Source organism: Nitrosospira multiformis (genome assembly GCF_900103165.1).
Taxonomy (GTDB): Bacteria; Pseudomonadota; Gammaproteobacteria; order Burkholderiales; family Nitrosomonadaceae; genus Nitrosospira; species Nitrosospira multiformis_D.
Genome location: NZ_FNKY01000001.1, coordinates 2,650,855 through 2,766,197 on the forward strand (window position 1 = coordinate 2,650,855; position 115,343 = coordinate 2,766,197).

General features: G+C 53.2%; 101 protein-coding genes and 1 pseudogene (2 of these 102 only partly in view). 49 read left to right on the plus strand and 53 right to left on the minus strand.

Going from position 1 to position 115,343, the window contains the following annotated elements; all coding sequences use genetic code 11:
- Positions 1-2,038, plus strand: partial view of a tetratricopeptide repeat protein gene (locus BLR00_RS11985; RefSeq protein WP_074632931.1) — the 3' portion only. The gene continues 569 nt to the left of window position 1, outside the view; the window shows 2,038 of its 2,607 coding nt (coding positions 570-2,607); the start codon falls outside the window, past its left edge; the stop codon is at positions 2,036-2,038.
- A 66-nt stretch (positions 2,039-2,104) separates the two neighbouring features.
- On the opposite strand, the gene BLR00_RS11990 is transcribed toward BLR00_RS11985, so the two are convergent.
- Positions 2,105-2,992, minus strand: coding sequence for a DMT family transporter (locus BLR00_RS11990; RefSeq protein WP_074634289.1), 888 nt, complete (start codon positions 2,990-2,992; stop codon positions 2,105-2,107).
- A 218-nt stretch (positions 2,993-3,210) separates the two neighbouring features.
- Here BLR00_RS11990 and BLR00_RS11995 point away from each other — a divergent pair, with 218 nt between their 5' ends.
- The 4 genes from BLR00_RS11995 to BLR00_RS12010 all read left to right on the plus strand — a co-directional run bounded on the left by BLR00_RS11995 (position 3,211) and on the right by BLR00_RS12010 (position 7,395).
- Positions 3,211-4,176, plus strand: a complete 966-nt coding sequence (locus BLR00_RS11995; protein ID WP_074632932.1) for a tetratricopeptide repeat protein — start codon at positions 3,211-3,213, stop codon at positions 4,174-4,176.
- A gap of 113 nt (positions 4,177-4,289) precedes the next feature.
- On the plus strand, positions 4,290-4,856 hold the full coding sequence (locus BLR00_RS12000) for a DNA-3-methyladenine glycosylase (protein WP_074632933.1): 567 nt from the start codon (positions 4,290-4,292) through the stop codon (positions 4,854-4,856).
- Positions 4,857-5,107: 251 nt separating this feature from the next.
- Complete coding sequence (locus tag BLR00_RS12005; RefSeq protein ID WP_074632936.1) at positions 5,108-7,180, plus strand: carbon starvation CstA family protein; 2,073 nt, start codon at positions 5,108-5,110, stop codon at positions 7,178-7,180.
- Between the two features lie 11 nt (positions 7,181-7,191).
- Positions 7,192-7,395 carry a YbdD/YjiX family protein gene (locus BLR00_RS12010; RefSeq protein ID WP_074632938.1) on the plus strand — a complete coding sequence of 68 codons (204 nt, stop codon included), beginning with the start codon at positions 7,192-7,194 and terminating at the stop codon, positions 7,393-7,395.
- Positions 7,396-7,487: 92 nt separating this feature from the next.
- On the opposite strand, the gene BLR00_RS12015 is transcribed toward BLR00_RS12010, so the two are convergent.
- The 7 genes from BLR00_RS12015 to BLR00_RS12045 all read right to left on the minus strand — a co-directional run bounded on the left by BLR00_RS12015 (position 7,488) and on the right by BLR00_RS12045 (position 15,756).
- Positions 7,488-8,186 (minus strand): pirin family protein, encoded by a 699-nt coding sequence (locus BLR00_RS12015; RefSeq protein WP_074632941.1) that lies wholly within the window; start codon positions 8,184-8,186, stop codon positions 7,488-7,490.
- Between the two features lie 126 nt (positions 8,187-8,312).
- On the minus strand, positions 8,313-9,962 hold the full coding sequence (locus BLR00_RS12020; protein WP_074632944.1) for an MFS transporter: 1,650 nt from the start codon (positions 9,960-9,962) through the stop codon (positions 8,313-8,315).
- Positions 9,959-11,326: an alginate export family protein gene (locus BLR00_RS12025; RefSeq protein WP_074632946.1), complete on the minus strand. Its 1,368-nt coding sequence runs from the start codon at positions 11,324-11,326 to the stop codon at positions 9,959-9,961. Before BLR00_RS12025 ends, BLR00_RS12020 begins: the two co-directional genes overlap by 4 nt.
- A gap of 64 nt (positions 11,327-11,390) precedes the next feature.
- On the minus strand, positions 11,391-13,262 hold the full coding sequence (locus BLR00_RS12030; RefSeq protein WP_074632948.1) for an amidohydrolase: 1,872 nt from the start codon (positions 13,260-13,262) through the stop codon (positions 11,391-11,393).
- 199 nt (positions 13,263-13,461) lie between these two features.
- A complete protein-coding gene (gene ycaC / locus BLR00_RS12035) occupies positions 13,462-14,091 on the minus strand; it encodes an isochorismate family cysteine hydrolase YcaC (protein WP_074632951.1) in 630 nt (209 codons plus the stop codon).
- A gap of 86 nt (positions 14,092-14,177) precedes the next feature.
- Positions 14,178-14,810, minus strand: a complete 633-nt coding sequence (locus BLR00_RS12040; protein WP_074632954.1) for an isochorismatase family protein — start codon at positions 14,808-14,810, stop codon at positions 14,178-14,180.
- Between the two features lie 82 nt (positions 14,811-14,892).
- Positions 14,893-15,756, minus strand: coding sequence for a pirin family protein (locus BLR00_RS12045; protein ID WP_074634290.1), 864 nt, complete (start codon positions 15,754-15,756; stop codon positions 14,893-14,895).
- Positions 15,757-15,978: 222 nt separating this feature from the next.
- Here BLR00_RS12045 and BLR00_RS12050 point away from each other — a divergent pair, with 222 nt between their 5' ends.
- The 10 genes from BLR00_RS12050 (at position 15,979) to BLR00_RS12095 (ending at position 25,985) form a co-directional block, all read left to right on the plus strand.
- On the plus strand, positions 15,979-16,908 hold the full coding sequence (locus tag BLR00_RS12050; RefSeq protein WP_074632957.1) for a LysR family transcriptional regulator: 930 nt from the start codon (positions 15,979-15,981) through the stop codon (positions 16,906-16,908).
- 405 nt (positions 16,909-17,313) lie between these two features.
- Positions 17,314-18,030 carry a carbonic anhydrase gene (locus tag BLR00_RS12060; protein ID WP_081346749.1) on the plus strand — a complete coding sequence of 239 codons (717 nt, stop codon included), beginning with the start codon at positions 17,314-17,316 and terminating at the stop codon, positions 18,028-18,030.
- A gap of 350 nt (positions 18,031-18,380) precedes the next feature.
- Positions 18,381-18,527: a hypothetical protein gene (locus BLR00_RS17225; RefSeq protein ID WP_371130404.1), complete on the plus strand. Its 147-nt coding sequence runs from the start codon at positions 18,381-18,383 to the stop codon at positions 18,525-18,527.
- Between the two features lie 73 nt (positions 18,528-18,600).
- Complete coding sequence (locus tag BLR00_RS16750; RefSeq protein ID WP_176759981.1) at positions 18,601-18,753, plus strand: hypothetical protein; 153 nt, start codon at positions 18,601-18,603, stop codon at positions 18,751-18,753.
- A 271-nt stretch (positions 18,754-19,024) separates the two neighbouring features.
- Entirely contained in the window at positions 19,025-20,926 is a 1,902-nt protein-coding gene (locus tag BLR00_RS12070; protein ID WP_074632962.1) for a pyruvate kinase, read from the plus strand.
- 632 nt (positions 20,927-21,558) lie between these two features.
- Entirely contained in the window at positions 21,559-22,338 is a 780-nt protein-coding gene (gene epsA / locus BLR00_RS12075; RefSeq protein WP_074632965.1) for an XrtB/PEP-CTERM-associated transcriptional regulator EpsA, read from the plus strand.
- Positions 22,339-22,402: 64 nt separating this feature from the next.
- Positions 22,403-23,746: an undecaprenyl-phosphate glucose phosphotransferase gene (locus BLR00_RS12080; protein WP_256324203.1), complete on the plus strand. Its 1,344-nt coding sequence runs from the start codon at positions 22,403-22,405 to the stop codon at positions 23,744-23,746.
- A gap of 207 nt (positions 23,747-23,953) precedes the next feature.
- Positions 23,954-24,346, plus strand: coding sequence for a hypothetical protein (locus tag BLR00_RS12085; protein WP_074632969.1), 393 nt, complete (start codon positions 23,954-23,956; stop codon positions 24,344-24,346).
- 208 nt (positions 24,347-24,554) lie between these two features.
- A complete protein-coding gene (locus BLR00_RS12090; RefSeq protein ID WP_074632971.1) occupies positions 24,555-24,995 on the plus strand; it encodes a hypothetical protein in 441 nt (146 codons plus the stop codon).
- Between the two features lie 9 nt (positions 24,996-25,004).
- On the plus strand, positions 25,005-25,985 hold the full coding sequence (locus BLR00_RS12095; protein WP_074632974.1) for a tyrosinase family protein: 981 nt from the start codon (positions 25,005-25,007) through the stop codon (positions 25,983-25,985).
- A 124-nt stretch (positions 25,986-26,109) separates the two neighbouring features.
- On the opposite strand, the gene BLR00_RS12100 is transcribed toward BLR00_RS12095, so the two are convergent.
- The 5 genes from BLR00_RS12100 to ahr form a co-directional block, all read right to left on the minus strand.
- Entirely contained in the window at positions 26,110-26,793 is a 684-nt protein-coding gene (locus tag BLR00_RS12100; protein ID WP_074632976.1) for a hypothetical protein, read from the minus strand.
- Between the two features lie 254 nt (positions 26,794-27,047).
- A complete protein-coding gene (gene alkB / locus BLR00_RS12105; protein ID WP_074632979.1) occupies positions 27,048-27,707 on the minus strand; it encodes a DNA oxidative demethylase AlkB in 660 nt (219 codons plus the stop codon).
- 4 nt (positions 27,708-27,711) lie between these two features.
- Entirely contained in the window at positions 27,712-27,846 is a 135-nt protein-coding gene (locus tag BLR00_RS16050) for a 2OG-Fe(II) oxygenase (protein WP_081346750.1), read from the minus strand.
- Positions 27,847-28,947 (minus strand): bifunctional DNA-binding transcriptional regulator/O6-methylguanine-DNA methyltransferase Ada, encoded by a 1,101-nt coding sequence (ada, locus tag BLR00_RS12115; RefSeq protein ID WP_074634292.1) that lies wholly within the window; start codon positions 28,945-28,947, stop codon positions 27,847-27,849.
- 185 nt (positions 28,948-29,132) lie between these two features.
- Complete coding sequence (ahr, locus tag BLR00_RS12120) at positions 29,133-30,143, minus strand: NADPH-dependent aldehyde reductase Ahr (RefSeq protein ID WP_074634293.1); 1,011 nt, start codon at positions 30,141-30,143, stop codon at positions 29,133-29,135.
- An 873-nt stretch (positions 30,144-31,016) separates the two neighbouring features.
- On the opposite strand from ahr, the gene BLR00_RS12135 reads away from it, so the two are divergent.
- Both BLR00_RS12135 and BLR00_RS12140 read left to right on the plus strand, forming a co-directional pair.
- Positions 31,017-31,673 (plus strand): DNA-3-methyladenine glycosylase family protein, encoded by a 657-nt coding sequence (locus BLR00_RS12135; protein ID WP_074634294.1) that lies wholly within the window; start codon positions 31,017-31,019, stop codon positions 31,671-31,673.
- Between the two features lie 40 nt (positions 31,674-31,713).
- On the plus strand, positions 31,714-33,162 hold the full coding sequence (locus tag BLR00_RS12140; protein ID WP_074632987.1) for an amino acid permease: 1,449 nt from the start codon (positions 31,714-31,716) through the stop codon (positions 33,160-33,162).
- Positions 33,163-33,258: 96 nt separating this feature from the next.
- Here the strand turns inward: BLR00_RS12140 and BLR00_RS12145 are convergent, their stop codons facing one another.
- Positions 33,259-33,969: a hypothetical protein gene (locus BLR00_RS12145; protein WP_074632989.1), complete on the minus strand. Its 711-nt coding sequence runs from the start codon at positions 33,967-33,969 to the stop codon at positions 33,259-33,261.
- 476 nt (positions 33,970-34,445) lie between these two features.
- Here BLR00_RS12145 and BLR00_RS12150 point away from each other — a divergent pair, with 476 nt between their 5' ends.
- The 3 genes from BLR00_RS12150 to BLR00_RS12160 all read left to right on the plus strand — a co-directional run bounded on the left by BLR00_RS12150 (position 34,446) and on the right by BLR00_RS12160 (position 39,828).
- The gene (locus BLR00_RS12150; protein ID WP_074632992.1) at positions 34,446-34,970 is read left to right on the plus strand and encodes a DUF4142 domain-containing protein; all 525 of its coding nucleotides are present in this window, start codon (positions 34,446-34,448) and stop codon (positions 34,968-34,970) included.
- Between the two features lie 180 nt (positions 34,971-35,150).
- Complete coding sequence (locus tag BLR00_RS12155) at positions 35,151-36,824, plus strand: alpha-glucosidase (RefSeq protein ID WP_074632995.1); 1,674 nt, start codon at positions 35,151-35,153, stop codon at positions 36,822-36,824.
- 421 nt (positions 36,825-37,245) lie between these two features.
- Positions 37,246-39,828 (plus strand): bifunctional diguanylate cyclase/phosphodiesterase, encoded by a 2,583-nt coding sequence (locus BLR00_RS12160; RefSeq protein ID WP_074632997.1) that lies wholly within the window; start codon positions 37,246-37,248, stop codon positions 39,826-39,828.
- Positions 39,829-39,897: 69 nt separating this feature from the next.
- On the opposite strand, the gene BLR00_RS12165 is transcribed toward BLR00_RS12160, so the two are convergent.
- The 4 genes from BLR00_RS12165 to BLR00_RS12180 all read right to left on the minus strand — a co-directional run bounded on the left by BLR00_RS12165 (position 39,898) and on the right by BLR00_RS12180 (position 43,064).
- On the minus strand, positions 39,898-40,173 hold the full coding sequence (locus BLR00_RS12165) for a hypothetical protein (protein ID WP_074632998.1): 276 nt from the start codon (positions 40,171-40,173) through the stop codon (positions 39,898-39,900).
- 190 nt (positions 40,174-40,363) lie between these two features.
- On the minus strand, positions 40,364-41,302 hold the full coding sequence (locus tag BLR00_RS12170) for a metal ABC transporter permease (protein ID WP_081346752.1): 939 nt from the start codon (positions 41,300-41,302) through the stop codon (positions 40,364-40,366).
- Entirely contained in the window at positions 41,303-42,091 is a 789-nt protein-coding gene (locus tag BLR00_RS12175) for a metal ABC transporter ATP-binding protein (protein ID WP_256324140.1), read from the minus strand. It abuts the gene before it with no gap.
- Between the two features lie 7 nt (positions 42,092-42,098).
- Positions 42,099-43,064, minus strand: a complete 966-nt coding sequence (locus BLR00_RS12180) for a metal ABC transporter substrate-binding protein (RefSeq protein ID WP_074633002.1) — start codon at positions 43,062-43,064, stop codon at positions 42,099-42,101.
- A 525-nt stretch (positions 43,065-43,589) separates the two neighbouring features.
- Here BLR00_RS12180 and BLR00_RS12185 point away from each other — a divergent pair.
- The 4 genes from BLR00_RS12185 to BLR00_RS12200 all read left to right on the plus strand — a co-directional run bounded on the left by BLR00_RS12185 (position 43,590) and on the right by BLR00_RS12200 (position 48,790).
- Complete coding sequence (locus BLR00_RS12185) at positions 43,590-45,599, plus strand: TonB-dependent receptor (RefSeq protein WP_074633004.1); 2,010 nt, start codon at positions 43,590-43,592, stop codon at positions 45,597-45,599.
- A 293-nt stretch (positions 45,600-45,892) separates the two neighbouring features.
- A complete protein-coding gene (locus BLR00_RS12190; protein ID WP_074633006.1) occupies positions 45,893-47,164 on the plus strand; it encodes a RidA family protein in 1,272 nt (423 codons plus the stop codon).
- 355 nt (positions 47,165-47,519) lie between these two features.
- Complete coding sequence (nikR, locus tag BLR00_RS12195) at positions 47,520-47,981, plus strand: nickel-responsive transcriptional regulator NikR (protein WP_074633008.1); 462 nt, start codon at positions 47,520-47,522, stop codon at positions 47,979-47,981.
- Positions 47,982-48,178: 197 nt separating this feature from the next.
- Positions 48,179-48,790 (plus strand): carbonic anhydrase, encoded by a 612-nt coding sequence (locus BLR00_RS12200; protein WP_256324141.1) that lies wholly within the window; start codon positions 48,179-48,181, stop codon positions 48,788-48,790.
- A gap of 60 nt (positions 48,791-48,850) precedes the next feature.
- Here the strand turns inward: BLR00_RS12200 and BLR00_RS12205 are convergent, their stop codons facing one another.
- From BLR00_RS12205 to BLR00_RS12225, 5 genes and pseudogenes are all read right to left on the minus strand, one after another.
- Complete coding sequence (locus BLR00_RS12205) at positions 48,851-49,162, minus strand: helix-turn-helix domain-containing protein (protein WP_074633013.1); 312 nt, start codon at positions 49,160-49,162, stop codon at positions 48,851-48,853.
- Positions 49,163-49,378: 216 nt separating this feature from the next.
- Complete coding sequence (yut, locus tag BLR00_RS12210) at positions 49,379-50,335, minus strand: urea transporter (RefSeq protein WP_074633015.1); 957 nt, start codon at positions 50,333-50,335, stop codon at positions 49,379-49,381.
- 689 nt (positions 50,336-51,024) lie between these two features.
- Positions 51,025-51,150 (minus strand): annotated as a pseudogene (locus BLR00_RS12215) (urease subunit gamma); the annotation flags it as partial.
- 136 nt (positions 51,151-51,286) lie between these two features.
- The gene (locus tag BLR00_RS12220) at positions 51,287-52,600 is read right to left on the minus strand and encodes a hypothetical protein (RefSeq protein ID WP_256324142.1); all 1,314 of its coding nucleotides are present in this window, start codon (positions 52,598-52,600) and stop codon (positions 51,287-51,289) included.
- 50 nt (positions 52,601-52,650) lie between these two features.
- A complete protein-coding gene (locus tag BLR00_RS12225; protein ID WP_074633018.1) occupies positions 52,651-53,046 on the minus strand; it encodes a hypothetical protein in 396 nt (131 codons plus the stop codon).
- 1,354 nt (positions 53,047-54,400) lie between these two features.
- Here BLR00_RS12225 and BLR00_RS12230 point away from each other — a divergent pair.
- Positions 54,401-56,368 carry a HAMP domain-containing sensor histidine kinase gene (locus BLR00_RS12230; RefSeq protein ID WP_074633020.1) on the plus strand — a complete coding sequence of 656 codons (1,968 nt, stop codon included), beginning with the start codon at positions 54,401-54,403 and terminating at the stop codon, positions 56,366-56,368.
- Positions 56,369-56,487: 119 nt separating this feature from the next.
- Here BLR00_RS12230 and BLR00_RS12235 read toward each other — a convergent pair whose 3' ends face one another.
- The 10 genes from BLR00_RS12235 to BLR00_RS12280 form a co-directional block, all read right to left on the minus strand.
- Positions 56,488-57,123 carry a response regulator gene (locus BLR00_RS12235; protein ID WP_081346755.1) on the minus strand — a complete coding sequence of 212 codons (636 nt, stop codon included), beginning with the start codon at positions 57,121-57,123 and terminating at the stop codon, positions 56,488-56,490.
- A 474-nt stretch (positions 57,124-57,597) separates the two neighbouring features.
- Entirely contained in the window at positions 57,598-58,554 is a 957-nt protein-coding gene (yut, locus tag BLR00_RS12240; protein ID WP_074633015.1) for an urea transporter, read from the minus strand.
- Between the two features lie 128 nt (positions 58,555-58,682).
- Positions 58,683-59,336, minus strand: coding sequence for an urease accessory protein UreG (gene ureG / locus BLR00_RS12245; RefSeq protein WP_074633023.1), 654 nt, complete (start codon positions 59,334-59,336; stop codon positions 58,683-58,685).
- Between the two features lie 37 nt (positions 59,337-59,373).
- The gene (locus tag BLR00_RS12250; RefSeq protein ID WP_256324143.1) at positions 59,374-60,054 is read right to left on the minus strand and encodes an urease accessory protein UreF; all 681 of its coding nucleotides are present in this window, start codon (positions 60,052-60,054) and stop codon (positions 59,374-59,376) included.
- Between the two features lie 19 nt (positions 60,055-60,073).
- Entirely contained in the window at positions 60,074-60,607 is a 534-nt protein-coding gene (gene ureE, locus BLR00_RS12255; protein ID WP_074633029.1) for an urease accessory protein UreE, read from the minus strand.
- A gap of 5 nt (positions 60,608-60,612) precedes the next feature.
- Positions 60,613-62,319, minus strand: a complete 1,707-nt coding sequence (ureC, locus tag BLR00_RS12260) for an urease subunit alpha (protein ID WP_074633032.1) — start codon at positions 62,317-62,319, stop codon at positions 60,613-60,615.
- 36 nt (positions 62,320-62,355) lie between these two features.
- Entirely contained in the window at positions 62,356-62,679 is a 324-nt protein-coding gene (locus BLR00_RS12265; protein WP_074633034.1) for an urease subunit beta, read from the minus strand.
- Positions 62,680-62,696: 17 nt separating this feature from the next.
- Complete coding sequence (locus BLR00_RS12270) at positions 62,697-62,999, minus strand: urease subunit gamma (RefSeq protein WP_074633037.1); 303 nt, start codon at positions 62,997-62,999, stop codon at positions 62,697-62,699.
- A gap of 116 nt (positions 63,000-63,115) precedes the next feature.
- On the minus strand, positions 63,116-64,057 hold the full coding sequence (locus BLR00_RS12275; RefSeq protein WP_081346756.1) for an urease accessory protein UreD: 942 nt from the start codon (positions 64,055-64,057) through the stop codon (positions 63,116-63,118).
- 45 nt (positions 64,058-64,102) lie between these two features.
- Positions 64,103-65,500 (minus strand): hypothetical protein, encoded by a 1,398-nt coding sequence (locus tag BLR00_RS12280; RefSeq protein WP_074633039.1) that lies wholly within the window; start codon positions 65,498-65,500, stop codon positions 64,103-64,105.
- Between the two features lie 475 nt (positions 65,501-65,975).
- Here BLR00_RS12280 and BLR00_RS12285 point away from each other — a divergent pair, with 475 nt between their 5' ends.
- Positions 65,976-67,946 carry an ATP-binding protein gene (locus BLR00_RS12285; RefSeq protein WP_074633042.1) on the plus strand — a complete coding sequence of 657 codons (1,971 nt, stop codon included), beginning with the start codon at positions 65,976-65,978 and terminating at the stop codon, positions 67,944-67,946.
- A 156-nt stretch (positions 67,947-68,102) separates the two neighbouring features.
- The gene (locus BLR00_RS12290) at positions 68,103-68,738 is read left to right on the plus strand and encodes a response regulator (protein WP_074633044.1); all 636 of its coding nucleotides are present in this window, start codon (positions 68,103-68,105) and stop codon (positions 68,736-68,738) included.
- 66 nt (positions 68,739-68,804) lie between these two features.
- On the opposite strand, the gene BLR00_RS12295 is transcribed toward BLR00_RS12290, so the two are convergent.
- The 3 genes from BLR00_RS12295 to nikR (BLR00_RS12305) form a co-directional block, all read right to left on the minus strand.
- Positions 68,805-70,010: an efflux RND transporter periplasmic adaptor subunit gene (locus tag BLR00_RS12295; RefSeq protein WP_074633047.1), complete on the minus strand. Its 1,206-nt coding sequence runs from the start codon at positions 70,008-70,010 to the stop codon at positions 68,805-68,807.
- On the minus strand, positions 70,000-73,182 hold the full coding sequence (locus BLR00_RS12300; protein WP_074633049.1) for an efflux RND transporter permease subunit: 3,183 nt from the start codon (positions 73,180-73,182) through the stop codon (positions 70,000-70,002). Before BLR00_RS12300 ends, BLR00_RS12295 begins: the two co-directional genes overlap by 11 nt.
- A gap of 689 nt (positions 73,183-73,871) precedes the next feature.
- A complete protein-coding gene (nikR, locus tag BLR00_RS12305) occupies positions 73,872-74,333 on the minus strand; it encodes a nickel-responsive transcriptional regulator NikR (RefSeq protein WP_074633052.1) in 462 nt (153 codons plus the stop codon).
- Positions 74,334-74,842: 509 nt separating this feature from the next.
- On the opposite strand from nikR (BLR00_RS12305), the gene BLR00_RS12310 reads away from it, so the two are divergent.
- A complete protein-coding gene (locus tag BLR00_RS12310; protein WP_074633054.1) occupies positions 74,843-75,394 on the plus strand; it encodes a YaeQ family protein in 552 nt (183 codons plus the stop codon).
- A gap of 156 nt (positions 75,395-75,550) precedes the next feature.
- Here the strand turns inward: BLR00_RS12310 and BLR00_RS12315 are convergent, their stop codons facing one another.
- The 6 genes from BLR00_RS12315 to tadA all read right to left on the minus strand — a co-directional run bounded on the left by BLR00_RS12315 (position 75,551) and on the right by tadA (position 81,733).
- On the minus strand, positions 75,551-75,937 hold the full coding sequence (locus BLR00_RS12315; protein ID WP_074633057.1) for a LapA family protein: 387 nt from the start codon (positions 75,935-75,937) through the stop codon (positions 75,551-75,553).
- Positions 75,938-76,308: 371 nt separating this feature from the next.
- Positions 76,309-76,620 carry a cell division protein FtsB gene (ftsB, locus tag BLR00_RS12320; RefSeq protein WP_074633059.1) on the minus strand — a complete coding sequence of 104 codons (312 nt, stop codon included), beginning with the start codon at positions 76,618-76,620 and terminating at the stop codon, positions 76,309-76,311.
- Between the two features lie 170 nt (positions 76,621-76,790).
- Positions 76,791-78,074 carry a phosphopyruvate hydratase gene (eno, locus tag BLR00_RS12325; RefSeq protein WP_074633062.1) on the minus strand — a complete coding sequence of 428 codons (1,284 nt, stop codon included), beginning with the start codon at positions 78,072-78,074 and terminating at the stop codon, positions 76,791-76,793.
- A gap of 308 nt (positions 78,075-78,382) precedes the next feature.
- Positions 78,383-80,062 carry a CTP synthase gene (locus tag BLR00_RS12330; RefSeq protein ID WP_074633065.1) on the minus strand — a complete coding sequence of 560 codons (1,680 nt, stop codon included), beginning with the start codon at positions 80,060-80,062 and terminating at the stop codon, positions 78,383-78,385.
- A gap of 697 nt (positions 80,063-80,759) precedes the next feature.
- Positions 80,760-81,239 carry a L,D-transpeptidase gene (locus BLR00_RS12335; protein WP_074633068.1) on the minus strand — a complete coding sequence of 160 codons (480 nt, stop codon included), beginning with the start codon at positions 81,237-81,239 and terminating at the stop codon, positions 80,760-80,762.
- Positions 81,239-81,733 carry a tRNA adenosine(34) deaminase TadA gene (gene tadA, locus BLR00_RS12340; protein ID WP_074633070.1) on the minus strand — a complete coding sequence of 165 codons (495 nt, stop codon included), beginning with the start codon at positions 81,731-81,733 and terminating at the stop codon, positions 81,239-81,241. Before tadA ends, BLR00_RS12335 begins: the two co-directional genes overlap by 1 nt.
- A gap of 327 nt (positions 81,734-82,060) precedes the next feature.
- On the opposite strand from tadA, the gene BLR00_RS12345 reads away from it, so the two are divergent.
- The 10 genes from BLR00_RS12345 to ccmI all read left to right on the plus strand — a co-directional run bounded on the left by BLR00_RS12345 (position 82,061) and on the right by ccmI (position 90,724).
- Positions 82,061-82,888, plus strand: coding sequence for a DUF5996 family protein (locus tag BLR00_RS12345; RefSeq protein WP_256324204.1), 828 nt, complete (start codon positions 82,061-82,063; stop codon positions 82,886-82,888).
- A 352-nt stretch (positions 82,889-83,240) separates the two neighbouring features.
- Positions 83,241-83,855, plus strand: coding sequence for a cytochrome c biogenesis heme-transporting ATPase CcmA (gene ccmA, locus BLR00_RS12350; RefSeq protein WP_074633071.1), 615 nt, complete (start codon positions 83,241-83,243; stop codon positions 83,853-83,855).
- Between the two features lies 1 nt (position 83,856).
- Positions 83,857-84,516: a heme exporter protein CcmB gene (gene ccmB / locus BLR00_RS12355; protein WP_074633072.1), complete on the plus strand. Its 660-nt coding sequence runs from the start codon at positions 83,857-83,859 to the stop codon at positions 84,514-84,516.
- Between the two features lie 276 nt (positions 84,517-84,792).
- A complete protein-coding gene (gene ccmC / locus BLR00_RS12360) occupies positions 84,793-85,533 on the plus strand; it encodes a heme ABC transporter permease CcmC (protein ID WP_074633073.1) in 741 nt (246 codons plus the stop codon).
- A gap of 29 nt (positions 85,534-85,562) precedes the next feature.
- Entirely contained in the window at positions 85,563-85,727 is a 165-nt protein-coding gene (ccmD, locus tag BLR00_RS12365) for a heme exporter protein CcmD (protein ID WP_254773491.1), read from the plus strand.
- Complete coding sequence (gene ccmE / locus BLR00_RS12370; protein ID WP_074633075.1) at positions 85,711-86,160, plus strand: cytochrome c maturation protein CcmE; 450 nt, start codon at positions 85,711-85,713, stop codon at positions 86,158-86,160. The genes ccmD and ccmE overlap by 17 nt, the downstream gene beginning before the upstream one ends.
- 94 nt (positions 86,161-86,254) lie before the next feature.
- Positions 86,255-88,330 (plus strand): heme lyase CcmF/NrfE family subunit, encoded by a 2,076-nt coding sequence (locus BLR00_RS12375; RefSeq protein ID WP_074633077.1) that lies wholly within the window; start codon positions 86,255-86,257, stop codon positions 88,328-88,330.
- Complete coding sequence (locus tag BLR00_RS12380) at positions 88,327-88,851, plus strand: DsbE family thiol:disulfide interchange protein (protein WP_074633079.1); 525 nt, start codon at positions 88,327-88,329, stop codon at positions 88,849-88,851. The genes BLR00_RS12375 and BLR00_RS12380 overlap by 4 nt, the downstream gene beginning before the upstream one ends.
- Positions 88,852-88,961: 110 nt before the next feature.
- A complete protein-coding gene (locus BLR00_RS12385) occupies positions 88,962-89,402 on the plus strand; it encodes a cytochrome c-type biogenesis protein (protein WP_074634298.1) in 441 nt (146 codons plus the stop codon).
- Positions 89,399-90,724, plus strand: coding sequence for a c-type cytochrome biogenesis protein CcmI (gene ccmI / locus BLR00_RS12390; RefSeq protein ID WP_074633082.1), 1,326 nt, complete (start codon positions 89,399-89,401; stop codon positions 90,722-90,724). The genes BLR00_RS12385 and ccmI overlap by 4 nt, the downstream gene beginning before the upstream one ends.
- Positions 90,725-91,320: 596 nt before the next feature.
- Here ccmI and BLR00_RS12395 read toward each other — a convergent pair.
- Both BLR00_RS12395 and smpB read right to left on the minus strand, forming a co-directional pair.
- Positions 91,321-92,331 carry a COX15/CtaA family protein gene (locus tag BLR00_RS12395; protein WP_074633084.1) on the minus strand — a complete coding sequence of 337 codons (1,011 nt, stop codon included), beginning with the start codon at positions 92,329-92,331 and terminating at the stop codon, positions 91,321-91,323.
- A gap of 84 nt (positions 92,332-92,415) precedes the next feature.
- Positions 92,416-92,859: an SsrA-binding protein SmpB gene (gene smpB / locus BLR00_RS12400; RefSeq protein ID WP_074633087.1), complete on the minus strand. Its 444-nt coding sequence runs from the start codon at positions 92,857-92,859 to the stop codon at positions 92,416-92,418.
- A 216-nt stretch (positions 92,860-93,075) separates the two neighbouring features.
- Between smpB and BLR00_RS12410 the strand changes: the two genes are divergently transcribed.
- From BLR00_RS12410 to BLR00_RS12430, 5 genes are all read left to right on the plus strand, one after another.
- On the plus strand, positions 93,076-93,513 hold the full coding sequence (locus BLR00_RS12410) for a type II toxin-antitoxin system RatA family toxin (protein WP_074633092.1): 438 nt from the start codon (positions 93,076-93,078) through the stop codon (positions 93,511-93,513).
- Positions 93,500-93,847: an RnfH family protein gene (locus BLR00_RS12415; protein ID WP_074633094.1), complete on the plus strand. Its 348-nt coding sequence runs from the start codon at positions 93,500-93,502 to the stop codon at positions 93,845-93,847. Before BLR00_RS12410 ends, BLR00_RS12415 begins: the two co-directional genes overlap by 14 nt.
- A 258-nt stretch (positions 93,848-94,105) precedes the next feature.
- Entirely contained in the window at positions 94,106-95,566 is a 1,461-nt protein-coding gene (guaB, locus tag BLR00_RS12420; protein ID WP_074633096.1) for an IMP dehydrogenase, read from the plus strand.
- Between the two features lie 157 nt (positions 95,567-95,723).
- Positions 95,724-97,286 (plus strand): glutamine-hydrolyzing GMP synthase, encoded by a 1,563-nt coding sequence (gene guaA, locus BLR00_RS12425; protein WP_074633099.1) that lies wholly within the window; start codon positions 95,724-95,726, stop codon positions 97,284-97,286.
- An 85-nt stretch (positions 97,287-97,371) separates the two neighbouring features.
- Positions 97,372-98,007, plus strand: a complete 636-nt coding sequence (locus tag BLR00_RS12430; RefSeq protein WP_081346758.1) for an SRPBCC family protein — start codon at positions 97,372-97,374, stop codon at positions 98,005-98,007.
- 204 nt (positions 98,008-98,211) lie between these two features.
- Here BLR00_RS12430 and BLR00_RS16465 read toward each other — a convergent pair whose 3' ends face one another.
- The 5 genes from BLR00_RS16465 to BLR00_RS12450 all read right to left on the minus strand — a co-directional run bounded on the left by BLR00_RS16465 (position 98,212) and on the right by BLR00_RS12450 (position 101,499).
- A complete protein-coding gene (locus BLR00_RS16465; RefSeq protein WP_107797715.1) occupies positions 98,212-98,361 on the minus strand; it encodes a lmo0937 family membrane protein in 150 nt (49 codons plus the stop codon).
- A gap of 105 nt (positions 98,362-98,466) precedes the next feature.
- Positions 98,467-98,871, minus strand: coding sequence for a hypothetical protein (locus tag BLR00_RS12435; RefSeq protein WP_074633102.1), 405 nt, complete (start codon positions 98,869-98,871; stop codon positions 98,467-98,469).
- 68 nt (positions 98,872-98,939) lie between these two features.
- Positions 98,940-99,158 carry a CsbD family protein gene (locus BLR00_RS12440; RefSeq protein ID WP_074633105.1) on the minus strand — a complete coding sequence of 73 codons (219 nt, stop codon included), beginning with the start codon at positions 99,156-99,158 and terminating at the stop codon, positions 98,940-98,942.
- 77 nt (positions 99,159-99,235) lie between these two features.
- Positions 99,236-99,823 (minus strand): BON domain-containing protein, encoded by a 588-nt coding sequence (locus BLR00_RS12445; protein WP_074633107.1) that lies wholly within the window; start codon positions 99,821-99,823, stop codon positions 99,236-99,238.
- Between the two features lie 683 nt (positions 99,824-100,506).
- Complete coding sequence (locus BLR00_RS12450) at positions 100,507-101,499, minus strand: sulfate ABC transporter substrate-binding protein (protein ID WP_107797718.1); 993 nt, start codon at positions 101,497-101,499, stop codon at positions 100,507-100,509.
- Positions 101,500-102,011: 512 nt separating this feature from the next.
- Between BLR00_RS12450 and BLR00_RS12455 the strand changes: the two genes are divergently transcribed.
- The 5 genes from BLR00_RS12455 to BLR00_RS12475 all read left to right on the plus strand — a co-directional run bounded on the left by BLR00_RS12455 (position 102,012) and on the right by BLR00_RS12475 (position 109,688).
- Positions 102,012-104,081, plus strand: coding sequence for a hybrid sensor histidine kinase/response regulator (locus BLR00_RS12455; RefSeq protein ID WP_074634300.1), 2,070 nt, complete (start codon positions 102,012-102,014; stop codon positions 104,079-104,081).
- Positions 104,082-104,546: 465 nt separating this feature from the next.
- Complete coding sequence (locus BLR00_RS12460) at positions 104,547-105,344, plus strand: PEP-CTERM sorting domain-containing protein (protein ID WP_074633112.1); 798 nt, start codon at positions 104,547-104,549, stop codon at positions 105,342-105,344.
- 85 nt (positions 105,345-105,429) lie between these two features.
- Positions 105,430-106,095 carry a PEP-CTERM sorting domain-containing protein gene (locus BLR00_RS12465; RefSeq protein WP_218124332.1) on the plus strand — a complete coding sequence of 222 codons (666 nt, stop codon included), beginning with the start codon at positions 105,430-105,432 and terminating at the stop codon, positions 106,093-106,095.
- A gap of 129 nt (positions 106,096-106,224) precedes the next feature.
- Positions 106,225-108,294, plus strand: coding sequence for a TonB-dependent receptor domain-containing protein (locus tag BLR00_RS12470; protein ID WP_074633113.1), 2,070 nt, complete (start codon positions 106,225-106,227; stop codon positions 108,292-108,294).
- 140 nt (positions 108,295-108,434) lie between these two features.
- The gene (locus tag BLR00_RS12475; protein ID WP_074633115.1) at positions 108,435-109,688 is read left to right on the plus strand and encodes a hypothetical protein; all 1,254 of its coding nucleotides are present in this window, start codon (positions 108,435-108,437) and stop codon (positions 109,686-109,688) included.
- A gap of 224 nt (positions 109,689-109,912) precedes the next feature.
- Here the strand turns inward: BLR00_RS12475 and BLR00_RS12480 are convergent, their stop codons facing one another.
- From BLR00_RS12480 to BLR00_RS12490, 3 genes are all read right to left on the minus strand, one after another.
- Positions 109,913-110,233 (minus strand): DUF1840 domain-containing protein, encoded by a 321-nt coding sequence (locus BLR00_RS12480; protein WP_074633118.1) that lies wholly within the window; start codon positions 110,231-110,233, stop codon positions 109,913-109,915.
- Positions 110,234-110,344: 111 nt separating this feature from the next.
- Positions 110,345-111,397, minus strand: a complete 1,053-nt coding sequence (locus BLR00_RS12485) for an SGNH/GDSL hydrolase family protein (RefSeq protein ID WP_074633121.1) — start codon at positions 111,395-111,397, stop codon at positions 110,345-110,347.
- An 83-nt stretch (positions 111,398-111,480) separates the two neighbouring features.
- Positions 111,481-111,798 carry an ElaB/YgaM/YqjD family protein gene (locus BLR00_RS12490; protein WP_081346872.1) on the minus strand — a complete coding sequence of 106 codons (318 nt, stop codon included), beginning with the start codon at positions 111,796-111,798 and terminating at the stop codon, positions 111,481-111,483.
- Positions 111,799-112,058: 260 nt separating this feature from the next.
- On the opposite strand from BLR00_RS12490, the gene BLR00_RS12495 reads away from it, so the two are divergent.
- Entirely contained in the window at positions 112,059-112,637 is a 579-nt protein-coding gene (locus BLR00_RS12495) for a cyclic nucleotide-binding domain-containing protein (RefSeq protein ID WP_256324144.1), read from the plus strand.
- A 145-nt stretch (positions 112,638-112,782) separates the two neighbouring features.
- On the opposite strand, the gene BLR00_RS12500 is transcribed toward BLR00_RS12495, so the two are convergent.
- Positions 112,783-115,343 carry the 3' end of a glycoside hydrolase family 94 protein gene (locus BLR00_RS12500; RefSeq protein ID WP_074633124.1) on the minus strand. Its footprint extends 6,136 nt past the window's final position, so only the last 2,561 of its 8,697 coding nucleotides appear in the window; its start codon lies off the right edge, out of view — the gene reads right to left on this strand; its stop codon occupies positions 112,783-112,785.

The following is a 115,343-nucleotide window of genomic DNA, read 5'->3' on the forward strand; positions in this document are numbered from 1 at the left end:
ACATTGCCTTCTGGGGAACGCGCTGAACGAACAGGGTAAGCCGGGGGAGGCCGTTACCAGCTATCGCAACGCACTCACATACAAGACTGATTTTGCCGAAGCGTACTGCAACCTGGGAAATGTGTTGAACACACAAGGCAAACTGAATGAAGCAATCGTCAGCTTTGGCAAGGCGCTGGTGCTTAAGCCGCATTTTGCCGAGGCGCACAGCAACCTGGGGAATGCGCTCAGGGAGCAAGGCAAGCTGGATGAAGCCATTGCCAGTTATCGCAACGCGCTTGCCCACAGGCCGGATTATGCAGAGGCATATGCCAATCTCGGCAATGCGCTCAGGGAACAAGGCTGGCTGGACGAAGCGATCACGAGTTACCAGCGCGCACTAAAAATCAGGGAAAGCCCGCAAATCAAGAACGGATTCGCGCAATGCATAAAAAATATCTACTTTACACATGAAATTCCCGGTATCCGCTTCCTTGTTGCCCGAGCCATATCTGAACCGTGGGAGCGGCCGGCCGACCTTGCGAACCCGGCCATTTCGCTCGTCAAGCTGCATCCAGGCATCAAGGAATGCATAGCCCGGGCCACCCGCGCATGGCCATCCGGATTATCGCAGCATGAGCTGTTCGGTCCGCCTGGAGCATTCGCCTTTGCTTCGATTTGCGATGACGTGCTGCTTCATCGTTTGCTGGAAAATACCACGGTCTGTGATAGGGAACTGGAACGTTTTCTCACCATGGCAAGAAGTAGCCTGCTTGATAAAGCGATCGCCGAAGAAAATTACCCTGTATCGGAAGAGAAGATCCTGGCCTTTTATTGTGCGTTGGCGCGACAGTGCTTCATCAACGAATACATATTTGCCTGGTCCAGCGAAGAATCCGGCCGGGCGCGGTTTCTACGAGAGCGCCTTGCCGCGGCGCTGGCGGCCGGGTCACGTGTCCCCGTATTATGGCTGGTTGCGGTAGCCGCCTATTTCCCGCTGATTGCTTTGCCATCCATTGAAATCCTGCTGGATCAATCCTGGCCTGATACCGTTGCTGCGTTGTTGGTCCAGCAAGCACGCGAACCCCTGGAGGAATTGCAATATCGCGCCGTCATTCCGCGCTTGACTCCCATCGCGGACGGCATATCCCGTCGGGTGCAGAAGCAATACGAAGAAAATCCCTATCCGAGATGGGTAAAATTGCCACCGGGCGCCAGAGCCATCTCGATCGATGCCTATCTGAGCGAACGATTTCCTTTTTCACAGTTCCAGCCAATGGGCCTGACTGACAAAAACGAAGCCAGGAAGAATGAGCCACTCGAAATTCTGGTAGCCGGATGCGGGACCGGCCAGCATTCGATCGCAACCGCTCAGCGATATCAAAACGCCAAAGTTCTTGCTATCGACCTGAGCTTGACAAGCCTCTGCTACGCCAAGAGAAAAACCCGGGAAGCCGGCCTGGAAAACATCGAATATGCGCAGGCCGACATCATGGCGCTCGGTGTGGTTGACCGAAGGTTTCACATCATCGAATCGGTAGGCGTGCTGCACCATCTTGCAGACCCGATGGGGGGATGGCGTCAACTGCTTTCGTTACTACGGCCCGGTGGATTCATGCGTTTGGGCTTCTACAGTGAGTGTGCGCGTCAGAATGAAGCTGCCGCGCAAAATTTCATTACCGGACATGAGTATCAGCCGACCCCGGAGGATATTCGCCGATGCCGCCAGGACCTGATGTCCCTGGAGAATGCCGGTCAGTTCAGGCAAATCTTATCGGCCAGAGACTTTTATGGAATGAGCGAATGTCGCGACCTGCTGTTTCATGTCAAGGAGCATCGCTATACGCTCCCTCAACTCAAAGCAAATCTCCAAGAACTGAATCTGATCTTTATCGGGTTCTCCCTCGAGCCCGGCATCATCAACCAATATGCGGCGCGCTTTCCCGCCGATCGATCGCAGACCGATCTCGACAACTGGCACGTATTCGAGACCGAGAATCCGGATACGTTTACTACCATGTATCAGTTCTGGGTACAGAAGCGCGGCCAGGAACCCTGACCCGGATACTTCATCGGACGGACTCCGAATATTATTGGAAACGGCATGGATAATGGCATTTCCGGCCTAAGGGATCTCTGAATGAGTCTCCGGTTTTGGCAGCCGGTTTGCAGGTGCAACAGACTGACGCAGCCGGGCAGCAGCCACACCCGCCATCACAATCAGGCCCATGCCAAGCAGCGCCAGTCCGGTAACGGGATCGTCGAACAGCAGCACGCCATACAACAGGGACCAGGCGATACCCAGGTACTGCAGGCTGGCAATGACAAGCGTGCCGCCGATCCTGTAGGCACGCGTCATCAACAGTTGTGCCAGCGTCGCCAATACACCCACCGCGAGCAGCATCCCGAGACCACGCAGGGTGTGGGCATGCCACCCGCTAATGAGCGATGTCTCCAGGGCGCCGGCGCAAATGCTGCCCACAGAGAAATAAAACACAATGCGCGCCTCCGACTCACCCGCCCTGCCAAGCGCGGTCACCTGCAAATAGGCCATGGCGGCAAGCAAACCCGACAACAGCCCCATCAGCCCGCCCCATAGTTGATGGGGCTCCATAGTGGGTTGAAGGATACAGACCACACCCAAGAATCCAACAAGCACTGTGCAAACCAGGCGCGCATCCACGCGGCCGCCGCCGATCAAAACCGAGCCCCCAATGAGCAACAGCGCCATCCAGATGGGAGACATATAATTCAGTGTCATCGCGGTGGCGAGCGGCAGTTCGCCTATCGCGTAAAACCAGAGGCCAAGCGCACTGACGCCGGTCAGGCTCCTCCAGGCGTGCATCGCCGGCAGACGGGTGCGAAGCGTTTCGCCTGATGCGCGCGTGATCAGCACAACCATCGCGGCGCCCACGATACCCCGGTAGAACACGATTTCACCCGTACCGTAGCTGGCCGACGCAAACTTGACACACATGCCCATGGTCGCGAAAAACAAAGTAGCGCCGATCATCAGCCCTGACGCCGATAGTTTTTCTTTTGCGTTTGAAATGATGTTAATCGGCAATCAGGCAACCCTCTGAATAAATTATGTATCTCCGTATTTCAAAACTCATGCCTTGCTGATCAGGCCCCGTGATCCGGTCCACCTGTAAGATATTACAGCTATCCATGCTTCCCGATCCCTAGTTAAATAGCCTTCCAAGTAAAATGATTTGCGTGGGAGTTAGAGTGAAGCCTGATAAGCGGGAGGACCATGCACGCTCTACTGTCGCGGCGAGAAAGGCGCTGCAGGCGGCGGAAGATGCATTTGGGCCGGATCATCCCAGAGTAGCCACCGGACAAAATAATCTGGCTGTACGATATTATGCTGAAGGAAAATATGCTGAAGCCGAAACACTTCTCCAGGAAGCGTTGCGATTTTGGGAACGGACATATGGCGCGAATGATCTCGATATCGCCGCATGCCTGAATAATCTGGCGGAGGTACGTCACGCTCAGGGACACCTGAGGGTGGCGGCAGCGCTTCTGGAACGGGCGTTGGCGATTTGCGAAAAAACGCTGGGACCGGCTCATCCCGATATTGCCATGAGCCTGCACAATCTGGCGTCACTTTACTCTGATCAAGCGCAGTATGTACAAGCCGAGCAGCTTCTCCAGCGTGCACTGGAGATTTCGGAAAAAACATCCGGTCCGAATCACCCTGATGTGGCGACCTGTCTGAATAATTTGGCGGAGGTGTACCGCATTCAGGGGCAGCATGAGACGGCGGCCGTGCTTCTCGCACGGGCATTGGCGATTGACGAGCAGAGCCTGGGGCCGGATCATCCCGATGTCGCCACGAATCTGAATAACCTGGCATTGCTGCATCTCGCCCAGAGACAGTATGCGGAGGCGGAGCCGCTCCTCCAGCGTGCGCTGGCCATTTCAAAAAAAACCCTGGGCGCAAGCCATCCCGACATGGCAACCAGCCTGCACAACCTCGCGGCGCTCTATCGCGGTCAAGAACAGTATACTCAGGCCGAGCGGCTCTACAAACGCGCGCTGAAAATAAATGAAAAGAATTTTGGCCCGAATCACCCTGCTGTAGCCATAAGCCTGAAAAGCCTGGCGGCTCTATACCGTGACAACCATCAGCCAAATGCAGCAAAGCCGCTGGAAAAACGCGCATCGAAAATATGGGCGATACGCCGATAAATTCCTGGGTTCGGACCATTGCAGCGTAACTGGGGTCTGTTAACACTCGCCCCAATCCGTAAGACGGACACACAAATTTGGATTCCAGAAGCGCTCCATATAAAATTGCGCCCATGACCAAAATCTCCCAATTTATCGATTTTTCCGCCCCGTCCGTGGATGTGGCTCGATCCCTGATAGGCACGACCTTGCTTGTCGATGGCGTCGGAGGTCGGATTGTCGAGACGGAAGCCTATGATCACGAAGATCCTGCCTCGCACAGCTTTGGTGGCCCGACTAAACGCAACCGGGTGATGTTTGGTCCGCCCTGTCGAGCCTATATATATCGCTCATACGGAATCCACTGGTGCCTCAATTTCGTTTGCCGCGCGGATGGGCATGGTGCAGGCGTTTTAATCCGCGCGATCGAACCGCTTGCAGGGCTGGATATCATGCGTGCGCGGCGCGGGCTTGACCATCCACGCCTGCTTTGTTCCGGACCGGGGCGTGTCTGCCAGGCACTCGGCATCACCGATGCACATAGCGGCATGCAGATCGATACGTCGCCGTTCCAGCTCCTGCCTTTAGCGGAAGAAATTTCCGTCGTCACCGGTCCGCGCATTGGTATCTCGAAAGCGAAAGAGATGCCCTGGCGGTTCGGACTTTCCGGGTCTCCCTTCCTGAGCCGTCCATTCCGTTGAGACATTCAAATTCGCTAGGCCTGCCCCGGAATGGCTATTGCATCTCTTAAGTCTGACCTGATCCAATCTGTTTTATTATTTTTTTACCGCACCCGCTTATCGCTAATTCCAGCGCAACCTGCCATATAAAAATGGAATTTCGCAGCTTCTTTCAAAGTAATAGAAAGAGGAGCTGTATTAAGATTACAGACGGCAGGAATCTCAAATTATCAGCCGCATCACAATAATAATTTTCAGCCCAGGAGAAAGTAATGAGTGCTCTAATCAATAAGCTCGGCTGGCTCGCATTCGCCATCCTTGGCGCCTTCGCGTTCGCATTCATCGCATTGCATCATGGCGAGTCCATCGGTGCGATATGGATCGTGATCGCCACTGTCTGCGTCTATACGATTGCTTATCGCTTTTACAGCCAGTTCATTGCCCGGCGGGTGCTGAGGCTGGACGTCACCCGCATGACCCCCGCTTACAAATTCAATGACGGCCTGGATTATGTGCCGACCAACAGATATGTATTGTTCGGCCATCATTTTGCCGCCATTGCGGGCGCCGGACCGCTCGTGGGGCCGATACTCGCCGCGCAGATGGGCTACATGCCCGGCATGCTGTGGCTGCTGGCCGGCGTTGTGTTTGCCGGCGCGGTACAGGATTTTATCGTGCTGTTTGTTTCCACCCGGCGCGATGGCCGTTCGCTGGGCGATCTGATCAAGTCGGAACTCGGACAGATACCCGGCATGATCGCCCTGTTCGGCACATTCTTCATCATGCTGGTCCTGCTGGCGGTACTGGCGCTGATCGTGGTCAAGGCGCTGGCGGAATCGCCCTGGGGCACCTTCACTGTTGCCGCCACTATTCCAATTGCCTTGTTCATGGGGGTTTACGCACGCTTTATCCGGCCGGGCGCGATTGGCGAAGTCTCGCTGATCGGCTTTGTTTTGCTGATGCTGTCGATCGTCGCGGGGCAGTATGTACAGGAAATACCTTCGATGGCCGCCCTATTCACCCTCACAGGCGAGCAGCTCACCTGGATGCTGATTGCCTATGGCTTCATTGCGTCCGTGCTGCCGGTCTGGCTGCTGCTGGCGCCACGCGATTACCTGTCCACGTTCCTGAAGATCGGCACTATCGTCGGTCTGGCACTCGGTGTCATCTTCATTTCGCCGGAACTCAAGATGCCGGCATTTACACAATTTGTGGATGGCTCCGGCCCGGTCTGGTCGGGCAGTCTGTTTCCCTTCCTGTTCATTACCATCGCCTGCGGCGCGGTATCCGGTTTCCACTCGCTCATTTCCTCCGGCACCACGCCCAAGATGATCCGGAACGAAGGCGATGCCCGCTTCATCGGCTATGGAGCCATGCTGATGGAATCGTTTGTCGCCATCATGGCGCTGGTAGCCGCTTCCACCATCGAACCGGGCGTGTACTTCGCCATGAACAGCCCGGCCGCGATCATCGGCACCACGGCGGAATCGGCATCGCAGGCCATATCGCAATGGGGGTTTTATGTCACGCCCGAGATGATCACGCAGACTGCGCGGGATGTGGGAGAGCACACGATCATTTCCCGCACCGGCGGCGCACCGACGCTGGCGGTGGGCATGGCGCAGATTCTGTCGGATGTGATTGGCGGCCGGACGATGATGGCGTTCTGGTATCACTTCGCCATCCTGTTTGAAGCGCTTTTCATCCTGACGGCGGTCGATGCGGGCACACGTGCAGGACGCTTCATGCTGCAGGATCTGCTCGGCACATTCATTCCGTCGATGAAACGTACCGACTCGGTAATTGCCAGCCTGATCGCCACCGCGATTTGCGTCGCAGGCTGGGGCTATTTTCTGTATCAGGGTGTGGTCGATCCGCTGGGAGGAATCAACACCCTGTGGCCGCTGTTCGGTATCTCCAACCAGATGCTGGCCGGTATCGCGCTGATTCTCTGTACGTGTGTCCTGTTCAAGATGAAGCATGATCGTTACGCCTGGGTCACTATCGTACCCGCCACCTGGGTTCTGGTCTGCACGCTGACTGCCGCATGGCAGAAGATTTTCGACGTGAATCCGCGCATCGGCTTTCTGGCGCATGCCGGCAAATACAGAGAAGCACTCACCGATGGCGTACTCCTGGCACCAGCCAAATCATTGGAACAGATGCAGCAAGTCATTTTTAACGATTATGTCAACGCGTCGCTGGCGGGCCTCTTCATGCTGGTACTGATCAGCATGCTGATATTTGGTATCCAGACAGTACTACGTGCGCGCGGCACAGGCGGGCCTACCGCCAAAGAGGCGCCGTTTGAACTATTACCGATCGAAGCAACCCCCGGAACATGAGGTGCACATCCATGCTAAATAAAATTACCGGCATTACCAGGGCGGCGCGCTATCTCAGGCAGAGCATGCGGCTGATGGTAGGCGTGCCCGAGTACAGCACGTATGTCAATCACATGAAAATCACGCATCCCGATCAACCGGTCATGTCTTATCAGGAATTCTTCCGGGAGCGTCAAGAAGCACGGTATGGAGGAAAGGTCAGCCGATGTTGTTAGCGGCTGCCTGAACGATGGGGTCTTTATAAGTGCGGAACCGCAGTGCGGGCTCTCGGTGGCAAATTGACATGGCGTTCCGCAGGAGGCCTTTTTTATGCCAGCTCAAAAACAAGCACCTCAGCTTTCTCCCCCCGATCGAGAACAAGACCGCTTTCACCGGTAAGCCTTGCGGCATCACCCGCATGCAGGGGGATGCCGTTGAGCGATACCCTGCCGTGGGCAACATGAACATAAACAAAGCGATCTGTGGCGATCGTCCGCTCGGTCCTTTCACCCGCATCCACCAGCCCCGCGAACAATTTCACGTTCGCATGAATTTTTACCGAGCCATCAGCACCATCCGGTGAAGCGATCAGACATAACGTGCCGCGTTTCTTTGCGTCGTCAAAATACTTTTCCTCATAGCCGGGCGGAATTCCCATGACATTCGGCATAAACCAGATTTGCAGAAAATGCAGCGGCTCGCTCGAAGAAGCGTTGAATTCGCTGTGCTGCACACCCGTGCCCGCACTCATGCGCTGCACGCTTCCCGGACGTATGATGGAGCCGTTGCCCATACTGTCGTGGTGTGCGAGCGTCCCTTCCAGCACATAACTGATAATCTCCATATCGCGGTGACTATGCATGCCGAAACCCCGGCCCGGCTCGACCCGGTCTTCATTGATGACACGCAGCGCGCGAAACTGCATGTATTCCGGGTCGTGGTAATCCGCGAAAGAAAAGCTGTGCCAGGAATCCAGCCAGCCGTGTTCGGCATGACCGCGCTCCCCGGCGCGACGTAAATCCATCATGAATGGCCTCCGCTAGGTGAATGAAGGGTGAGTAAAAAGTAAGTCAAGATGCAACGGCGCGGTGCGGCACACCGTTCACCGGGAAACAGGAAAAAGCCCAACGGGAAGCAAGTGGCGCGTGCCGATTCACGGGCCGGCTCCCATCGAATTATAAGCGCTGGACGATGCCGGGACACCGCCGACAAAATGGGAAACCCTGGGTGGCGCGCTGCCGATGTGAAAGCGGTGGATAGCTTCCTGGATGCGCTGGTCTTCTCGGGTAACGCGCGCATGCTGGCGCAAATGATCGAGCCAGGAATCAACCTGGAAGATCTCGACATAACGGCCAGGCATCGCAACATCTTCGAATATACCCCAGGCGAATGCGCCATCCCGGCGCCGGATGATACCCAGCGGCTGCATCGCATCCAGGAAGGCTCCCCGCTGACTCAATGCAACCTCATATTCAATCGTAACCAGCACGGGGCCGCGATCTTTGTCCGGCTCCTCCATCACAGATGGATGCGTCCAATGGTAAGACGGAGTCAGATCGGGCGTTTCCCGAGCGCCAAGGCTGAATCCGCGGACGGCCAGCGCCGCCAGCACAGCACCGGCGGCCGAAAGCAGCAGTGCGGCGGGAGTGCCAGCCTGCGCGGCAACCCAGCCCCACAGCAAACTCCCGAGTGTCATACCTGCGGAGAATATCATGATGTAAAGGGACAAGGCGCGACCACGAACCCAGGCCGGAACCGAGATCTGGGCGGCCACTTGCAGTGATGACAGGACGCTGAGCCATGCCGCGCCGCAAATTACCATGACGCCGTACAGCATGGCTTCGCTTCGGATCGTCGCAAGGCCCGCAGTGGTCAGCGCGTAGACGATGGTTGCAATAAGCACCTGGTGGTCGCGAGTGATATACATCCGCATGCGTGGCATGAAAACAGCAGCAGCTACCGCTCCGATACCGACAAAGGCGAGCAGCAATCCATAGGTTCCGGGGCCTCCCCCAAGCTCGCTGCGCGCGATCAGCGGAAGCAGCGCCCATGCGGAGGTTGCGAAGAGGATGAATGCTGTCGCGCGGATCAGCACTGCGCGGAAAAGCGATGCCATGCGCGCATAACGCAGGCCGGCCCGTAACGCTTGAAAAAATCGCTCGGGCGGCAGAGCCTGCTCATCCCGCTCGCGTTTCCAGTAACATAACATCACCACCATGCCGATGAACGAGATCATATTAAGGCTATAGGCGGCCCAAGCGCCAAGTTGCGCCAGCAGCAAGCCGCCGATGGCAGGGCCGACAGCGCGCGACAGATTCATTGACAACGCACCCAGCGCAACGGCTTGGGGCAGCATATTTCCAGGCGCGAGTTCGGCTGTGCTGGCACTCAATGCCGGCATCGCCATTGCTGCGCCTGAGCCCAAAGCAAAGGTGAGGATCAACAGACTCCAGGCGTCGAGCTGCCCGGTTGCGGCGAGAAAAGCCAGCGCCGCCGATGCAAGCGCCATCCATATCTGGGTCACGATAAGGTAGCGGCGGCGATCAATAATGTCGGTAAACGCACCCGCCGCCAGCGCGAACATCACGATCGGCAGCGAAGCTGCCGCCTGCACCAGGGACACCATCACCGGCGAGGGAGACAGGTCGGTCATCACCCAGCCGGAGGCGGTCCAATTGATCCAGCTACCGATGTTGGAACCGAGCGATGCAAGCCAGAAGACCCGGAACATCGGCAGCCTGAGCGGCGCCCACGCACCGGGGTGCGGGGCATTCGAGACGCTATCGTCGACAGGCTTGCTCACCAGCGGAATGCCAGGCTTGTCATGAGAAAGTCGACGCTTCTACCGCCGGCCTGCCTCAAGGCTTCCCCCGCGCTGAAATGGACTGCGGCGGCACGAATTTCCCACTGAGGATGGAGACGATAACTGCCTTCCAGCCTGATCTGGTCGCCGATATACCGACCAGTTCCGATGGTTTCAGGTATCGCCACCAAGGGCGCGGGTGGCGTGTAAACCGCATCTTCTTTGTAATGTTTCCACAGGAAATCCCAGCCTAAAACGAATGTGAGCGAATGAGCAGGCTTGATCGTCAAGACCGGCTGCAAATCCATGATATTACCTGGCGCCAGCAGTGCCGCCTCGCTGAAGTAGGTGGGATTGGGATAGAGCGCATTGAAGGTACCAAGTTGCCTATCGCCGGGATTTTTATCGCCACTGGCAATATCCGCTTTCAGGCCGAGCCGCGGTGACCAGGGTAAATTGGCAAAGGTAAAACCGGTATCGGAGGCAACCGTCCAGGCACGGATGGTCTGATCGCCGACATGGCCGGTCTGGAATACGGCTTCCATGTTCCAGTCCCAACCCTTTGCGGAACCAAAAAGCCGCGTGCCGAAAGAATGCCTGTTTTCCCGCCCCTGCGCCGCTGCAAATTGTCCCTGATCTCTTTCGTAGCCAAGCCAGTAAAGATCGATCTTGAGGGGAGCCATACTCTCCGGAACAAGTGTGGCATACAAACCGTAGAGTGCTTGCGACTTATTGGCATTGTCATCAAAGGCACCCGGCCTATTGAGAACCGGACGAAAGGCGAAACCGTCGATGCGATGCGATCCCTGTCTCCAACTGGCGCGTACACCGTCGAACGCAAGGCGAATATTGGGACCCTCCCGCACCGCGATCAGACGCGAGGTGCCGAGCGTCATTTCCTGTCGACCAACCCGGAGAGAAAACATATCGCCATTCCATGCCAGGAAGCCCTGCTGCAGGTCGGGGTTGCTTTGATCGGAGCTGACGGGTCCACCTCGGCGCCCAGCTTCGTCATATGCCCCGAACTGCACAAACATCTGGGCATGCTTACCGACACGTAGATCACCATGCGCCAGGCCTCGAAACAGCGTGTAGCCGTCACCGCCGGCGCTACTCATAGCGCTGCCGATACCGAAATCAACCGGACGGTAACTTTGGGCACGCACCCGCGCGTCGGCACCCAATGTCAGCGTGGCAGTCTCGCCGATGCGCCAGCATTTCGGTGCGATTTTATTACAGCTGGCTCCCCAATCCTCTTCGAAACGCAGCGGCATATATTCGGATGCGACCGCTGGCAATGGTATGGCGAGCACCACAACGGTAAGCAGGCTGGCCTTGCAGTTTTTTGCCGTCTGCTGACGCATGGAGATCTGCCTTTCGCAAATAACGGTTTGCCGGTTTGCCGGGCAAGAGAAGCCCGGTACACGCTCACACCGCCCAGCACGAACAGCCGAGCACACCCCAGAAGCCGCGCTGGTTACCGTCATCCACAGCACCCTGATACGCGCGTCCATGGGCATGCCCGTGTACAGAGCAACCAGTTCCGCAACCACAGGCTGCCTGAGCGAGACGGTGCATGGCAGGCGCGTTTGCCGCGGGTTTGAAGTAGCCCCCGAAGTGATTCACTGGCGACCAGTCCGGCATGGCCGGGACCAAGGGCGGGGCAAGCTTGTTGAATTCGTCGTCGCCGTGGGCGATACGCCCGCCAACAACCGTCAGCACCGAAACAAGATTTCGAATTTCGTCTTCCGGAATCTTGAAGTAGTCGGCGGACAGCACGGCAAGGTCGGCGTATTGTCCGGGCTTGATCTGACCTTTGACGCCTTCTTCGTTCGAGAACCAGGTATTCGCCTGGGTATAGAGGCGTAGCGCCGTCTCGCGATCCACCAGATTTTCCGCCGGATACAGCGAAAGACCGCCCAGGGTCTTGCCGGTAGTAAGCCAGTAGAGTGCATTCCATGGGTCATAGCTGGCCACGCGAGTGGCATCGGTACCTGCGCCGACGTTCACGCCCATTTCCAGCATGCGCTTATAAGGGGGGGTGCGCTCCGCAGCCTTGCTGCCGTAGCGTTGCACGAAATACTCGCCCTGATAGGCCATCCGGTGCTGAATGGCGATTCCGCCGCCAAGTTTGGCGATACGTTCCAGGTTGACGTCGGTCACGGTTTCGGCATGATCGAAAAACCAGTGTATGCCATCGAAGGGAATGTCCCGGTTCACCTTCTCGAATACGTCCAGTGCACGCGAGATGGTCTCGTTATAGGTCGCATGCAGGCGGAACGGCGAGTGATTGCTGGCAAGGATACGCACCACGGCTTCCAGGTCGTTCTCCATGTTCGGCGCCATATCCGGGCGTGGCATGCGGAAATCCTCGAAATCCGCCGCGGAAAATACCAGCATCTCACCGGCACCATTATGCCGGTAGTAGCCGTCTCCTTCGCCTGGCTTCAGCATCTTTGTCCATTTCGAGAAATCTGAAACCTCCTCTCCCGCTTTCTGCGTAAACAAGTTGTAGGCAATGCGCACGGTCAACTCGCCAGCCTTGTGCAAATCCTCGATAACCTTGTAGTCATCCGGATATTTCTGAAAACCGCCGCCAGCATCGATCACGCCGGTTATACCCAGGCGGTTCATCTCACGCATGAAGTGGCGCGTGGAATTGAGCTGATACTCGTAAGGCAGCTTGGGGCCTCTGGCCAGTGCCGCATACAAAATCAGCGCATTCGGTTCCGCCAGCAGCAGGCCCGTCGGTTCTCCGTTGGCATCCTTGGCAATCAGTCCACCCGGCGGGTTGGGGGTGTTACGGTCGTAGCCGCAGGCGCGTAGTGCTGCGCGGTTAAGCAGTGCACGGTCGTAGAGATGCAAGATGAAAACCGGCGTATCCGGTGCGACCGCGTTGATTTCGTTGAGCGTCGGCAATCGTTTTTCGGCGAACTGCATCTCAGTAAAGCCACCGACGATACGCACCCATTGCGGCGCAGGCGTGCGCGCCACCTGTTCCTTCAGGCGACGCATCGCATCAACCAGCGAAGGGATACCGTCCCAGCGCAATTCCATGTTGTAATTGAGCCCACCGCGGATGAAGTGCAGATGCGAATCCGTCAAGCCGGGAATGACGCGGCGGTGATTGAGATCCACCACCTGCGTGTTGCTGTCAGCGAAGCGCATCACCTCGCCGTCATCCCCCACGGCAATGAAACGGCCGTCGGAAATCGCGACAGCCGCCGCTTGCGGATTCTGGCGATCCAGGGTCGTGAATTGGCCGTTGCGAAGGATCAGTTGGGCTTTAGGACTGTTCATCGTTGGCTCTCCTGGGTTGGCTAACCCACCCGTTCTTGAAAGTAATAAAGACACGCCAGCGGCCTGCAAAATACGGCGGCGGCGTAAATCGGGGGCGGGCTTACCCATGGATCGTCACCGGCGTGGGTCTAGGCATCCATTCACCGGAGGGAGTCACGATCATCAGGCAAAATCTATCCGCCGCCCACTCCGTGCCACCTTACTTCTTGGTGATGGCGAAGTAACTCGTCATCAGATTCCGATAATTCGGAAGATAATTCGAGAACAGGGCACCCAGTCCTTCGATATCGTTGCGCCAGTCGCGATGCAGTTCGCAAGCCACACCGAACCAGCTCATCATCTGCACGCCTGCCGCCTGCATTCGCATCCAGGCAGCGTCGCGGGTCACTTCGTTGAAAGTGCCGGAAGCGTCGGAAACCACGAACACCTCGTAGCCTGCCTCGATGGCGGACAACGCCGGAAAAGCCACACAGACTTCAGTCACCACCCCGGCGATAATGAGCTGCTTGCGGCCGGTCTTTTTGATTGCATTGACGAAATCTTCATTGTCCCAGGCATTGATGTTGCCGGGGCGCGCGATGTAAGGCGCATCAGGAAACATTTCCTTGAGTTCCGGCACCAGCGGCCCGTTCGGGCCCTCCTCGAAACTTGTTGTCAGGATGGTCGGCAGCTTGAAATACTTGCCACAGGCTGCCAGGGCGAGCACATTGTTCTTGAACTCGTTAGGTGAAAAGTCCTGCACCAGCGAGATCAGGCCTGCCTGATGGTCAACCATCAGGATAGCGGCGTCGTCCTTGGAGAGCCGGTTGTATTTGAAAGATTTGTCCATTTTCATGTTCCTTTTAGGTTATTGATTGGATTATGATTTTATAAACAATAATTGCAACACGCTTTAAGCCACAAACAAAGCCAGACTCATGTCTTCGCCTTCTGCACCGCCTGCGCCTTGTCGTAACTCTCGATCAGCAGCCGATAATGGGGCATGTTGAAGTCGGCGTAAATATCGGCGAACGCCATCGCATCCGGTCGATTCCAGGTTTGTTGCAGCTCCGAAATAACCGCAAGCGTGTCGATCGGAATCACGCCCGCTTGCACGATGCGGGCAATGGTCAGATCGGTACCCATCACGCTCGAGTTGCCCGAGGCATCCACCACGGCATAGACCTTGTAACCAGCGGCCACCGCGCTGATGGAGGGAAAAGCCATGCACACGCTGGTGAGCGTACCGGCCAGAATCAGCGTTTTGCGGCCGGTCGCTTCGACAGCCTTGACGAAATCAGCACTATCCCAGACATTGATCTCACCGCGACGCCCCACATATTGAGCATGTGGGGCCGCTTGATGAATTTCGGGAATGAGCGGACCGTTCGGACCGTCCGGCACCGAAGCCGAAGTAATGACCGGAATCTGGAGCAGCGTAGCGACTTTGGCAAGTGCGATCGCGTTACGGCGCAGATCCGGTACCGGGATATCCTTGACCAGCTGGAACAGACCACTCTGATGGTCGATGAGAAGCATGAGGGTTTCTTCGGGTTTGATGTGGCTCATACTGTCCTCCTTGGGTTTAGCTTCGATAAAAAAATCTTGCGTCAGCAATAAAACTTATCGGTTAGGAACAAATGCCTGACATTCACCCCACATGTCCCATTTTGCCGCTCTGGTAATCCACCATCGCCTGCCGAATCTCCTCGGCGCTGTTCATGACGAAAGGACCGCTCCCGACAATCGGCTCGTCAATCGGTTCGCCGCAGAGCAGCAATGCTGTCGTATCCTGGGCGCTATCGACACAGAGGTGGTCACCTTCCCGCTCAAACAAAGCAATTTCCGCCGGCCCGATTGTTTCAGCGCCCCCGACCCGCACCGAGCCTTTGAGCACCGCCAGTATCGTGGTGTAGCCGTCAGGTACGGGAAGACAGATCTGCCGCTCGCTCGCCAGGCGGAGATCCCATACATGGATCGGTGTGAAAGTGCGGGCTGGCCCCTTGATTCCATCGAACTGGCCGGCAATGACGCGCACGCTCCCCTGACCGTGAGGAAGACTCAAAACGGGAATCTGGCTATTCAGGATGCTTTGGTAATGCGGCGGTGACATTTTGTCCTTGGCGGGCAGGTTGACCCACAGCTGTACCATTTCAAACATCCCGCCGCGGCGCGCAAACTCGCGGCCATGAAACTCTTCGTGAACAAGACCGGATGCGGCAGTCATCCATTGCACATCGCCCGGACCAATGCCGCCGCCGCCACCGGAACTGTCACGATGCTCCACCTCACCGCTATAAACAATGGTCACCGTCTCAAAACCGCGATGCGGATGTTCGCCGACACCAAGGCGTTTTTCAGTGGGTGGAAATTCCATGGGACCGGCATAGTCGAAGAGCAGGAAAGGGCTGATCGCCGGTCCCAGGTTCGAATAGCCAAGAAGTGTGCGCACGGGAAACCCGTCGCCGACCCAATGGCGTTCTGTACTACGTTGGATCCGATGCAGTTTCTTGATTGATAGTTCAGATTTTATTGCCGACATTAGCTATCTCCTCTCGAATTTTTTAACGCGCCGGCAGCAAGATACCGGATGGTACACTTGCCAAGTCCGGGTAGCGGTTTGGTCCATTAATTTCATCATGTGCTTTAATATAGTCTATTAAAGGTTAGCGTACTCTTCTCCGGATGGGTGCGGAATCGGTCTTTCTTCGAAATCAGCGTTCGGAAAAACAGAACAATGCAAATTCGACTTGATGATATTCTGGCCTTTCTGCAAGCGATGGAAACCGGGAGCATCAGTGCCGCGGCCCAGCGCATGGGCTTGTCAAAGTCTGTCATCAGCAAACGCATTACCGATCTGGAGGTTGTGTTGAAGGTCGAACTGCTGCATCGCTCGACGCGCGGAGTGGTCCCGACGGACAAGGGGGCCGCGTTCTATCAGCGTGCACGCTCAATTATGCAGCAGCTTGACCAGGCGGCGGAAGAACTCATCGAGCAGGATGGCGAGTTCTGCGGATCGTTGCGGATTGCCGCCCCCATGACCTTTGGAACCACCTACCTTGGGCCGATCCTGTTCGCTTTCATCAGCCGCCACCCGCGCTTGGGACTTGCGCTGGATCTTGACGACCGGATTACCGACTTGCCCGGCGAAGGCTACGATCTGGGAGTTCGTATCGGGCGGCTGCATGACTCGTCGCTTGCAGCCCGCAAGCTGGCGATAAGCCGTCGCGTGGTGTGTTGCAGTCCTGCCTATGCCCAACGTGCCGGTCTGCCGGCAATGATCGAGGAATTGGCGGGCCATGCATGCATCGGTTACGCCAATGTGTCAGCCAGTCACATCTGGCAGTTCGAGCCCGCAGAGGCTGGGGGTATGCCCCGCTCACTGGTGGTACGTAGCCGGATCGTCGCCAATAATGGTGAATCGATACGGGATGCGGCTATCGCGGGGCTTGGTATTTCCATTCTTCCGGTCTTCATCGTCGCCAAAGCGCTGGCAAGCGGTCAACTTATCAACGCGCTGCCGGATGCATGCCCGGTTGCAGACACGATCTACGCGGTCTATCCGCAAAACCGCCATCTTCCGGCGAAGGTTCGTGCCGTCATTGATCACCTAGTTGCGGTATTCGAGGGAGATCCTCCATGGGAGCGAGAATTGAACTCGACATAAATTTTTCCATTACTGCTGCGTGAGACGCTCTATAGAGGTAACCTCAGGTATCTATACCTGTACCAGGCTGCACTCAGTACATTTACGCCATGCGGCATTCGCAAATAGCCTATTTTTCAGATTCTCAACACAATAGAAAGACGCCATGATAAAAATCATCGGGATTACCCAAAATGCATGGCTACCCGTGCTGCGTACATTAGGCACGCGCCCGTGGTTCGGGGGACGGCTGCTGGTATCACGAGCGCAGCACGTCTTCAACGAATCGGCGAAATGGTAGACGAAGCAGCGTGTAAGCAGCTTCGGGATTTTCTTGTCGGGTTTATCGAGTTCGTTCAAACCAGTAGAAAACTGCAAAGCTAAAATAATGAGTTCTTATCCGAAATCTTTCCACGGCAAATCATTATGACAACTCCGAATATGAAGCGAAGGCAATGCCTGATTGGCGCCTGCGGTTTAGGTCTGGGAATGGCCTTGGGCGCCGCGGCCGAAGTCCCTCCACCAGGATCAATCGACACGGAGCCTTATCCGCGTGACGCGGGTGAGGCACTGGCACGATTGAAGAAAGGAAACCAGCGTTTCATAGATGATAAGCCGCTTCATGATCGACAGGAGTCTTCCTGGCGCAGCCTCCTCGTCGAGACCCAGAAACCATTCGCCACCGTTCTGGGTTGTAGCGATTCGCGCGTGCCGCCTGAACTCATCTTCGATGTCGGATTTGGCGAGCTCTTCACGATTCGGCTAGCCGGCAATATTATCGCGCGAGATGTGATCGGCTCCTTGCAATATGCCGTGCGTCATCTACATACCCCGCTGGTGGTTGTGCTGGGGCATGAAAGTTGCGGTGCCGTCACTGCCACCGTGGACGAGATGCTCCATAAGCCTACGGAACCGGAATATATCGGGGCGCTAATCCAATTGATCAAGCCCGGGCTAGGAGAACTCGATCTGAAGCTGGGCCGGGACACACTGCTGCGCGCCGCCGTGGAAGCGAACGTCCGCTGGTCCATGCGGCAACTCGCCACGCTTCCGGAGGGGGAACGAGCGCTCCGGGAAGGACGCGTGACCATGGTGGGAGGCGTTTATGAGTTGGCGACGGGGCACGTTCGTTTTCTAAACTAGGGCCTGTTAACACTTATTTCGCACCCGCGTTGCTACACAAAAAACGCGGAGGCAAGGCACGAAGCGCAGGCCATAGCGGGCCTATGGCCAAGCTTTGCAACGCGGCATCCGCGTTTTTTGTGCGCAACCCGAAGGGACGGGAGGGATTTCATCCAGCCCTTCGTTACTCGCCGCTTACGGAGGCCTGCTCCGCCGCGCGGCTCATGTCTCGTGCTGGATGAAATCCGTCGCCGTCGCGGGTGCAAAATAAGTGTTAACAGGCCCTAGATCCATACATTATCTCATCCATTTTTGGTATTTCCATTCTTCCGGTCTTCATCGTCGCCAAAGCGCTGGCGAACGGTCAACTTATCAATACTCTGCCGAATGCATGCCCGGTTGCAGATACGATCTATGCGGTCTATCCGCGAAACCACCATCTTCCGGCGAAGGTTCGTGCCGTCATTGAGCACCTGCTTGGGTATTCGAGGGAGATCCTCCACGGAAGCGAGAATTGAACTCGGCATAAATTTTTCTTATTATCACCGGTAAGAAGCCGCTCATTAAACCAGAATTCGGCGATTGGACAGGGTGAATCCGCTTCAGAGCGAGATATTCCGCGCAAGAAGCGCGAGCCTGAGATTATCGGTAAACGTGGAAGAAAAAAAAGTTGGCTGGCTTGCCCTGAATGAGGCTGGCTGGCTGAAAGGCCATTGGGTAGGAGAACCCAGTGGCAACGGATAAACTTACGTGAGCGTTGGGATCTCAACACCGCCATTCGGATGGGCTTCCGGACGAGCTTCCAATTGGCGATTGTTGATTTTCATGAAATCTGCACTATGCTGGCAACAGGCGAACTCCATTTACTTACCATTAATTACAGGGTTTCTCTAATCAATAATGATAATGATTCTTATTATAATTATTAATCTGGAAAAAGCAAGGCTTTTCTGCAATTTCTGTCACATGGACGTAACAATATCGTGTCAACGTTCCAATAACTATGACAATGAGCATGAACTCGCCGCGTAAAGACAATAAAATCTTGCCATCCGGATATGGCAAAAAGGATCCAAAAGATCCATATGCTGACCTATTGCGAGAACTGGCCGCACTGCATCAGGATTTGACAGTAATGGAAAGCGAGTCCGCCGGAATGTTACAGAAGGTGGATGCGCGCCATCGGGCCAGTGCGATCAATCTGATTCATTATTTGGGCTTGCGGCGGCGCGATGTTCGTCCCTTGCAGGAAAAGCTCGCGGCGGCTGGACTCTCATCCATGGGGCGAGCGGAGTCGCATGTCTTGAGCAACCTGGATGCCATCATTATTCTGTTGCGGCGCGCGATGGGCGAACAGAGGCTGCAATCCCCTCCTTCTCCCGGCGATCCCGCGGCAGCGGGTCCCTCGCTGCTCGAAACCAACGCCAATAATCTGCTTGGCAAACCTCCACCGCAGAGGCGCGTACGTATTTTGGTCACGTTGCCGGGCGATGTCGCGGACAACTATGCATTGATCAAAGATATGCTGCTGCAAGGTATGGACTGTGCCCGAATCAATTGCGCGCATGATGATGCTGCCGTCTGGGCGCGCATGATCAAACAAATCAAACGCGCTCGACGCGAAACAGGACGCTACTGCCGCATCCTGATGGATTTGGGCGGCCCGAAAATACGTACCGGAGAAATTTCACCCGGCCCCGCGGTGCTAAGATGGCAGCCGAAACGCGACGCGTACGGCAAAGTGACAGAACCCGCCCGCATTTGGATACATCCGGAGGAGGGAGCCTCTGCCTGCCCCGTGCATGCCCATGCCTGCTTTTCCGTCAAGGGGGACTGGCTGGCGCAGGCAACGGCACGCGACAGGATCGAATTCACCGATGCTCGCGGCGCATTGCGCAACCTGCAATTGGTCGGACAGGCCGGAAACGGTTACTGGGCGGAATCCACACAGACTGCATACATTAAGCCCGGCCTGAAACTTTACTTGTTGCGAGTACCCTCCTCCGGACATCCGCGCGGAACGGGTTATGCCGGTGAGATAGGCATGCTGCCCCAGGCACCCGCAACAATCCGGCTGTATAGAGGCGACAGCCTGATCATAACGCGCGACCCGGTCCCCGGCCTTTCCGCCCGGTTCGACGAAAGCAGCCAACTGTTGCGCGCGGCCAGCATTGCCTGTTCATTACCGGAGATCTTTGCGGCCGTTAACCCCGGTGAACGCATCCTGATCGACGATGGCCGCATCGGCGGCGTAATCCGCAGTGTCACTGCCGGCGAAATCCTGGTTGAAATCACCCAGGCGCGCGACGGTGGAGAAAAACTGCTCGCCGACAAGGGTATCAACCTGCCGGATAGCCAGCTTGATCTGATTGGTCTGACGGCCCAGGACATCATCGATCTGGAATTCATTGCACATCAGGCAGATATGGTTGGGCTTTCCTTTGTACGGCGGCCCGCGGATATCACATTGTTGCAGCAGCATCTGAAACGTCTTGATGCCGGCAAGCTGGGAATCGTGATCAAGATCGAAACACGCGCCGCTTTCGAACAATTGCCGGAACTGATGTTTACCCTGCTAAGCTCCCCGGTGGTGGGAGTCATGATCGCGCGTGGCGATCTGGCAGTGGAATGCGGCTATGAGCGACTGGCGGAATTGCAGGAAGAAATTTTATGGTTGGCCGAGGCGGCGCATCTTCCGGTAATCTGGGCCACTCAGGTACTGGAAGGATTGGCCAAAACCGGCAAACCCAGCCGTGCCGAAGTCACTGACGCAGCCATGGGGGAGCGTGCCGAGTGCGTGATGCTCAACAAGGGCCCGCACATTATCGAGGCGATCCAGATGCTGGACAATATTCTGCAACGCATGCAGGCGCACCAGTGGAAAAAGCGGTCGTTGTTGCGGAGACTGCATTGGTAACAGAATAGCGGTAAATAGCCATGCGAGATTAAAACCGGCTACGGTTATCCAAAATTAACTCTCTGCCATCGGCATCCCCAGAATTTTTCCGTGTGATCACCAGCGTGTTTGCAAAAAAGCTTGCTTTCCACCCATTATTAAATATAATAAGAATCATTATCATTATTGATTACAGAGATTTATTGATAAGCTATTGAATCAGACCGCCGTATTCCACCAGGTTGGATCAATGCTATGTATCTATGTATATACGCGAGGCGAATAATTTCGGTTGTTTTCATAGTTCCACATATGAACGCGAGACTTTTCAGACCATCAAACCGAATGTCTTGTCACATAACTTTGACTGGAACGTAATCAGATTGTCATTTCTTTTCCCTATGCTTGCCTCTATCAGACATGCACCTTGTGATTCAAGGAAGGATAAAGGATAGCCCACCACATGGAATCGCCAATGTGAGACCCGCCATATGGTGACGCCCGAAGTTTGCACTGGTTCAGATCAGTTGGTTCGCTAATTCCAATTTATGATTTGAATATGACTAATAAATCAATACGGGCACGGTGTTGCAATGTAATCTAATCAATAACCTGTTCTCTTGATATAACCAACCAGGAACAATTCGCCGGCCATGAGTCTTTTCTCTTCACTCTCTCCTGACCATCTTCAGCGTTACGCCCGCATCATCCAGGAAGGGATCGCGGTACGCAGTCATTTCGACCTTTTGAAATGGCTGCAAGGCGAGATGCAGCATTACCTGCCTCATGAAATCATGCTTGCCGCCTGGGGTGATTTTGAATCCAATTTAATTCGGCACGACATTGTTTCCACACTGCCTGGAGTCAGGACCGATCATTTGAACCCGGCACGTTTTTCTCCACTACTGGGGGATTTCCATAATCGCTGGATTGAACGAGGCAAGACTCCGTATACGCTGGATATTGGCGCGTCAGGCATTCTGTTTGAAAGCTGGAGACTACGGTGCTCCCTTGGCAGAGCATTGCAAGGCATGCGTTCTTCCCTGCTGCACGGCATCAGTGACAGGCGCGGGCATCATGATTGCCTTTACATTATTTTCAGTTCGCAAGACAAACTCGATAGCTCCAAGCTCAGCGCAATGGAAATCCTGCTGCCTTATCTCGATACCGCATTGCGCAGCGTGGCGCCTCTACCGCACCATCCACCGCTGCTGGCGGATTCTCCGGAAAGCGAAGACCATGGATTGAGCGAGCGTGAAAGCGAAATAATGAACTGGGTCAAGATGGGCAAAACCAATGGCGAAATTGGCAGCATCCTCTCCATCAGCGCCTTCACCGTAAAAAACCACATGCAGCGCATCTTCAAAAAACTTGATGTTTATAACCGGATGCAAGCCGTTTCCAAAATAGAGCGCAGCCTCAGCCATGGCTGAAGCCAACCCGACATTTTCTGCTTCTACGGTTTCCACCCATGCCAAGGGACCGCTTGGCAACAACATGCTGAGCACTGTCGAGGCCATTCTCGACCCCGCGGCATTGATACTTTCACTCTGGCTGGTGAGCACCAGCATTGAAGGAGGGGTGCCGCCTCCCTATATGATTCTCGCATTGATCGTGTTCTCGATCACCTTTCCCGGTACTTCGCGCCTGCAATCTTCTGTTATGGGGCTGGTCATCGACACTCTCTACAGCTGGTTCTGGGTAGTATTACTGTTGCTTTTCCTGGGCGTTGCCACCGGCTATATGGATGAATTCTCCAGCGAGGCGCTGATCACGTGGCTCTGGGTGGCGCCACTGAGCCAGGTCGGCACTCATCTGGCGCTGCGGGCCAGCGCGCCCTTTCTGCTGATGCTGCAAGGGCCGCCGCAGCGCGCCATCATCGTCGGCATGAACGATCAGGGCGCCGCGCTGGCCAGCCGTATTCACGAGACGCGCTATTCGAAAATTGAACTGGCCGGGTTTTTCGATGATCGCAGTCTGAACCGGCTCAACCAGGCCGCAAACAGCGAGTTGCTCGGCAGACTGCGCGAGCTTCCCGGTTTCGTCAAGGAAAACCGCATCCAGTACATCTATCTGTCGCTGCCGATGGCCTCGCAGCCGCGCATTCTCCATGTGCTCGACGAACTGAAAGACACCACCGCCTCCATCTACTTCGTGCCCGACATGTTCATCACCGACCTTATCCAGGGCCGCAGCGGAGCCGTTTGCGGCACGCCGGTCATCTCCGTGTGCGAATCGCCTTTCACCGGTTCCAACGGAATCATCAAGCGGGCCAGCGATATCGTCCTCTCTCTGCTCATCCTGATGCTGATCTCGCCGCTTCTGCTGATCATCGCCCTGGCCATCAAGCTGGATTCCCCCGGTCCCGTCATTTTCAAACAGCGCCGCTACGGCCTCGATGGAGAAGAAATCCTGGTCTACAAATTCCGCTCGATGCGGGTGTGCGAAGATGGCGAGACCATTCACCAGGCAAAAAAAGGCGATAGCCGCATCACGCGCATCGGTGCTTTTCTGCGCAAGAGCTCACTGGACGAATTGCCGCAGTTCATCAACGTCCTGCAGGGGCGCATGAGTATCGTCGGGCCCCGGCCGCACGCCGTGGCGCACAACGAAATCTACCGCAATCTGATCAAAGGCTACATGATCCGCCACAAGGTCAAGCCCGGCATCACCGGCTGGGCCCAGGTCAACGGCTACCGCGGTGAAACCCGGACGCTCGACAAGATGCAGGCGCGCATCGATCACGATCTCGACTATCTGCGCAACTGGTCGCTGCGGCTCGACCTGCACATCATCCTGAAAACCGTCATCGTAGTCTTCAAGGATCGGGCCGCGTACTAGCACCTGTACTCGCAAGCCCTTGCTTTCCCCTATCCCCTACCCCCTATCCCATATCAATGCTTCGCTGCACGGCGGCCCGGGATTTTAGTAATCTCCGGGCCAACGCCTATTCCTTGCTTTTTCACGATCTTTATCTATAGTAAATAACACGATGCCGGTTCCGATTATCCGAACCATGTTAGTAATGAATAACGAGGAGAACTGATTATGGAAGGATTTACACAAGCCAACCTGTTTGAGCTCAGCCGGGGCGCGATTCACGTAACCTACTCAACCACAAGTATTCTGGGAGGTCCGATTTTCAATTATCGCGATAATCACATGAGCCGCTCTTTCCGGGGTGAAGAAGTTCGCATTCAGGAGACTGAGGTGGGTCAGTTGATCACGGTAACACTGGAAACCATTCCAGATCTAAGAACCGTCACTTTTTCCCTGATTCTGCCTATTGTTACGGTCATACCCCAATCCACCGGAACGCGTATCGGGGCGCCGGGGATCACTACCACAGCGCCCACGACGATTGCGGGACCGCCACCGGGACCGCAACAACTTTATTCCATCGTCAGGCTAAGAGGCACGGCGCAGTTTATTGTCTCTTAAGGAACCTCTGCATGAATCCTTGGTGGAGCGCGTTGCGGCAAAATCGGGACAATCGCAGGAAGCAACGCAGCTCATAGCTTGGTCCATACCAAGGAGTACAGCGCGGTGAGCGCTCGATCTTGCCGCTCTATTTTTCCAACTGAGCGAGGGTAAGGGCGTCCGCGCAGGGTTCCATTAAATAATTAGCATTTCATGAGGAGGTGATCCAATGCCAACCAAAAATCCCGTGACGCGGCCGACTGCAAAGTCGATAGCTTCATATGTGAAGAAGCATGCCGCTAAGGTGGAAGAAACCCAGGGGCACCACCATGCGGCATCCGAGACCATCCGCGAGGCGGATTACGAAGGCCACCATATCGTCGTTCGCACGACCTATCGAATAGAAGTCGATGGCAGGCCAGTTACTGGACATATGGGGGTCACCGACGATGGAAACGTGCATTATCACCCGATACCGAATATGAGCTTCGCTTCCGCACTCGATATGGTCAAGCAATTGATCGATGTCTTTCCTGACGACTTTACTGCTGCCAAGAACAAGCCTGCCGCACATGGCGGTCATGCGGCCAAAACCAAGCCCGGACACAAATCACCAGCAACAGGCCGCGCCGGAAAAACCGGCAAGAAAACCCACGCTGATCACAAGTAGGAGAATGTCATGGCCATACGAGAAAATATTCTGACCAGCGCGACCGCGCGCGACAAGTATATTCAAGGGGTAAAATTATTGAAGAATGAATTCCCCGGACCCACGACTTCAGACCTGGGTATCGGTGGCACCTCCCGGCCAGTCAGTACCTATGATCTCTTCGTGATTTGGCATCACGTTGCAATGACAACATTTACTCCACCCACTCAGGGTGACCGGAATGCCGCCCACCGCGGCCCTGTGTTTCTTCCATGGCACCGGTTTATGCTGCTGCAACTGGAAATGAATCTCCAGCGCGTGCTGGGAAATGACTTGACCTTTGGATTACCGTACTGGGATTGGGCACAGGACGGTCAGTTATCACCCGCTCGTCAGCGGAGGGCGCCGATCTGGGCCAGCAACTGCATGGGGGGTACCGGGACACCGGTGACTACGGGTCCATTCGCATTCGATCCCGCCAATCCAGGGTCCTGGCGCGTTCGCATTACCGCAAGCGGGGCGACCGGGCAGCTTGTTCAGGTAAACCGGGGTCTGCGCCGGCAGCTGGGCATCCAGACTACCCGTTTGCCGAGAAAATCCCACACGGCCACCGCAGTCAGTCAATCTGTTTATGACGCGGCTTCCTGGAATACCGCTTCCCCCGGCTTCCGCAACCTCGTCGAAGGCTGGCAAAGCCAGCCGCAGATTCCGCCTCCAAGCCTGCATAATCGTGTCCATGTGTTCGTTGGGGGAGACATGTCACCTTCCACCTCGCCCAATGATCCCGTGTTTTATCTTAATCATTGCAATGTGGATCGCATTTGGGAGCGCTGGATGCAACCGCCGCCGGGAGGCCATGGCCGCCTTTACGTGCCGGCGCAATCCGAACCCGCCAGCCTGCGGGGCCACCGGCTCAATGACACCCTGAATTCCCTGCTGTCAGGCACGACGACCCCGGCGGAAATGCTGGATATCAGTGAATCCTATACCTATGACTCATTGAGCGTGTGAAACTGTCTGTAAAGAGACGGTAAGTATCGGGATTGTTTACATACTCTCATCGCCGAGCTTTCCGTGGACTGACAAATCGGGTTGTTACAGCGCTTATCAGCACTGGCATAGACACATGCCGAGATTAACCTGCTCCCCCTGTATGGGTATGCGTGACAACTGGCTTGGGCTTGGGGCGCCAGAAGTAGAGCAGACCGCCGGTGAGTCCCGCAAGGCCTACTACCAGTAGCAGAAAACCCCAGCCCGTGCCTCCATTCCCTGTATGGACAAAATCCCCCGCTTTTCGGACATCCAGCGGAATGCTAACCAGACTGATGATGTTTCCCGAGGCATCGTTGCCAAGCAGCAGGACGTTATATTTACCGAGTGGCTCCAGATTAACTGCGAGGGGAATGTTTCCGGATGTGTATTCTTTTGCGGGTACCGACAATACCTCACGCTCTTCCCCGCCTTCTACTTTCATCAGCCTCACCGCGAGCGGCGCTTCACGCACGTCTGGCGCCAATATATCTATAACCAGATTGAGGGGGCCTGCCGGCACCGGAGAGCAAAACGGAGGAAAGGAAGGATGATCGCCGTCCGGGACCACATAGGCATTGAAGCCTACCGGGAAAGCGCCTGTCTGGACGATACATGCACCACCGGAGATAGCCTCTTTTTGTTTCGGCTGATTGTCGGGGCGATGAGGTTGCCACGTATCGCCGGGGATGTTGCCGGTTTGCTGGGCATGGATGGCGGGCAAAAATCCCAGGGTCATCAGTACCACGCATCCCAGATAGAACACCCTGGGGAAAATTCCTGGAATCATATTGATTCTCCTGTCTTCTAGGGCCTGTTAACACTTATTTCTCACCCGCGACGGCGATGGATTTCATCCAGCACGAGGCATGAGCCGCGCGGCGGAGCATGACTCATAGAGTTTGGTCACTTACGACACCGCGGCGCGGCGGGGAATACGATCCAAATCGCTGCGCATGTCGCTTCTTGCTTTGAATTCGTACTGTTACGGCCTAAATTCAGGTGTTTTTAAATAAAAACGCGCAAGCGTACCGGCCAGATTATTCAAGTCGCTTTACGAAAGGTCAGATTGATCCGATAACCGCCCATCAAAGGATGATTCCCTTCCTTGAGCGGCAGAATTCCATGATAACACAGCCTCGATGGCCCGCCCCATGCCATGACATCGCCATGCATCAGAGGTATGCGTACAGGCCTGTCCTCCCGCCGCAAACCACCCCACAGAAAAACAGCAGGGAGCCCCAGTGAAACGGAGACAATGGGCGCACCCAAATCGCGCTCGTTCTTATCCTGATGCAGCGATAGCCGCGCGCCCGGCTCGTAGCGATTGACGAGGCACGCGTCGGGCTCAAAATCCTCGAAACCCGCACTCGCCGCGGCGTCTCGCGCCAATTTCCGGAATACATCCGGCATGCGCGGCCAGGGCTTACCGCTTTCCGGGTCTATCGCATCGTAGCGGTAGCCGTTACGATCCGAGACCCATCCATGGGTACCACAGTTGAGCATCGCAACCGACATGCGAAAACCGCCCGGCGTGATCAGGTGGCGAAATGGCGCCTCGCTGGTGACGCGATGCAGCGCCGCGAAGATAGCTGCTTCATCCGGCACCGCGAAGCCGTGCAGCAGCACCGCACCGGGGCATAATTGCTCACGCCATGCTTGCTGTTGCTCCCTTTCTTCGAATTCGAACAGATCCGGCGTCATGCGTTCATCCCTGCCAGGTTGCATCGTAAAAAATGATGCCTATCGTGTGATGATGGCCCGAGCGCAGACGACTCATACCGCGCCGCAGGTTGACTCGATATACGCCGCGTGAGCCCGCACCAGACGATAGTGAGTGCATTCACGCATGCCCCTCCCCTTCCGCCTCCTTTTCCAACAGCGCACGCTTGCGTTCCACACCCCAACGATAGCCGGACAGCGCGCCATCGTTGCGTACCACGCGATGACATGGGATGGCAACCGCCAGTGCATTCGCGGCACACGCCTGCGCCACCGCACGCACCGCCTTCGGTGAGCCGATACGTTTGGCAATATCGATGTAGCTTGCGGTCTCGCCCACCGGAATCTCGCGCAGCGCCTGCCATACGCGCTGCTGAAACGCAGTGCCTCGAATATCCAGCGGCAGGTCCAGACCGATGTCCGGCGCTTCGATAAAACCCACTACTTTGGCGACCAGCCGTTCGAAATCATTGTCGCCCCCGATCAGGTTGGCGTGCGGAAAGCTATCCTGCAGGTCGCGCGCCAGCTTGCCGGGATCGTCGCCCAGGAGAATGGCGCAGATGCCCCGGTCACTGTGCGCCACGAGTATCGATCCGAGCGAACATTCGCCAATGGCAAAACGGATTTCAGCGTTGACACCGCCAGTACGGTAGCGGGTGGGCGTCATGCCCAGGACCTGATCCGATTTTTCGTAGAAACGGCTGCTCGAATTGTAGCCGGCGTCGAAAATGGCATCGGTTATGGTACCGTCGGCACCCCCATAGCCAAGTTCATTGCGTACTTTTTTTTCGCGGTGTGCCGCCGCATATTGTCTTGGCGTCAACCCGGTAATGTGCCTGAACACCCGGTGAAAATGATAGGGGCTCACGCCCACGCGCTTTGCCAGACCTTCCAGGACCGGTGCAGTTTCCGATTCTTCGATAATGCGGCAGGCTTGCGTGACTTTAGCTGCATATTGCTCGATCAACGAAGGCTGATCCGGTTTGCAGCGCTTGCAGGGCCTGAAGCCGGCCTTCTCAGCTTCTTCGCGCGTGGCATGAAATTGGACGTTTTCCGGCCGCGCGAGGCGGGCCGCACATGATGGACGGCAATACACACCCGTGGTTCTGACCGAATAGTAAAAGGTGCCGTCAGCTTCGGCGTTACGCACAGCCACCGAAGTCCAGCGGGAATCATTGATCGTATTGACCGCCAGTTGTGCCTTTTTCGTTAATGTATTCATGATGTGCTCCTTCATGGTTTGCATAATGGGGTAACGGTTTCCAATTTACCTCATGCCTGCAAACCACTGCACTCCGGGTCTTGCTTTCAAATTCCATTTCTCCCGGTCATCTCGCTGCTTTTTCATGAAGCACCCGTGCGCAATCAGCCGCGCCTCAGCTTCCTCTCAGTTTCCTCTCAGTTTCCTTATGCAACGTCCAGAACAACGCGATATCGCGCCTTGCCCGCCGCAAGATGCTCAATCGCATCGTTCACCTTGCTCAGCGGAAAATGCTCGACCTGCGGCGCGATGCCATGGCGCGCGGCAAAATCCAGCATGGCCGAGATTGCCGCCGGTCCCCCTGTTGGCGAGCCTGAAACACTTTTCTGGCTCATGATCAGGTCAAAGGCGGGAATTGGCATCGGCTCCAGGACCGCGCCTACGACATGCATGCGGCCGTTCGGTCTCAGCGTCTTGAGCAGCGCTCCCCAGTCCAGCGGTATGTTCACGGTAATAAGCAGAAAATCGAGCGAGTTGACCGCCGCGAGAATTTCCGCGCTGTTGCGGCTCGATACAACGCGATGCGCCCCCAATCTCTGCAACTCCTCCGTCTTGGATACGCTGGACGTGAAGGCCGTTACCTCGCAGCCCCAGGCATTGGCGAATTTAAGGGCAAGGTGGCCCAGACCTCCGATGCCCACGACTCCCACCCGGTCCGTCGGTTTCACGCCATGCACGAGCAATGGAGCAAACACGGTAATCCCGCCACAAAGCAATGGGCCGGCGGAGGAAATATCCAGCGCGTCAGGCAGAGGGAACGTCCATGCCCAATGAGCCCTCAGCCTGTCGGCGAAGCCGCCGTGATGTCCGATGATAGTCGCCCCCACTTCCGGACAGAGATTGTGATGACCGGTCATGCACTCATGGCAGTGCATGCAGCTATCAACGCTCCACCCCACACCGACACGCTGCCCGATCTGCAATCCCTTGACATGATCGCCCGCCGCGACGATCCGCCCCACCGCCTCGTGCCCTGGTATGACGGGATACCGGGATAAACCCCAGTCATTGTTGAGGATCGAAATATCGGAATGACAGAGACCGCAATACTCAACGGCGATCTCCACTTCCTCCGGTCCCAGCGGACCGGCATCGTAAGTAAATGGCTCCAGTTTTTGTTTAGCGCCATGCGCGGCCCATCCGTGAATTTCGCTCATTATGACCCTCCATTTAGTAAAGATAATCGCTGTCAGGGTGCACATTCCCGCCATCAGATCGGGCATGCAACATCAATCGTGCTAGAGCTATTGATATTCCGGCTGTATCATCATATATCCTACTCCCTGCCGATTTGGAGCAAGTTGAAATCATAAATCTGGCAATCGTAGCAAACTCACCTACGAGATGAAAGTCAAGCGATGCAAAAAGTCTTTGTGAATCATGTTACTGAAATGAAATATAAGCGTTCGGCTGCCGGATTCGGGATAATCGTCCAGCCTCCCTACCTTGCGGCGCCTGGCCCCAGAGTGCATCCATATTTCGTTACCAAGCTCTTGCGGGCATTCCTCCGGTAAGAGTCCATGAGCATCTTCAAGTTCATATTGCCGACTGGATATTTGATATACAGACTGAAGGGTGGTGGCAAGAATATTGGCCATGCGGAACAAACTTTAACTCCCCGATTCACACCCGGCCTTGTATCTTGTCTCCCTGCCGGAACCATGGAAATCAGATTGCTTCCATAGGATTATCGCGCAGGCAAGTGATATCATTCATTCGCTGCTTGCTGCCCGCCAGTCTCGGCCGGTCCCGTGATTTCTCCCGCGGTACCGCATGCCAATTGGGCCTCGCGCAAGGTACCGGCACGCACGGCAGCATGATTGAAAACAAAAATAAATATGCCTCTATATGGTTTTTAGTACGATCGGTGGAGCTGAGCGCAACCCATCTCGGGTTATTTCCACACCTCGCAAAACTGCAGGTACACCGGTATCCACTCATGGTTTAATAGGCTATTTGTGCGGGATTCCGATGGGTTATGCCGCGCACGCCCATCTCGCATGCCTCTCGTATTTAAAGAACATCGTTTTATGACAGATACGAAAGTACCAGCTGATAGATATCAGCTTGCCATTGACCATCTCTTGCTGATCGACGAAGATTGGGCGCGGCTGATAAAGCTCACCGGTCCATGCACGCATCAATCGCAATCGGCGCGTGAGCCCTACGAGGCGTTGATCAGGGCCGTAGCCTACCAGCAACTCCACGCACGTGCCGCCGATGCGATTATTGCAAGATTTCTGGGCATGTATTCCCAGCACTCATTTCCAGAACCGGATCAGATATTGGCCACGGCATTCGATGATCTTCGCCGTTGCGGTTTTTCCGCACGCAAGACCGACACCATCCGCGGCATTGCGAATGGCGCATTGAGCGGCCTGGTGCCGCCGCGAGATATTGCGGACAAAATGCCTGACGATGAGCTGATTGCCCGGCTCATCGAACTGCCGGGCATCGGCCGGTGGACGGTGGAAATGCTGCTTATCTATACGCTCGAACGGTTGGACGTCATGCCCGCCGACGATTTTGGCGTGCGCGAGGGGTATCGGTTCCTGAAATCCCTTGATGTCATGCCCAATCGTCGGGAAATGGAAAATGCCGGTTTGCCTTGCCGCCCTTATAGGACGGTGGCAGCCTGGTATCTGTGGCGCGTTCCCTCGTTGCCCGGCTATAAGAAAAAAAAATAGCAGACTTTATTGTTACGACTTTTTAGAATGGAAAAGCAGCATGCTGTTTGATCGCATCAAATCCCTGGACCACATACTGGAATCGGCCAAAACGAGAGGACTCAAACGCCAACTGGGCGCGTTTGACCTTACCATGCTGGGTATCGGGGCTATTATCGGCACGGGTATTTTTGTACTAACCTCGGTTGCCGCCGAGAAGGCGGGTCCTGGCATGATGTATTCATTTATCATTGCCGGATTCATTTGCGCGCTGGCGGCCCTGGTATACTCGGAAATTGCCGCGATAGTGCCCGTGGCGGGATCGGCCTATACCTATTCTTACGCGGTATTTGGCGAATTGATCGCCTGGATGGTGGGCTGGGCGCTTATTCTGGAATATGCGGTCGCGGCGGCCGCCGTGGCTGTCGGCTGGTCCGGCTATATTAACGGCTTTCTGCATGAGATCGGCTATGGCCTGCCCCTGGCCTTGACCGCGGGACCGCGCGACACCATTGTCCTGGCGGATGGCACAACCTCCGCCGGAGGTTTTAATCTGCTGGCATTTCTGGTTTCACTTTTCGTCACCTTTCTCCTGATCATCGGTACCGCAAAGAGCGCCAGATTCACCACCGTTCTGGTGATTGTCAAGATTATCGCCCTCACGGTATTTATCGTTCTGGCCCTGCCTGCAGTCAATGCGATCAACTTTGAGCCCATGCTGCCCAACGGCTGGGGCACCCCGGCTTCCGGAGTTGGAGTATTAGGCGCGGCCGCCTCCATCTTTTTTGCCTATATCGGCTTCGATGCGGTCTCGACCGCCGCCGAAGAAACCCGGAATCCCAACCGGAATGTGCCGATTGGCTTGATAGGATCATTGGGTATCTGCACGATTTTTTATCTGATTGTCGCCTATGCGGCAGTCGGCGCCGTCGGCGCCCAGCCTGGCGGTGAACTATCGCAATCCAAAGAGCCTTTGGCGTTTGTATTGCGTGCGGCAGGTTACCCTGCTGTGGGCAATTGGGTGGCTTCCGCCGCTATTATCGCCCTCCCCTCCGTGGTATTAATGATGATTTATGGGCAAACCCGTGTCTTGTTCACCATGTCGCGCGACGGTCTCATGCCAAAATCCTTCTCGCATATACACGTACGTTTTCACACGCCGTATGTCGTGACCCTGATCACGGGGATTGCCGTGGCCTTGTTCGCGGCAATGTTCCCTGTCGCCATGCTTGCCGATGTATCGAACTCAGGCACCTTGTTTGCATTCTTCATGGTAGCGCTGAGCGTGATGGTGCTGCGCCGCCGCGAACCCGATCGCCATCGCCCTTTCAGGACACCCGCGCTTTGGGCTGTCGGACCATTGGCCATGGCCGGATGCTTTCTGCTGTTTATCAGCCTGGGCTGGGGGACGATACAATTGTTCCTCTACTGGGCCGCGGCCGGTCTGGTCATCTACTTCAGCTACGCCCGCAAACGTAGCATCATAGGAAAAGAGCACGCGGATGGCTGATTCGGCGGTCATTCTTAAGCCGGACAGGCTACCGAAGATGTGGTAATTTTTCCCCGCATCATCACAATAATTACAGGCCGACCCGATAAAATAAAATCAGCCGTGTAAATTCCGCCGCGTAAAACCATCCCCCGTACGGCCGACGACAAGCACCGCGAGCGTGGCGGCAAGATCGGGATCGGTGGAAAACGGCGTAAAATTCGTTAAATCATATTGCAGCTTATCCACTCCCTGCTCGGTACTATGCAGCAAGCTTATGCGCACGGACTCAATCCCGCTTGTGCTGGTGATGCCAAAAAAACGGTCGTCCGCCGTTTGTCCCGCAAACAGTCCATCTCCCAATGCGGATGGACCAATTATCCCAAGCAGGTTATTCGCCGTATCGAAAGCTTCAAAGAGTATGCTGTCGGAACCTTCCCGAACATTGGCAAGACCTGCGTCGGTCCATATCAGGCCGGCATGATTGGGCAATGCGCCGAGCAATGCCGCGCTGAAAGTAAATGTTATGCTCGAAACGCCATTGAAATACCACGTGTAGCCTGAATTTCCAGAACCGCTTGCCGAACTGTCCGCGTCGACCCAATCTCTCATACTGGACAGTGGCGCTGTCCCCTGCGATGCGAGACCTTCCGAAGCATGGAACGGGCAGTCCTCCAGATGTTCAAGCTCGGAATAATCGAATAATGCGCGCGCGGACGGACTGGCGGCGAATAAGCTGTAAGGAACAGGATCAATCAACGTGGCATTCGCCGCCAACGGCTCCGGCAATAGCGCCACCACTGACAATGCCGCACTCAAACTCTTCATATAGGTTTAATTTCTGTAAGTTTAATGCCAGCGGCAAGAAAGGTAATTGCTCAATGAATCCAATCACGGCGAATGCTATGTTACCCGGTAGATTTTTTTTTACTATCGGACTTAAGTACAGCGTTGCAAAGTTAGCGCTCAGTCAGACTCAACCTGAATCCGGCAGTTGGATAAGGTGGAGGTATGGGTTTTTAGGCTGCGTATGCGAAGACTACCAGGAATACTGGAATCTAACATAACCCTATTAAAAGAAAGGGCTTTCTCCTCAGAAATATCACGGCGGCATTGAACTCATACCCATAGCCAGAGGTCGTATAAATCTCGAGGCTGGAAAGCTCGTCTCCTGGCGGGATAGGTTTTGCAAATTCAACCAGGGACGATGGCGCATGGTCGCATGATTGGCTATGGCCAGTCAGCAGGCTGGTACAGCCTTAAGAGAGAGTTCTTTCTATTCGACTAATTTTTATGGAGGATTTATGAAAAATAGCACGCTCATGCTCGCGGTTGCCCTGGTTGCACCCATGTTTGTATCCACAACCCAGGCAGCCGCTCCCAATGATGCGCAAATTGCTGCCATTGTCGTGGTCGCCAATCAGGTCGATATCGATGCAGGAAAATTGGCCGAGTCCAAAGCATCCAATGCGGACGTCAAAGCATTCGCTCATCGCATGGCCACAGACCACGCCGATGTAAACAAACAAGCGGTGGAACTGGTGACCAAGCTAAAAGTCACGCCACAGGATAATCCAACCAGCGAGAGCCTAAAGGCCGGCGGCACGAAAAACATTGCCAATCTTAAGAAATTGAGCGGTGCCGAATTCGATAAAGCCTATATCGATCATGAGGTCACCTATCATGAGCAGGTTCTCGACGCCGTTGACAAGACACTTATCCCCAATGCCAAGAATGAAGAATTGAAAGCGCTGCTGATCAAGGTGCGGCCAGCATTTGTCGCCCATACCGAGCACGCCAAGCAGGTAAAAGCATCACTTGGCAAGTAAGAAGTAACCAAAGCTGCGCCGGGTTAATTCCCCCGAGCCTGGGTGGCCGGGGGAGTTACACGAACCTTCGCCAACGTCTTGCTGTCCAAAAAGACTGGAAGAGAATAGCTCCATACAACTCGGAGCGATAGTTACATTTCAACCATCCTTTCACCAAAAACCTATTCCCGGAATATGGTTATGTCAGCGGATTCCCCAGAATCCATTTCCTCCAGTAATCCGGCTACGGAATGGTGGAAGAAAACCACGGTTTATCAAATCTACCTGCGCTCGTTCTTTGACACCAACGGCGACGGCATTGGAGATATTCAAGGTATTATCGAAAAACTCGATTACCTTAAAGACCTCGGTTACGAAACAATCTGGGTTTCCCCTTTTACGGAAAGCCCGCAAAGGGATTTTGGATACGATATCAGCGACTATCATTCCATCTCTCCTCTGTATGGAGACATGGCGCTTTTTGAAAAACTGGTGCAAGAGCTGCATCGCAGAAATATGAAACTCATATTCGACCTGGTGTTGAATCATACTTCCAATGAGCATGCCTGGTTCAAGGAATCGGCAAGCTCGCGCGATAACCCGAAAGCCGACTGGTATATCTGGAAAGACGGAAAAGGAAGAAAGGGCACGAAACCCCCGAATAACTGGCGTGCCATGGCAGGCAACAAAGCCTGGACCTATTACCCCGAACGGAAGCAATTTTATTACACCGCCTTTCTGCCGTTCCAGCCCGACTTGAACTACCATAATCCTGAAGTTAAACGGACCATGTTCGATATTGCCAGATTCTGGCTCAACAAAGGAGTGGATGGTTTCCGGCTGGATATCATCAGCGCCATCTATGAAGACCCGGAACTGCGAAGAAACCCTCCCAGTTTGCGATTAGTGCCATCGGACAAATCGCTGACCATTTTTTTCCAGGGTTTGAAAAACAACTTTCTTCAGGAAAAAAGCTTTGAATTCGCCACTGAGCTGCGAAACGTAGTGGACGAGTTTGATAATCCCACGAGAATTCTGATCGGCGAATCGCATGGCGAAGAAGAGCTGATCAAACAATTCTGCTATCACAATGGCAAGAATGGATTGAACGCCATTTTCCTTTTCAAAGCTATTTCAACACCGTTTAAAGCGGAAAGCTACCGTGAGATGCTAATGACGTTCGAGAAACACTTTCCGGAGCCGCTGATACCTACCCTCGTTTTCGCCAATCATGACCGCACGCGTATCATTACCCGTTTGGGGGGAAGTATTGAAAAAGCAAAACTGCTGGCACTGTTTCAGTTTACATGCAGAGGTATTCCGTTTACCTATTTCGGGGATGAGATCGGAATCCCCAGAGTAAGGATTCCGCTGAAACAGGGAAAAGACGCAATAGCTATTCAGCACGGATGGCTCCCACAATTCCTGGTTGACCGAAGTGTCGAGATACTTAATCGCGACGAATGCCGCACACCCATGCTATGGAACGAGAAATCGAATGCCGGTTTCTGTGCCGATTCGGCGAGCCCCTGGCTGCCGATAGCCGGAAATTTTAAGGAGATAAACGTGGAAAAGCAGTTGGCGGAGCCCCATTCACTTCTCAATTTTTACAAAAAAGTGATTCGCCTTCGAAATGAAACGCCTGCATTACATAATGGAAGTCTTGAAATCGCCCACGACTTATGCAATAAAAAAATATTGGCATACTATCGCATAGCCAATGGCGAAAAATATATGATACTTCTTAACATGTCCCGGGCACGAGTAAAGAATCCGGTGAGTAATGCCGAGATATTGCTATCGACACACCCTCAAAGCGAGGCATATCAATTGCAGCCATTTGAAGGGAGAGTGATGATATCAGGCCGGCAATAGCTTCCAGAGCAATTCATCCAGCAAAAGTACTCCGCCATTCCAGGCTTGATCCGGAATCACGTTTCATCATGAACTCGCTATGGCGGCAGTCCACCACCCGGCAAACTTGAAATATTCTTCCTGCCGGATGGGTTGATTATCCATAGTCTCCAGTACAACTCAGTACAATTCAGTACAATTCAGTACAATTCAGTACAATTATCCTGTTTATGACGGAAACCGTTTGACAGCAACAAGCATTTGATCATCAGCGCAAAGTCACCGGCAAGTTCTATTTGCTCACGGTGCTCCGGAATCAGCGCATCCATGAACTAACCGCCCGGGTTATGAAACGAAATTAGTTGCCGTTATTGATAGCAAGAAGCCGTCGTCCGTAACGGGCACTCAGAGGTCTTCGTTTCACGAATCATGAAAGGACCCCATGAAAATAAGTTTCTTTATAAAATTTTTCACCACTATTCTGATGCTGCTTCTCCTTGCGATCGGAACAATGGTTTATCAGGCATTCGGCATCCAGAATGATATCGCCATCAGCGAACACCATCGCTACCGCTCTCTACTGCTTGCCAGTGAGTTATTCCAAAGTTCGGAAGATCTTACCCGCATGGCACGCACCTATGTGACCACCGGCAATCCGGTTTATAAGCATCATTTTTTCGAGATACTTGATATCCGCGAAGGCATCAAGCCACGTCCCCAAAACTACTCAGCGACTTATTGGCATCTTATGGATGCGGAAAAAGATTCCGTTACCGGGCAGGGTAAAGCCGTTTCTTTGCTGGAAATGATGGATAACGAAGGCTTTAGCGAGCAAGAGATTGCCCTGATGCGGGAAGCCAAAGTGAATTCCGATAAATTGGCCAGACTGGAAAAACAGGCAATTGCAGCTTTAAGCGGGCTATACGACGACGGCCATGGCAACTTTACCATTCACCACGCCCCGGATCGGAAATTCGCCATCGATCTGCTGTTCGGAGAGCAGTATATCGCCGGGAAAGCCGCCATCATGGCGCCAATCCAGCAATTTACTGAGTTGCTTGATATACGAACGCGGGCGCGAGTCAATGACGAGCTCGCCCGTCTGCATCGTCAGATTCTGCTGGTGATGGTGTTTATCGTTATCGCACTGTCTGCTCTTGCAGTGACCATTTTCTATATGCGCCGCACCATGTTGCGGCCACTTGTTCAACTTCGTGGCCAGGCAATCCAGCTCACACAGGGCAACTATGCCGCGCGCTGCGATATCAATACAAAAAATGAATTAGCTGAGCTCAGTAACACACTCAACTCCATGGCTTCGGCAATTGAGCGGGATGTCACCGCGCGGAAATTGACCGAAGAGTCCATGCGCCAGGCCTCGATGGTGTTCGAGAACAGTAGTGAGGCGATGATGGTGACCAACGCGGACAATATCATTATCAGCGTTAACCCGGCTTTTACCAGTGTGACCGGCTACACCCCCGATGAAGTGCTGGGAAAGAATCCCGGTATTCTCGATAGCGGCCTTCACGATCAATTCTTTTTCCAGGCGATACGAACTTCGCTTGAGGCCACCGGCCATTGGGAAGGAGAAATAACGGGCCGTCGGAAAAACACGGAAATCTATTCCGAGTGGCGCAAGGTGAACGCTATCTACGATGAAGAGGGTTCGGTACATAGATGGATCACCCTGTTCTCGGACATCACCCTGAAGAAAAAATCTGATGAACTGATCTGGGAACAGGCCAATTTCGATTCTCTGACCAGTCTGCCCAACCGTTATATGTTCCACAACCGTCTGGAGCAGGAAATCAAGAAAGCCAGTCGCGCCGGATCATCGATCGCACTGATTCTTCTTGACCTGGACCATTTCAAGGAAGTCAACGATACGTATGGACATAATATCGGCGATCTCCTGCTCAAGGAAGCAGCCTGGCGCCTGAGCAGTTGCGTACGCGGGATCGACATCGTGGCACGCCTGGGTGGCGACGAATTCACCGTGATTCTTGGCGGCCTGAATAATACCATCAGCATCAACCGTGTTGTCCGGGACATCCTGCATACGATGGCCGAGCCGTTCCGGCTGGGAAATGAAGTGGCCTATGTATCAGCCAGTATAGGCGTCACGTTTTACCCACAGGATGCCGGCGATATAGAAGCGCTGGTGAGAAACGGCGATCAGGCGATGTACGCCGCCAAGAACCAGGGCCGGAACTGTGCCAGCTATTTCACCCGCACCCTGCATGAGGCTGCCCAGACCCGCATGCGGCTGGCCAGCGATTTACGTGGCGCCCTTGCCGGCGGTCAGTTTCAGCTGCATTACCAGCCCATCCTGGAACTTGCGACTGGCAGTGTGCACAAGGCGGAAGCGTTGCTGCGCTGGCACCATCCGAAGCTTGGTCTGGTAAATCCCGCAGATTTCATTTCCATCGCCGAGGAAACCAGAATGATCGTCGATATCGGTGATTGGGTTTTCCGGACGGCGGTACAGCAGGCAAAGGATTGGCGCATGTCGCACTGCGCTGAATTTCAGATCAGCATCAACACTTCTCCCGTGCAGTATCGTAAGGATGTTGATCTCCATGAAACATGGCTTGAATATTTACAGGAATTGGAATTACCGGGGCAAAGTGTCGTCATCGAGATCACCGAAGGCTTATTGATGGACGCCAGTCCCGCCGTGACATCCAAACTTCTTGCCTTCAGAAATGCGGGCCTTCAGATTTCCATGGACGATTTCGGTACCGGTTATTCTTCCCTGGGCTATCTCAAGAGATTTGATATTGACTACCTCAAGATAGATCAATCCTTCGTGCAGAGTCTGGCTCCTGAATCCAACGATTTGGCGTTATGCGAGGCCATCATCGTGATGGCGCACAAACTCGGTATAAAGGTGATCGCCGAAGGAATTGAGACGGAAGCACAGCGTGACCTGCTTGCCCTTTCCGGATGTGATTACGGACAAGGCAACCTGTTCTCCAAACCGGTACCAGCGGATGAATTCGAGAACCTGATAAAAAGATGATCCGAAAGCTATATGCAACGACTATTACTTATATTCCCGAACTACTGTAGCGCGGCTGGAAAGTAATCCTCATGCATTATTCAGGTCTCTTTTCGAGTACCCGGTCATTGCCTTGTCCGGTTTTGCATAATAGGCTTCACTCCACTTGCGCTTGTCGTAGGTCGAGCCTAACCCTTCAGCCTCGCTCGCAACGTGACGTTGGCGAATCCCATTGCGCCATTCCCGCAACCCTTGAGCAATGAGAGATAACTTGCGACACCATGAACGGAACCAGGTCCGCCCAATCAGGCTGATAATCTCGTGGAAAAACTTATCCAGCGATACCTTTCCGATGATTCTGTGCATGATTTTCCTGTGATCGGAGCTACAACCGGTAGCCCAGCGGTAATCACATCTTACGCATTTTGATAATTGTGGGTATTGGACTCAGGTACAACCCAGACACCCGGCGAAAGATGGCAAACTTCGAAGGATGCGATGAAATCACGCGGAAAAATACGGATTAATACCACCCGGCCAGGGTCGCCCCGGTTTTTTACGCCGGTTCACTTTTATCCGTTTTTTCGCTTGCGCGCTCAGGATCCGGCACGCCATGCCCTTGGCCATGCGGATGGGCATGCATCAGATCACCATGGCGGTGAAGATTGGCACGCAGTATGAATTTTTCCCGAACATACTTGATCAGCACCGACAAGCAGAACAGCAACGCGCCAAACAACACGATAGTGGCTCCTGAGGCCGCATTAAAGACGTAGCTCAGGTACATGCCCGCCACGCCGGTTACCGCACCTATGATGAGAGAATAAATCAGCATGCGGCTGAAACTATCCGTCATCATGCGTGCCGTCACCGCGGGTGCGATAAGCGTGGCGGCGATCATAGTGACGCCGACGACATTCATGGAAGCAATGATGGACAATGTGAGGAGAAGCGAAAATACCAGCTGTACGATCCCCGTTCTGATGCCGAACACCCGTGCCGCTTCATTATCGAAAGTGGAAAAGAGCAGGGGTCTATACATGAAAAACATCGCGATCATGGTGGAAGCGGTGACCAGTCCGATAACCAGGAGATCGTCGCTGGTAATACCCAGAATATTGCCGAATAGAGCCGCTTCGAAGCTTTGAGTAAAGGTGCGTGCCCGGCTGATAATGACTACACCCAGGGCGAACATGGCGGTCGTTACGATGCCGATGGCGGCATCTGATTTGATTCTGCCGTTTTTGGTAATCCGGTTAATCAGTAATGCGGCAAGCAGGCCCATCGCGCCCGCACCAGCATAGAAATTGAAATTGAGTGTAAAGCCTACGACCGCGCCGCCAAACGCGGCATGCGACAATCCATGACCCACATAACTCATACCACGCAGTATTACATACACACCAATCATACCGCATAATGAACCCACCATTAGCGCGGCCAGCAGGCCGTGCCGGAAAAACTCGTACTCTAGCGGCTCGAGCAGGAATTCCATTCAAGAAGGGCCGTTCGTAAGGTGCAAAGGCGTGTTGTTGGCAATCAGATAGTGACCCTCATGCCGCACTATGACAAGGTCGCCGCCGTAGGTCTTGGTCAGTATTTCGTTGGTAAAAATGTCACGCGGCTGCCCCTGCGCCACGATGCCGTTATTAAAACAAATCACCCAAGGAAGGTGTGAAGCCACAGCATTAAGATCATGCGTGGTGAGCAAAATGGTCATGCCCTCGTTGTTGATATCGCCCAGCAAATGCAGCACCTCATGCTGGGTTTTGATATCGACGCCGGAGGTTGGCTCATCCAGCACCAGCAGTTTTGGATTATTTATCAATGCGCGTGCAAGGAACGCACGCTGGCGCTGACCGCCGGAGGTATGCACGATATGATGATGCAGGCAATCATAAATACCCAACCGGTGAGCGAGATCATGAATACGCTCGCGTTCCTCCTTGCCGGCCCAGGGCCAGATTCGCCGATTGGTGTAGAGACCCATCGTGATCACTTCTTCCACTGTAACCGGGAAACTCCAATCCACGCTCCCCAACTGCGGGACATAGCCGATAGTACCCGGCGGTACGCTGTCTACAGGTGACCCATTCAAAAGTACGCTGCCCGAAAAGACTGGATGCGTGCCTAAAATGGTTTTAAGCAGGGTGGTCTTGCCGCACCCCGTAGGACCGACAATACCCAAGAACCGCCCAGCGGCAATTTCCAGTGACAGGCGTGCAAATACCACATTATGCGCATAACCAGCAGTGACATTGCTTAAGCAAACGGCGGAATTCATGGGTGGCTCAGGGTGTGATATTACGGGTGTCGACATTCGCCACACAATCAGGGTTGCCGCCCAGCGCTTCGGTCATGATCGACATGTTACTGACCATCATGCCGATAAAGGAGTCATGGGGCGGTGCGGGCAGCTCGTCATCGGAGAGCTGATCGATAAACCTCGCCCCGGTTTCCCGGGCAATCTGTTCCGCTGCCTTACTCGGAAAAACCTCGGAACCAAAAATAGCCGGCACCTTTTCCTTATTTATCTGCTTGATGATGCGAATCATCTCCTGCGGACGAGGCTCGGAAAAGCTCGATGGTTGAATAGCCGCGACGACCTTCATGCCATAACGCGGAGCAAAATAAGCAAAGGAGTCGTGATAGGTAACCAGCTTACGATTCTTTTCAGGGATGCTTTTTACGCACTCGAAGATGGCGTCGTCCAGCTTCTGGAGCCGGGCCAGATAAGCCGCCGTATTGGCAATATAGCCCTCCTTGTTCCGCGGATCGAGTGCGATCAGGCTATCCCGTGTAATCTCCGCATAGCGCATCGCCAGCGCGATGTTGGGCCACAGGTGTGGATTGGGATGGCCATGCTCACGAGGAAAACTGAAGTCATATCGCCAATCCTCCTTCCGCAATGTGCGATTACCCAGCCGCACAACAGGGGTTTTTGCCCTTTTGACCTTTTCAGCCAGTTTCACCGTGGGCAGTTCAAGGTCGAGCCCATTTACGATAATGATATCTGCCGCCGCCAGGATTTTCGCGTCCGACGGCACCGGTTCGAAGGTATGGGAGTCGGTTCCATCAGGAACAATCCCCGTCACATCGATATATCCCATGCCGATATTCCGCACAATATTAGTGATGGGAGCGACCGTGGTAACGACATTGATTCTTTTATCCATATCCGCGGAATACGTCACCTGGGAAAAGAAAAGGATGATCGAGAACCATAAGAACTTGATGGCAAAGCGGATTGATTTCATTCCTATCCCCTGATAACTCGTTTGCGGTGCAAGCAAGCCTGCTTACGCTCTGAGCAAATAAACAAAGAAAGTATTAATAAGTGGTTTGACAAGACGGCTGTCACCATGCATATAATGTATGAAGTTTTTTATTTTCGTCTTACAATCTTATGAAGAATTTCCTTTTGCATCATACCGGGATCTCTTTCTTTATCGGTATGACGAATTTTAAATATCTCATACTATACACAAATAGAGGAGTACTTCGATCTCTTTTGAATAGATTTTCGATAATTCTTTATAAAAGCGTTGAAACCAATGCCCCCTTCCACTCCCATACATAGCGCGATCCCTCACATGGGCTCCCGCTGGATGCAACCTCCTTGGCCTGTACGTTTGGGACTCAGGCACTTTTCTCTCGCCGTATTCTGTTGCATGGATGAGTTGGCTCGGAATCCTCGACTCCTCGAATCAGCAACAACCGCAAACCACGGCGCCTGCCGAAACCGGGGACATCTCACTCAAACAATATTGATACTGGCTGGAATGCTATCAGCGTCCGCAACCGAGGCTGCCGGAGTACCGACGCTCAATGAAGTCGTGGTAAAAGGCAAAAGCAACAATCTGATCGGATCGGCAAATTCAGCCAATGAAGGCACAGTTCTCAAGCAACAGCTCGATCAACGCGTAGTTTATCGTCCGGGAGAACTACTTGAGACCGTTCCGGGGTTGATTGTCTCGCAACACAGTGGCGAGGGAAAAGCAAACCAGTATTTTGCACGAGGCTTCAATCTCGACCATGGCACCGACCTCCGGATATCGGTCGACGGCATGCTGGTTAACCAGCGCACCCACGGGCATGGCCAGGGATATGCCGATCTCAATTTCCTGATACCCGAACTTGCATCCGGACTTCAATATCAGAAAGGCCCGTACTACGCCGATCAAGGCGATTTCTCATCAGCCGGTGCCGTCAGCATTGGATATGTGGACAAATTGCCGGCAGGCATTGCCAATTACACCGTGGGTAACCAGGGCTACATGCGGGGGCTGGTGGCTAAATCCAAAGATTTTGGGCCCGGTACCCTTCTTTTTGCCGGTGAACTCCTCACCAAGGATGGGCCATGGGTCACGGCAGAAAATTATAAAAAATTCAATACGGTGCTGCGCTATAGCCAAAATACGGGTAATACCCGCTTCAATATCACTGCCATGGGGTACGGGGCCAACTGGAACTCCACCGATCAAATCCCCGAACGCGGCGTAGCCAGTGGATTCGTTCCACGTCTCGGTGCCATTGATCCCAGCGACGGCGGTGAATCACACCGTTTCAGCCTGTCCAGTGCGCTGCAGCACGCCAGTGATTACGGAATTACCAAGGCAAACCTTTATATGGTTCACAGTAATCTCGCTCTTTTTTCGAATTTTACCTACTTCCTGGACGACCCCGTAAACGGCGATCAGTTTTCACAGTTGGATAAGCGGTTTCAGTCGGCATTCAACGTGAGCCACGCGTGGGTAAATGATATTGCTGGCTTTGCAGTGGAGAATACGGTGGGTGTCCAGTTTCAGAACGATGTTATCGATAATGGCCTCTTGAGCACGAAGCAACGGCAAACGCTATCGACAACACGCAGGGATCATATTGTTGAAAATAGCGTGGGGCTGTATTATCAGAATAGCGTGCAATGGCTGGAGAAGTTTCGCAGCGTAACCGGCGTGCGGAGTGATTACTACTGGTTTGACGTCAAGAGCAACAACAGCGTCAACTCTGGCCAGCAATACGACAGCATGACTAATCCCAAACTCAGTTTTATTTTCGGCCCATGGGCCAAAACCGAGTTTTACATTAACTATGGAAGCAGCTTTCATAGTAACGATGCCCGCGGCACCACCACTACCATAGATCCCAGGTCTGGCGATCCGTTGAAACCGGTCACCCCTCTTGTACGCTCCACCGGGTATGAGACTGGGTTTCGCACTGCGATTCTTCCCGGACTCCAGGGCTCGGTGGCATTTTTCCGGCTGGATATGGATTCTGAATTGTTGTTCGTCGGTGACGCCGGCACCACTGAGCCAAGTCGTCCAAGCAAACGCGAGGGGGTGGAAATCTCCGCTTTTTATATGCCAAATAACTGGTTGACGGTTGATGTGGACTATGCCTTGGCTAAAGCCCGCTTTACTGGTTCGGACCCTGCCGGAAATTATATTCCGGGCGCGATTCAGGGGGTAGGCAAGGCGGCGATCGCGATAGACAATATCGGCCCTCTTTTCGGCAGCATGCAGTTCCGCTATTTCGGCAAGCGTCCCTTGACCGAGGATAACAGCGTTCATTCTGACAATACCATGACGCTTAATGGCCAGATCGGTTTCAAGATCGACAAAAAGGTGCGGGTAATATTGCAAGGTTTCAATCTGTTGAACACCCACGGACACGCGATCGACTACTTCTACACGTCCAGACTGCCGGGCGAACCGGCCGCCGGTGTGGATGACAAACACTTTCATCCTATGGAAACCCGTTCGTTCCGCGTCAGTCTTATCGCCAACTTCTGAATCTTCCACAGCAGAGCTATTTAGTGAAGTAAAATCCCAACATGCCGCAAAATACGACATCCTTTGATGTCGGATCCCTATGCAAGTGGGGGCCAGTACCATCAGCGGCTCACTCGCGCTTGTCCCTATCAATTGAGTGGAGGGGAAAGGCTGGGAGTATGCATCCCACGCACCCGACATCTAGACACAGGGTTGCCATGATGTGCTCCCAATAAAACGTGCCGGGGGAATTTAGTAGGGTTCGTTTTTCCTATACACTATTTAAATTATAATTAAACAAGAGGAATACTGTCATGAGTGGCTATAACGCTGTATTAGCAAGAAATACGGATAGGGCTCCAAAAGGGTTAGGTCCATGTTCACAAACTGTCGCTTTCTCTCATTACAATAATCTTTCAGCTCAATTACCTATCGATCCAGAATCTGGTGAAATAGTAGCGGGTGGTGTAAAAGAGCAGGCTGGACGGTGCTTCAAAAATATCAAGGCAATCGTAGAAAGCATCGACCATGCCATGAGCGATGTTATCAGGATCACTGTATTCGTTAAGAATATCTCCGATGTTGACGCTGTAGACGAAGTTTATAAAACATTCTTCCCAACCTACGTTCCTACACGGACGACAGTCGCAGTTGCAGCTTTACCTATGGATGCCTTGGTACAAGTTGAAGCACTTGTTTCAAACGGTGTAGGTTCAATTCCAAACGCACCACAGGCAGGCGACCTCATAAAACTTACCAATAACACGGAGAATGCACCAAGAAGTTCTCTATCTACACAAACCGTCGCTTTTTCTCATTACAATAATATTTCAGCTCAATTACCTATCGATCCAAAATCGGGAATCATTGTAGCGGGTGATGTGAAAGAGCAGGCTAGACAGTGCTTAAAGAATATCAAGGCAATTTTAGAAAGTATCGACGTTCCTTTTGACGATATTGTTAAAACCACTATATTCCTTAAAAACCTCTCGGATGTTGAAGCCGTAGACGAAGTTTATACAACATTTTTCCCAGACTCAGGTATGGCCAGGGCCGTAGGCTATTTTCCTGCACGGACAACAGTTGAAGTTGCGGCTTTACCCATGCGTGCTTTGGTACAAATTGAAGCAGTTGTGTCACATGGAGACGGCACACCCCCGCAAGCTGTTGAAGACAGGCATGGAATCATCATAGAAGCGAACAATACGGAAAATGCACCAAAAAATTCCCTATCTACCCAAACTGTAGCTTTTTCTCATTACAATCATATTTCCGCTCAATTGGGTATCGATCCAAAATCTGGAAGAATGGTAGCGGGTGGTGTAAAGGAGCAGGCTAGACAGTGCTTGAAAAATATCAAGGCGATTTTAGAGAGTATCGGCCACGATATGGCCGATGTAGTTAAAATAAATATCGCCCTTAAAAATATCGCAGATATTGATGCTATAGACGAAGCTTACGCAACATTCTTCCCAGGCGGTATTCCTGCACGAAGAATAATTGGCGTATCAGCTTTACTTAATGATGCTTTAATCCAAATCGATGCAGTTGTAGGAAACGAAGAAGGAACACCTCCAAAAGCATAATAGACATTTGTTTGTAAATACAGGAACTATCAAAGTTACTTGTTAATGCCGACGATGAATGCGAAATCGCACATCCCGATCATAGAAAGGGAGCTGAGAATGTTTTTTCAGATCCCTCTTTTTATCTCTCAGAACATTGAGTACTCCTGACCTGCTCCCTGAAATTAGCGACATGGTGCAGTAGAATCCTGGGCTGTAAATGGGTGTTGCGCCGCAAATTCGGCCGGTGTGTTATTGCCAAGCTAACTATTCTATCCGGATTATTTCTTTCCATGGCCATGATCACTTATAATAAAATACTCATATCCCCGCGATTGCGGTTCTGGTTGGTTATCTTCTATTTTCACTGGATAGCATGGAACGCCTCACTATCTCGCTGGATACCCAGCTCTCTAAACAGTTCGACGATTTGATGGACGCACGCGGCTATACCAACCGCTCGGAGGCGATGCGCGACCTTATACGTGAGAAACTGGAAACCGAGCGATTGAAAGATTGGAATGAAGGTCACTGTGTCGCCACGCTCAGCTACATCTACAATCATCACGAGAACGATCTGGCCAATCGTATCGCTGCGGTACAACATGATAACCACGATCTCATTCTCTCCAGCATGCATGTGCATATGGACCATAGTGATTGTCTCGAAGTCGCCATTCTCCGCGGGCCGGTTGGGCAGGTAAAAAGCTTTGCTAACCTTGTCATGTCCGCACGCGGGGTGCGGCATGGCAAATTGCACATGGTTCCAGTAGAGATCAAGCAAGTGCGGCACTCACCAACGACGGCGGAGCATATCCACAGCAACCCTCTTACCTGATTACCAGGTCCACCCAATACAATTTTTGTATGTGCAAACTATCTGATAAAAGAAATGAGAAGCCTGAACAGGATCCGGACAAACGCCGCTTTTTGAAGCTGGCTGCGGCCTCTGCTTTCGCTTGGGGTGTTGCCGGAACAACCGGGAGGACGGCTTTCGCCGCAGACACCAAAGCGCCACCCATTCCGGAAAACATAATGACGCCTGATGAGGCGTTGGACAGGTTGATGGAAGGAAACGAGCGCTATGCCACGGGACGATCCACGCCTTTGGATTTCAGCGAAGAGCGAGCGGCGCTAGTTTCGGGGCAGAACCCCTATGCCTGTATTTTAAGTTGCTCCGATTCAAGAGTCAGCCCTGAATTTTGTTTTGATGAACAGCGCGGCGATCTTTTTGTGGCCCGTGTCGCCGGCAATTATCTAACTACCGATTTTGTGGCCACGCTCGAATATGCGGCTGCCGTATTGCATACACCACTGATCATGGTGCTCGGTCATGAGAGCTGCGGTGCCGTCAAGGCCGCCATCGATGCCCTCGATAAAAATGAACAATTTCCCGGGCACATTCAAACCTTGGCGAGCGCATTGTTGCCCGCGGTCAGGGCAGCAAAAGATATGCCAGGTGACCGTTATAACAATGCGATCAAAATGAATGTCATTCGCAACGTGGATAAACTGAAGAAACAACCGCCGATTTTGAGTAAATTAGTGGCGGCTAAGAAACTTCTCGTAGTAGGCGGCGTGTATAGCCTTAAAACCGGAAGAGTTGATCTGAAGTTTCCCCAGGAATTCACCCTCAAGCAGCGCTGACATGAGACAGCATTTGGCGAACTATTGGCTTATTGCGGCTGCCAGATCATCCATGCACGGCTAAGGTCCGTCAAGAAGACTCCTCCCCTTTATCTCTGACATGACGTCGGAGCCATTGCCATTGTTACTTTCGGCACCAGTAAGCAGCCACGCAAGGGAGAAATCGAGTTTTGAACGCAGCGCTATAAGCTTGCTGAGTTCCGGCTTGGAAACGCCGCTTTCCCATTGTGAAATAATGGTTCGGGGAACGCCGCAAAGCTCACCCAGCTGACTTTGGGTAAGCGCGCATCTGCATCTTAATTCTGCAAGCCTTGTTCCCCTGGCAAAATGAAACATTTGAGGTTTGGTAAACATGAGATTTTTATGTTGCATAAAAATTGATCATGAATAATGACTGAGGATATTGAAACTGCCCCAGCATTCCCGATTTAAAGCACCTAAACGTCTTGATAGCGTAAAATTTTCCGTTTCCTTTAAGACCGTATATCCCCCCAAAACCTGGAGGATATAACGGGTGGCTAATCGACCCCTGATGAGTGAAACTTGACATGAGGGGGAAAGGGCCGATTAGCCATTAAGCGTTTATCTCTATGCGTCGGCCTCCGCCCAGTATTTTGATTTTCCTGCGGCAAACAGGAACATCCACATCACCAGCACAAATGGGAAGGTAAGCGTAGGCAGGCCTATGGGCGCAAGGAAGTTCGCAAGCCCCGCCTGGCAAATCACGGTAAGAAACCCCGCCAGAACTGCCAGCGCTGCGCTTTTTCCATCCGGTTTCAGAAAAACCCACCCCACCGCCATCATGGTCAGGACCGGGTTGAATGAATACAGCCCCATCTCGATCATGCCCTGGTTCGCACCCAGCAGAATCGGAAATGCCACGCCGATAATCGTTCCCCCCACTGCCATCAATGCGCCCCGCAGGGAGACAATGGCGATGCCGGTTAAGAACAGAATGCCGACTATGACGCTGTCTGCAAACATCACTTCGGCAACCCCTTTGGTGAGGGCGGTAAACCACATCTCAGCCGGAATCGCCACCGCATCGGCTACCGCGGCAGGCGTGCCGGGCGGCGGCAAAACGGGGCCACGCGAAAAACTGTCGAACGCATACACGGCAACCAGGAACATCCAGGAGGTCAGCACAAAGGGGGACGTCGAGGCCGGAATCTTGTAGGGCCCGAGTATCCTCATCAGGGCCGCCAGCACGATACTTGACAGGGCCGAGGCAAGGACCACATACAGCCACAGCTGCGGAGAATTCTCCAGGAACAGAAAAAGACAAGGACCGACCAAGGTGCCATTGAACCCGTACAGCCCCGCATCGATATCGTCTTCGGAAAAACCGAGGAGATAAGCGGTAACGGTGCTGCTTATCACCCCAACCGTGGCCGCGGCGCCTGCGGTTACCCCGCCGATGAAAAGTGCCACCAGGAAAATGAGTCCTGTCACTGCATTGCAGCAGAAGAATACCTGGCCCACGCCTCTCAGAATCACGCGCAGCGGTCGGGGCATTGCCTTATCTATCGTTAATGACCATTCCATTTTAATTCCCTCCTGTGTTTCTTTATGATAACGAGCTATTTTTAGTAATGTGGCTACCCAGAAAGTACGGTCATCCCGGTAATTCGACTGAAAACCCGATCTTCTCGAGACTCTTCGTCAGGAAACACCTAAATGCTTGCATGGCTGGGAATACGCTGTGACTTGATTTCGTCCAGCAATCCTCTTTATATTTCCTCTTAAATAACTAGATTTCACAATGCCATTTAAGATCAGTAGATACGACTGTATTGCACTTCATGCTGCATGGATAACAGTGACAGCCCCGGCGCTCATCTTCTTCGAGCGCCGGGAAATGCAGCCGGCCTAATAGGGAAGCTGGCTGCATCATGGTCACTCAACTCTGTTGTCGAGGACGCATATGCTCATTTCAGGCTGCATTGCAGGTTTATGAATTCCATTTACATATCCAGTATGTTGATATGACTCGCAACATCTGCCATATTTGCCCCCTTTTCTGCAATATTTCATTTGTTCCCAAACAAGGGAATTTTCCGCGAGATAAAATATCCCTTCATGCCGGCAGTTGTGACATGACTGTATGCGCCCGCACGTGGCAACCTTTTTGGGGCTGCCACGTTTCTCGTGCTCAGGATATGCTGAGCTCTGGCTGGCGCCGGGTCCTGCAACAGGGGTCTTACCCATTGCTTTCACCATTCCGATAGTTCCCACGCAGTGGTCATCAGCGCCACCGCTTCCGGGTAGTTGAGCTTCAAGCCCCGTGCCTTGCGCCGTTCCGCCACTAATCCGGCAGTAAATATCTGCAGCTTGTCTTTCTCTCTTGGTGTAAGGTCCATTGCTTCCTCCCCTTAAATTAACAATTGTTTTACTTCTTCTATGTTCTGGTTACAGCCAACCTGACACCATCCGTTTCAAAGAACCCAGGGACTTCCCCTATACGCGGCTGATGGGAGCCTCATCTATTCCCAGGCATTACATCTGCAACTGGAAAGATAGTTTGAAGACATCCACCTTGTCGCCTATCACCCCGGGTGCATAATTCAAGCCTTTGGTAAAAAGGTCACCATGCTGGTAATACGCCGAGATACGCGCATTGAAGCCATCAATGATGTAATTCACGCCCCCCTCGATCTCTTCACGGTTACTGCTATGATTCGGTTGGATACTGGTGAATCTGCCATACGGCTGGAATTTGCCGATACCCACCTTGACCGGTATCAGATAAAGCCCGGTAACCGTCCAGGATTTTCCATCGAATACGCAAAAACAACCCGGATCGGCAAAAGCCTGAGAATTATAATTAGCGTAGAACTGCTTGTATTCCGCGTTTAACGTGGTTACCCCCAGGTTCCTCGGCAAGACTTTCTCGAACAGAAGATCGCCAACCAAACCAAGGAAGTCACTGCGATTGGCAAATGATCCCGCGCCATTCTTCTGGTAATTTGCCCCGAACGCCAGCGCCAGGATGTCGCCCGCCTTGCCAAAATAGGTACTGCTGGTGTAGTAACCCGGATTCTTTTCAGGGTTCAGGAAATTGTAGGTGAACCGACCGGCCCACGACACATCGTTTCCCTGGTTGGGTCCAATTGTGTTGGATGACTGCAACCCCCGGTATACGCCCACCGCATAGCCCAGCGTACCCTTGATGAAGCCCGGTTCGACGCTGCCCCAGAAGGTGCCGCCGTCGTCACGGCCGTAACGCCCTGCGCCGTTGCTGCCGAATTTAACGCTGAAGTCCTGAGGAAAGAATGGTGTCTTGAAGGCGTCATGCGTCGCCTGGAAAAAAGGACCGCTCAATTCGCCCCGTTCCGTGGGCACCAGCATGCGTCCGCCCCAGATGTTCACATACCGGTTGATCTCGACTTTCCCGATAGCGTCCAGAATGTTATAGGACATCTTGGGGTTATCCGCCGAACTGGTGTTGTTACAGAAAAAACATTCCGTGTTGACTTCGAATTTGAGATATTTATGAACCTGCCCGTTTAAATACACCCGAGCATTGTCAATGCTGAAAGAATCATTGTAACTGTCGGTCGCCTTGTTTTGGGCCCATATGCCCGAACCGCGGAAACCAATGCCTGCAGTAAACCATCGGGTCTCGTCAAGCGCCCATTTCGGCCCGCTCGGAAGCTTGAAATCAGATGCTCCCACCGCAGAAGATAAGGACAGAAAACCGATCACCAAGAGCCCCACCAACACCATCTGGATACAGAAGTTATTCGTCTTCTTCCAGAGGTCATTTTTTCGCAAGGAACTTTCAGCTGAAATAAATTCGTAATCAGCCATTTTGTGTTCCCTTTTCGCAAAATATTTCATCTCTGAAAATTCCTTCTGTCTTAATTAACTCGCTTGGCATGATCGTTTCTTGCAAGTTCCGATGAGATTTTCTGATGAAGAGCAGCCCGCTTTACCGTTTCCTCCGCAGCCATCTCATATCTGCGCAATAAAGCCCAGGTATGGGCTCGCATATCCTGGGCCCGCTTACCATAGAGATAACTTTTATCCTCGTAGTGCTCCAGCAGTTTCTTTTGCCTCTCTACCTCTGCCAGTAACTCCCTAGCTGTAATTTCATACTGCCTGGCCACGGTATCGTGATCGAAGTAGGTTCTGGCATTCTCCGCAACTCTTCGCGTATCAGCATTCTGTGCTTCAAAAGGCGCCATCTGTGCGCAGGATGCCAGCAGGCCGAGCATGGACACCACCACTATGAATTTACCAGTTTGTTTTTTCATGACAATGAACTCCTATATATCATTAAGTACATCAATTCCTTCTACCGATATATCATTAAGTACATCAGTTCCTTCTACCGCTTCGCCAACTGGTGCTCGATTCCTCAGTCAACCTAATCTTCGATGACTTGGAAAAAGAGTATCATCGATTAATTGAAAAAGATGCAGGAAATTCCTTACAGGCCGTTCATTTCATTCCTACATCATGTCTCGATATTCCCTACAGATATTTTCCGCTTTTCCCACATGAATAACGTTTAATCATAATACGTAAAAATGACGATAACTTAGTTATGCGAGAAATTTGAGGAATTTCCTTACAAATTATTCAGCTCATTCCTACGCCATGTTTCGTTATTCCCTACAGATCATTTCCTTTTTCCTCACATAAACATGAAATAATCATAATGCTTAAAGAATCCTATCATTGATATAATAAAAAAAATGCAGGAGATTCCTTACTGGCTGTTCGTTTTACTCCTACGCCATGTCTCAATATTTCCTACAGATATCTTCTGCTTTCCCTACAGAAACCCCGTTTAGTCATAGATCTTGCGATGCCGTTACGCGTGGATGTTATCCAATGTCCAATGATCTTTATTTTTGTTAGGCATACATGATAATGTTATGTCATATATGATTCCCCATCTACCCCGGTTGCATGTGCTCCCAGAACATCCAAGTTCCAGCCAGATAACATAGCGTCGTTGATAAATACGCCTCGGGTCTGCGCAAAGGAGAGCGCTTACCTATCTGTAAATGGTTAAGAATATTTTCCGCGATGTTGGAACGCCGTTCTGAGTTTTCCTAACTAACCGGACGATTTCTGCCCGATCCCATTGGATAGCCTGGCCACACATACGCTATCTCATCGACATATATCTCACAGGTTTTGGATGCATGACATTGATTATCGAATCCGGCAGAAAAGAAGTAAGGTTTTCCTGACATGATGTTCATGTGTTCCTTACATCATGTTTCGGCATTCGTTGACAGACATGTCAGCTGCGTATGCTAAAGTTTCCATGCATCTGGTCGAAAATGGAGGACGAACATATGTGCATGCTAACGTCTGTTCATTTTTTCTTCTTGCTCAGGCACGATTTCTCTAAACTGGAATTACAGGACGAGGAGATAAGGGAAAACGCGAGCGCCCGATCTTCTGAAAGCCGTCACTGCTGCTCCAGCTATAAGGCTTGATTTCCCTGTCATAAAGAACGCTTCCCATTATCCTGCACATGCCCTACGGGAATTATTTGATTGCTGAACACAGGGATGCTTGGACCCGCTGATTGGGAATCACGGGTACTAGCAATGTAGGTAGCAGTAATTTAACCAGACATAAAGGAAATACATGCGAATTGGCGTTTTCACCAATTTTTGCCTTATCGTCACCGTACTGGGACTCAGCCTGCTGATCTTTCTTTCCTCCCAGGTGCTGGACACGCTGGATGAGATCACCGCCGCCGAGCGCCAGCAATACAGATCCCTGCAGCTCGCAAATGAGTTATTCCAGAGTTCCGAGGATCTCACCAAGATGGCTCGCAGCTACGTCACCACCGGCGACCCAATCTATGAACGATTCTTTTTCGAAATTCTCGACATCCGGAACGGCAAACTGCCCCGCCCTCGGGATTATCCGATCACCTACTGGGATGTAAACAATATGCCCTCGCCCACGCGAGATAGTGCCGTCTCCTTAATGGAGCTGATGCAGCGTGAAGGATTCAGCGAACACGAACTCGACCTGCTGCGGCAATCGCAAAGGAATTCCGACAATCTGGTCAATCTGGAAAAACAGGCCTTCGCTGCCATCAAAGGCTTGTACGACGATGGGCACGGAAATTTCACCCGGTCGCACACGCCTGACCGCGATTTTGCCATCGACCTGCTGTTTGGCGAACGCTATACCGCCGAGAAAGCCAGGATCATGGCGCCCATCAGTCAGTTCATGCGGGAACTGGATCATCGCACCCAAACCACGATGAAGAATCTGCAGTCAAAGTTCCAGCAGCAGATCTTGCTGATACCGGGAGTGCTTTGCAGTGCGCTGCTCGTCGTGGCAGTGGCCGCCGCCTATATGCGCCGCAATATCCTGCACCCGCTCGATTATCTCAGCCGGCAGGCGAGCAGCATCGCACAGGGCAGCTACTCCACCCGCTGCGACATCTCCACGCACAACGAAATCGCCGAGCTCGGTTCCGATTTCAATACCATGGCGGAAGCCATTGAACATGAAATCATCAAACTCAAGCAGGTAGAAGGATCATTACGCGAGCGGCTGAAGGAGCTCAACTGTTTCTATTCAATCCGGCGCGGCATGGAGGCCGGGTCGCTGGAGGAAGTTTGCGGCACCATTTTTGTGCACCTGATCGCGGCGATGCAGTTTCCGCATATCTCCAGCATCAGAATCGAGCTCGACGGCAAGCAGTTTGTCTCCAACCAGTATGACCAGGATCATGCGCGCCGGTTACAAAAACAGATCATGGTATACGGCAAGGCATACGGCTGGATAATCGTATTCTACCGCGAGGACCGGCCTTTCCTGCTGCCCGATGAGCAGAATCTGATCGACGTCATCGGGGACGATCTGGGGAAATGGCTGGAACGCAAGCAGGCGGAGGCACGCATCCTGGTGGAACGGGAGCTGCGGGTGCGCGATGCCGCGATACGGGAATTTGCGGCGCACGTGGAGCGGATGCGGGAAGAAGACCGTAAATACATTGCCCGCGAGATTCACGATGAGCTGGGCCAGCTCCTGGCGGCATTGCACCTGGAAATCTCGCTGCTAAAGGGTGTGGAAGACAATAGAAAAAGGGTGGAAATCGTCAGGCGCAACATGTCGGAGCTGGTGGACAAAGCGGATCAGAGCGTGCGCAACGTGGCCGAGCATCTGCGCCCGGCTTCACTGGAGTTGGGCATCATCTCGGCTCTCAAAAAATTGACCGATGAGTACAGGAAACATAGCGGCGTAAGCTGCGTACTGCGACTGATGAAGGAACCCGTTGAGCTGGATGAAGATCAGACCGTGGCGATATTCAGGATTGTGCAGGAATCCCTGACCAATGTGACCCGGCATGCCGCGGCAAGCCATGTCGAGATCATCCTGTCGCAGGAGGCGGGTGATCTCTTGATAGAGGTGCGCGACAACGGCAAAGGATTTAATGCAACAGCTGCCGCAAGGAAAAAGTCATTTGGCCTGGTTGGGATGCGCGAGCGGGCGGCGGTGCTGGGGGGAAGTATCGATATCGCCAGCCTGCCGCGGCAAGGAACCGTGGTCAAGCTTCGCCTGCCGGTGAAGGTATGCGAAGAGGTTTCGTGACCATTCCTGGCTTGCCGATGCACTCGTTTATTCCGGAATCATCGGTAGCCTCTCCAATGCAATGCTGGCCCTGATATCAGATAAATGAGCCTGCCAGAAATTGGATGACATAGCCCGTCTTATTCCAGCAAGTCGTGCTCGGTTACATAGCGGACCAGTTGAGCATTGTTCTGCATATTCATTTTTTCCAGAACACGGGCGCGGTAAGTGCTCACGGTTTTCGAGCTTAATCCCAGTTTCTGCGAAATTTCTGTTAAAGATACCCCGGCAGCGATAAGCTTGAGGACGTTGAACTCCCGATCGGAAAGTGTGGAATGCGGGAGAATTGCCGAGGTTGGGCCGAGATCGAACAGTAGTTTTTCCGCCAGTTCCGGGTCTATGTATCGTCCCCCTTTGGAGAGGCGCCGGATTACGGATATCAGCAGATCGGTGGGGCTGTTCTTGGTAAGATAGGCGGATGCACCTGCACGTATTGTCCTGATGGCATATTCATCCTCATGATACGTGCTTAACATCAATATTTGATGCTTCGCGTCATCGTTCATTATTCGTTTCAGTACTTCCAGACCATTCATGCCCGGCATGTTGACATCCAGCAATGCCACGTCCCATCCGCCAAGCTGCATTTTTTCCAGGGCATCAATTCCATCGCTTGCTTCACCAACGACAACAATATCAGCCGTTTCGGCGAGAATCCTTTTCAGCCCATCCCTGAAAAGCCTATGGTCATCAGCTAAAAAGACCTTTATGATCATGCTCAATACCCTATTGAGATCGGTTGACATCGGAGAGTCAGGTCGACTTACCGGTATTCGAGTGAAGAGTTACCGATTGGCAGCCAAATGACTTTTCTTTGTCGCCATCCTCCGCAAGTTTAATTAGAGCGTAAAAAACGTTGCCACTCTCGTCATCGCACATGGCATGCGGCATGGTAAATTACCCGCATTTCCGTTGAAAATAATGCGTACATAATGTTGCCGCATCCACATGATCCGTTGTGCGGATAGTCATGAATATCCGGAACCAGCGTTTTAATAATGTCACCTGGATGAAAAGTCATCCGCAATGTGAACACGCTGAGAAAATAACCCCCATCCTGAGAAAATTCGACTCGAAAAGAAAGATCTTTGTCCTGAGGATGTATCGCCTCAAAACCTGGCTAATCGGCCCCTGATGAGTGAAACTTGACATGAGGGGGAAGGGGCCGATTAGCCATTAAGCGTTTATCTCTATGCGTCGGCCTCCGCCCAGTATTTTGATTTTCCTGCGGCAAACAGGAACATCCACATCACCAGCACAAATGGGAAGGTAAGCGTAGGCAAGCCTATGGGCGCAAGGAAGTTCGCAAGCCCCGCCTGACAAATCACGGTAAGAAACCCCGCCAGAACCGCCAGCGCTGCGCTTTTTCCATCCGGTTTCAGAAAAACCCACCCCACCGCCATCATGGTCAGGACCGGGTTGAATGAATACAGCCCCATCTCGATCATGCCCTGGTTCGCACCCAGCAGAATCGGAAATGCCACGCCGATAATCGTTCCCCCCACTGCCATCAATGCGCCCCGCAGGGAGACAATGGCGATGCCGGTTAAGAACAGAATGCCGACTATGACGCTGTCTGCAAACATCACTTCGGCAACCCCTTTGGTGAGAGCGGTAAACCACATCTCAGCCGGAATCGCCACCGCATCGGCTACCGCGGCAGGCGTGCCGGGCGGCGGCAAAACGGGGCCACGCGAAAAACTGTCGAACGCATACACGGCAACCAGGAACATCCAGGAGGTCAGCACAAAGGGGGACGTCGAGGCCGGAATCTTGTAGGGCCCGAGTATCCTCATCAGGGCCGCCAGCACGATACTTGACAGGGCCGAGGCAAGGACCACATACAGCCACAGCTGCGGAGAATTCTCCAGGAACAGAAAAAGACAAGGACCGACCAAGGTGCCATTGAACCCGTACAGCCCCGCATCGATATCGTCTTCGGAAAAACCGAGGAGATAAGCGGTAACGGTGCTGCTTATCACCCCAACCGTGGCCGCGGCGCCTGCGGTTACCCCGCCGATGAAAAGTGCCACCAGGAAAATGAGTCCTGTCACTGCATTGCAGCAGAAGAATACCTGGCCCACGCCTCTCAGAATCACGCGCAGCGGTCGGGGCATTGCCTTATCTATCGTTAATGACCATTCCATTTTAATTCCCTCCTGTGTTTCTTTATGATAACGAGCTATTTTTAGTAATGTGGCTACCCAGAAAGTACGGTCATCCCGGTAATTCGACTGAAAACCCGATCTTCTCGAGACTCTTCGTCAGGAAACACCTAAATGCTTGCATGGCTGGGAATACGCTGTGACTTGATTTCGTCCAGCAATCCCTGCCTTACGATGAATTCGACAATCTGATCGACACCTTCGCCGGTATGCATATTAGTGAATACGAATGGCCGCTCGCCGCGCATCCGCTTCGCATCCCGGGCCATGACCTCGAGGCTGGCTCCCACATGGGGTGCGAGATCGATCTTGTTGATGACCAGCAGCGCGGAACGCGTGATGCCGGGTCCTCCCTTGCGCGGGATCTTTTCGCCGGCGGCAACGTCAATGACATAGATAGTAAGATCGGAAAGCTCGGGGCTGAAGGTCGAGGCAAGGTTGTCCCCGCCTGATTCGACCAGGATCAGATCAAGATCGGGAAAATCTGCGGACATGCGCGCGATCGCTTCCAGATTGATCGACGCATCCTCCCTGATCGCGGTATGTGGACAACCACCCGTTTCCACACCCATCAGGCGTTCTGCCGGCAGTGCATCGGCACGCAGCAGAATCTCCATATCTTCCTTGGTATATATATCATTGGTGATAACGGCCATGTCGTAGCGATCGCGCATTTTTTTACTCAGCACTTCACACAAGGCCGTCTTGCCTGAGCCCACCGGCCCGCCTATTCCGACACGCAGGGGATTGGATGCATTTTTCATTTTATTTCCCGTAAATAATTGGATTTAACAATGCCGTTCAAGATCGATAGATACGGCTATATTGCACTTCATGCTGCATGGACAACAGCGACAGCCCCGGCGCCCAGTTGGACAACTCGTCGTCTTCGAGCACCTGGGCGTGGCGGGCTGCCGCTTCGATTGCAGGATGCAGGGAAAGCAGTAATCTCTGACCGGAAACCTGCCCAAGCGGAATGGATTTCACGCATACCAGCATCTGGTTCTCGACCATTGAAAATAACAGGCCAAGCAATGCAGCTTCATGCGACACGTCCAGCGCTTCTGCTGCAAACGCAAACGCCGTCGGCAACGGAATCTCTGGCTGACTGGCCATTATCTTCAGAAGAGCATCGTCAGCCACTTTCAACTCCCCCATCAGTTTACTCAGCGAATATCCCATTTGGATGGTTTCCGCACGGAACTCGGCAGTATCGCGGGCAGCGACGAAACACTCTGTCCAATAGGTAACCGCCGCCCGGTCCCGCGCCGCAAACCCTTTCAACAGCCGCCACAACACAGGTGCTTCGAAATCTGCTACCACGCCAAGCGCCTCGGTGATCCAGGCGCGGGCCGAACTTTCGTCGTGGACCGCGCCTGCCTCGATGGCTGCTTCCAGACCCTGCGAATAGGTATACGCACCAACCGGGAGTGAGGGGCTTGCCAGCTGCAGTAAACGTAACAGGAGTGTTGCTTGCATCATGATCTCCGATCCTCTATTTCTACTGTTTGTCCGACGGACGGTGAATCTTCTGGCGCACCGGAATCGGGGCCAGCGGGCCATGCCCGTGGGAATGGCCGTGACCATCGCCATCACCATGATGATGATGGCCCCCGCCGCTGTATGCCCCCGCTTCCGGTTCGAATTGCGCACTTTCTTCCCCTACCGTCGCACCCAATCCCTCCAGCATTCCCTTTAGCACGCTATCCTGGCAGATACGCAGAAAACCGTCTCCCACTTGGGTCTGCGTGTGACGGTTGCCTAGGTGAAACGCACAGCGCATCAAATCGTGCGGGGTTTGGCACGTAATCCGGTAAGTGGGCTCTTGTGCCGCGACAATTTGCACTACCCTGCCGTCATCGCCCCTGAGCAGATCATTGTTGCGCAACACGGTCCCGCGCGCGGTGAGGATGGCGACCTCCTCACCGGACGTAAGCGCGGTACGCAGACGGCTGTTCTCGCGCAACTCGTAAGGAAGCACGAGTTGCGCGAAGATCGAATCCGCTTGCGCTATCTTGGTATTTAGCGTAAGCATATCTGTTAAAACAGAAAGTAGCGTTGCGCCATCGGCAGAACATCTTCCGGCCCGCAGGTCAGAAGTTGACCATCCGCCCTTACTTCGTAGGTCTCCGGATCAACTTCCATCTTGGGGGTCGCGCCATTGTGAATCATGTCCTTCTTGCGCAGATTCCGCGTGTTCTTGACGGCAATCAGGTTCTTGTCCAGTTTCAGGGTGTCGACAAGACCTTTATCAAGGGCCGCTTGCGATGTGAAGGTGAAGCACGATGTCTTGATGCCCCCGCCGTATCCGCCAAACATGTAGCGGTAGTGCACGGGCTGGGGAGTGGGAATCGAAGCATTCGGATCGCCCATCAGCGACGCCGCAATCATGCCGCCTTTCAGGATCATGGAAGGCTTGACGCCAAAGAACGCGGGCCGCCATAGAACCAGATCCGCGTACTTGCCCACTTCAACCGAACCAATCGCGTGCGCAACGCCGTGCGTGATGGCCGGGTTGATGGTGTATTTCGCAATGTAGCGCTTGACCCGGAAGTTGTCGTTCTTCGAGTTGTCTTCCTGCAACGAGCCGCGCTGCGTCTTCATCTTATGCGCGGTCTGCCAGGTGCGCGTTACCACTTCGCCAATGCGCCCCATTGCCTGGGAATCCGACGACATCATCGAAATCGCGCCCATGTCATGCAGGATATCCTCGGCCGCAATCGTTTCCTTGCGAATGCGCGATTCGGCGAAGGCAAGATCCTCGGCGATATTCGCATGCAGGTGATGGCATACCATCAGCATGTCAAGGTGCTCATCCAGCGTATTGACGGTATAGGGCCGGGTCGGGTTGGTGGATGACGGCAAAACGTTGTCCAGGCCTACGACCGCGATGATGTCCGGTGCGTGACCGCCGCCGGCGCCTTCGGTATGGAACGTGTGTATGGTCCGGTCCTTGAATGCAGCAACCGTGTTCTCCAGGTAACCGCCTTCGTTGATGGTGTCCGTATGGATAGCGACCTGAATGTCGTATTTATCCGCAACGTTCAGGCAGTTGTCGATCGCCGCATAGGTCGTGCCCCAGTCCTCGTGCAGCTTGAGCCCGCATGCACCGGCCAGAATCTGTTCTTCATTCGGCGTGGGCAGGCTGACGTTGCCCTTGCCGAAAAAGCCGGTGTTCATGACTAGGCCGTCGGATGCCTGCAGCATGGAGTGAATGTGCCACGGACCCGGCGTACAGGTAGTGGCCGCCGTGCCCACTGCCGGACCAGTACCGCCGCCCAGCATGGTGGTGATGCCGTTCATCATCGCGTCTTCGGCCTGCTGCGGACAGATGAAGTGAATGTGGCTGTCGATGCCGCCGGCTGTGACAATCAAACCCTCGCCGGCAATGATTTCCGTGGCAGCACCGATCGCCATGGTGACGTCGGGCTGAATGTCCGGATTGCCCGCCTTGCCGATTGCTCCAATCTTGCCGCCTTTCAGGCCTATGTCAGCCTTGACGATGCCCCAATGGTCAATAATGACTGCATTGGTAATCACCGTATCCATTACGTCGGCGTGGTTGCGCTGCGATTGGCCCATGCCGTCGCGTATCACCTTGCCGCCGCCGAATTTCACCTCTTCGCCATAGGTGGTGAAGTCCTTCTCGATTTCAATGAAAAGTTCCGTGTCGGCCAGGCGAACGCGATCCCCTGTCGTGGGGCCCATCATCTCGACATAGGCGTGGCGGGATATTTTAAAAGTCATTTTTTACTCCTCTGTAGGTTATTGGCGGGCGTGGCGCTATTTCAGCTTGCCCATCACTTTCTGGTTAAATCCGTATACCGCCCGGTCCCCGCCCAGCTCGACCAGCTCGATGGTGCGCTCCTGGCCTGGCTCAAAACGCACAGCCGTACCCGCCATGATATTCAGGCGCATGCCGTAGGCCTCCTCCCGCTCAAAGTTCATCGCGGAATTGACCTCGTAAAAATGAAAGTGTGAACCGATTTGTATGGGCCGGTCGCCGCCATTGGAAACCTTCAACGATTTGGTCTTTCTGCCAACATTCAGTTGGATGTCACCGGGCTGGGTAAATATTTCTCCCGGAATTAGGGGTAATCTTGCCATCATGATCTCCTGATTTTTTAGGGAATGGGGTTGTGAACCGTCACCAGCTTGGTGCCGTCCGGAAAGGTCGCCTCAACCTGGATATCCGGGATCATTTCGGGAACCCCTTCCATCACCTCGCCTCGCTTCAGCACGCGCGTGCCTTCCGCCATCAGCGCCGCCACGGAATGCCCGTCTCGCGCCCCCTCCATCACCGCACAGGTGATCAGCGCAACCGCCTCCGGATAATTGAGCTTCAGGCCCCGTGCCTTGCGCCGTTCCGCAACTAATCCGGCAGTAAATATCTGCAGCTTGTCTTTCTCTCTTGGTGTAAGGTCCATTGCTTCCTCCTCGTTAAATTAACAATTGTTTTACTTCTTCTACTTCTTTTAACACCGCTACCACCTGATGCTTCTCTTATCGGATACCAAAAACATGCCGTTTCACTGAAAAGACATCACGTTTTCCACATACGCGGAACCATTGCCTCACGGCCAAGCATAGCCGGGCGGAGCAGACCCCAGATATGCAGCATTACCTGTCGTGCCGTCTCGCTCGAGTTTCCTAGATAACGCGCCGTTATCACTGGTTTCAGCTGCGAGATACCGAGATGGCCGGCCCCTTTTGCGATTTCTCCCGCCTCTTCGCGCGCAGCCGCCAGCACGGTGGGGGACACGGCCTTTCCCACCGCGATCAGGGTGGCACAGATAGTGTTTCCTCCGAGTAGCAAAGGACTCTTCATGCCTGCACTGCCGCCTGCCAACCGGAGTTGCTCGAACCAGATCAATTTGCCTTCGTATTGAATGCGGGTGCGCTGCCTGATCCGGCCGCTGGTGAATGATTCTCCTGAGGCCGTACGGCCAAAACAAAGAATTTCGCAACCGATATAGCTTGCCTCTTTTTCCATCACGACGCGATGCTCAAGCTTCACATCCACATTATCGAAAAAAATGGTTTCCTGCGGCACCCATTCGAGCACGCCTTTTACACCGACATCGAGTCTTATAGCCTGGTGCGAGACATGACCATTAGCCTTGTACCATTTGGCCGCACCCGGGGTGGTGACCTGGGTGCTGGCTGTTGCGCCGACGCGAGCGGAAATCTCCAACTGATCGCCGCCCACGACACCGCCCGGCGGATGTACGATGACAACCTGGCAAACCTCCCGCCCTTCGGGATAGAGTGGTTTTTGCACCAGCAGCGGACCGAAATGTTCCCGTTCCACTAAACGGGTGGCGCCTTCTTCCTTGCGGAAACCCAGCGACAACCGTGCCTGCAGAGGCGTATAGCCTGAATCCAGCTTCACGTCCGGCGAATCTTGCGTGGGATACAGGTGATGAACTGAAGCGGCAGGGTCCCGTCTGATGATGGATTCTTCCGCGTTAGGTATTAAATGCATGTCTTGTTATCGATCATTTTATGGTTTTGATGAAGTATTAGGCGTTTACATCTGCAACTGGAAAGATAGTTTGAAGACATCCACCTTGTCGCCTATCACCCCGGGTGCATAATTCAAGCCTTTGGTGAAGAGGTCGCCATGCTGGTAATACGCCGAGATACGCGCATTGAAGCCATCAATGATGTAATTCACGCCCCCCTCGATCTCTTCACGGTTACTGCTATGATTCGGTTGGATACTGGTGAATCTGCCATACGGCTGGAATTTGCCGATACCCACCTTGACCGGTATCAGATAAAGCCCGGTAACCGTCCAGGATTTTCCATCGAATACGCAAAAACAACCCGGATCGGCAAAAGCCTGAGAATTATAATTAGCGTAGAACTGCTTGTATTCCGCGTTTAACGTGGTTACCCCCAGGTTCCTCGGCAAGACTTTCTCGAACAGAAGATCGCCAACCAAACCAAGGAAGTCACTGCGATTGGCAAATGATCCCGCGCCATTCTTCTGGTAATTTGCCCCGAACGCCAGCGCCAGGATGTCGCCCGCCTTGCCAAAATAGGTACTGCTGGTGTAATAACCCGGATTCTTTTCAGGATTCAGAAAATTGTAGGTGAAACGTCCCGCCCACGACACGTCATTTCCCTGGTTGGGTCCAATTGTGTTGGATGACTGCAACCCCCGGTATACGCCCACCGCATAGCCCAGCGTACCCTTGATGAAGCCCGGTTCGACGCTGCCCCAGAAGGTGCCGCCGTCGTCACGGCCGTAACGCCCTGCGCCGTTGCTGCCGAATTTAACGCTGAAGTCTTGAGGAAAAAACGGTGTCTTGAAGGCGTCATGCGTCGCCTGGAAAAAAGGACCGCTCAATTCGCCCCGCTCCGTCGGCACCAGCATGCGTCCGCCCCAGATGTTCACATACCGGTTGATCTCGACTTTCCCGATAGCGTCCAGAATGTTATAGGACATCTTGGGGTTATCCGCCGAACTGGTGTTGTTACAGAAAAAACATTCCGTGTTGACTTCGAATTTGAGATATTTATGAACCTGCCCGTTTAAATACACCCGAGCATTGTCAATGCTGAAAGAATCATTGTAACTGTCGGTCGCCTTGTTTTGGGCCCATATGCCCGAACCGCGGAAACCAATGCCTGCAGTAAACCATCGGGTCTCGTCAAGCGCCCATTTCGGCCCGCTCGGAAGCTTGAAATCCGTTGGACCCGCTGCAGGCTTCACCTCCGTTGCGCTTGTCATGGGCTGAATCTCTGTTGCACTCGCTGAAGGCGACAAAAACAAATAACCGACTATCAATACCGCCAGCAACATTGCCTGGACAAAGAAATTCTCTCTTTGTTTCCCAAGATCATTTCTTTGTGAAGCATTTTCGACCAATGCTGTTTCATGGCCTATCATTTTATGTATTATTTTTTCAAAATATTTCATCTCTGAAAATTTCCTTTATATTTATTAACCTGACGTTTTGGATCATGCATTGTTTATTTCCATAAGTCATTACTAAATACCCACAAATTATAAATTTTGTGTAGGAGAACTGTTCTTAAATGTATTACAGATAGGATGCGGATGAAACTTGACAGTCGCGCTGGTTCTGAAAAGTCAAACGAAAAATATCTCCTAACAGACCCGGTTAAGGAGATTAATTTTTTAACCCTATGATTAAAAACATATCTATTAATCTCCCATGGAACCGTACTTCTGTCCAATAGGAAACTCTCGTAGAATCCGTAAGATTCCGCCGTGGGCTGGAGTTTGTCAATAGGATGTGACGTGGTTTGCCTTTGGCGGCATATATACGGAATGAATTCGCACTCCATCATGAGTGACGCGATCAGAGTGCGATTAGAAAATAGCCTTACGGGCCCGAGTGGCCTGCACCAACCAGATTCAAAGGAAATACATGCGAATTGGTGTTTTTATCAATTTTTGCCTTATCGTCACCGTACTGGGACTCAGCCTGCTGATCTTTCTTTCCTCCCAGGTGCTGGGCACGTTGGATGAGATCACCGCCGCCGAGCGCCAGCAATACAAATCCCTGCAGCTCGCAAATGAGTTATTCCGGAGTTCCGAGGATCTCACCAAGATGGCTCGCAGCTACGTCACCACCGGCGACCCAATCTATGAACGATTCTTTTTCGAAATTCTCGACATCCGGAACGGCAAACTGCCCCGCCCTCGGGATTATCCGATCACCTACTGGGATGTAAACAATATGCCCTCGCCCACGCGAGATAGTGCCGTCTCCTTAATGGAGCTGATGCAGCGTGAAGGATTCAGCGAACACGAACTCGACCTGCTGCGGCAATCGCAAAGGAATTCCGACAATCTGGTCAATCTGGAAAAACAGGCCTTCGCTGCCATCAAAGGCTTGTACGACGATGGGCACGGAAATTTCACCCGGTCGCACACGCCTGACCGCGATTTTGCCATCGACCTGCTGTTTGGCGAACGCTATACCGCCGAGAAAGCCAGGATCATGGCGCCCATCAGTCAGTTCATGCGGGAACTGGATCATCGCACCCAAACCACGATGAAGAATCTGCAGTCAAAGTTCCAGCAGCAGATCTTGCTGATACTAGGAATGCTTTGCAGCGGATTGCTCGTCGTGGCTGTGGCTACTGCCTACATGCGCCGCAATATCCTGCACCCGCTCAATTATCTCAGCCGGCAGGCGAGCAGCATCGCACAGGGCAGCTACTCTACCCGCTGCGACATCTCCACGCACAACGAAATCGCCGAGCTCGGTTCCGATTTCAATACCATGGCGGAAGCTATTGAGCATGAAATCATCAAACTCAAGCAGGTCAAAGAGTCATTACACGAGCGGCTGAAGGAGCTCAACTGTTTCTATTCAATCCGGCGCGGCATGGAGGCCGGGTCGCTGGAGGAAGTTTGCGGCACCATTTTTGTGCACCTGATCGCGGCGATGCGGTTTCCGCATATCTCCAGCATCAGAATCGAGCTCGACGGCAAGCAGTTTGTCTCCAACCAGTATGACCAGGATCATGCGCGCCGGTTACAAAAACAGATCATGGTATACGGCAAGGCATACGGCTGGATAATCGTATTCTACCGCGAGGACCGGCCTTTCCTGCTGCCCGATGAGCAGAATCTGATCGACGTCATCGGGGACGATCTGGGGAAATGGCTGGAACGCAAGCAGGCGGAGGCACGCATCCTGGTGGAACGGGAGCTGCGGGTGCGCGATGCCGCGATACGGGAATTTGCGGCGCACGTGGAGCGGATGCGGGAAGAAGACCGTAAATACATTGCCCGCGAGATTCACGATGAGCTGGGCCAGCTCCTGGCGGCATTGCACCTGGAAATCTCGCTGCTAAAGGGTGTGGAAGACAATAGAAAAAGGGTGGAAATCGTCAGGCGCAACATGTCGGAGCTGGTGGACAAAGCGGATCAGAGCGTGCGCAACGTGGCCGAGCATCTGCGCCCGGCTTCACTGGAGTTGGGCATCATCTCGGCTCTCAAAAAATTGACCGATGAGTACAGGAAACATAGCGGCGTAAGCTGCGTACTGCGACTGATGAAGGAACCCGTTGAGCTGGATGAAGATCAGACCGTGGCGATATTCAGGATTGTGCAGGAATCCCTGACCAATGTGACCCGTCATGCCGCGGCAAGCCATGTCGAGATCATCTTGTCGCAGGAGGCGGGTGACCTCCTGATTGAGGTGCGCGACAACGGCAAGGGGTTTGATGCGACAGGCGTTGTAGGGAAAAAATCATTTGGCCTGGTTGGAATGCGCGAGCGGGCAGCGGTGCTGGGGGGCCGTATCGATATTTCCAGCATGCCGCAGCAAGGAACCGTGGTCAAGGTACGCCTGCCGGTGAAAGATGCAAAGGGGTTTCGTGAATGATCTCATGCTGGCCGCCCGGCCTGACGAATCAAGCCGAACAAGCAACCTTCTAATCTGACGGCACATTCTTGACATTCTATTGGATATATTTTACCCGGCATTGGCAAATCGACCAGAGTCCCCTCGCGTCAACTTGTCCCCGATGGAGTAACAGGCATGATAATTAGAGTCTTTCTGGCTGATGACCATAGGCTTTTCCGGGACGGATTGAAACGGATTCTTGCTGAAACATCGGATATCGTCGTCGTCGGCGAGGCAACCGACGGACTCGAAGCCTTAAAGAAAATGCGCCATGGCGGATGGGACGTGGCATTACTGGATGTCAGCATGCCGGGCATGAATGGGCTGGAAGTACTAAAACGGATAATGACCGATGATGCAAAACATCAGGTGCTGATGCTAAGTACGTATCATGAGGATGAATATGCTATCAGGACAATACGCGCAGGCGCATCCGCTTATCTCACCAAGAACAGTCCAATCGATCTGCTGATTTCTGTTATCCGGCGCTTGGCAAACGGAGGAAAATATATAGATCCGGAATTGGCGGAGAAATTACTGTTCGACCTCGGTCCAGCAGCTTCAATACCGCCACATTCCATACTTTCCGATCGGGAACTCGATGTCCTCAAGCTTATCGCCGTTGGAATACCCTTAACGGAAATCTCGCAAAAGTTGGCATTAAGTGCCAAAACCGTGAGTACTTATCGTACCCGTATTCTGGAAAAAATGAATATGCAGAACAATGCTCAATTAGTCCGCTACGTAACCGAACACAAATTAATGGAGTAGCCGGTTTATGCCAACCCATGTTGATCTTTCCTGACCACTATACCACTATATATGAGTTCCTAAATCTCAGTAGAGGCCTTTGCTACTGCCGGATGCACCCTCCTCGCTACCCTCCTTTTTAACGATGTCGGCGATGCGCACGAGATCACCCTCAGCAATACCATCGGGCGGATTTTCAATGATGCGATCATCGGCGGCAAGACCCGAGCTTAATTCGATGACCTTGCCCAGATCGCGCATGATCGTGACCGTCTTCAGTATAACCTTGCTGCCAGGCCCAACCGTGGCAATGCGGAGACCTGCTTTGTCGAACATCAGTGCACTCGCCGGCACGCTCAGCACGACAATATTGCGAGGCAGATCGAAACTTACGTTGGCGAATGCACCGGGCATCAGCTCTCCGTCCGCGTTATCGACCAGAATCTGCATCAATGTTGTGCCTGACGCGATATTGACCGCCTGCGCCGACGAGGCAACAGCTGCAGCATAAATCTTGCCCGGGCGCTCCGGCACCGTGATTCTCACCTTGGTCCCCGGCGGGATGCTGGGTACGTAGGTCTGCGGCACGTTGACGTAGGCGCGCAACGTGCTCGTCTTGGATACTTCGAAGAGTTCCTGCCCCACGCCGTCGCCGGCATTGATCAACGCGCCGATGTCAGTTCCCCGCGCGGTGACGAGGCCATCGAACGGTGCAACGATGCGGGTAAAATTTTTCTGCGCTTGCAAACGATCGAGATTCGCCTGTGCAGAGTCTGCCAATGCTTTCTTCGCCATGAAGTCGCCAATCTTCTCATCGGCTGCCTGTTTCGACACATAATTCGAATCCACCAGCAGCTGCCAGCGTTTGGCGGTGACTTCAGCAAGCGAAGCGTTCGCCCGTGTGCTGGCAAGATCGGCCTTCCCCTGCAACAGTTGCTGGTCAAGGTCCGGAGTCTCGATTTCGGCGAGTAATTGACCCGCTTTGACTGGAGCACCAATATCGACTTTCCAGCTTTTCAGATAACCGCTGACACGAGCATATAGCAATGCACGCGAATAGGCTTCCAGTCGGCCGGGTAGCTCAAGAGTTGGGGTATCGCCCTGCTTGCCGGGTTTGAGAATAGTTACGGACGGGATAGCCTGCTCATTGGTCCACTCGCGCATTCGCTCGTGATCAAAGGCTCGCAAAGTAAGACCGGTGATGACGATGATTAAAACGATGACCGCGGCAACAATACCTACGAGGCGCAGTTTGCGCAGCGCCACATCAGGAGCTGAAGTGTCAGGCGGCATGGATTTCTCCGGCAACGGAATCCGGGGCTGGCTTTTTGCCGGGCCTGCCGTGCACGATACTGAAAACAATCGGGACAAATATCAGTGTTGTGACTGTTGCGAAGACCAGGCCGCCGATGACCGCGCGGCCGAGCGGTGCGTTCTGCTCGCCGCCTTCACCGAGGCCCAGCGCCATCGGCACCATGCCGATGATCATCGCCAGAGCTGTCATCAAAACCGGCCGCGAACGCACGAATCCGGCATCGAGTGCGGCGGCGGTCGCGTCGCCGATCGCATCAAGACGTTCGCGCGCAAAGCTGATCATAAGTACGCTATTCGCGGTTGCGACCCCCATGCACATGATAGCGCCGGTTAGTGCCGGCACCGAGATTGGTGTGTGTGTCACGAACAACATCCAGACGATGCCGGCAAGCGCCGCCGGTAATGCGGTAATGATGACGAACGGGTCGGTCCAGGATTGAAAGTTTACGACAATCAATAGGTAGATAAGCACAATTGCGCCAAGTAGTCCGAACAACAAGCCCGAAAATGCGCTCTCCATCGTGCGTACCTGGCCGAGCAATGAGACAGTCGATCCTTTTGGCACTTTACTCGCGGTATCGGTGAGAATGCGGCGCAGGTCGACGGCTACTGCTCCGAGATCACGCTCTTGCGTGGTTGCATGGATTTGCACCATTGGCAGGAGGTCGTACTGGCTGACCAACGCATTGCTGCTGGTACGCGTGAAGTCGGCGAGAGCGCCGAGCACCTGAGAGTTGCCATCGCTGCCGCCGACCGGCAAATTGGCAAGCGCGGCAAGTGTATCCAGGCGGTATTGCGGTGTCTGTATTACGATTGGATATTGCACGCCATTCCGCGGATTCAACCAGAAGGTTGGAGCTACCTGGCTGCTGCCAGCAAGGTTGGCAACCAGGCTGGTGGTAATGTCGCGCATGGTAATACCGACCTGTTGCGCGCGCGTACGGTCGACGTCAATATCAAAGACCGGTCTCCTTCGCGACTGCTGGATACGCACGTCGGCGATGCCGGTGATCGCGCGTATTTGCGGCAGCAGCGAGTTGGCATAATCAAAGCTCGCATCCAGATCGTTGCCGCGGATCTGCAGCTCGATTGGCGCTGGCGAACCGAAATTCAGGATTTGGCTGACGATATCGGCTGGCGGGAACGAAAATGTGACCCCGGGAAACTGGCGCGGGAGCTCTTCACGCAACCTGCGCACATAGCCGCCAGTGGGCTGGTGGCCTTGCTTCAGCGCGACCTGAATGTCGCCATCCTGCGTACCCATAACTCCCGTGTTGTTGTAGCTCAGGTTGATGCTGCTGGGCGGTAGACCTATATTGTCGACTATTACTTCAATTTCATGCGGTGGAATGATTTTGCGAATTGCTTTCTGGATTTCGGCGAACTGATTCGCTGTTTCTTCCACCCGTGTACCGACCTGAGTACGTGCGTGCATCAGGATCTGGCCGCTATCGACCGCTGGGAAGAAATTACGGCCGAGAAATGGTAACAATAAAAATGAGGCGAGCACGAATGCGAGAAAGCAAATGACGAATATGCGGCGGTGCGCCATTGCGAGGGTCAGGTATTCACGGTAGCGAGTACGGCCGTGCTCGAAACTTGCTTCGAAGCGACGTTGAAAAAGCACCAGCGAATTGCGCGGCGACTGTTCCTGCTCGTCGTGATGCGCGTGCGGATGGAGCAGATATTTCGCCATGGTCGGCACCAGAGTACGCGAAAGGAGGAAAGACCATGCTATCGATAACATCACTGCCACTGCCATGGGTACAAAAAGGAAGCGCGCAACACCTTCCAGAAAGAACATGGGTATGAAAACGACGCAAATGCATAGCAACGAGACGAACGCCGGAGTTGCGATCTGCGTGGCGCCGTCCATGATGGCGGTCTCAACATCCTTCCCCTCTTCTAAATGCAGGTTGATGCTCTCTATGGTCACCGTAGCGTCATCGACAAGGATGCCAACGGCTAGCGCAAGCCCCCCAAGAGTCATGATATTGAGGGTTTCGCCAAGTGCCGCCAGGCAGATGATCGCACCGAGGATAGACAGCGGGATCGACACCGCGACAATTACGGTAGAGCGCCAGCTGCCAAGAAATAACAATATCATGATACTTGTCAGCACCGCGGCAATAGCGCCTTCCAATGCGACACCCTTGATTGCTGCACGCACGAACAAGGCCTGGTCGTTGATGGGTACAACCTGGAGATTGTCCGGTAACGCTGGTTTGATCTGGGCCAGTTTCGACCGGATACCAGCGACGATGGCGAGCGTTGAAGTCACGCCATTCTTCAGTACCGTCATCACCACGGAGCGTGTACCGTCAACATGTACAATGTTGGTCTGCGGCGCATTACCATCGCGTATCTGTGCTACATCCCGGATATATATCGTTGAGCCACTAACCACCTTGATCGGCAGGTCACCGAGGTCTTGGATTACGGACGCGGCACTGTTCAACTGCAGCGTGTATTCAAATGCGTCTATCTTCTGCGTGCCAATCGGCGTGATCAGGTTCTGTGCGGCAAGTGCATTGCCGACATCCTGCGCAGTTAATCCGCGCGCCCGCAGTGCTGCCGGATCGAGGTCGATCTGTATCTGGCGCGTCTTGCCGCCATACGGAAAAGGAATCGCTGCACCCGCCACGGTAATCAACTGCGTACGGACCGAGTTGAGCGCGAGATCAGCCAGGGTTTGCTCGGACATGCCCTTGCCGGAAAGTGCGAGCTGAAGAATCGGCACCGTCGACGCGTTGTAGTTGAGAATCAGCGGAGGCGTCGTACCCAGCGGCATTTGCCTTACAACGGTCTGCGAAATTGCCGTGACTTGCGCGTTTGCAACCGCTATGTCAACGCCCGGCTGAAAAAAAACCTTGATGATTCCGGAGCCCGCGTACGAATTCGCTTCGATGTGCTCGATGTCGTTGACGGTCGTTGTCAACGAGCGCTGGAACAGGGTTGTAATTCGTCCCGCCATTTCATCCGGCGGCAGCCCGGTATATTGCCAGACAACCGCAATCACCGGAATGCGAATATCCGGGAAGATATCGGTGGGCGTGCGAAGCGCTGCAAGCGGACCGATGATGAGGAGCAGAAGTGCTAATACAACAAATGTATACGGTCGCCGCAGGGCAACGCGAACGATCTCAATCATAAGAAATAGTGAGAAAATTAGTGCGTTGCGTTAAAAATGTGTCATCAGGCCTCCCAGAGTAATGGATGTCATCGCCTGAATCCATACCTTGTCGAGATCCAGGTTTCCAAGAACTGTAACTAGTGGAATATTCAGACGTCTGACAAGACCTGACTCGATTTGTCGAGATTGGGATATCCACCGGGCAGTGGCTGCCAATCGGTATAGTCCGGGGTTGCCTGCCACACGGCGCCCCAGAGGAGCCATTTTCCTCCTGCGAGAAGAAAAGGCGTCCTCAGTGGAGTACTGGGCGTGATAATAATAGTCTTTCTACCTAATGAACATAGGCTTTTTCGGGATGGGCTGAAACGGATTCTTGGCGAAACAACCGGTATCGTCGTCGTTGGCGGAGGCGACAGACGGGCTTGATGCCTTAAAAAAAATGCGCCATGGCGGATGGGACGGGGCATTACTGGATATCAGCATGCCGGCATGAATGGTCTGGAAGTACTAAAAACAAATAATGAACGATGATGCGAAGCATCAAATACTGATGTTAAGCACGTATCATGAGGATGAATACGCCATCAGGACAATACGTGCAGGTGCATCCGCCTACCTCACCAAGAACAGTCCCATCGATCTGCTGTTATCCGCAATCCGGCCAATATTAGGTGCTTGTGGGCGCGCCCATATGGCCGGCTTCATAATCATGCAAGCGCGACACTATGAGCATGCGGTAAGGATTCAGGAATACATTGTTTTTGCATGATATCGACTGGCAGGAGATGCAGTTTGCCATGCCGGACCCCGCGTGTAGCGATAATATGATTGGCAAATTTTTTCACATTCTTGATAGTCCCGCTCAGGACGGCCACTTCCAGGCAGTTATCATGATCCATATGTACATGCATAGTAGATAGTGTTAAATCATGATGGTCGTGTTGCACCGCGGTAAGCGAGCTGGCCAGCTCACTTTCGTGATGACTGTATATATAACTGAGTGTGGCAATACAGTGACCTTCCACATGTTCCTCCGAGTGGACGGTGTCGAGCAAATCTCGTATCAGGTCACGGACGGCTTCCGAGCGATTGAAATAGCCGCGATTATGCATAACAACATCGAACTGCTCGGCAAGCTGATCATTAAGCGATATAGTTAGACGTTCCATATTTACTTTCTCCCAGATTATTTGTTCCTGCAATAATTTCTTTTATTTATGGGGATTCATTTCGTCATTAATGTGACAACACTGCAGGTAAATAAAAATACCACACACAGCCGAGATGTCTGTAAGGATGAGCTGGAACATGTTGTAAGATAAATGAGCCCCTTGTCAGGGATTCCCTACACCAGTACCATTGGATTAGCCGGCGATGTCCACAGTCTTATTATGGGAATTACCCGTTGACAATCGAAAGCTTGTGCACAGACATGACGATTGACTCTCATGAACGCTACCGGACAGTAGGCCGGCTTATGGGATAATCGATCCTGTTAACACCTCAGGGCATGTCAACAGCTGACATCGTCCTCATGAGCTTGTTTCCGTTTATGTGAAGTATCCTTTTACCAGGCATAACAAAAACTTGTTGAGCCGCGGCACTTGACGCACAAGGCTTGATTGCCTGCTGGTAAGGCGTCGGATAGTCAACCGCCCCATAACAACGTACATTCTATATGGCGCTTGGAGCAACCATTTTTAAAGCCGATCTGCAAATCGCGGATCTGGACCGCAATTATTATCGGGATCATGCGCTCACTCTCGCCCGCCATCCATCGGAAACCGATGAACGCATGATGGTGCGATTACTGGCCTTCGCGCTCCACGCCCATGAAGCATTATCGTTTGGCAACGGACTGAGTACCCATGATGAACCCGATCTCTGGCAAAAAGATTTAACGGGCGCTATCGAGTTCTGGATAGATGTAGGTCTCCCGGATGAAAAACTGATCCGCAAAGCCTGCGGCCGCGCCGGCCGGGTCTTCGTTTACACTTATGGCGGGCGTGTCGCCGATATGTGGTGGAGTCAATGCCGCGGCAAACTCGAACAGATCAAGAACCTGACGGTGACCAATCTGCCTTTGGAAGCCAGTCGCGCCATTGCAAAACGGGCACAACGCAGCATGTGCTTGAACTGTACTATTCAGGATGAGCAAATTTGGCTTGCCGATGGGACTGAGTCAGTACTGATTGAACTGGTAACACTAAAGAGCCCGCTACCGGCCTGAAATGGACTACCCTTAGTCATCCGTGCGTCTTTCCGCCACATCCGGGCAATTTTGCGCCCTTCACCCTTAGGTCTCGCACCACGCTCACAGCACCGGCCCAAAGCGGCCCACTCTCATGGGAACCGCGGAGCGATTATTCCCATGTAATAAACTCATTCATTCTTTAGATTTTCCAGGGCCTTCTATAAACAAAGCCCTTAATCCGGGGAAACGTTGTGGCTCCTCCTGAACCGGTCTTGGCGCCAGTCTCTCAAGTTCAGCTTCCAGTTCAACAATACGCCGCTCCAGCGCTATTTTGTCTTGTTCCAGGCGCGAAACCTGACTCCGAAGCCGCGAACGCGTCCACCGGCTTTTTATCATACTCGGCGAGGACAACAACCCGGCAATAAGTACCCCCAGGCCCATTGCAAGCAGCAGCACCAGAGCCAGGGAGCCCTCAAAACTCCACAAGGCAACGGATACCGTTACCGGCACGTTGTTCTGTAAAGAGAACCCCACAACGCCTATGGCGAGGACGATACCCACTATTAGAAGCAGATGCATGGTTTTATTCCGCTATTTGATTGGCATCACTGGACGGGCTTCAGCTATCCCGGCTTTCCTGGTGAAAAGAATATAGGGCAGATTGTCCATGAAGCAAGAATAGCAAGAATACGATGACTCTTCCATGCTGGCAATCAGTCGGCAGGCTTGAAGATCGAAGCCAAAAAACGGCTGGGAGGAGGACAGGACTTGAGGCGGAGGAGAAAATACGATGAATTGGGTCGTTCGGATGCAACTGGGAAAATTCGATTTAAACCGGCAATGAAATGCTTTGGAAACCACTGGATACCGGCTTCCGCTGATAGGACATCTGTACCGTTGTACCGTTTTTACCCTGTGAAAATCGGTGTATTTTACTTCTTGTTACCGCTTCACGGTTTTCCTTCTTCAACCTGGCTCGCTTGCGAAGTATTTTTTTTATCTTCCAGCAGGTGGAAAAAGATTTCATCCTTCCTGATCATGCCCAGTTCGCTGCGGGCACGCTCTTCAATGGCATCGGAACCTTGCTTGAGATCGCGCACTTCCGCGTCCAGGGTGGTATTCCGGATTTGCAGCTTCTGGTTGATTTCATGTTGTGCCAACACTTGCTGATCGAATTCCCATACTTTCAACCAGCTCCCCTTGCCCAGCCATAGCGGATACTGCAGCAGGGCAATCAGAGCAATGAGTATAAGACTCAGCATTACTTTCACTTGAATATCCCGCAGATCACCATTTACGTGGGCAATCCCTGCCTGGCTGCCCCGCTTTCATTGAGGGCTCGCCCTACTTGCTTGCATACACGCCACTTTCAAACGCCCCCCCTTCTTCTTTAAGGAATTGGCGCAGAGCTTATGAAGTGATGGGAGTACCCTTATCGCAACTGGTAATAGGCACCCCGTCCAGGGTAGCTTGCTGCGTCTCCCAGATCTTCCTCGATGCGCAGCAACTGGTTGTATTTGGCCAGGCGATCAGAGCGGGACAACGAACCGGTCTTGATTTGCAGTGCGTTGGTGGCGACGGCAATATCAGCGATGGTGGTATCTTCGGTTTCGCCGGAACGGTGCGAAATCACCGAGGTATAACCCGCGCGCTTGGCGGTCTCTATGGCGGCAAAAGTTTCGGTAAGCGTGCCGATCTGGTTGACTTTGATAAGGATGGAATTTGCTATGCCTTGCGCGATGCCTTCTTTGAGGATACCGCTATTGGTCACGAAAATGTCGTCACCGACCAGTTGCACCGATTTTCCAAGCCGGCTGGTGAGCAGTTTCCAGCCATCCCAGTCATGCTCGCTCATGCCGTCCTCGATGCTGATGATCGGATACTTGTCGACCCAGGTGGCGAGATAATCGACAAATTGTCCGGAACTCAGGCTCAATCCGTCCGATGTCAAATGGTATTTCCCGTCACGGAAGAACTCCGAGCTGGCGCAATCCAGCCCGATGGCGACATCCGGGCCAGGCAAATAACCCGCCTTCTCGATGGCCTCCACGATCAACTGCAATGCTGCCTCGTTATTAGCCAGGCTTGGAGCGAATCCGCCTTCGTCGCCCACTGCCGTGTTAATCCCCCTGCCGTCCAGCAACCCCTTCAACGTATGAAATATTTCGGCGCCGCAACGCAGCGCTTCGCGAAAACTTTGCGCCCCCAGCGGAATAATCACAAACTCCTGCATATCGAGCCTGTTATTGGCGTGAGCACCGCCATTGATGATATTCATCATGGGTACGGGCATGGACATCGACCCGGCACCCCCCAGATAGCGATATAAAGGCAAACCCGATTCCTCCGCTGCCGCTTTCGCCACCGCCAGCGAAACCGCAAGAACCGCGTTGGCACCGAGTCTTGATTTATTGCTGCTGCCATCGAGATCAATCAGCGTCCGGTCGATAAAAGTCTGCTCCATGGCATCCAACCCCATGATAGCTTCGGCAATCTCGGTATTGACGTTTTCCACGGCTTTCAATACGCCTTTGCCAAAATAGCGCTGCGCATCCCCGTCGCGCAATTCAACCGCTTCCCTAGTACCAACAGACGCGCCGGAAGGCACGGCCGCCCGCCCCAGTACGCCGGATTCGAGCAATACATCCGCCTCAACAGTGGGGTTGCCGCGTGAATCAAGAATTTCGCGCGCGATGACATCTACAATTGCACTCATACTATTTTTCCCTGGGTCATTTATCTAAATTTTATTAAGTTTTCCGTAGGATGGGTGGAGCGAAGCACAACCCATCATTCAGCCTGTTTCACCCCTCACCGCCGTCGCTTACCTTACCTCTCCAGCTCAAACCTTGAGGGCAAACTGGTTTCAACGGAATAAAACATACAAGGTGGCCAATCGGTAGGGGAGCGCGGGGTTTGATGGGTTACGGCCATGTTTACCCATCCTGCGTGGGCACCAAACCGGGAGTGGCTCATAAACAATATATAAATTTTATTAAGAAACTATTTAGCGCTTAAAAGCGCTTAAGCGATGTTCTTCAATTTACCGGAAGCTATCGCCTCGGATGTAACACGCTTCTCAGCAAAATCAATGGCTGCTTTGATAAATGCCGTGAACAATGGATGGCCCGATTTGGGCGCGGAGGTAAATTCAGGATGGAACTGACAGGCGACGAACCAGGGATGCTCGGTTTGCGGCAACTCGACCATCTCGCATAAGGCTTCTCCCGCCGACACACCACTTATGCGCAGCCCCGCCTGCTCCAACCGGGGAATGTATTCATTGTTGACTTCATAACGATGGCGATGGCGTTCTACGATTTTATCCGCTCCATAAATTTTCCGTACCAGCGACCCGTCTATCAGCAAGCATTCCTGTCCGCCGAGCCGCATGCTGCCGCCAAGATCCGACTTAGCATCACGAACTTCCAACTGTCCCTCCCGGGTATGCCATTCAGTGGTCAGGGCAATGACCGGATAGCAAGTATCCGGATTAAATTCGGTACTGTGCGCGCCTTCCATGCCGGCCTTGTCGCGGGCGTATTCGATCACCGCCAGTTGCATGCCCAGGCAGATGCCGAGATAAGGGATACGGTTTTCACGCGCGTAACGGATGGCCATGATCTTGCCCTCCACCCCGCGTTTGCCGAATCCACCGGGAACCAGTATCGCATCCATACCGGCGAGGCAATCAATTCCTCGTTTCTCGATATTCTCGGAATCCGTATAGTGAATATTGATTTTGCTGCGGGTATGAATCCCGGCATGAATCAAAGCTTCCGAGAGGGATTTATACGACTCGGTCAAATCCACATATTTTCCTACCAGCGCGATCTCTATCGTGCGTTCCGGATGTTCCAGCGCATGCACCAGTTTCTTCCAGACACTCAAATCAGCCGCTTTTGCGAGAATACTCAGCTTGTGGCAAACGATTTCATCCAGCATCTGCTCATGCAGCAGCGTGGGAATTTTGTAAATACTGTTCGCATCCACCGCTGAAATCACCGCTTCTTCCCGCACATTGGTGAACAACGCGATTTTCCGGCGCTCATCCGGCGGTAATTCACGGTCGGCACGGCACAGAAGCACATCCGGCTGGATACCGATCTCGCGCAATTCCTTCACCGAATGCTGGGTCGGCTTGGTTTTTAGCTCTCCCGCCGAACTGATGTAGGGCAGCAATGTAAGGTGGATGAAACAGGTATCTTCCCGGGGAAGTTGCACCGCCATCTGCCGGATGGCTTCCAGGAAGGGTAGCGATTCGATATCACCGACCGTGCCGCCGATCTCGACGATGGCCACCTGCGCATCTCCCGCGCCGGCCCTGATATGCAGCTTGATCTCATCCGTGATGTGCGGAATGACCTGCACGGTGCCGCCGAGATAATCGCCGCGCCGCTCTTTCTTGATTACGCTTTCATAAATCTGGCCGGTCGTGAAATTGTTGCGCCGGCTCATCCTGGCGCTGATAAAGCGCTCATAGTGTCCCAGGTCGAGATCGGTTTCCGCTCCATCCTCGGTGACAAATACCTCACCATGCTGAAATGGGCTCATGGTGCCGGGGTCCACGTTGATATAAGGGTCCAGCTTGAGCAGAGTAACCTTGATGCCCCGGGTTTCGAGGATAGCGGCAAGAGAGGCGCCCGCGATACCTTTCCCGAGAGAAGACACTACGCCACCGGTTACAAATACATACTTTGTCATGGCTGCTAATGATACCCGAAAAGGCCTGCCCGAACAAATCAACCGGAATAGTAAAGCGGGTTTCTCACTCACGAAAAAATCGTCCGACGACGCCTGTTCGTTACTTAAACCTATCCTTTATACCCGTCATTTATTACAGAAAGTACATTGGCGAGTGAAAGGTTTGCCGGCTGTTTTGGGTAAAAATGATAGTGAGGGAATGATGGGATAGCAGGATTTTGTTCATCGCTATCGTTTTTCCGGCTGGACGCCGAGATCACCGCGACAAAACCCGTGCGCTCAAACAGAGGGGATGATGCGGAAACATTTGGCTATATAGACAATATTGCCAAGACCCGTGCTAGTCGGCCAGGTAGGCAGGATGAGTGGAGATAGCGTAACCCATCAATATCCTGGATTACATGTGCTTTAGGGCCTGTTAACACTTATTTTGCACCCGCGACGGCGACGGATTTCATCCAGCACGAGGCATGAGCCGCGCGGCGGAGCAGGCCTCCGTAAGCGGCGAGTAACGAAGGGCTGGATGAAATCCGTCCAGTCCCTTCGGGTTGCTACACAAAAAACGCGGGTGCGAAATAAGTGTTAACAGGCCCTAATTATGGTGAAATTCTTTGGCTCGCGATCACCCTTATAGATTGGGCGCTCTGTTCATGTCTCAAGCCTCTCAAGATTTCGGATTTCGCGGCAGCCATAGCGATCAGGCCTTAATATCGACTTCGGTTCTGGCGCTCACCAGATCGAACAATTCCAGCAAATCCTGGTTGCGCATGCGGATGCAGCCGATGGAGCCGGGCTTGCCCATTTCCACGCTATCCGGGCTGCCATGGATATAGATATAACGGCGCATGGTATCCACTGGCCCCAGGCGGTTGAAACCCGGCTCACAGCCGGAAAGCCACAGAATGCGCGTTAAAATCCAGTCACGGCCCGGAAAGCTGGCGCCCAGTTCCGGCGTGTAAATTTCACCCGTGGGCCGGCGCCTGACGAACACGGTATTGACCGGCTGACCCGCGCCGATCTTAGCGCGAACGATGTGTTTTCCCAAGGGCGTGCAGAAGCTGCCGTTTACCTGTCCTACACCATTTTTTGCTGAGGAAATACGGTAGTGCCGGACAATATTCTCGTTATCGTCATATAGATACAGTTCCTGAGAGGGAATATTGATGATGATTCTCATCAGCGCCCTGTATCGCCGCCATTTGCCGCTACCTTGCGCCGTTCCGCGAAAAACTGTTTCAATCTGTCGCCCCCCTCTTCCGCCAGCACATTGCCGGTCACCTGCATATGATGATTAAGCCGACTCTCCGCCGGTAAATCGATGACGCTCCCGCATGCACCCGTTTTCGGGTCCGCCGCACCATAGACCAACCGCGCGATGCGCGCATGAAAAATCGCTCCCACGCACATGACGCAGGGTTCCAGCGTCACGTAAAGCGTGCAATCCGCTAATCGGTAATTACCCAGATACTGGGCCGCATCGCGCATCGCCATCACCTCCGCATGGGCGGTCGGATCGGCTGTTGTAATGGGACGATTGTAACCACGCCCAATAATTGTCCCATTCTTCACCACCACGGCGCCCACTGGCACCTCGCCCGCGTCTTGCGCCTGTTTCGCAAGTTCGAGGGCCGAACGCATGAAGTCAATATCCGATGGTTGGCATTGGTTCATGTATCGATCACGATGAAATACTCATTATTGGGGTTTGTACCCGTAGCAGGTGTGTAGGTCCAGCGCGATTTTATTACGTGCTTTGCTACTTATAACAATGTAGCCTAAAAATAATAATGGAGGTTATATCATTTAGGAGCCGGAATCTTAAATGGAGTAACGACGGTACATGCGATATCCGCACTACGCGAAGGCAACCGGAGAAAAATGACCATGACAACCCGTTATGCGGTTGACGCCCGCAGCGCTTGGCCCAAGCTGCCCCTGCTGGAGGATTGGCAGGACACCTGCACCACCTTCCACATGTGGACATAAGTCATCGGTAAAATCTGGTTAGCGCTTTCGCCAGACATCAACCACTGCTGGGGGTCAACGTTCTATGTCACCACGCGCGGCCTTACCACCTCGCCCATCCCCTACGGGACGCTTACGTTTGCGATCGACTTCGATTTTATCGCCCACGTGCTGCGGATCACTACCTCATCAGGCGCCGATCAGGCATTTGCTCTCGAGCCTATGTCGGTCGCCAGTTTCTACCGCAAGACGATGCAGACACTCAGCGAACTGGGGATCGAAGTCAAGATCCTCGCCCGGCCGGTTGAGGTCGAAGTGGCAATCCCATTTGAGCAGGATGATCAGCATGCAAGCTACGATGGAGATACCGTTGCTCGCTTCTGGCATGTGCTCGTGCATGCCGATTGTATCTTTAAGGATTTCCGCGCCCGCTTCATCGGCAAGGTGAGCCCGGTGCAATTCTTCTGGGGAGGAATTGATCTGGCTGTCACCCGGTTTTCCGGGCGAACCGCGCCGAAGCATCCCGGGGGCGCGCCCAACGTCGCTATCCGGGTAACGCAAGATGCGTATTCGCATGAAGTGTCGAGCGCGGGATTTTGGCCCGGGATGGGTTTAGGCGAGGCTGCTTTCTACGCTTATGCTTATCCCTTTCCCGCCGGTTTCGATAAATATCCCGTTCAACCAGCGGCGGCCTATTTCCATGACCAGCTCCGTTTTTTTATTCTTCCGTACGAAGCTGTACGAACAGCTGAAAATCCAGCGCAAACGCTCCTCCTGTTTCTCCAGACTACTTACGACGCTGCCGCTACGCTGGCGAATTGGGATCGTCCCGCGCTGGAACGAAAAATTACCCAAACATAACAAGGGACGATCCATAGGGACGATCTCTCCCTGGATAAAATCAGCGGCGCGCGAGGCAATGCAAGCAAAACGCATAAAATGCAGATCGCTAATAAGTACAACGGCATTGTGCCGCATGCGAATTCTTGCAAACGTTTCATGCCTGATTGTTGTCGCGCCTGGCATCCGGGTGCACATACCTCTTAACTGTCAAATCTGTCCAACCAATCTGCTGTAGCGGCAAGGTAGTGCTAAATCTGGACGGGTCAAACGCTTTGCCGTCGATCTCCTTTAATTCCGGCAACCTGTCAGACTACGCCTCCCTGCCCCCGATACGCTATAATGCCGGTTTTTTTGGCCTCGACAGATACCCATGCTGGAAGGAAACAATCTGGAATGCGTGCGCGGCGACCGCCGATTATTCCGTGACGTCAATTTCTCCCTCGAAGCCGGTGGACTGATGCAGGTTCAGGGGCCCAATGGCAGCGGCAAAACCAGTCTTCTGCGCATGCTGTGCGGGCTGGCGACGCCCGCCCACGGCGAGATCCGCTGGAATGGCGCTGAAATTCGCGCCCTGGGAGATGGTTATTACGCTGCGATGACCTATCTCGGACACTTGGGCGGCGTCAAGGACGATTTGACCGCTATTGAGAATCTGCGCATTTCCAGCGCGCTGGGAGGTGTCGAAATTGATGAGCGCAAAGCCCATGATGCCTTGCAGCACATGGGGTTGGGAGGACGCGAGTTATTGCCGGCCAAGGTATTGTCACAGGGACAGCGGCGCAGGGTAACGCTGGCACGCCTGTTGGTATGCGGAACCGTATTATGGATACTGGATGAGCCACTGACTGCGCTCGACACCGCCGCTGTGAAGCTGATGCAAGGCTTGATGGAACAGCATCTGGAACATGGCGGCATGATCGTGATGACAACCCATCAGGAGATCGAGATAACCGCCGTTGCAACCCAGCGGTTGCAGCTCGCCTGACATGTTTCTTTGGATAATTCAGCGCGACCTTCTGCTCGCGATGCGGCGGCGGTCAGATGTCCTGACGACACTATTTTTTTTCGTCATCGTCGTGAGCCTCTTTCCCCTTGGCGTGGGGCCGGAGATGAACATACTCCGGACCATGGCGCCCGGTGTGGTGTGGGTGGCCGCGCTGCTGGCCTCGATGTTGTCACTGGGGCGAATGTTCGCCAGCGACCATCTGGATGGCACACTGGAACAGATGCTGATCTCGCCTCAGTCACTTTCTCTTCTGGTAATGGGCAAGGCACTGGCTCACTGGCTGGTAACGGGCGTGCCGCTGGTGCTGATGGCGCCCGTGCTGGGCATCCAGTATGACCTGCCGGGAGATGCGCTACTGGTGCTGACTGCCTCGTTGCTGCTGGGAACGCCGGTACTGAGCCTGATTGGTGCTATCGGCGCGGCGCTCACCTTGGGGTTGCGAGGCGGCGGCGTACTGGTTTCGTTGCTGGTATTGCCGCTGTATATTCCGGTATTGATCTTTGGTGCGGGCGCGGTCGAGGCCAGTGCCGCCGGCTTGGGAGCCGGCGCACACATGTCGCTGCTGGGTGCTTTTCTGCTGGCGTCTCTGGTACTGGCGCCATGGACGGCCGCTCTTTCACTACGAATTTCAATGGAGTAAAGGAGCTTCCGAACAAACCATTTACGAGCGGATTGGCAGCAAAATCGGGATAGTCACGAGACGTGCTACAAAGGTCGTGGCCAGGTCGTAGCCAGCCGATGATGTCAGGAGTGCAGCGCGGCGAGCGCCCGTTCCTGCCAGCAGCCCGTGGAGATCCGCAAGAACTTATTCACAGGTTCCTGAAGAAACCAATTCTGAATTCAAGGTTTTTAGTTTAAAATTATGAGTTACACACCTGAAGCGTAAACTTGGGATACGGAATGAGTATTTTTTAACATGGCGATAAACTGGTTCAAATATTCTTCCCCGGCAAGTTTCTATTTTCTTGCCGGTAAAATGATCCCGCTATTTTCCATCGCCGCGATTGTATTGTGTGCGGTGGGACTTTATATCGGCTTCTTTGTAGCCCCCACCGATTTTCAACAGGGTGAGGCCTATCGCATTATTTTCATCCACGTTCCCGCCGCCTGGATGTCCATGTTCCTTTACGTGATCATGGCGATGTGGGCCGGCATCGGCCTTGCCTTCAATACGCGGCTTTCTTCGATGATCGCCACAGCCATTGCGCCGACAGGAGCGATGTTCACCTTTCTGGCCTTATGGACCGGTGCCCTGTGGGGCAAACCCATGTGGGGAACATGGTGGGTATGGGATGCGCGGCTCACATCCGAACTGATCCTGTTATTTCTTTACATCGGCTTCATGTCACTGCAAGCGGCAATCGACGACCCCCGCCGTGCCGACAAAGCGGGGGCCATGATTGCTCTGGTGGGCGTGGTTAACATACCCATCATCTATTTTTCTGTGAAATGGTGGAATACCCTGCATCAGGGAGCCTCCGTCAGTATTACCCAATCTCCCAAAATGGCCACGACCATGCTCACCGGCATGCTGATCATGTCGCTCGCGTGCTGGATGTATGCAATCGCGGTCGTTCTGATACGCACGCGGGCCGTCATTCTGGAGCGCGAACGTCACACGGCGTGGGTAGGTGAATTACAAGGAGCGGCGCGGTGATCTGGGCCAGTATGTCGGATTTTCTGGATATGGGCGGATATGGATTTTACGTGTGGGGATCCTATCTGGTGGCGCTTGTTTGCATAGCCGGGGAAATTATTCTTGTTTTTAACCGCAAGCGAACTTTGCTCCGGCATCTCAGTCTGATTCATCAGTCAACTAAACAAGAGAAGAGAAATGAAACCGCGTCATAAAAAACTGGCAATAATCGCGTCCGGCGTGACTGCGCTGGGTGTTGCTTCCATATTGGTGTTGAATGCGTTTCAGAGTAATCTGGTGTTTTTCTTCAGCCCCACCCAGGTGGCGGCCAATGAAGCCCCTCTGGGCAAAAGCTTTCGCATCGGCGGCCTGGTGGAAGAAGGCAGCGTCAAGCGTCAGCCCGATGGCGTAACGGTAAACTTCGTCGTGACCGACACCGCAAAAGTGATCCCCGTTGTTTATACAGGGATTCTTCCCGATCTGTTCAAGGAAGGCAAAGGCGTGGTGGCTCAAGGTAAGCTGGCTGAAAACGGTGTTTTCCGCGCGGACGAAGTACTAGCCAAACACGATGAAAACTACATGCCGCCGGAAGCGGCAAGCGCCTTGGAACAAGCTGACAAGGCACGGAAAACAGTATTGGTGCAATGACCGCCGGCTCGCGAGGCGAGAAAATTTTTTCCTGATTCAAACAGGCCTGACCATGGCTTATAACTTATAACCCATCACTCACATCCTCTACACCATGATCCCAGAACTCGGTAATTTCGCTCTGATACTCGCATTGCTGCTAGCGCTCATACAAGGTACTTTGCCCATTATTGGCGCGGCCCGTGGCATTCCTTCCTGGATTGCGCTGGCCCGGCCTGTGGTCCAGGGGCAGTTTGTATTTATCGCCATTGCATTCTTTTGCCTGGCCTACTCGTTCGTCAATAACGATTTCTCGGTGATGAATGTGGCTCAGAATTCCAACTCCAAATTGCCGCTGGAGTATCGTTTCGCGGCGACCTGGGGTTCGCACGAGGGTTCGCTGCTGCTGTGGGTTTTCATGCTGGCAGCCTGGTCGATTGCCGTCAGTGTATTCAGCCGCCGCCTGCCGGACGAAATGGTGGCGCGAGTGTTGGGTGTAATGGGGCTGGTGAGTGTGGGTTTTCTGCTGTTCATGCTGTTTACCTCCAACCCTTTCGACCGCCTGTTGCCCGGCGCACCGGAGGGAAGCGATCTTAACCCCCTGCTGCAAGACCCTGGCATGGTGTTTCATCCGCCCATGCTCTATATGGGTTATGTAGGATTTTCCGTCGCATTTGCTTTCGCCATCTCCGCGTTGCTCAGCGGACAGATGGACGCAACCTGGGCACGCTGGTCGCGCCCGTGGACTACCGTCGCATGGCTATTCCTCACCATCGGCATCATGCTGGGTAGCTGGTGGGCCTATTATGAGCTCGGCTGGGGCGGCTGGTGGTTCTGGGACCCGGTGGAAAACGCATCCTTCATGCCATGGCTGGTGGGAACCGCGCTGGTTCACTCACTGGCGGTCACTGAAAAACGCGGCAGCTTCAAGAGCTGGACCGTGTTGCTGGCAATATGCGCGTTTTCCCTGAGTCTGCTGGGTACATTTCTGGTTCGCTCGGGCGTGTTGACATCCGTTCACGCCTTTGCCACCGATCCCAAGCGCGGTATATTCATCCTGGCGTTCCTGGTTGTCGTCATCGGGGCCTCGTTGCTGTTATTTGCATGGCGGGCACCCAAGATTGGTTTGGGCGGAAAATTTGAACTGCTATCGAGAGAATCGTTGCTGCTTGGCAATAATCTGTTGATGATGGTGGCGGCGGGCAGTATTCTTCTGGGCACGCTTTATCCGTTGCTGATGGATGCGCTTGAACTCGGCAAGATATCGGTTGGCCCGCCCTACTTCGAAGCGGTATTCGTGCCACTGATGGCGCCGGCAGTTTTCCTGATAGGAGTGGGTCCGCTTGCGCGCTGGAAACAGGCAAGCCTGCCCGAACTCGCGGTGCGTTTGCGCTGGGCTTTTGCTGTGAGTCTTGTCACCGCGCTCTTAATGCCGTTCGTGATGGGTGAATGGAAGCCATGGGTGAGTTTCGGTTTGCTGCTGGCTTTCTGGGTCATTGCCAGCATCGTGGTGAGCCTGCTTCAGCGCATGCAAAATAGCGGTAAGCAAGGTCTGTTCGCGAAGCTTGCCGCGCAATCCCGCAGTTATTACGGTATGCATTTCGCGCATCTGGGCATAGCGGTATTCATCATCGGCGTAACGATAGTCGGGGGTTATGAGACCGAAAAAGACGTACGTATGGAAATCGGCGATACGGTGGAAGTCGGCGGCTACACGTTCCGTTTCAACGGTTCGAAAAAGGTTCCCGGGCCCAATTACATGTCGGATATGGGTAATATAGATGTGCTGCGTAACGGTGAAAAAGTGCGCACCATGGAGCCGGAAAAACGGGTTTACGCCGCATCGGGAATGGCCATGACGGAAGCCGCGATAGATACGGGTATATTGCGCGATCTCTATGTTGCTTTGGGTGAACCGCTGGAAAACGGAGCATGGGTCGTACGGGTTTACCACAAGCCATTTGTGGACTGGATCTGGTTCGGATGCCTGCTGATGGCCTTCGGGGGCGCGCTGGCTGTGACCGACCGGCGTTATCGCCTGGCGGTACGCAAGCAACGTGAGACCCTTGATGACAAGAAGGTTGCCGGCAGGGAAGTCTCTACCGGCAGGAAGGCACCCGCTGGGCCTCTGATTCCGGGGGCCAGGAAGGCATCGGCTGGGCCCCTGATTCCGGGAGGCAGGAAGGCATGACGCGTTTCCTGCTGCCGCTGGTAGCATTTATCGTACTGGTGGCGTTTCTGCTGGTTGGCCTGAACCTCAATCCGCGTCAGGTGCCTTCGCCATTGATTGGAAAGCCCGCTCCTGAATTCCAGTTGGAGCAATTGCATGAATCGGAAAAGACGCTTACGTCCAAAGATAATCTTGGCAAGGTATGGCTATTGAATGTATGGGCTTCATGGTGCGTTTCGTGCCGCGAGGAACACCCGTTGCTGGTTGAACTGGCCAAATCCGGAATAGTTCCCGTCTATGGCCTTAACTACAAGGACGAGCGCGACCTGGCTTTACAGTGGCTAAGACAATTCGGTGATCCTTATACGGTCAGTATCCGGGACCCGGAAGGCAGGACAGGTATCGACTACGGTGTCTATGGCGTTCCCGAAACTTATGTCATCGACAAGAACGGGGTCATTCGTTACAAACAGATTGGTCCGGTCACGGTGGAAGCGCTGGAAACAAAAATTCTGCCGCTGGTGAGGGAACTGCAAGGATGAGTCTGGCATTTTTATCCGACCCATCGGGTTTGGACGGCCGCCCTGCGCGCACCGGTATCCACGAGAGACACTTCAACGTAAACAGCAAAATTTTCCTTCTGCTCGTCCTGATGCTCCTGCTACCTTCGAGCTGGGCAAAAGAAGCTGCACCCGTAGCAGAGGATCCGGAGATCGAGCGGCGCATGATTCATTTATCTGAAGATCTGCGTTGCCTCGTCTGTCAGAACGAATCACTGGCGGGTTCACGGGCGGATTTTGCCAACGACCTGCGGCGTGAAATCCGGGAACAGATGAAAGCAAACAAGAGCGACAAGGAGATTATCGATTTCCTGGTCGCCCGTTATGGTGATTTTGTGCTTTATCGCCCGCCGGTTAAATCCACAACACTATTCTTATGGTTCGGTCCCTTTGTTTTTCTGTTAATAGGGGCGGTACTACTGGTTATTTATCTTAAACGCCGCGGCAGGCAGGTTGGGGACGCGGTGCTATCCGAACATCAGCGCGAACAGGCTGAAGCATTGCTAAAGGAAGGCAAGGGTAACAACGCATGACATCATTTTGGGTTGTAGCCGGCATTTTTATTGTCGGTGCTCTGCTGTTCGTACTTCCTACGTTGCTGAGAAAAAAAGATTATCAAGCTGGCGGGGGGCGCGACTCCACCAATATCAGTATCTATCGCGATCAGTTAGCCGATCTCGATAACGATTTACGCAGCGACATCCTGACACGTGAGCAATACGAGCAAAGCAAGCGGGAACTGCAGCAGCGAATGCTGGAAGACGTTCCCCAGGGAGGATCCGTGACAACTGCTACATTAGTGGGCGGCGGCAACCGTAATGTTGCAACCATAGCATTGGTGGTGCTGGCGATACCCCTGCTGGCGGTCTCACTTTATCTCTGGCTGGGCAATACGCGGGCGCTTACTCCGCAGCCCGCTGTCGAGCAGATGCCCATGCAGGGAATGACGGATGAAGGAGGTCATCAAAACTTTTCGGCGGTGCTGGATAACCTGACAGCGCGTCTCAAGGAGCAGCCGGATGATATGGAAGGCTGGGTCATGCTGGGAAGAACCTATGCAATGATGCAGCGCTTCCCTGAAGCGAAAAGCGCTTATGAGAAGGCGCTTGCCATGGTCCCGGATGATGCGGAACTATTAACCGATTATGCCGATATTGTCGCGATGACGAATAATGGCAGTCTGATGGGGCAACCTCAGGAACTGATCAATAAGGCATTGCGTCTCGATCCCAAGAATCCCAAGGCGCTGGCATTGGCGGGTACCGCCGAATTTGAGCAAAAAAGATTCAAGCAAGCGGCCGTATACTGGGAGCAATTACTGGTGCTCGTTCCGCCAGAGTCTGATTTGGCGCGATCTGTAAGCAATAGCATTGCCGAAGCGAAATCGCTGGCTTCAGGGAAAGGCAGCATCATGGCAAGAGCGCAGGATCAGGCGCCGGGCGGGCAGAATCCTCCTCCTGCCGGGAACAGGCCGGAGTCAGCCGCGGCTGCGGGGGCGGCCACAGCGGGTGGCGGCACACTTTCCGGTAACGTGACATTGAGTCCCGCCATGGCCGGCAAAGCGTCTCCCAATGACAGCCTGTATATTTTTGCTCGCGCCAAAGTGGGCCCGAGGGCGCCGCTGGCGACGCTGCGCCTGCAGGTCAAGGATTTACCAGCAACTTTCTCGCTGAACGACTCGATGGCCAGATCCGGTGTACAGCTATCCACCTTTGCCGATGAAGTGGTGGTAGGCGCCAGAATCTCAAAATCCGGATCTCCCATGCCGCAAAGTGGTGATCTGCAAGGCCTCAGCCAACCCGCCAGGGTGGGCGACAAGGGAATTAATGTGGTAATCGATCAAACGTTACCTTAAACCCGGATAATCCATTAGCGGTTCTTCGAGCACGCGAGTGCTGATGGTCAGTTTGCGGCTATTTCTGTCGCTTGCCCGGCATCCATAGACCCGGCTATGAATTTCTCCCGACCGGCAACGCTGTTTTGCAACCCACTTCGCCATCATCTCGCATTCTACTAGATTATCTAGGTTGAATAAGTCCCGAGTTTCTCAGCGGCGATCCACTGAGAAACTATCCATACGAAATCATCAGGCTGCATAAAGTGGAAGGCGCCAATAAGCAAAGCGCATTGCGCCGTATGCATGCCTATGAGTCGTTAAAAATGACGGGATAGCCGTCAGGCAAGGCGCGAAGAGGTACATAGTTTCCTATGCAACAACGAGCAACTCGGCGTGCCCGTGTCTAACGAACCCTTAAAAATGACGAGATAGCCAGCAGGCAAGGCGCGAAGAGGCGCATAGTTTTTCCTATGCAACGACAAGCAACTCGGCGTGCCCGTGTCTAACGAGCTCTTAAAAATGACGAGATAGCCGTCAGGCAAGGCACGAGGAGGCGCATAGTCTCCTATGCAACGACGAGCAACGCCGCATGGCGGCTATCTCGTCATTTTTAATTAGCGAAGCTGGTGATTGACCCAGAGGGCGGCGGTAAACAGCAGCAGCGCACCTGCTTGGTGAGCTGCCGCCAGCGGTAGCGGAACAACCAGCAGCAAAGTGGCAATGCCGAGGCTTATCTGCACTATCAGCATGATCAATAACAGATTGCAGGCAAGATGGGCCGAACCGGGAAGTGGTAGATTTTTCGATTTAAACCAGAAAATGGGAATCAGAGTCGCCAGCGTCCATGCGATCAGGCGATGATCGAATTGTACCGTCGCCATGTTATCGAAAAAATTGCGATACCATGGCTCCAGCATGAATATCTCCGGCGGAATGATGTGACCGTTCATCAACGGAAAGGTATTGTAAGCTCGTCCCGCATGGATGCCCGCGACGAATCCTCCTGACAAAACCATGATGAAGATGAGTGTGGTAAGCCCCAGGGAAAAGCGGTGTAAACCTCGCAATCTGATATTTCCATGCGATATATCAGCAGGAAGCAGTAGCTCTAACGCCACCCGGAACATTGCGGCATAAATAATGAATGCAAGTCCTAAATGAGCGGTCAGCCGGTATTGACTGACATGCGGGTTATCCACCAGACCGCTTTTTACCATATACCAGCCCATCGCGCCCTGCAGACCACCCAGCACGAAAATTCCTGTCAGTTTCAGGCCCAAGGGCCGATCAATGCCTTTCCGGGCGAGAAAATATACGAATGGAATAAAGAAGGCCAGTCCGATGACGCGCCCAAGCAACCGGTGAAAATACTCCCACCAGAAAATGCCCTTGAATTCTTCCAGGCTCATGCCGAGATTAATTTTTTTGTACTGAGGTGTCTGATGATATTTCTCGAAAAGCACCTCCCAATCACTTTGGCTGAGTGGAGGAATCGTACCGACGATGGGTTGCCATTCAACAATGGAAAGTCCCGAATGGGTAAGCCGTGTCACACCGCCGACAACCACCATGGCAAACACCAGCGCGCAGCAAGTCAACAACCAGATGCCAATGGATTTTTGCATGATAAAATAAATAATTCGCTATAAGCGGGAGTTGATGATTTATGGCAGACTTGAAACAAATCAGATCGCGGCTTTACGAGAGGATTATTTCGCGCGCATCAGACGCTGTTTGTCACGCATCCATTCTTTCTGTTTCTCGGATTCGCGCTTGTCATGCTGTTTCTTGCCTTTGGCCAACCCTATTTCGAGTTTGATTTTTCCGGCCTTATAGTGCATATCCAGCGGCACCAGAGTGTAGCCAGCACGCTCCGCCTTGCCAATGAGCCGCTTGATTTCATCCGCATGCAGCAGCAACTTGCGAGTGCGGACCGGGTCCGGGTTGATATGGGTGGATGCCGTCGGTAAAGGACTGATATGGCAGCCGATGAGAAACAATTCGCTGTTGCGGATTATGACGTACGCTTCCTTTATCTGCACCCGTCCCGCACGGATTGCTTTGACCTCCCAACCTTCAAAAACCACGCCGGTTTCATATTTTTCCTCGATAAAATAATCGTGAAAAGCTTTCTTATTCTGAACAATACTCATGTGGCAAGAAAAAGGGTGAGTTCCACGCGGGTTTCGTGTATTTTAACAGTTTCAATGCGGTCTCGGTGGATCATGGCAGTTTGTTTATCCTGAATCCCGGGCCGGATTTCGCCGTAAAGGCGAAGGTCAAGTATGCAACCGATCTTTGTGGACATAGCGCCGAGATGAAAAATGAGTGTGAAATGAGCGGTCAAACGCCGAATTCAGGTCTATCCCATGGCTGACATAGAAAAATCAGTTCTGGTCGGTTATTCCGCGAGCCAGATGTTCGCGCTGGTGGACGGGGTTGAAGCGTATCCCGATTTTCTACCGTGGTGCGGCGGTTCATCCGTGAGGCATCAGAGTGAAACCGTTACCCATGCGACGATCATGATCAATTATCACCATATCAAGCACAGCTTCACCACCGAGAATACCCGACACCCACCCGAATTGATTAACATAACACTGCTGGACGGACCCTTTCAAAACCTGGATGGCCACTGGCGTTTCATTCCCCTGTCGGAAGATGCCTGCAAGATAGAGTTTCGCCTACACTACACGTTCTCGCACATATTTCTGGAAAAGCTGGTAGGACCGGTATTCTTCATTATCGCCAACAGCTTTGTGGAAGCATTTATCGCACGGGCGGAAGTGGTTTATGGGCATTCATGAACGCACGATAGAGATTGAAGTCGTTTATGCGTTGCCGGACAATCAGTTTGTACGGCGGTTGAATCCGCCGGTTGGAATCACCGCGCGGCAGGCGGTGGAGCTTTCCGGCATCATCAACCTGTGTCCTGAAATTGATCTTTCACAAAACAAGCTGGGCGTATTTGGCAAATTGGTCAAACCCGATACAATTCTGCGTGATTGCGATCGTGTGGAAATCTACCGGCCATTGGCTGTCGATCCCGGAGAGGCGCGCAGGAAACGTAAGGAAGATTTCAAGGCAACGAAGAAAAATAGAGATACCGGCGTAGACGCACCCAGGAACGTCCCCCTGTGAATGGCGGATAGACAGAGACAATGCAAACCCTCCGATTCCAGCGCGTTATCCTGTCTCATGGCTTGCCACAATCCTGAATCCAGTAGTTGACCATTCATTCTCCAGCTCAGCGCTATGATCCGCAAAAATCTTCCTGTTCTTCGACTTCACCACAATGGTGAGTTTCCTGCAGGAGGAATTCGATCACGAGCCATCAAGATCAGGGTCCCCGCAGCCTCCGTGTTTCGCTATAATGCCGCTTTGTGAAGGATCAATATCATGCGATTGGTTGAAAAAGCTCTGACTTTTGATGATGTTTTGCTGCTTCCCGCCCACTCCGGGGTTTTGCCGCGCAATGTTAATTTAACCACCCGGCTCACCCGCGCAATTTCCCTCAACATTCCACTGGTTTCCGCCGCCATGGATACGGTAACCGACTCGCGGCTTGCCATTGCCCTCGCGCAGGAAGGTGGCATCGGCATCATCCACAAGAATATGCCTGCGGAAGATCAGGCAGCCCATGTAGCCAAAGTCAAACGCTTCGAAAGCGGTGTGGTGAAGGAACCGATCACCATTCCCCCGGACATGACCGTCCGCGAAGTGCTCAATCTCATCCACCGGTACAAGATATCCGGTTTGCCGGTGGTGGAAGGCTCGAAAGTCGTGGGTATCGTCACCAACCGGGATCTGCGCTTCGAAACCAATCTGGATCAACCCATCAAGAACATCATGACGCTGAAAGAGCGGCTGGTGACAGTCAAAGAAGGGACGACTCGTGAAGAAGCAATGGCGTTGCTGCATAAACACCGGCTGGAGAGAGTACTGGTGGTAAATGGCGATTTCGAGTTGTGCGGATTAATTACCGTGAAGGACATTATCAAAACTTCGGAACATCCCAGTGCGTGCAAGGATGATCTGGGCCGTTTACGCGTGGGGGCTGCGGTTGGAGTCGGCGAAGGCAGCGACGAACGCGCGGAAGCGTTGGCTGAAGCAGGCGTGGATGTGATCGTGGTGGATACGGCTCACGGTCATTCCCAGAGCGTACTTGAGCGGGTACAGTGGGTCAAGAAGCGCTTTCCTCAAATTCAGGTTATCGGCGGCAATATTGCCACTGCTGCTGCGGCCAAGGCGCTGGTCGATCACGGAGCCGACGGCGTAAAAGTTGGAATAGGTCCCGGCTCGATTTGTACCACGCGCATTGTCGCCGGTGTGGGCGTACCGCAAATCACCGCGATCAAGAACGTATCGGACGCATTGAACAACACCGGCGTGCCGCTGATTGCCGATGGAGGCATCCGCTATTCCGGCGATATCGCTAAGGCCATCGCCGCCGGCGCCAGTTCCGTAATGCTGGGTGGATTGTTTGCCGGCACCGAAGAGTCTCCCGGAGAAATTGAACTCTTCCAGGGGCGATCTTATAAAACCTATCGCGGTATGGGCTCGCTTTCCGCCATGCAGCAAGGTTCCAGTGACCGCTATTTCCAGGAAGCCGGACAAGACACTGAGAAACTGGTGCCCGAAGGCGTGGAAGGCCGTGTACCTTTCAAGGGCAGCGTAATCGCCGTGATCCATCAGCTCATAGGCGGTATACGCTCGGGCATGGGTTATCTCGGCTGTGGAACCATTGACGAAATGCACGCCAAAGCCGAGTTCATTGAAATCACCTCCGCCGGTATCCGCGAATCTCATGTTCATAACGTCCAGATCACCAAGGAGGCGCCAAATTATCACGTGGAATAGTTAAAAAGCCGCCATGCCGCGTTGCTGGGTCGTTGATCGCATAGGAATCGCTACGCGCGTCCTTCGCCTTGCCTGACGCCAATTGAGTCATTTTTAACGTTTTCCTCGTGGTTTTGCCTGTTTGAAGTTACGATTTAAGGATTTCTGACGCACCCCGATGCATCAAAAAATACTCATCCTCGACTTTGGTTCCCAATATACCCAGTTGATCGCCCGCCGCGTCCGGGAAACCAACGTTTATTGCGAAGTTCATCCCTGCGACGTCAGCTCGCAATTCATCCATGACTTTGCAGCGCAAGGCATTATTCTTTCCGGTGGTCCGAATTCCGTTGCGGAGGATGAAACACCGCGCGCCCCGCAAGCTGTCTTCGACTTGGGTATCCCGGTACTGGGAATTTGCTACGGCATGCAGGTGATGGCTGCGCAGCTGGGCGGCGCGGTTGAAACTTCAAAAGTACGGGAATTTGGCTATGCTGAGGTACGTGCGGAAAATCGAACCGCACTGATGCGTGATATTCACGATCGTACCGATGCGGAAGGCAAACCGGTTCTGGATGTGTGGATGAGTCATGGCGACAAGGTAACGGCGCTTCCTCCCGGTTTCAAGGTGATGATCAGCAATGCCGCCACGCCGAATGCCGCCATAGCGGATGAGGCACGCAAGTTCTATGGCATGCAATTTCATCCCGAGGTCACCCACACCCTGCAAGGCAAGGCCATCATCGAGCGGTTTGTACATGAAATTTGCGGGGCCGGTTACGACTGGAATATGCCCGATTTCATGGAAGAAGCGATCGGCAGGATTCGCTCGGAAGTGGGCACGGATGAAGTGATTCTGGGTCTATCCGGCGGTGTGGATTCATCGGTCGCGGCGGCGCTTATTCATCGCGCAATCGGAGAACAGCTTACCTGCGTATTTGTGGACAATGGTTTGCTGCGATTAAACGAGGCGAAGCAGGTAATGGACACCTTTAGCAGGAACCTGGGTGTCAAAGTCATTCACGTCGACGCCGGCAAAGAATTTCTCGGTCACTTGCAAGGCGTTGCCGATCCCGAACAAAAACGTCGTATTATCGGCCGGGAGTTTGTCGAAGTATTTCAGCGCGAAGCCGCCAGGATCGCCAACGCCCGCTGGCTTGCCCAGGGAACGATCTACCCGGACGTGATTGAATCCGCTGGTGGTAAGACAAAAAAAGCTCATACCATCAAATCCCATCATAACGTCGGCGGCCTGCCCGATACATTGCATTTGAAGTTGCTGGAACCCCTGCGTGAACTGTTCAAGGATGAAGTACGTGAACTTGGCCTGACGCTGGGACTCCCGCACGATATGGTATACCGTCACCCTTTTCCGGGTCCTGGCCTGGGCGTTCGCATTCTTGGCGAGGTCAAGTACGAATATGCCGAGTTGCTGCGGCGTGCCGACGCGATTTTTATCGAAGAATTACGTGCTTCGGGCTGGTATGAAAAAGCCTCGCAAGCCTTTGCCGTCTTCCTGCCGGTAAAATCAGTCGGGGTGATGGGCGATGGACGCACCTATGATTACGTGGTGGCATTAAGAGCGGTCAAAACAGAAGACTTTATGACGGCCCACTGGGTGGAGCTCCCCTATACCCTGCTGGCCAGGATTTCTAATCGTATTGTCAACGAGGTTCGCGGCATCAATCGCGTCGTATACGATATCTCCGGCAAACCACCTGCGACGATTGAATGGGAATAAATTTGCATCATTCACTGTTTCTCGGCAAGCTTATCGATAAAAATATTAGGCCCATGGTTTAACCTTACGTAAACCGGTTCTATCAATGAAGATAATTGCTACATCTGTCACTTTTCTGCCTCTCCTGCTTCTCGGCGAACCAGTGCTGGCGGAAGGAGGAAAGCAGTCAGAGAAGTTAAATACGTCAACCGTGAATTCAGCCGCGCAGATTGTCCAGCCTCACAATTCTGACATTAGGGTTAAAGTTGAGAATGATGGTGAACAAATCATTGTGAAGGCAACTTTTACTGTTCCGGCTGCGCCTCAGCAAGTCTGGGCGGTGCTGACCGACTTCGATAACATATCCAACTTTATTTCCAGCATCCAGTCCAGCAAAGTGGTCGGAAGATCGGGCGATGATATACATGTCTCCCAGCACGCGATAGAAAAATATGCCTTTCTAACGATTTCGCTTGAATCAGTACGAAAAATTAATTTGACCCCTTTCAAGAAAATCCATGAACGCATGATTAGCGGCAGCATGCGCAAAATGGAAGAAACGACACAACTATTGCCAGAGGGAAATCACACGCGTATTGTTTATCATGCGGAGATTATTCCTGATGTCTGGATTCTGCGGTTTATAGGACCCCACTTCATCGAGAACGAAGCGCGAAAGCAATTCCAGGAAATATCCAACGAAATAATCAGAAGAAAACAACTGGCAGTCACCACTGGATAGTACTCCAGTAAGCAAAGTCGCTCAGATCACGCCAAAACTCTCCTGCATAAAGCCACAACCAAGAATCTGCCGACGCGCACCAACTCCCTTATGCGTCAGCGTCACCAGATTGATAATGTTGCGATAGGAAGTTGTTTTCCTCTCAATTCTTTTCTCACCCCGGAAATGCGGAGCACGCCAGAGAGAGCGGTGATCTCTGATCCTTCACAGGGGTTTGCGTCCACTAATGATTCTAAGTAACACCACCACGATGGCGATCACCAACAGAATATGGATGAAACCACCCATGGTGTAAGAACTCACCAACCCAAGCAGCCATAAAATGATCAGAACGACAGCGATGGTATAGAGCATGATATTCTCCTTTCATGTTTAACCTGTTTATCAACGTTCCTGACACTCATCCGGATTGTAGGACATACCGCCATTCAAGAATTACCTGCGGATAGGGTCCCGGTTCTATTTTTCTCGCTCGGCATCGGCCTTGGCAGCGGCTTCCGCAGCTTTTGCATCTTTAAGGCAAATCCCTTTTGCGTCGCCGGCCCGATCGTCACACCGTTCTTTAGCGGTCGCGTAATCCGCCTCCGCCCTGGCGATACGGGCTTTATAGCGATTTTCCCTGGAAGGTTCATACTGAGCTTCAAGATCGGCTTCCGCGACCTCTTCTCCACCTTTCGCTTCAACTCGGCAAATATCCTTCGCATTCGCGGCGAGGGAATCACAATGCGCCTTTTGGGCCTTGTATTCGCGTTCTATGCGCTCCTTTTCCGCTTTGTACGCATCCTTGGACATGTGCTGCCCCGCCATCGTGCCGAAACTGAATACCAAGCCCGAGATTATCGCGATGACTTTGAATTTATCCATGATTTCCTTAACTTATAATTCTAATACCATTATGCGGCATGTCGCATTTCGCCACATGCCGCACCACTTTATTTAGGAGGATAGATATCCTTCTGGTTTTTCTCCCAGGTGGAAATTTGCTTTTCCGCCTCCTCCTTTGTAACCCCATACGATTCCTGAATCTTCCCCGCGAGCTGATCCCGTTTGCCTGCAATCACATCGAGATGATCGTCGGTTAGCTTGCCCCACTGCTCCTTGACTTTACCCTTGAATTGTTTCCAGTTGCCTTCTACTTGATCCCAGTTCATTTTTAACTCCTTTCATATGGATAATAGGACATGCAATTTCATTACGGTTTCTTTGATGCTCATTTCCAGCTACTTATTTACTTCTTGATGCTCAGTTCATTAATCACATTCTTCACGCCCTCGACTCCACGCGCGATCGCCGTTGCCTGGTCGATCTGAGTCTGATTGTCCACAAAACCGCTAAGCTGGACCTCACCGTCGCGCGTCACTGCGGCAATATCAAAGCTCTTAATACTCTCATCGGCAAGCAGCGCGGCTTTTACCTTGGCAGTAATGACGGCATCATCTATTTTGTCGCCTATCGTCGTCGTGGTAATCTTTAAGTTCATCTTATTGTCCACGTTTTTGACACCCTCGACTCCACGGGCGACCGTAATGGCCCGATCGATCTGAGCCTGGTTATCCACAAAACCACTAAGTTGAACCTCGCCTTTGCGTGTCTCGACCTTGATATCAAAACTCTTGACATCCTCATTGGCCAGTAGCGCCGATTTCACCTTGGTGGTGATGGTGCTGTCATCGATTTCCGTCCCTACTGTGGTTTTAGCCTCGGGCTTAGGCGCCTCAGGCGGCGCCGCTTTCTCCCCGCTTTTTCCACATCCGGCAATAGATAGCGCGCCGATGAGTGTGATGGTCAGAACGAGTAATCTATTTTTGGTATTCATGCTTTTTTTCTCCAAAGTTGATTGAAATTGGAACTGTTAAAAGTACTCTCAGCCTGCCGGACTTGAGAAATCGAAGCGAGAAAGCGCCCGGATGGAAACAGATTCTGATGATGCTGCGGGCTGATAGTTAATTCTATTAGCCAAAAAAGCGACGAAATACAAACCGGCCAGTTACTTTTACAGCCGATCTCATTCAAGTCCGGCAGGCTGCCACAGGCATACTCTGCTCCACGGGTGCAATCATCCCTTTTTGACTCTAACTGATCAGTGCGGTGACACACACAATCAGGAAAATACTAAAAATGGAGCTTAACCAGGCAAATAGAACAACTGCCAGAATTGCACACAAAACGATCGACGGGAGTGGTGCGACTTGAGAGTCGAGACTTGGGGCTCGAGATGGATTGGGGATTAATTCGGTTGATAAATCACATACAAAGTGAAGACGCCGGTCTGAAGCACTGATGCCTCTTCCCGGCGTGTGATGTGTGACTCTGCGAAAGCAAGACTTAGCTGCTGGAATATCAGGCTGGATTTTTCACGGGGCAGGTAGCCCGGAAGGCCTAAAGGGGAATGGAAATGAATTCCGGATCGCCCAGCTATCAGCGCCCGTCACCATGCCTTGCGCCGAATTCATTATTCGCTCGACCCGGTTCCATGATGGCACGCCGCCCAAGCTCGCCTTATTTGGCTTGTATCTGATCAAAAACGCCGCCATGGGCAAAATGCCTGCTTTCCGCCAGATTCCAACCGCCAAAAACCTCGTCAACGGTAAATAGATCCATTGATGGGAGTTGCGTCGCGTATTTTGCGGCTATCCTTTCATCGCGTGGGCGATAGTGGTGTTTACCCGCGATATCCTGAGCTTTGGCGGTATAGAGATAATCGATATACGCTCGAGCCACGTCGCGCTCACCATCGGTGGCCGCATTGTCCACAATACTGACTGTGGGTTCGGCCATGATCGACATGGACGGAGCGACTACCTCAAACTTGTCGCCACCATGGTCCCTGACAACCCGATGAGCTTCGTTTTCCCACACCAGCAGCACGTCGCCGATGCCACGCTCAACAAAGTTTGTCATCGCGTTACGGGTCCCGGCGTCCCCTGCTTTGACATTGGCAAACAATTTCCTGACAAATTCAAGTGCGCTTGCTTCATTGCCACCGGGTTGCTGGAGCGCATAACCCCATGCCGCCAGATAATTCCAGCGAGCGTCGCTTGAAGTTTTTGGATTGGGGGTAATCACTTCGACCCCCTGCTGTACGAGATCGTCCCAATCTTTTAGTTGCTTGGGGTTGCCTTTACGCACCAGGAACACAATGGTCGAAGTATAGGGCGAGCTTTGCGGCGAAGATCCCTGCCAATCGGGCAAAGTGAATCGGGTATTCTTTTTGAGTGCCTCAGCATCATAAGATAAGGCAAGTGTAACGACACCAAGCCCATTCATCACGGCACGTACGGGCACGCCGGATCCACCGTGTGCCTGTTTGACCGTAACAGCGACACCGGACCGCGCTTTCCAGTGCCTGACAAATGCCTCGTTGAAATCCTCGTACATTTCCCACGCGGGATCAGCCTTGCTGCTATAGGAATGCAGGGCGGCGGCGGCAACTCCTAAACTAAGCAGAATTACGAGGAGCGCAAAAATAAAATGGGAGCGATATAAACTCATTTTCATTTCCTCCAGAGTAATTACCAGAAAGAAAATCTAGCATTTGTTTATTTCACAGGTGTTGCATAAAGATGAAGAAATTGAGTAATCGGTCGCCCATCGGTCACCCTTTACTCGGCTGCCTACAGTCCCCCAATCCAATCTAGGGCCTGTTAACACTTATTTCGCACCCGCGTTGCTACACAAAAAACGCGGAGGCAAGGCGCGAAGCTTGGCCATAGTAGGCCTATGGCCAAGCTTCGTAACGCGGCATCCGCGTTTTTTGTGCGCAACCCGAAGGGACGGGACGGATTTCATCCAGCCCTTCGTTACTCGCCGCTTACGGAGGCCTGCTCCGCCGCGCGGCTCATGCCTCGTGCTGGATGAAATCCGTCGCCGTCGCGGGTGCAAAATAAGTGTTAACAGGCCCTAGGAGTGCACCGGAAAATTGAATTTGGAAATAAATGGCAATCCACACGCCTCTACGTATAGAATTTTGCGTTGATGAAACCAGCGAATGGAGCAGAATCCCGGTGAACATAAAAAGCTTTACCAAATTTTCCAATGTTGCCCTCGCCTTGCTGCTTATTGGAACCGGGGCACTGGTATTTCATTCGCTGAGCATTCAACAAGAAATTTATAGTAACGAGCGGCATCGATTCCGTGCGGTTCTGCTTGCTGATGAGCTCCTTCAAAGCTCGGAAGACCTCACTAATATGGCGCGCTATTACGTGGTAACCGGGGACCCCAAATATGAGCAATTTTTTTTCCAGATCCTCGATATCCGCGAGGGTAGGCGGCCACGCCCTCTGAATTATTCCGCTCCTTATTCGCACCTGCTGATTGCGGGCGAAATATCTGTTATGGAGGAAGGTGACAAGATTCCATTGCTTGAGCTCATGCGCCGGGAGGGTTTCAGCAACGAGGAATTCACCCTGTTGCGGGAATCCAAGGAGAGATCGGACCAACTGGCTCTTCTCGAAAAAGAGGCATTCGCGGCCATGAAAGGCCTGTATGACGATGGACAGGGTAATTTTACGGTACACCGTGCGCCGGATCGGGAATTTGCCATGAATTTGTTATTTGGCGAACGCTATGTCGACAAAAAAGCCGCCATTATGGCGCCGATCCAGAAATTCCTGGATTTATTCAATGAACGCATGCAGACTGAATCGAACGTTGGCTCCGCCCGGCTCGAGCGCCAGATCATGTTTGAAATGGTGCTCATTTTCATTACGCTGCTTGCTACGGCGGTGATCATTTTTTATACACGTCTCGGGATATTGCAGCCGTTGGCTGAGCTCGGCCGTCAGGTGGCCGGGATCACGCGCGGCATTCGCCCCAGCCGTCATGGCGGAAGTGTAAGCAATGAAGTGGCGGCCCTTGGCGAGGCATTGGTTCTGGCGGACGCGGAGAAGAGACAACTGCTTGAGAATGAACGGTTAGCCAGGAATGAAGCCGAGCGGGCCAGTCAACTGAAGGACGAATTTCTGGCAACTCTCTCTCATGAACTTAGAACCCCGCTCAACGCGATTCTGGGATGGTCCCAACTCATTTTGAGCGGAAACATGAAAAAAGAGGATATTCATCGGGGCTTGGAAACCATAGAACGGAACGCTCGCGCACAAAACAAGCTCATTGAGGATCTCCTCGAAATGAGTAGTATTATTTCTGGAAAGGTCAGACTCGACATGCAGCAATTGGACGCCGCCGCGCTGGTCGAGGCGGCGGTCGAGTCGGTGAATCCGACGGTACAGGCCAAGGGAATCATTCTGCAAAAAAACATCGACCGGCACATCGGCCCAGTCTCGGGTGATTCCAACCGGCTTCAGCAGATCTTCTGGAACCTCCTTTCCAATGCAATAAAATTTACCCCTAAGGGTGGAAAAATTGAAGTTGTGGTTGAACAGATAGGTTCTTTTCTCGAAGTCAGGATCAACGATTCAGGTCTGGGCATTTCACCCGATTTTATGCCCTATGTTTTTGACCGCTTCCGGCAAGCCGATGCTTCACTGACCCGGCAGTATGGCGGTCTCGGTCTGGGTCTTGCCATCGTTAAGCAACTGGTGGAGCTTCATGGTGGAACGGTTCGAGCGGAAAGCGCCGGAATGGGTAAAGGAGCATCATTTATCACAAACCTGCCGCTGGCAACCACTAGTGATAAGCGGAAAAACGAGCCATCGCCGCTGACACGGGATGCCTTCGAAGGCGATCATTCCGTGCTCTCTGGAGTAAAAGTGCTGGTGATTGACGATGAACTGGACGCACGTGAGCTTATCAAGGGAATACTCACTCACTATCAGGCCAGTGTGACCACCGCCGCGACCGCAATACAAGGACTCATGCTTTTACAGACCGGCAAACCCGATGTGATTATTAGCGACATTGGCATGCCGGAGAAAAATGGATATCAGTTCATTCGAGACGTGAGAAATCTTTCCGGTGAAAACGGTGGCGAGACACCGGCTATCGCGCTTACGGCATTCGCCCGTCCGGAAGACAAAATCAGCGCGATAAATGCCGGTTATCAAGGCCACCTCACCAAACCGGTGGAGCCGCGGGAACTCGTCGCCGCAATAATCGGCCTGGTTGAACGGCAATGAAAGCCGCCACCACCCATTGATCCCCGCCATAGCGTATTCCCTGTTTTATAATTATGCTGAACAAATAATAGGGATGTAACCTGCTGGAAGTCTCTCTGAAGCTTTATCGAGACATCTCCCAAGACCGGCTTGATAGTCATTTCAAGCTCCTGCCTTCACCATAAATATAGATCTAATTTCTCTCGCAGTTCCTGCATCAATTAGATTTATGTCATATTATGACATATGGAAATCCTTTGCTCTTTTCCCTTCCATTTTGGTTACAAGCTTTCTGGTATTGATTATGCGACATATTGCCGCATGCGTCAATTTGTCACATGCGGCAATTTGACACACGCGACAATATGCCACATTGATTTATCGATATGAATAATAAATACTCGGCTGCATCGGTTTTGCTGATCAACCTGGCCGATGCAGCATTTGTTTCCACTTTATCAAACCATATCAATCGAGAGACTTTGTATGAAAAAATCACTTAAATACGCACTTTTCGTGGCTGGAATGACTTCCCTGCCCGCGATGGCCCACATCGGCTATACCGGCCGCAATTTCGGCACCTTTGACGACACTTACGCCATGTCCACCCGGTCGGACCAGGCGGTGACGGGTAACTACGGCTGGATCGACGGAACAGATGCCGACTACGGCGATGCGCATAAAACACTCGCGTACCGGTTTACATTGCTTGACCCCACCGACGTGACGCTCTCATTCCAGCAGGCAACTTCTCAAGTCACCGACCATAGCGGCAATGTCTCCACTTCGCAACTCGGACTGATGCCTGGTTTCTCGCTCTTTCAGGGACTTGCACACGTTGCCCCGATGGGGGCGGATTATGATTCTTCGGACATATCCAAGGCCAACCGGCCTGATTATTCTGAAGGCTCATTCAGAGCACTGAACGACTGGAAAATCGGTAACGCCCCGGATACCGTCAATGGCATACCTGCCGCCTTGAGTTTCTTCAAATATATCGGTCATGCCTATGACGGTACAGGCTTTGGCTCGGATGGCACAGCGGACGGTATGGTGTCGCATACTTTCATGAACCTGGCACCCGGTGATTACTCGGTATTCCTGGGGGGAGCGGACTATCTGTCTCAGGACATCTCCAACCCAAATCTTCTGAATAAATATGGTGTTACCGGCACCTTGGTAGCCGGTGTGGTACCCGAACCTGAAACCTACGCCATGCTCCTGGCGGGACTGGGGTTGATGGGCGCTATGGTACGCCGGCGTAAATCACGTGGGAATACCTAGGCAATGCCTGTAGCGCCTAAACAATTTCCGCTTCCCTCGTCCATCTATCCCGATGTTACGAGTTTATTCCAAGGAGAAATTAATCATGAATAGATTCAAGAAACGCCTGAGGCTGGCTGTCGCAAGTTCTGTGGCAGGCTCCCTGCTCGCCCTTGCGCCTGTGACTCACGCGGCGCCCAATACTTTTGATGACAACACATTCGGAGTGGCTTACGGTGTTTCAAACGGGGGGAGCAATCCCTTCTTTCCGATTTTTCAAGCCGATGCCACAGGCAGCGCGAGCTCCGTTGAGGTTGCCAATGCGTCTGGCTGGACCGTGGATACCATGGGTAACACCTTATCACTCACCTGGAACAAGGCTGCCGAATTCATGAATTCCGGCAGCCCCGCATTTATCGGCTTCAAGATCACCGATACCGGCAACCACTTGGCCGATTTCCTGGGTGCTTCAGTCACGAATACGACTTACACCCCTTCAACCTATGGCAATCTGGTGGAAGGATTTGACCAAGCCCATGTAACATTCGACGCAAATAATATTTATGTCAACCTGAACACAGCCATGTGGCATGCCGCCCCCATGGCCAGCATGGGTGATCCCTTGCGTGATCACATTGCGTTGTCCGTGAACTTTCAATCGGCACCTCCCATTCCCGAACCGGAAACTTATGCCATGTTGTTGGCAGGCCTGGGTCTGATGGGCGCTATCGTCAGGAGGCACCAACGCAGTCTTGGCAATCATGGCGAATAAACCGGCATAAACCATCGTTGACAACAAAGGCCGCTCCCAACCGGGCGGCCTTTGTTTGTCATGCCGTACTGGCACTTTTATGCGCCTGTTTGTATCTCGTTAATCCGACCGCAAGTTTATTACATCCCATTGACAAACTTCTTTACACATTTATTCCTCAGATGGCAGGCGTTTGCTTTTGCCTGGCCGTTTCTTGCCATTCTGGCGGGCGAGGCGACGGGACAAGAAGTCCTGCGCGAAATCAATGTAACCTCCAATCGGGCGGTAAAGGAGCCCCTGGTAGAGAGCGAATCCCTTAAATGGATCAAGCGTCCAAGCAGCGATGCGGGCGAGTATCTGCAACAAAAACCTGAATTCTCCTCCACCAGGATCGGCGGCACGGCGGGGACCGTATTCCTGCGTGGCCTCGGTGGCCCCCGTTTGGGAATTGTCATGAATGATAGTTTGGAAGAAGCCGGGGCCAATCACGGTACGGACCCCGGTACTTCCTATATCCAGCCTGATGCCCACGATCATATAACCGTGGTGAAGGGACCGAATAGCGTGCTCTATGGCTCCAGCATGGGGGGCCTGGTGATATTCAACGAAACGCCCAAGAAATTCGACAAACCTGGCGTACGTGTCCGGGCGGTTGGAGGGATGGGCAGCTTTGGCCGCCGCGATTTGACAATGGATGCCACGGTGGGGGCTCCGCTGGTTCAGTTACGGGGCGTTGTCAACTTTACCCGGGGCGACAATTACAAAGATGGTTCAGGCAGGGAAGTTTTCTCCTTTTTCAAGCGGGATTCCAACAAGCTGATCGCCACGTTCACGCCGACTTCGAACGTTACCGCTGAACTCAGCGCGGAGCAAGGTGATGCCCAGGTCGCATTCCCGGCTTTTTCCCTGATGGGGGACGGCATTCACTTCAAGCGGCAAATCCTCGGAAGCCGCTTCACGGTAGCAAATATCACCAATAAATTCCGAAAACTGGAGGTGCAGTTCTTCGACCGGGACCTCGATCACCTGATGGACAATTTTACTCTCAGGCCGGTAACGGTCCAAGTACTTAATCCGGATCCGCCGGGCCCATTAATCACCAATACCAATCGCAGAACCCTGAGGCAGAAGTTTCGAGGGCGATCGGCAAGGATTGCGGCTACATTTGATTTGAATGCCGCAACCGAGGTCATTATCGGATACGAACACAGGGACAACAAATATGCCGGCAACAATCAAACAGTCGGAACCCTTTGCATCATCACGACCTGTACCACCAACGACATTTTTTCTCCTTTCTATGATTTGCATACGATCAGTAATTCGATGTTCTCCGAAGCTACACACCTCGTTAATGCTACGACCACGCTTAAATTTGGCGTGCGCCGGGAGTATTTTCATACGCGGGCGGGAGACTTGTTTACTTTTCTGGGAGCTCCCCTCGATACCTCGAATGGCCAACGTGATGATACGCCTACCAGCACGTTCATCCGTCTTGAAAAAGAGATGCTGCCCGCTACGGTCGCCTTTATCGCTCTGGCTAACGGCGAGCGCCCGGCCAGTAATCTCGAACGCGCCAGCTTCAACGGATTCAATCTAAAAAAAGAAAAGAACCGTGAAATAAATATCGGTTTGAGTGTGGATCGTCCCACCTGGCAAGCGTCGGTTACCGCATTCGGCAGCCGTATCAACGACTATATTCTGATTAATCAGGGTGTCATCTCAGCCAATGTGGACGTTGATCGCGTTGGCGCTGAAGTCGATCTGGTGAAGCAGATAACACCCAACTGGAGACTATTCGGTAACCTTGCCTGGATCAGGGCTGAGAATCTTACCGGCCACGGCCACGGCTCCGTCCCCCTGGCCCAGACACCGCCGCTGGATAGCAGATTCGGTGCAATATTCCAGCAAGGAACATTCTCCCTCACATTAGGGGGACGTGTCGTAATGAAACAGGATCGTATCGATCCGGGTTTCGGAAATTCGCTCGGTATTGACAATCCGACCACCACACCGGGGTTTGAAACAGCCAACGTCTCGATGTCCTGGAAACCGCAGAAATACGTTCAGTTAAGCATGGGCGTCGAAAATATCTTCAACCGCACCTATTTTGAACACCTCAGCCGCAGAATGGGGGACATACCACCGGGATTTGTGAATCTTGGACGGGTCTATGAACCGGGACGCGCGGCGTGGTTCAGGATAGTCTTCAATATGTAAGCTGGCAACATAACGTCCGGGAGGTGCGACAAATTGTCGCGCGGCAATATGTCACATTCCCAAACAGATTTTTCCTCCTTACACTCCATATCACTGTCACCGTCCTAATTTTTGCCGGATCGAAACCGTTGATCTACAGCATGCATGTCACAGCCGCACTAATCGGGTTAGCGATAGCAACCGTTTCGTGCGAGGCAGCGCAACCCCCCGTTGCCAAAATGCGTGTCATTGAAAACCCTGCCGCGGCCGGTGCGCAGTTTCCTCGTCTCGCATCGCTTCCCGATGGCGGGATATTGATGAGCTGGGTGGAGCCGGCTGGCAAGGATCATATTCTCAAATATGGCTTGTTACGCGATGGAAAATGGATACGCCAGGGCGAGGTCGCGCGCGGCGGAGACTGGTTTATCAATTGGAGCGATTTCCCATCTGTCGTAGCCATCGACAAGTCATTCTGGGTAGCGCATTGGCTGGTCAAACATAAAGGCGGCCGTACTTACGACTATGATATCGCAACATCCATTTCCAATGATTCCGGCGTAACCTGGAGCACTCCCAAATCACCGCATCGCGATGGATCTGCCGCCGAGCACGGTTTTGCCGTCATTTTTCCGGTGCATGGCGACGCCGGTATTATCTGGCTGGATGGACGTGATCGCCTTGTGAAGCAAGATGGCGGCAAGCATAAGGGAAAATCCGGTAATTTTGCCTTGCGCTATACGCGCATTCATCGTGATGGTGGCATGGATAAGGAGCAGGTAATTGACGATAGCACCTGCACCTGCTGTTGGCCGACTGTGGCTGTGACACCGGCAGGCCCGGTGGCCGCCTGGCGCGGCCGCACCGATAACGAGATCCGCGATCATCGGGTAGCGCGTTTGCACCATGGCAAATGGACAAAACCGGTACCGCTGCATGGAGACGGCTGGGAAATTGCCGGGTGCCCGGTCAATGGCCCGATGCTGGCAGCACGTGGAATGCAAGTCGCGGCGGTCTGGTTTACCGCTGCGGACGATCATCCGCGCATACGCGCCGCATTCTCCACGGATGGCGGACAGAGTTTTGGCCAGCCCGTTGAGGTGGATAAGGCAGATCCATTCGGACGTGTGGGTGTCGCATGGAGCGATGATTACACCGCGGTCGTTTCGTGGATCACTACGGCGAACGCAGGCACCAGAAAACCCGGCCTGGCACTACGCAAACTGCATGCCGATGGCTCGGCGGATCCGATCCAGCATCTCGGGGCGATCAGTGGCGGACGCGACACCGGCGTCCCGCAACTCGCTGCGTACGGGCAGGGTTTCGTCATGGCCTGGACGGGGGCAGCGCCAGATCACGGCATTGAGACAACATTTATTCCAGATGGCTCGGCTGGCCCGGTTCCTTTGCGCCGTTGATTCTCCCTTACTTACCTCCCTCCGCCCAGACGCGCCGCTACACTACAGGAATACGCGGAAACGTATGGACAAAGGAAAAAGTCCGGTGCGAAATAAATCGCTACCGGACCAGGGGTATCCTTCAGGGGAGGGCAAGAAGGGATACCCATGAGTATTCTCCTCTATTTCAGAAAATTCTCTGTTCGCTGTCCCACATAGAATAAAACAAATAAGCAATCAGCTTATTATTCCCACATCACATTACAGTTTTTTTTTGCCGCCGCGGTGAGCAATTCGATCAGAGGCAACGCCCGGTATTCGAAACGCACAGCCTGATCGTCCCGTTCCTCGCCTTGAACATTGTCAGCCGATTCCGGCGTAGCGGCGGGCGTCGATTTTTCTGCCTCAATTGCGCGTTTCAAGCGATCAAGCGCGACCGGGACATCCTCGGCCAGTATTGCGCCAGGCACCGTCCCGCTGTGCCCCATCATCTTCAGCAGGCGCTGTGCAACATCACCAAACAAGGTAATGTCGGCGTAGGCGTCGCATTTGAATGTTGTCAGCATAAAACGTCCCGGCAAAAATTGTGGGAAATGAACGGGTGATCAAGACTGTATGGGAAAAGCGCTATGTTGCCCACGGCATACAAAGGTTCCATCGCGCCAGCCTCCCGGCCTTCACACCGCATACTCAAGCTTGCGTCGCCTGTTGCATGCAATACCCAGAACAAACAGGCCAGCCACGAACATGGCCATCATTTCAGGTTCCGGCACGGCGCTGGCGAAAGCCGATGCGAGAATCGAATGCCCATGGGTCGTAGGATGAAAAGTATCCCAATAAAGGAAGCTGTCCGGATTGACACAAAGCCCGGAATCCGTCACGCAGGCATTTTGCACATCGGCGAGGCCGTAATTGGCCGGATTCGCGATAACGCCGTTCACGAAAGTATAAGTATCGAATTGAAATATATTGGCATCGGGAAATTGCGAGCTTACGTTCCCCAGCTGGCTTGCCAGTTCATTATTGAACACAATGGAAAACATGTGCGCATCCGCCTTTGCCGGATCCCCAAGGGCGGCGACAGAGGGCGTGATGCTCAAGTCCGGAAGATTTGGAATTAGAAAATTTCTCGCACCCGCCCCTGCCAGCACGCTTACATATCCCGCAATATTCTGGGCGGCAAGCTGGGACGCTTCAACTGTAGTCAAGTCTTTGTGCGACAGATAGTCATTTGCTCCTCCCCACAAGAAATACAACGCGTTGGGATCGGCACTGCGATTCGAATCACTTATGTATTGCCCCACTTCGTGGTTCATCCCCGGCAGGGGAAGTATGCCCGGAACAGGAATAGGAATAGGACCTGGAAGAAGGTTTCCCTTCTCGATTGCAGTGCCTCCATCGCCGTAGTTTCCGATACCCGAGGTGGCCCCTGCCACGGCATAGCTGCGAAAATTCGCAGTACCACTACTTGCCGCTCCCGGAAAGAGAGCATCCGCCAGATACTCCGTGGCAACTTTCCCATTGGAAACGCGTCCGTCAGCATAAGGAGGACAGGGGAAAAAACAATTGTCCAATAATCTTTTATAGAGGCTCAGCTCGGCATACTGACTATTTCCCGCGTCCGAGAGGCTGTCGCCGAATGCATACAAACCGCTGAAAGGCGTCGCGCCAACGTTGCCCCCCGCCAATAGCAAGGCAAAAAACGCGGCAAAAGACCCTTTTACGCTCATGATCAATCTCCTTCGCTAATTTGATAACAGAAATCCCGCTCCGCTGATGGCAGTTATTGATTCATGCTAATAAGGGAACTCGATTAGTCACGGTTTTTGATCAACAAACCTATCAAGACACCCAGTCCGATTGCCAGTCCAACCGTCCGCCAGGCATTTTCATGTACATATTCATCGGTTATCCGTGCCGCAGTCCGTGATTTATCAACGACGGAATCTTCAAAATCCTGCAGATATTCCTTGGCATGCGTCAAGTTCTCTTCGATTTTGTCACGCAAAACCTGAGCTTTGCCTCCGCTCTCGCTGCTTACGGATCTCATCAATTCCTCGGTATCGTTAATTACCGAATGAAAATCTTCAATAAGCTTTTCTTTGCTTTCTCTGGCGGTATATTTTCCCATTGCATCCTCCATAAAAAAAAACAGTATAGCATCAGCGAAACTTCCCACCAACGCCCGGCCAGGCGCCATTGTCATACCGCCGGACAAGATCGGAGCCGCCGCCCAAGAGTCTCATACTCTCTTTGTTTCCGCAAATCCGGTCTGTCTGGCACCGCACATACGGTACCTGAATTTCGGTGTAGCCTGCATCATCGAGTTCATTCCCCACTTCTGTCAACCATCTATAGAAATCAGTTGGAACCAAAAACAGCGAGGAGCCGATGTCATACCTGCATACCCCCAAGCAAAACCTTTTCCTGGCCGCTCTCCCCGAGGAGGTTTACGAGCGTCTGAAATCATGTCTTGAACTTGTTTCCCTGCCGCAGGGATGGGCAGTCTACGAGGATGGCGGGGAAATTGACCTTGTTTATTTCCCCACCACCAGTATTATTTCACTGCTTGCAGTAACGGATGAGGGAGAATCGGAGAAGATTGGCGTCATCGGTAATGAAGGCTTATTCGGCATTGCCATGCTTATGGGGAGAAAAACGGCACCAAACCGTGCAGTGGTACAAAACAGCGGTTATGGTTACCGCCTTAAGGCAGCTAATCTGAGAAAAGAGTTCGAGCTTGGCAGCCCGTTACGCTATTTGCTACAGCGTTATACGCAAAGTCTGACCGCAAAAATTGCACGAACTACAGTGCGCCCCATACATTCGGCTTCCGGAACCGGTATTTCCATAACCGGCTCATCCCCTTCCCGCATTGATACCCTGGTTACGCAAGCCTTACAATCCTCGAAGTGGATTGAATCAACGCGTTCAGGCACGAACCTGCGCTCACCTCAGCGAGCAGCCTAGCAGCCTGTCTGACGTGAAGAATCGAAGCGAAAAAGAGGCCGGGCAAGACAGACTTCGACGATTTTTGAAGGCCAATAATTATTCTATTGGCTGAAGAAGCGGGGGTGAAATATGGCCTGGCCAGCCTTTTTGCAGCGGACTTCCTTTAAGTCCGACAGGCTGTGAGCCGGACCTGGGCAGTGTGCTGCAAGCGGTCGTCGACCAGAGCGACGACCAGGTCATGTTGCGTCACCCCATCAATCGTGAGGCTCTCCTCCCCCTCCCCGTCGGCTATCTGTACGACAGTGATGCGATAGACTGTTTCCCGATAGCGATAGCTCACCGTGAACGCCTCCCAATCCGCGGGCAGACAGGGCTTGAAATACAGCTTGTTTCCCTCCAGAGTAAGCCCCAGCAGTGTTTCCAGCATCAGGCGATACAGCCAGCCGGCGGAACCTGTATACCACGACCATCCACCCCGTCCGGTATGAGGAGATACGGCATAAACGTCGGCTGAAACCACATACGGTTCGGTTTTATAGATTGCCGCCGCCTCCGGCGTCCGCGCATGATTCACGGGATTAATCATCGCCAGCAATTCCCACGCTCGTCTGTGATCCCCCAATCCGGCGAAGGCCATCGTTGCCCAGATTGCAGCATGCGTATATTGGCCGCCATTCTCGCGCACACCGGGGACATAACCTTTTATATAACCCGGATTCAGGGCTGATTGATCGAAGGGTGGATCGAGCAGTTGAATCAATCCCGCGTCCCGCCGGACAAGATGCTGATCTAGCGCCTCCATTGCCTGGCGCTGGCGCTCGCCGGCGCCAGCGCCGGTCAATACCGACCAACTCTGCGCAATTGAGTCGATCCTGCATTCAGGATTGCTGGATGAACCCAGCGGGGACCCGTCATCGAAGAAGGCGCGGAGATACCAATCGCCATCCCAACCGTGGTGTTCGATATTCTTGCGCAGCAGATTCGCTTCCTTCTTGCAGCGCGCCGTAAAAACCGCATCGCCACGCTGCTCGGCAAGACTGGAAAATTGCATGAGCACGTCATACAGAAAAAATGCCAGCCAGACACTCTCGCCACGCCCGTGGAATCCCACCAGGTTCATGCCGTCGTTCCAATCCCCGCTGCCCATCAACGGAAGGCCATGCTCTCCGAATCGCAAGCCGTGCACGATGGCACGTACGCAATGTTCATACAGGTTCGCAATCTGTTCAGAGCGAACCGGCAAGTCATAGTATGACTCCTCATCAGCACCGACCTGCCGGCCCTCAAGAAAGGGGATGGACTCCTCCAGTACATTGATATCGCCAGTGGTGGCAATATAACGGCATGCCGCCAAGGGTAGCCAGAGATAGTCATCCGAACAGCGGGTCCGCACGCCGCGTCCTCCTGGTGGATGCCACCAGTGCTGAACATCGCCTTCAATAAACTGGCGCGCCGCTGACCGGAGCAGGTGTTCGCGCATAAGCGCGGGCTCGGTATGAACAAGCGACATCACGTCCTGCAACTGATCACGGAATCCGAAGGCTCCCCCGGATTGATAGTAACCGCTACGGCCCCACAAGCGGCACGCAAGAACCTGATATACGAGCCAGCCATTGATCATTACATTGACGGAGGGATCAGGTGTTTCCACCTGTATAGCGCCGAGCGTATGCCCCCAATACCGATGCACACTTCCCAGAACGTCATGCGCTGCGGTTGCTCCACGGAAGCGCTGCGCGAGCTTGACGGCATCATCGGTATCAGATCCGGCGCCCAAACGAAAGCATATCTCCCGCGACTGGCCATCCAGCAGATCGAATGGAATCCGGATAGCGCCACAGGGATCAAGCGCCGGGCCTACGCGCCCGGAAAGTAAGTCCGTGGACATCATCGCCGCCGGATTTCTGAAACCGCCATTGCGGCCAATGAATTCGGTTCGATCGCCGGTCACACTGCGTACCGTGTCATCGGCATCAAAAAAAGCAACGCGCCCCGAGAACTCGTTGCTGTAGGGATTGCGTGCGAGCAAGACGCCGCTTCCGACGTCGATTTCGGTAACGACATGCATCCTGCTTTTCTCCGGCAAATCACCCAATACCCATTCGACGCATCCGGTTGCCGAAAGCTTGCGCAACCTGCCGGATTCGTTGCGAACTTTCAATACGGCAAATTTTACCGGAGCATCGAGCGCCACATAAACCCAGAGTTCGGAAGTAATGCCGCGTTCCGTATGCTCGAAAACGCTGTAACCGAACCCGTGGCGCGAAACATAAGGCGTCGCTCCACGCTTGGGTAATGGCGCCGGCGACCAGAAATAGCCGCTTTCTTCATCGCGCAGGTAATAAACCTCCCCCCCGGCGTCGCAAACCGGATCATTGCTCCATGGCGTCAAGCGGAACTCATGGGCGTTCTCGCACCAGGTGTAGCCTTGGCCGCTCTCGGTGATAACGGTCCCGAATTGTGAATTTGCCAGAATATTTGACCAGGGGACGGGTGTCGTCTGATCCCGTCCGGTCGTTATGATGTACTCGCGTCCATCGGCGGTGAATCCTCCATACCCGTTGTCGAAGAGAAGCTGGCGGTCCGGCAACGTAATGTTTTGTACCACATCGAGCTGGCGATCCGGCTCCCACCTGATAGGCGGAGCCGGCAACTCCCCGGGGATGCGGCGCGTTATCTGCTCCGACAAACTGCCTTTACTATCGAGAACAATCACGCGTGCCA

Coding starts and splice junctions, on each gene's coding strand:
- BLR00_RS11990 (WP_074634289.1), bottom strand. CDS start 2,992: ATGATCGGCGCTACTTTGTTTTTCGCGACCATGGGCATGTGTGTCAAG.
- BLR00_RS12000 (WP_074632933.1), top strand. CDS start 4,290: ATGACCAAAATCTCCCAATTTATCGATTTTTCCGCCCCGTCCGTGGAT.
- BLR00_RS12005 (WP_074632936.1), top strand. CDS start 5,108: ATGAGTGCTCTAATCAATAAGCTCGGCTGGCTCGCATTCGCCATCCTT.
- BLR00_RS12010 (WP_074632938.1), top strand. CDS start 7,192: ATGCTAAATAAAATTACCGGCATTACCAGGGCGGCGCGCTATCTCAGG.
- BLR00_RS12015 (WP_074632941.1), bottom strand. CDS start 8,186: ATGATGGATTTACGTCGCGCCGGGGAGCGCGGTCATGCCGAACACGGC.
- BLR00_RS12025 (WP_074632946.1), bottom strand. CDS start 11,326: ATGCGTCAGCAGACGGCAAAAAACTGCAAGGCCAGCCTGCTTACCGTT.
- BLR00_RS12030 (WP_074632948.1), bottom strand. CDS start 13,262: ATGAACAGTCCTAAAGCCCAACTGATCCTTCGCAACGGCCAATTCACG.
- ycaC (WP_074632951.1), bottom strand. CDS start 14,091: ATGGACAAATCTTTCAAATACAACCGGCTCTCCAAGGACGACGCCGCT.
- BLR00_RS12040 (WP_074632954.1), bottom strand. CDS start 14,810: ATGAGCCACATCAAACCCGAAGAAACCCTCATGCTTCTCATCGACCAT.
- BLR00_RS12050 (WP_074632957.1), top strand. CDS start 15,979: ATGCAAATTCGACTTGATGATATTCTGGCCTTTCTGCAAGCGATGGAA.
- BLR00_RS12060 (WP_081346749.1), top strand. CDS start 17,314: ATGACAACTCCGAATATGAAGCGAAGGCAATGCCTGATTGGCGCCTGC.
- BLR00_RS12070 (WP_074632962.1), top strand. CDS start 19,025: ATGAACTCGCCGCGTAAAGACAATAAAATCTTGCCATCCGGATATGGC.
- epsA (WP_074632965.1), top strand. CDS start 21,559: ATGAGTCTTTTCTCTTCACTCTCTCCTGACCATCTTCAGCGTTACGCC.
- BLR00_RS12080 (WP_256324203.1), top strand. CDS start 22,403: ATGCTGAGCACTGTCGAGGCCATTCTCGACCCCGCGGCATTGATACTT.
- BLR00_RS12085 (WP_074632969.1), top strand. CDS start 23,954: ATGGAAGGATTTACACAAGCCAACCTGTTTGAGCTCAGCCGGGGCGCG.
- BLR00_RS12090 (WP_074632971.1), top strand. CDS start 24,555: ATGCCAACCAAAAATCCCGTGACGCGGCCGACTGCAAAGTCGATAGCT.
- BLR00_RS12095 (WP_074632974.1), top strand. CDS start 25,005: ATGGCCATACGAGAAAATATTCTGACCAGCGCGACCGCGCGCGACAAG.
- BLR00_RS12100 (WP_074632976.1), bottom strand. CDS start 26,793: ATGATTCCAGGAATTTTCCCCAGGGTGTTCTATCTGGGATGCGTGGTA.
- alkB (WP_074632979.1), bottom strand. CDS start 27,707: ATGACGCCGGATCTGTTCGAATTCGAAGAAAGGGAGCAACAGCAAGCA.
- BLR00_RS16050 (WP_081346750.1), bottom strand. CDS start 27,846: ATGCACTCACTATCGTCTGGTGCGGGCTCACGCGGCGTATATCGAGTC.
- ada (WP_074634292.1), bottom strand. CDS start 28,947: ATGAATACATTAACGAAAAAGGCACAACTGGCGGTCAATACGATCAAT.
- ahr (WP_074634293.1), bottom strand. CDS start 30,143: ATGAGCGAAATTCACGGATGGGCCGCGCATGGCGCTAAACAAAAACTG.
- BLR00_RS12135 (WP_074634294.1), top strand. CDS start 31,017: ATGACAGATACGAAAGTACCAGCTGATAGATATCAGCTTGCCATTGAC.
- BLR00_RS12140 (WP_074632987.1), top strand. CDS start 31,714: ATGCTGTTTGATCGCATCAAATCCCTGGACCACATACTGGAATCGGCC.
- BLR00_RS12145 (WP_074632989.1), bottom strand. CDS start 33,969: ATGAAGAGTTTGAGTGCGGCATTGTCAGTGGTGGCGCTATTGCCGGAG.
- BLR00_RS12150 (WP_074632992.1), top strand. CDS start 34,446: ATGAAAAATAGCACGCTCATGCTCGCGGTTGCCCTGGTTGCACCCATG.
- BLR00_RS12155 (WP_074632995.1), top strand. CDS start 35,151: ATGTCAGCGGATTCCCCAGAATCCATTTCCTCCAGTAATCCGGCTACG.
- BLR00_RS12160 (WP_074632997.1), top strand. CDS start 37,246: ATGAAAATAAGTTTCTTTATAAAATTTTTCACCACTATTCTGATGCTG.
- BLR00_RS12165 (WP_074632998.1), bottom strand. CDS start 40,173: ATGCACAGAATCATCGGAAAGGTATCGCTGGATAAGTTTTTCCACGAG.
- BLR00_RS12170 (WP_081346752.1), bottom strand. CDS start 41,302: ATGGAATTCCTGCTCGAGCCGCTAGAGTACGAGTTTTTCCGGCACGGC.
- BLR00_RS12175 (WP_256324140.1), bottom strand. CDS start 42,091: ATGAATTCCGCCGTTTGCTTAAGCAATGTCACTGCTGGTTATGCGCAT.
- BLR00_RS12180 (WP_074633002.1), bottom strand. CDS start 43,064: ATGAAATCAATCCGCTTTGCCATCAAGTTCTTATGGTTCTCGATCATC.
- BLR00_RS12185 (WP_074633004.1), top strand. CDS start 43,590: ATGCTATCAGCGTCCGCAACCGAGGCTGCCGGAGTACCGACGCTCAAT.
- BLR00_RS12190 (WP_074633006.1), top strand. CDS start 45,893: ATGAGTGGCTATAACGCTGTATTAGCAAGAAATACGGATAGGGCTCCA.
- nikR (WP_074633008.1), top strand. CDS start 47,520: ATGGAACGCCTCACTATCTCGCTGGATACCCAGCTCTCTAAACAGTTC.
- BLR00_RS12200 (WP_256324141.1), top strand. CDS start 48,179: ATGACGCCTGATGAGGCGTTGGACAGGTTGATGGAAGGAAACGAGCGC.
- BLR00_RS12205 (WP_074633013.1), bottom strand. CDS start 49,162: ATGCAACATAAAAATCTCATGTTTACCAAACCTCAAATGTTTCATTTT.
- yut (WP_074633015.1), bottom strand. CDS start 50,335: ATGGAATGGTCATTAACGATAGATAAGGCAATGCCCCGACCGCTGCGC.
- BLR00_RS12220 (WP_256324142.1), bottom strand. CDS start 52,600: ATGGCTGATTACGAATTTATTTCAGCTGAAAGTTCCTTGCGAAAAAAT.
- BLR00_RS12225 (WP_074633018.1), bottom strand. CDS start 53,046: ATGAAAAAACAAACTGGTAAATTCATAGTGGTGGTGTCCATGCTCGGC.
- BLR00_RS12230 (WP_074633020.1), top strand. CDS start 54,401: ATGCGAATTGGCGTTTTCACCAATTTTTGCCTTATCGTCACCGTACTG.
- BLR00_RS12235 (WP_081346755.1), bottom strand. CDS start 57,123: ATGATCATAAAGGTCTTTTTAGCTGATGACCATAGGCTTTTCAGGGAT.
- yut (WP_074633015.1), bottom strand. CDS start 58,554: ATGGAATGGTCATTAACGATAGATAAGGCAATGCCCCGACCGCTGCGC.
- ureG (WP_074633023.1), bottom strand. CDS start 59,336: ATGAAAAATGCATCCAATCCCCTGCGTGTCGGAATAGGCGGGCCGGTG.
- BLR00_RS12250 (WP_256324143.1), bottom strand. CDS start 60,054: ATGATGCAAGCAACACTCCTGTTACGTTTACTGCAGCTGGCAAGCCCC.
- ureE (WP_074633029.1), bottom strand. CDS start 60,607: ATGCTTACGCTAAATACCAAGATAGCGCAAGCGGATTCGATCTTCGCG.
- ureC (WP_074633032.1), bottom strand. CDS start 62,319: ATGACTTTTAAAATATCCCGCCACGCCTATGTCGAGATGATGGGCCCC.
- BLR00_RS12265 (WP_074633034.1), bottom strand. CDS start 62,679: ATGGCAAGATTACCCCTAATTCCGGGAGAAATATTTACCCAGCCCGGT.
- BLR00_RS12270 (WP_074633037.1), bottom strand. CDS start 62,999: ATGGACCTTACACCAAGAGAGAAAGACAAGCTGCAGATATTTACTGCC.
- BLR00_RS12275 (WP_081346756.1), bottom strand. CDS start 64,057: ATGCATTTAATACCTAACGCGGAAGAATCCATCATCAGACGGGACCCT.
- BLR00_RS12280 (WP_074633039.1), bottom strand. CDS start 65,500: ATGAAATATTTTGAAAAAATAATACATAAAATGATAGGCCATGAAACA.
- BLR00_RS12285 (WP_074633042.1), top strand. CDS start 65,976: ATGCGAATTGGTGTTTTTATCAATTTTTGCCTTATCGTCACCGTACTG.
- BLR00_RS12290 (WP_074633044.1), top strand. CDS start 68,103: ATGATAATTAGAGTCTTTCTGGCTGATGACCATAGGCTTTTCCGGGAC.
- BLR00_RS12295 (WP_074633047.1), bottom strand. CDS start 70,010: ATGCCGCCTGACACTTCAGCTCCTGATGTGGCGCTGCGCAAACTGCGC.
- BLR00_RS12300 (WP_074633049.1), bottom strand. CDS start 73,182: ATGATTGAGATCGTTCGCGTTGCCCTGCGGCGACCGTATACATTTGTT.
- nikR (WP_074633052.1), bottom strand. CDS start 74,333: ATGGAACGTCTAACTATATCGCTTAATGATCAGCTTGCCGAGCAGTTC.
- BLR00_RS12310 (WP_074633054.1), top strand. CDS start 74,843: ATGGCGCTTGGAGCAACCATTTTTAAAGCCGATCTGCAAATCGCGGAT.
- BLR00_RS12315 (WP_074633057.1), bottom strand. CDS start 75,937: ATGCATCTGCTTCTAATAGTGGGTATCGTCCTCGCCATAGGCGTTGTG.
- ftsB (WP_074633059.1), bottom strand. CDS start 76,620: ATGCTGAGTCTTATACTCATTGCTCTGATTGCCCTGCTGCAGTATCCG.
- eno (WP_074633062.1), bottom strand. CDS start 78,074: ATGAGTGCAATTGTAGATGTCATCGCGCGCGAAATTCTTGATTCACGC.
- BLR00_RS12330 (WP_074633065.1), bottom strand. CDS start 80,062: ATGACAAAGTATGTATTTGTAACCGGTGGCGTAGTGTCTTCTCTCGGG.
- BLR00_RS12335 (WP_074633068.1), bottom strand. CDS start 81,239: ATGAGAATCATCATCAATATTCCCTCTCAGGAACTGTATCTATATGAC.
- tadA (WP_074633070.1), bottom strand. CDS start 81,733: ATGAACCAATGCCAACCATCGGATATTGACTTCATGCGTTCGGCCCTC.
- ccmA (WP_074633071.1), top strand. CDS start 83,241: ATGCTGGAAGGAAACAATCTGGAATGCGTGCGCGGCGACCGCCGATTA.
- ccmB (WP_074633072.1), top strand. CDS start 83,857: ATGTTTCTTTGGATAATTCAGCGCGACCTTCTGCTCGCGATGCGGCGG.
- ccmC (WP_074633073.1), top strand. CDS start 84,793: ATGGCGATAAACTGGTTCAAATATTCTTCCCCGGCAAGTTTCTATTTT.
- ccmD (WP_254773491.1), top strand. CDS start 85,563: ATGGGCGGATATGGATTTTACGTGTGGGGATCCTATCTGGTGGCGCTT.
- ccmE (WP_074633075.1), top strand. CDS start 85,711: ATGAAACCGCGTCATAAAAAACTGGCAATAATCGCGTCCGGCGTGACT.
- BLR00_RS12375 (WP_074633077.1), top strand. CDS start 86,255: ATGATCCCAGAACTCGGTAATTTCGCTCTGATACTCGCATTGCTGCTA.
- BLR00_RS12380 (WP_074633079.1), top strand. CDS start 88,327: ATGACGCGTTTCCTGCTGCCGCTGGTAGCATTTATCGTACTGGTGGCG.
- BLR00_RS12385 (WP_074634298.1), top strand. CDS start 88,962: ATGCTCCTGCTACCTTCGAGCTGGGCAAAAGAAGCTGCACCCGTAGCA.
- ccmI (WP_074633082.1), top strand. CDS start 89,399: ATGACATCATTTTGGGTTGTAGCCGGCATTTTTATTGTCGGTGCTCTG.
- BLR00_RS12395 (WP_074633084.1), bottom strand. CDS start 92,331: ATGCAAAAATCCATTGGCATCTGGTTGTTGACTTGCTGCGCGCTGGTG.
- smpB (WP_074633087.1), bottom strand. CDS start 92,859: ATGAGTATTGTTCAGAATAAGAAAGCTTTTCACGATTATTTTATCGAG.
- BLR00_RS12410 (WP_074633092.1), top strand. CDS start 93,076: ATGGCTGACATAGAAAAATCAGTTCTGGTCGGTTATTCCGCGAGCCAG.
- BLR00_RS12415 (WP_074633094.1), top strand. CDS start 93,500: ATGGGCATTCATGAACGCACGATAGAGATTGAAGTCGTTTATGCGTTG.
- guaB (WP_074633096.1), top strand. CDS start 94,106: ATGCGATTGGTTGAAAAAGCTCTGACTTTTGATGATGTTTTGCTGCTT.
- guaA (WP_074633099.1), top strand. CDS start 95,724: ATGCATCAAAAAATACTCATCCTCGACTTTGGTTCCCAATATACCCAG.
- BLR00_RS12430 (WP_081346758.1), top strand. CDS start 97,372: ATGAAGATAATTGCTACATCTGTCACTTTTCTGCCTCTCCTGCTTCTC.
- BLR00_RS16465 (WP_107797715.1), bottom strand. CDS start 98,361: ATGCTCTATACCATCGCTGTCGTTCTGATCATTTTATGGCTGCTTGGG.
- BLR00_RS12435 (WP_074633102.1), bottom strand. CDS start 98,871: ATGGATAAATTCAAAGTCATCGCGATAATCTCGGGCTTGGTATTCAGT.
- BLR00_RS12440 (WP_074633105.1), bottom strand. CDS start 99,158: ATGAACTGGGATCAAGTAGAAGGCAACTGGAAACAATTCAAGGGTAAA.
- BLR00_RS12445 (WP_074633107.1), bottom strand. CDS start 99,823: ATGAATACCAAAAATAGATTACTCGTTCTGACCATCACACTCATCGGC.
- BLR00_RS12450 (WP_107797718.1), bottom strand. CDS start 101,499: ATGAGTTTATATCGCTCCCATTTTATTTTTGCGCTCCTCGTAATTCTG.
- BLR00_RS12460 (WP_074633112.1), top strand. CDS start 104,547: ATGAAAAAATCACTTAAATACGCACTTTTCGTGGCTGGAATGACTTCC.
- BLR00_RS12465 (WP_218124332.1), top strand. CDS start 105,430: ATGAATAGATTCAAGAAACGCCTGAGGCTGGCTGTCGCAAGTTCTGTG.
- BLR00_RS12475 (WP_074633115.1), top strand. CDS start 108,435: ATGCATGTCACAGCCGCACTAATCGGGTTAGCGATAGCAACCGTTTCG.
- BLR00_RS12480 (WP_074633118.1), bottom strand. CDS start 110,233: ATGCTGACAACATTCAAATGCGACGCCTACGCCGACATTACCTTGTTT.
- BLR00_RS12485 (WP_074633121.1), bottom strand. CDS start 111,397: ATGAGCGTAAAAGGGTCTTTTGCCGCGTTTTTTGCCTTGCTATTGGCG.
- BLR00_RS12490 (WP_081346872.1), bottom strand. CDS start 111,798: ATGGGAAAATATACCGCCAGAGAAAGCAAAGAAAAGCTTATTGAAGAT.
- BLR00_RS12495 (WP_256324144.1), top strand. CDS start 112,059: ATGTCATACCTGCATACCCCCAAGCAAAACCTTTTCCTGGCCGCTCTC.